Genomic DNA, 114,875 nt, shown 5'->3' on the forward strand with positions numbered 1-114,875 from the left:
GACGGCGGCCAGGCGCTGCTCGTCGGTAGCCGCGACCCTGAACTGATGGATGACGCCCATGAGCTTTCCAACGCTCTGGTGAAATACGGGCACCGCGCCCTCGGGATCGGTGTTCCAGGCGTTGCCTGGCTCCTCGGCATGCTCTGCCACGTACGCCTTGCCGGCGTCGGTGAGCGTGAACTCGGTGCCCCTGCCCTCACCAACAGGCGTGATGAGATCTTCGTCGACGAGCTGCTGGAGCGTCGGGTAGACGGAACCGGGGCTGGGACGCCAGGCCCCCGATGTCTTTTCCGCGATCGTCCGGATAAGCCCGTAGCCATTTGATGGGGCTTCGGCGAGCAGGGACAGAATGGCGGCGCGAACATCGCCCCTGTTGGCCCGGCGTGAGCTGCCCGGGCCAAAACCGGGACCGAATCCCGGACCGAACCCCGGACCGAACCCGGCCCCGAAGCCGCGTCCGAACCCGCCCCCGCCGTGTCCGTGGGGTCCTCGGTGGCTCCGGCCGCGCTCGAAGCGTCCCCGCTCGGGGCCATTGTCTGAAAATTTGTCGTGAATGCCTCTCATGGTGGCATCGTCCTTCCGAATACTGCTATTCGCCGACCATCGGCGATACTTAACGATATATCGCTAAGTATCGCCTGACAATAGGCAACGCTCTGGAAGGAAAGCAACCTTGGCCCCGCGGGCACGGGCTATCCAGGAGGACTGAATACGCAGCGGGTTTTCAACTGGGCGACGCAATCCAGATCTCGCCACTGGTGAGAGTCAGGCGGAGACAAGCGGCTACACGAACAGCGTCTTCTTCGGTCGCATCCGGCCGGAGGCTCATCGCAAGATGCGATGGCGGCAGGTCGGCGCTGACAACTGCGGTTTCGACGCTTGGGTCGTCGTCACAGGCGCCCAGCGAGTCATATCGAGGGTGGGTTGCGCCGACGTTCCAAGTTTCGTCGTGGCTGGCGGAACGGTGATGCGCATCCGACGGCGGCCCGGCGCAACCGGCAAGAAGCAGCGCCAACACCGGAAAGATCATCCGCGAATGCTTGCCCATACCTCATCTTAGGGACGAGTGCGCCCCTCAGTTATGCGGTTGGAGGCGCACGGATGCCGACCACTGCCTAGCGGTAGATCGGTGGTCGTGCCGGCCCCTGCCAACTGTTCGACGGGCGGTCTGCGCTATTACCAGGGGCGTCTGGTGCCGGAACAGGTAGAAACCACCCGATACGCCAGGAGTGCTCCGGGCGTACGGTTGGGCGGAAGCCCGCACGTGTCGTCGGGCGCCCACGTCCAACCGACAAGCCGGCCTGGCCAAATGAGGAGAAACCGATGCAGCCGAAACCATTGGCACCTCTCCCCTGAAGCTGCTTGGCGTCCTTCTCCTTGTCGCCATAGCCCTCCTTGGCGCCATAGCGCGATCATGGTGCTCGGGCAGTTACGGGGACCGTTCCTGGTACCGGTGATGATAACTGCTGCCGGTCTTCTGATCCTGCTGGGACAGTGCCTGGTTGCCGACTTCAGCGGATCAGCCGCCTGGCTTAGTCAGCACGCCAAGGACAAAACATCAATGTTCTTCTACGCCCTCGGTCCTCGGAGGCGAACCAGTGCATCGAAGCGATGCGTGGTCCTTCATCGATCCGCCGGGATGGACGCGCCTATGACCACCCCTCGATTTGAGATGGCGGACGGGCGTGGACGCGCCCTGAGACGTCATCCCCTATGTGCAAAAGTCCAACTCTTACCGGGCGGGAAATTGTCCTGCGGCGGGACGCGGTCAAAAAGTAAACTTGCGGCAAGGACCGGGTGCCCGTAAGGAAAGCGACGGCTACCGGGCGCACTTCAGGTAGTCGCCACGAGCTCTATCTCGAAACCGTCGGAGTTCGCCAAGTACGCCGCATAGTGGTCCGGACCGCCGGCATGCGGGTACTTTTCGGCGAACAACTGGCTCCAACCGTGGTGTGAACTCTCCGTCCTTAGGGTGTCCACGCGGTGCTGGTGTCCGGCCTTGAACGCCAGGTGATTCAGTCCGGCAGAGGTGCGCTGGTGCTCGCGGCTGCTCAGGTCCGGGGACTCTTCCACAACTATGTAGAGGCCCGCCCGTCGCCAACTGATTCCGTTTGTCCAGGTTTGATAGGTCTCATATCCCAGGCTGGAGAGAATCCAGCCCCATTCACCCCTGGCCCGATTGAAGTCGGGCACCCACAGTTCTATATGGTGCATGGCACCTTCGGAATAATTGTCCACGTCGCGAGTCTCTCACGCGCTCTCGGGATGGTGGCTGCGTAGCCCGAACCCTTACCGGGCCGAAATCGCCCTTATCTGATGTTGCTCTTGATCCTGCTCAGGTCGGAGCTTGCCGCACATCGTCATGGCGATTTGATATTGATAGCGTGCAATTTCTTTGCGAAAAACGACCCAAATATAATTGAGATGAGAAAGAGGATTAGCCCGAGTTCGCCAGTCCGCCCGGCGCCCGGGGGCAACCCGATCCCGTAGGTCACCGTCATGAAGGTGCCGATGGCAGCTGCAATGCATGCGGCCAACTGAATCTGGCGCCTTTTGCCAAATGTCTCACCCTTCTCTGCCCAACCCAGCCGGTTCTTCCTGCGCTCGAAGTTGCGGGTCCAAAAAAGCGTTGACACGGATCCGATCACGAAGACGGCGCCGAAGAAGAATAGCCAGGGTTCGCGCATAACGCTGACAATATCCCGCTTGCCTGCTGAAGCGAACCGACTGCCCGTTGCGCCCGTTCAACCAACGGTCGCCTGTGTGGCAGTGAGTCCGAGGATCCGGCCAACTTCAGTCAGTGTTGCGAGGTTGGTTGGAAACCGCCCAGGGAATCGGCGACTGCCAAACCGAATAGGCCCAATAGCAAGACGACTAAGCCAAACCCCATCGCGCGCAGCAGGAATTCCTTTAGGCTTTTGCGACAAAGGATCGAGTAAATCCAATATCGTTGAGCGGGTGATTGATCAGGGCGCAGCGACAAAGAGCGGGTGGGTGGACGTACCGCACGCGAAGATCTATTGGGAAGCAACAGGACATCCGAAAGGTGTGCCGGTCCTATACCTGCACGGAGGCCCCGGCGGAGCCTTGGGCAAAGGTGGTTATCGCAGGCGACACGACCCATCCCGGTTCTGGACGGTGGGCCTTGACCAACGTGGATGCGGCAAGAGCACTCCGATAGTTCAGGACGACCTCGACCACCTGACCCAGAACACCACGCAAGCGTTGATTGCCGACCTCGAAGCTCTGCGCGAGCACCTGAGCATAGCGAAGTGGATTGTCACCGGTGTGTCCTGGGGCAGCACGCTCGCTCTCGCCTATGCCCTCAAGCACCCTGACAGGGTGCTCGGTATTGCCCTGGTGGCGGTAACAACGACAAGCCGCGGCGAAGTCCAGTGGATCACTGAAGACGTCGGACGCATTTTCCCCGAAGCCTGGAAGGATTTCTCGGATTCCGCCAGGGCAAACCCGGGCGAACGTCTGGTCGACGCCTATGCCCGCCGGCTTGCTGGAGAAGACCGCGACGATGCCCGACATGCCGCTCTGGCCTGGGACCGCTGGGAATCCACGCACATCGCCCTGGACCCGTCGTGGCAGCCAGGAGCGATGTTCGACGACGAGCGCCAGCGTATGACCTTCGCCCTGCTCGTCACGCACTATTGGTCCAATGACGGGTTCCTGACCGGCGCGCAGGAAATCGTGTCCCGGATTCATGAGTTGGACGGGATACCTGGACACCTCATTCATGGCCGCCGGGACATCAGCGGCCCGGTTGTCACGCCGTGGAAGCTTCACCGGCTTTGGAAAAGCAGCCACCTCATCGTCGTCGAGGACGAGGGTCATGGTGGCCCTGAGTCCATGCAGGCACTGTCGCGGGCGGTCGAAGAGATCGCGGCCGGACTTTGAACAGTCCGCGGTGCCACAGATGTGGAGTCAGTCCCCCGCTGACGCAGGGAGATCGACGCCTACATCCTGCTCTTGGTCCGTGCGGTGGCCGGCGCCGTCCACGGGTCCTCCGGCCAGGGGTGCTTCGGGTAGCGGCCACGCATCTCGGCGCGCACTTGAGCGTAGGGTCCGGACCAGAAGGATGCCAGGTCATCCGTCACCGCCAGCGGCCGCCTCGCCGGTGAAAGGAGGTGGAACAGGACCGGAACCCTGCCGCCCGCCAACCGCGGTGTTTCGGCCCAGCCGAAGCACTCCTGCAGCTTGACCGCCACTACCGGCCGGCCGTCGTCGTGCTCTGCGTCGGGGTAGTCAATCCTGACGCGCGAACCGCTCGGCACCTCCAGGGCCTCCGGTGCCAGCTCGCCCAGCCGGGAGGCGTCCGGCCACGGCAGCAGCCGGCGCAGCGGTTCGGCGAGGTCGACGCCGGACGTAGCCGCGCCGCCCGCTAGCGCTTCGAGCTCCGGAGCCAGCCAGTCGTCAAGCCTGGCCAGCAGCGCCTCCTCCGAAACGTCCGGCCACGGATTGCCCAGTTCCCGGTGGAGCAGCGCGAGACGGCGGCGCAAGGCGTCCGCCGCCGTCGACCATCCAATGGTTCCCAGCCCCGCCTTGGCCAGCGCCCGGGCCACGGCTGCCCGTCCCTCGGCGGCTGACGGCCGTACCGGCGTCGAAGCGAGCGTGATGGCACCCAGCCGGCGTTCCCGCCGGGCCATGACCCGTCCCTGGGTAAAGCCCGCCTCCACAGTTTCACTCAGTAGGTGCCGGGCAGCTGCCTCCGCCGTGTCAGCCGTCAGCGGCGCCGCGGACCGGATGACGGCGCCGGTTCCGGCGGCGTCGCGGCCTTCCGCGCGCGAGACTTCGGCCACTGCCAGCCATTCGTGCCCGGACAACGGGCTGCCGGCTGGAAGGCCTGCCCGGGTGCCCGAGGACAGCAGGTACCGCTCCCCCGCACCGGGGACGCGGCGCGCCACGCGGTCGGGGAACGCAAGGCCGACGACGAACCCCACTGCCTCCGAGGCGTTCACCGGCTGCACGGTTTGGGAACGTTCGACGGCGGCGGCCTCCTTGCGGACGATCGCTTCCATCCGCCGGACGTCTTCCTTCCAACGCCGGGCCGCGGGGTCGTTACCCGAACGCAGCGTGGCCAGCAGGCGCGTTAGGTCGGCGCCAGGAGCGCGCTGGTCACCGGACACGACGGCAACGGTCTCGGCCGAAGTCCGGTGGCCGACGGTCGCGGCGCCGTCGAGCAGGGCGCGGGCCAGCCTCGGGTCTGCGGGGATCCTGGCCAGGGTCTTACCCAAATCCGTGGCGAGGCCGTCCGGTCCTACCGCACCCAGCTCGCGGAGAACCTCCACAGCCTCATTCATGGCCGCCCCGGGCGGGGCGTCGGGAAGCGACAGGCCCCGGCCGCCGGGTGAACCCCAGCAAGCCAGGACCAGGGCTGCCCCTGTAAGGTCAGCTACCGTGATTTCCGGCGTCTGGTGGGCCGGGGCGGCACCGAAGGTCTTCTGGTCGTAGCAACGGACCACCCTGCCCGGGCCTTGGCGGGCTGCGCGCCCGGCGCGCTGTTCGGCGGACGCACGGGAGCACGAGACGGTGACGAGGCCGGACATTCCCCGGTTCGTATCGCGTCGCGGCTCCCGGGAAAGGCCGGAGTCAATGACGAGGCGGACCCCCGGGACGGTCAGGGATGATTCGGCGAGCGCGGTGGAAACGATAATCCGCGCACGCCCGCCGGGTTCCCGCCCCGAGACTGCACGGTCCTGTTCGGCCGGGCTTGCCTGACCGTGCAGCTCCAGCACGTCAGCGGCTACCCGGCCGCGCAGGCGGGCGGCGACGTGCGACACCTCCCATACCCCGGGAACGAACACCAGGGCGTCCACACCCCCGTCCGCAGCAAGCGCCTCGGCATGTGACGCCGCGGCCGTGTCCGCCACATGGTCAAGGAAGGTCCTGGTCACTCCCCTTGTATCCAGGCGCGCTGCCGCTGCAGGCGCCCACTCGGTCCCCAGGGGGTGCAGCGCGGATGGGCAGTCGACGACGGGGGCCGGCCCGCCGCCGCCGTTGTGGATCCCGCCCTGCCCTGAACCGATCAGGGCCGCGAAGCGCGGTGCATCCAGCGTGGCGGACATGGCGACGAGTGTGAGGTCGCCTCGCAGCTCGCGGACCTCCGCGAGCATGCCGAGCAGCAGGTCGGTCTCCAGCCCGCGTTCGTGGACCTCGTCGAGGATGACGGCGTCCACGGTCTCCAGGCCCGGATCTGCGAGTAGCCGCTGCAGCAGGATCCCGGGAGTGACGAACTCGATCATTGTGCCGGCACCGCAAACACGTTCACCGCGGACTGTGTATCCGATGCGGTCACCGAGGCGGCTGCCGTCCAAGGTGGCCAGGCGGCGCGCGGCCGAACGCGCAGCGACCCGGCGCGGCTGGGTCACGACGACGCGCGGGCCGCGGCCTCCCGCTTTATCTGGCTCAACCCCCGCGGCGCCGGAAGCGGCGGATGCTGCGATATTGGCGAGCAACGGCGGAACGAGGGTGGTCTTGCCCGTGCCCGGAGGTGCCTGGACCACGGCGGTGCCGGCAGCGCCTCCCGCACGCAGGGCCTCGGCCAGCTCCCCCAGTGACGCGGCAAAGGCCAGGCCCGCGCCGATGACACCCAGGTCGAAGGGCCCGTTGGGACGTGCGGGGGCCGGAGGGAGGAGCGGAGAAGTCACGCCTCCATTGTGCTTCAATTGCGACATGCCTTCCGCCTGGTCTTTGCGCCAAAGCGTGCCCGCTGACGCTTCATGGATTGCGGAGCTCCGTGCCGATGTCATGCGGCCTGATCTCGAACGTCTCGGACGCTGGGACCCAGCGCGCGCCAGGCAACGCTTCCGCAACGGCTTTCACCCTGCGTATACCTTTGTCATCGAGGTCGCGGGCTCCTCGGCGGGCGTCATTTCGGTCCGCCCCGAACCCGATGAGCAATGGATTGAACACTTCTACCTGGCCCCTGAGTTCCAGGGCCGGGGTCTGGGCAGCGAGGTCCTGCGCCATGTCATGATGACGCAGGGCGATCACCGGCCTTTCCGGCTAAATGTCCTCCAAGGCAGTGCGGCGAGACGCCTCTACGAACGCCACGGATTCGTCCACGAGCACGAGGACGCGATCGATGTTTTCCTCGTCGCCGATGCCGACCGGGTGGCCAGCAGCGCGCGCTCCCGCTGATGGTTCGCCTAATCCGCCGTTTCCGGTCCTCTGCTGACGGCCTTCTTCACGAGCGCACTGATTCTTGCCTCATCGGCGGCGGTCAGCTCCGTGAGGGCAAAGGCGGCTGGCCACATGGTGCCGTCGTCGAGATTCGCCGAGTCGTTGAAGCCGAGCGTTGAGTAGCGTGTCTTGAATTTATGCGAGCTTTGGAAGAAGCAGACCACTTTGCCGTCCTTGGCGTAGGCGGGCATCCCGTACCAGGTTTTGGGTGTGAGTTCCGGCGCGGTGGACCTGATGATGGCATGAAGCCGTTCCGCAATGCGGCGATCGGCTTCCGGCATCTCGGCAATCTTCTCGAGAACCTCGCTTTCCCCGTCCGCTTTGGTGCTGCGCGACCCGCGGCGGGCGGCCTTCTTGAGTTCCTGTGCGCGCTCCTTCATCGCGGCCCGTTCTTCGTCCTCGAATCCGTCGTACGTCTTGGTGCCCGTGCCGGAATTTTCGGTGTCCTTCATTGCAGCTTCCCTTCCACGTGATTTGATGCGGCCACCCTAATGCTAGGGAGCGGCTGCGGCGGGAGCTTCTTCGGAACTGCTCGATATGGATGAGGGATTGAATCGAACCGGGACATCGCCAGGTCACTCCAATTTCTGCCTGTCTGAAATTCCAGGCGTAGTCTGTCGACATGAGCGATCCGCAGGATTCCGCCGAACCGCTGCAAAAGCTGCCCCCGGGAATGCCGAGGAAATACGCCGAATACCAGCCGGTGGACCTGCAACAGTCCACCCCTACACCAACAAATGTCGGCGGCTATGACGAGCTGATCGCGCACTTCCGATCCATGGGAATGCAGTTGCCGCGGTCAGTGGGCGGCCTGGCCGCCATCGATAACCTTATTGAGTCCGTCGGCGACAAAACCTTCCTCTCGGCGTTTATCCGACCCATTGGCATGTTCTACGGCGACGTGCTCACTCACACTATTCCCGGAGCCCACTGGGAGGTTGTCCAGGCGGATTACCCCCTGGTCCGGGTCTCCATCAAAACCGCGGTAGACGTGGTTCGAGTCGCTATTCGACGCCTGGCAGGACCGGATCCAACCCTCGTCCAAAACTATTCCCATGTGATGGAACTTGTACGTCACGAGCGTTAGTGGACGACGCCACCGAATGGCGGCTTCATCCCTTCTCTGAAGTTCGACGGTTCAGTGGCTGAAGCCATTGCCAGATATACCCCCTGGGGGTATATTGGTGGTGTTGTCAGTGAACTGGCATGTCCCGAAGGGCCGCTTAGGCCCCTCTTTCACAGCCGTTCAACCCCAGCACCCATCGCACCCTCTGCAAGGAATGGAACTGACATGCAAACGCCACCCCGTACGGAACTGCCCCTGACCGCCTCCGCGTCGGGCTGTGGCTGCTGCTCCACCGAAGCCACCCGGAATCTGCGGGAGAACGACGCCGGCGTCGAGTACAACCTGGAAGGCCTGACCTGTGGGGGCTGCGTGGCCAGCGTTCAACGGGCACTCTCGGCCTTGGACGGTGTGGACGCCGCAACCATTGATCTCGTCCCGGGCGGGGTGTCCCGCCTGACCGTCACCGGATCAGCCGCGATCTCCGCTGTCCGCGATGCTGTCACATCGGCTGGATACTGCCTGACTGCCAGCTAGTCCGAACACCCCCAGCAGTACCGTTCCAAAAGCTGGGGGACTAACGTAATGCCAGATGGCCCGCTCGGCGGCCCATCACCGTCCCGACCTGGAGTTCCGTCATGCCGCTGCGCATCTTCTCCCGCCGCACCCGTTCGATCGCGGACCACACACCGCCCCGTCAGAAACGACGCAGGAGGGGACTCCGGGCGACAGGCATCGTCGCGCTGACGATAGTCGGTCTGGTGCTTGCCTCAACGTCGGCAAACCTCATCATGGAAAGCGTTGAACGCTCCAACGCCGTGTCGTACGGGGAGAAGATTGAGATCGACCAAGGCACCATCAACGTTTCGAGAACCGGCGGGACCGGTCCGGCCCTGGTGCTCCTCAGCGGATTGGGCACGCCGGCACCGGCGCTGGACTTTGCCCCTCTGGTCCGCGAACTGGCCGGTTACCAGGTGGTGGTTGTCGAGGGGTTCGGCTACGGCTTCAGCGATATGACCGCCAGACCCCGGACCATCGAGAACATCTCCGAGGAACTGCACGAGGTGCTTGCAAAACTCGCCATCCCCCTCCCCTACATCCTTGTGGGTCACTCGATAGCAGGATTCACCACGTTGTACTACGCCAACAAATACCCCGAGGAAGTTTCTGCGGTGATCGGGATCGACCCCACGGTGCCCGCCGGCAGTGCATCCACGGCTGAATCTCCCGCCACTGCCGACATGCCTGTGTCGGGCAACTTCTGGGAACGGATTCCTTCGACCACCGGCTTGGTCCGCTGGGCCGCCGCCCTTGGTCTCGCAGACCCGGCAGGCGACAGCTTTACGACGACGGAACGCGACGAAATGCGCAAGTTGGTGAGCTGGAACTTTGGCAACGCGGCACTCACCGACGAAACGAACCGAATCGGAGAGAACGCCCATAAACTCCAAGCCCTCAATTACCCGGACACTCTTCCTGTGCTGCAGTTTGTGTCCCAGGAAACCATGAACCAGGACCCGGAATGGCTCCCCGCCCACCAACGCCAACTGCTCAACATCAAGCGCCATGAGCTGGTCATTCTCGACGGACCTCATTACCTGCACTGGACCCAGTCCAAGGCCATGGCGAAAAGGATCGGTGAGTTCCTGAACCCGTCAGCGGCCATTACTGAAACTTCGAACTGAGACTTCGTGACCCGGCTGAGAGCGGCAGGCTCAGCCCCCGCTTTGGACGAAGACCTCAACTGCCACAACGTGTACTTCGGTCAGTCCTTCGGCCGGTACCGGCTTCAGCAGTAGCACCTGCTGCCGGAATCCGTGCGCCCATTCGCGGGCGTCCGGGCCCAGGACGTCATCAATCCACACGACCGAGTCCCAAGTTGTCTCGCCGGAAAGTTCCATCCTGGCCAGCCACCGGCTCACTGGGCGGAGCTTCGGTGTGGGTGCCTCGGATTCGCCGAGCGCCTTCGCCGGCAGCGGCACCCTAAGCGGCTCGTCCGCAAGGCGCAACTGCGACTCGAGCCCGGCCGTCTGCTCCGCCGGCCACGTCGACACCCAAGCGATCCTGCCGAACGCCGCAAGCCTGTTCACCAAGGCAACTTTCACGTCCGAGAGCACCAGCTCCAGTGAGCCGTCGGGGCTTACCGCACGCGCGAGCGGGTTGAGCACACCGTCGATGCCGAGAAGGATCAACGGCTTCATGGACCCGACCCTAGCCTGCAGGCCCTGCCTGCGAAAGCCTCGCCACAGTCGCACGCCGTGCATCACCCGATGGTGGCTGCTTCCTCCAGCGTGTGCGGTTCAAAGTGCTCCAGCATTTCCCGCATGGCCTCGTATCCCTCGGTGAACGCGGCTGAGGCGCGCCAGAGTCCAGCCTGCTCGAACGACTCCCATGGACCGGTGCTAATGAACCTGTTGGGAACATCGCGATCTCGCATCAGGACCCCCTTCGCCGCGGGAAATTCCTCTTGGGTCTTACTGGCAAGGTCGCGCCAGGCCTGCACAAAATCGTCCTCCCTGCCGGGCTTCACCAACCAGATTCCGAGCGTGTAAACAGACATCGCAAACGCCTCCAATCACGTGCGGGGGTAGGTAGTCCCGATTATCGTCCGGTTGGGCGGAGCAGGCTAGGGCCGATTGTCACGGGGCCTGATCCCTTCTTCCGGCACCGGCGTCCCGTCAGGTCAGCACCCGTCCGGTCAGCACCCGTCAGGTACCGTCATAAGCGGCCTGGAGTTCGGCGATCTCAAGCTTCCGCATCCCCAGCATCGCCTGCATGGCCCGCTGCGGCCCCTCAGGATCCTGGCCTCCCAGCAGCTGGCTCAGGACCGACGGCACAACCTGCCAGGAAACTCCGAACTTATCCTTGAGCCAGCCGCATTGGCTTTCCTCCCCGTCCGCCGTCAGTGCAGACCAGTAGCGGTCCACTTCCTCCTGCGAGGAGCAGTCAATCACGAAGGAAACAGCTTCGCTGAACGTGAATGCCGGGCCGCCGTTGAGCGCAAGGAACTTCCGGCCTTCAATTTCGAATTCGACCGTCATGGCCTGTCCCGCAGTTCCGGGGCCGTCGTCGCCGTAGCGTGCCACGCTGAGAATTTTGGAGCCGTCAAAAACCGAGACGTAGAAGTCGGCGGCTTCCTCGGCCTGGGTGTCGAACCACAGGCAGGTGGTGATCTTCTGGCTCACGTTGGTCCCTCATCTCACTGGCTGCGCCGGAAAGGACTCCCGACGGCGATCCTTCGGTTTGCGCTTGCGAGCCTAGCCGGGCGTGATTCCCAGCACAATGGCGCCGCCGTGGCATCGGTGATACGCCGTTTGCGTGTGGCCGCCGAGGCCTGACTCCGGCCGCGGTTATCATCGAGTATGTCCGTCCCTGAAGCACTCCTCCAGTTCGCCGTGGTCGCAGCACTGCTGACAGTAATTCCCGGGCTCGATACTGTGCTTGTCCTCCGCACGGCGATTAGCCGCGGGCGCGGTCCGGCCTTCGCAACGGCCGCGGGAATCTGCACCGGCACAGTGGCCTGGGGCGTCGCAGCCGCGCTCGGTGCGTCCGCGCTGCTGGCCGCCTCTGAGACGGCCTTCGCGGTGCTGAAGATTGCGGGTGCCTGCTACATGGCATGGCTCGGAATCTCGATGTTCATCAGGACTTTCAAAAGCGGACCGGCGGCGTCTACGGATCTGGCGCAGGCAGCCGGCAACGCAGGAGCGCCCTTCCTGACGGGCGTGACCACGAGCCTGCTGAATCCCAAAGTGGGCGTCTTCTACATGGCCATGATCCCGCAGTTCCTCCCGCAGGATGTCCCGCCCCTCCTGATGGGAGTCCTGCTGCCCCTGGTGCACAACGTGGAAGGCATGCTCTGGTTCGCGGGAATCATCGTGGCCACCCACTATGCCCGGCGCTGGCTGCAGTCCCCCACGGTGGGCAAAGCCACGGACCGGATTGCCGGCGTCGTACTTGTGGCCTTTGCCGCGAAGATCGCGGCCAGCAAAGCCTGACTGCTAGCGCGGCAACTGGCTGACCAGGCCCACGGTGTTGCCCTCGCTGTCGCGGATGAATGCCATCCATTCGTCCGTCCCCGCGGGGCCCAGGTCGTCACTGGCGTGGCTGAAGATCACCTCTGGTTCGGCCACGATCTCCACTCCCCTGCCCCGGAGCTCGGTCACGGAATCCCTGACGTCGGGAACCGCCAGGTAGATCAGCGACGGCGGCGCCCCGGATTCGAGCAGCAGCCGGACACCGTCAAGGTCAAAGAACAGGAGCCCCGGTGGGTCAAATACGGCCCGGGCTTCGGTGCCGAGCAAGGCGGCATAGAATGCTGCCGCCCGCTTTAGGTCGCTGGCATGTTGCGCGATCTGGACTAGTCTCATGCTGCCGTCCGGAGTGTAGTGGCGGGAACGCGAAGTGCCTGGAAACGGCGCCCGGTCACAGTGTACGACCGCCGCAGGCGATCGCATCAGGCGGCCGGGTCAGGTCGTAGCAACGCAGATCCTTTACTAGTCTGGAGGCATGCCTTCCCCCACCGACACCGCCCCCGTCCGCGCAGCCGCCAGGAGCTCCGTGGCCATTGCCGCCCTCGCCGACGTAGCCCTGATCGTATTGTTTGCGGCCATCGGCCGGGACGCCCACCAGCGCGGGGATGTGATCGCCGGGGTTCTCCTGACAGCTTGGCCGTTCCTGGCGGGAGCGGCAATAGCCTGGCTCGCGCTGCGGGTGTGGCGGGCGCCTTTGCGCGTCTGGCCTGCAGGAGTCTGCGTGTGGATCGGAGCCGTCGCACTGGGCATGCTGCTGCGTGCTTTGACTGGCCAGACGGTGGTCCTGCCGTTCATCGTTGTGGCGTTGCTCAGCCTGGGCGTATTCCTCGTTGGCTACCGGCTCATCGTGGCCGGATTCCGGCGGCTGGCGGGGCGCCCGCAGCGCCGCTGAAGCACCCCTGATGTACTAGGCTGGCAACACACAGCAACGCCTGCCGTTTCCGCAACGGCGCACCCGATCCGAAAGGTCAAGAGTGATCACCGCATTCGTCCTGATCAAGACAGACGCCTCGCGCATTCCGGAAACGGCAGAGGAAATTTCGGCGATTCCGGGCATCAGCGAGGTCTACTCCGTGACCGGGGAATGGGACCTGATTGCCGTTGCACGGGTGTCAAAGCATGATGAGCTGGCGGACGTCATCGCGGACAAGCTGTCCAAGGTCCCTGCCGTCGTGCACACCACAACGCACATCGCGTTCCGCGCTTACTCCCAGCACGACCTTGATGCGGCCTTCGCCCTCGGCTTCGAGCAGTAAGCCCGCGCGGCCCGCCTAGCCCTGGGTAAGGGCCACCCACTTTTCCAGCACTGCCGCTGCGGCGCCGGAGTCGATGGCCTCTTCAGCGCGCTTCAACGCGGCCGCCATGCGGTCCGCCAGCGGGCCACCGGCCTGGATATCGAACGCCACCAGTCCCGCAGCGGCGTTCAGCAGGACGGCGTCGCGGGCCGGTCCCGGACGGCCGGCCAGGACATCACGGACGACGGCGGCATTGGCTGCGGCGTCCCCGCCACGAAGTTCCTCCACTGTCGCAGGACGGATGCCCAGCGCCTGCGGATCAAAGGTCTGCTCGCTGACTTCTCCGTCCCTGATCTCCCAGACGGTAGACGGCCCGGTCGTTGTCAGTTCGTCGAGTCCGTCGCTTCCCCTAAAGACAAGAGCGCGGCTTCCGCGTTTGGCCAGCACTCCGGCAACCAGCGGCGCCATCCGTGCGTTGGCGACACCAACTGCGGAGGCCTGCACGCGGGCGGGGTTGGTCAGCGGGCCGAGGAAGTTGAACGCCGTGGGTATGGCGAGTTCGCGGCGGGGTACGGCGGTGTGCCGGAAGGACGGGTGGAAGACCTGCGCGAAACAGAAGGTGATTCCCGCCTCTTCGGCGTTCCTCGCGACCCGATCGATGGGGAGGTCCAACCGGACGCCCAGGGCCTCCAGGACGTCCGCTGAGCCCGACGATGACGAGGAGGCGCGGTTGCCGTGCTTGACCACCTTTGCACCGGCTCCCGCGCAGACGAGCGCCGCCATGGTGGAGATGTTGACCGTGTTGAGCTGATCGCCGCCGGTGCCCACAATGTCAAGCTTCTCGCCCCCGATGTCTATGGGGTTTGCGTGGGCCAGCATCGCTTCGACAAGGCCTGCAATCTCATCCACCGTCTCGCCCTTGGCGCGCAGCGCCACGAGGAATCCGGCAATCTGGGCGGGCGTGGCTTCGCCGGACATGATCGTGTCCATCGCCCACTCCGTGTTGTCAGCCGTGAGGTCCGCGCCGTTGATCAGAGCCGAAATGAGCCGCGGCCAGGTGTTGCCGGCCGGCTGTGCTGATACCTGTGAAGTCACCTCCTGATGCTATCGAGGCACCCGCCCTGATGACCAATGTGAACCGGTCCGGGAACTTTTCCGCGCGAATTCGCGTCTTTGTAGAAAAAGTCCCCGCAAAAGGCGGTTTGCATTGGGCAGGAGGAACTTTTACAGACATAATGTCTATGTGACATCTGCGACCCATGCCCCCAGTACCCCGGCGCACCCGACGCTGAACCGCCCAAATATGGTTTCCGTAGGAACCGTTGTGTGGCTGTCCAGTGAGTTGATGTTCTTCGCCGGTCTCTTCGCCATGTACTTCACACTCCGTTCGACTTCCGGACAGATGTGGGCTGAAGAGACAGCAAAGCTCAACTTCCCCTTTGCGCTTGTAAACACGATCGTCCTCGTGGCAAGTTCATTCACTTGCCAGATGGGCGTCTTCGCCGCTGAGCGGCTCCAGCCGCGCCGCGCCGGCGGCCCCCTTGCATTCACGCGTTGGGGGATGAACGAATGGTTCACCCTGACGTTCGTCATGGGTGCCTTCTTCGTTGCCGGCCAGGCAACGGAATACGCCATGCTCGTTTCGGAGCATGTGTCGCTTTCGTCGAACGCGTATGGCTCGGCCTTCTACATGACCACCGGCTTCCACGGCCTGCACGTCATCGGCGGCCTCATCGCCTTCCTCTTCATCATCGGCCGTTCGTTCGCCGCCAAGAAGTTTGGTCACTTCGAAGCCACGTCCGCGATTGTCACCTCGTACTACTGGCACTTCGTCGACGTCGTGTGGATCGGCCTCTTCCTGGTCATCTACGTCCTCAGGTAGCCCTGACTTGACTCTTTTTCTACAAGAGGCAGAATTTCAAGAAGCGGCTCCCGGAGCCGACGCACGATCGAATAAAGGAACCACCACGTGAAGGCACTCTCGCAGAAGCGACGTCACCCCCTGGCAGCCATTGCGCTGCTGCTGATGGGCCTCCTCCTCACTGGTGGGCTGTACGCCGTTGCCACCACCGTCAACGAGGCCAAGGCTTCCACCACCAGCTTCAGTGCGAACGACACTGAAGAGGGCGAGAAGCTTTTCGCCGCCAACTGCGCCACCTGCCACGGCATGGGTGCGGGCGGGACCCAGGACGGACCCTCACTTGTAGGCGTCGGTGCTGCCGCCGTTGACTTCCAGGTAGGCACCGGGCGCATGCCCATGCAGATGAATGGCCCGCAGGCTTACAAGAAGCCCGCACAGTTCAACGACGAACAGACCCACCAGCTGTCCGCTTACGTCGCTTCGCTCGGGCCCGGCCCGTCCATCCCGGAGGAGCACCTTCTGGACGCACAGGGCAACGCCGCGGAAGGCGGCGAGCTCTTCCGCGTGAACTGCGCCATGTGCCACAACGCAGCAGCTGCCGGCGGCGCACTGACCCGGGGTAAGTTCGCTCCCGCCCTGGCGGACGTTTCTGAGAAGCACATCTACGAAGCCATGGTCACCGGACCGCAGAACATGCCCGTCTTCAGCGACGCCAACGTCACCCCCGAAGGTAAGCGCGACATCATCACCTTCCTGAAGCAGATCGAAGCCAACGGTTCACCCGGTGGAGCCGACCTTGGCGCGCTGGGCCCGGTTTCGGAAGGCCTGTTTGTCTGGATCGCCGGCCTGGGCGTCATCATCGCCTTCACGATCTGGCTGACGTCCCGGACGTCCTAGCATCGTCCGCAACTGTAAGAACTCCTGCTGACGAGTCAGCAGTATGGAATTGAAAACTAACCCGGCACTGGCCGGGACGAGAGAAGGATGAGGCGAATTATGGGCAACCATAGTGACGGCAGTCCGAACCACTCGGGCACCGTAGCTACGGCTGGTCAGAATGAGGTGGAGAAGTTCCAGGATCCTGGAATTCCTCCGCATCGTTTGCGCCTGGCTGACACGGACCCGAAGGCCGCAAAGCGCGCAGAACGGCAGGTTGCCGTTCTCTTCGGCAGCTCCGTTGTGGGCACCGTGATCTTCCTGGTGGCGTACTTCGCCATCGATCTTGGACCAGACTCCACGATCGCCACCATCCGGTTGCAGAATGCACTGCTCGGCATCGGCACCGCCTTTGCCATGCTCGGCATCGGCACCGGCATCGTCCACTGGGCCAAGGCCCTGATGCCGGACCACGAAGTTTCGGAAGAGCGCCACGCAGTCCGCACCGAGGACGACCGCCAGGCAGCAGTCCGCATCGTTGACGACATCGTTGACGAAACCGGCATCAAGCGCCGGCCGCTGATCCGCAACACCCTTCTCGGCGCCGTCGCACTGGCACCGCTCCCGGCTCTGGCCATCTTCGGTGACCTCGGTCCCCGTCCGGACGACAAGCTGGCCCACACCATGTGGGCTCCGCAGGAGGGCAAGCTCAAGCGCCTCACCCGCGACCCCGACGGCACGCCCATCAGGGCTTCGGACGTGACCATCGGCTCTGCTTTCCACGTCATCCCGGAGGGCCTGAACGAACTGCACGAAGGCAAGCTGAACGAAAAGGCCAAGGCCGTCGTCCTGCTCATGCGCCTCAACCCAGAGTCCCTCAAGCCCTCCGCGGGCCGCGAGGACTGGAGCTACAACGGCATCGTTGCCTACTCGAAGATCTGCACCCACGTTGGCTGCCCTGTTGCCCTGTACGAGCAGCAGACCCACCACCTGCTGTGCCCGTGCCACCAGTCGACCTTTGACCTGACCCAGGAATGCAAGGTTATCTTTGGCCCGGCCAGCCGGCCTCTCCCCCAGCTGCCCATCGCAGTTGACGCCGAGGGCTACCTGGTCGCTACGAGCGACTTCAAAGAACCCGTAGGACCGAGTTACTGGGAGCGTGATGAGCATGAGCGCACATACAACAGCTAATGCCCCCGCCTTCGTCGCCAAAACCAAAGGCGGCCGCATTACCGACTTCGTTGACCAGCGCGTCGGCGGGTCGGGCATCCTGCGGGAGTTCGGCCGGAAGGTCTTCCCGGATCACTGGTCCTTCATGTTCGGTGAAGTTGCCCTGTACTCCTTCGTCATCCTGCTGCTCTCCGGCACGTTCCTGACGTTCTTCTTCGATCCGTCCATGGCGGAGACCCACTACGACGGCTCCTACACGCCGCTCAAAAACGTCGAAATGTCCGTGGCGTACAGCTCCTCGCTGGACATCTCCTTCGATGTCCGCGGCGGTTTGTTCATGCGCCAGGTTCACCACTGGGCCGCACTGCTGTTCGTGGCCTCGGTTTCCGTGCACATGCTGCGCGTGTTCTTCACCGGCGCTTTCCGCAAGCCCCGCGAACTGAACTGGGTGGTGGGCGGTGTCCTGCTCATCCTCTCCATGGCCGCTGGCTTCACCGGCTACTCACTCCCCGATGACCTGCTCTCCGGCAACGGCCTGCGCATCATCGACGGCGTCATCAAGTCGATCCCGGTCATCGGTACCTACACCTCGTTCTTCCTTTTCGGCGGCGAGTTCCCGGGTACTGTCATCATCAGCCGGCTCTACATGCTGCACATCCTCCTGGTACCTGCCCTGATCCTGCTGATGATCGTGATTCACCTGTTCATGGTGGTCGTGCACAAGCACACCCAGTACCCCGGCCCGGGACGCAACGACGGCAACGTCGTCGGCTACCCCCTCGGCCCGGTATACGCAGCCAAGGCAGGCGGCTTCTTCTTCATCGTGTTCGGTGTCGTTGCCCTCATGGCGGCGTTCTTCACCATCAACCCGATCTGGAACTACGGCCCCTACGACCCCTCACCGGTTTCGGCAGGCACGCAGCCTGACTGGTACATCGGCTGGGTCGACGGTGCGCTGCGGCTCATGCCGGGTGTCATCGGTGACTTCCACTTCGAGTACGTCATCTTCGGCCAGGTCCTGACGTTGAACGTGCTCCTGCCCGCCCTGGTGCCGGCCGGAATCGTCTTCACCGTGCTGTTCATGTACCCGTGGATCGAACGCTGGATCACCAAGGACGACCGCGAGCACCACGTCCTGGACCGCCCGCGCAACGCTCCCACCCGTACCGCCATCGGCATGGCCGGCTTCACGTTCTACTGCGTGATGTGGGCGGCAGCAAGCTCCGACCTCATTGCAACGCACTTCCACGTGTCACTGAACGACGTTACGTACTGGCTGCGCGCACTGTTCTTCATTGGCCCGATCATCGCGTTCGTCGTGACCAAGCGTGTGGCCCTCGCCCTCCAGCGCAAGGACCGCGAAATCGCCCTGCACGGCCGCGAAACCGGCCGCATCGTGCGCCTGCCGCACGGTGAGTTCATCGAGGTCCATGCACCGCTGGATGACTACAAGCGCTACAAGCTGGTCGGCTTCGAGTCGCCGGTTCCGCTGCCTGCGGTTCCCAACGAGCACGGCATCGTGACCCGGAAGGAAAAGCGCCGCGCGGCGCTCTCCCGCTGGTTCTTCGAAGACCGGGTTGCACCCGCTTCGCCCGCTGAACTCGAGGCGGCCCATGGCCACCACGGCCAGCATGAAGCGGTCGAATCAGCCGAGGCCCAGAAGACCCTCAGCCACTAGTTCGAGCGTTACCGCAACAACGAAAGAAGCCCCGTCCGACAGGACGGGGCTTCTTTCGTTGTTGCCTACGGGTTCCGGTAGCCTGACGCGTAATTGCGCGTAGGCCTGACGCCGGGACGCTGCAGCGGAACCCACAGCTTGTACCGGTCCGCGCGGTAGTAGGACACCGAGTAGTCCACCATTGAGCGGGCAACAAAGGCATGCCGCTGGATCTTGAGCAGCGGCGAACCCACTTCCACGTTAAGCAGCCGGGCAGTGGACGGCGAGGCAGCGGTGGCCTCAATCATGTCCTCCCCCCACTCCATGACCAGGCCGAAGCGTTCGCTCAGGACGTTGTACAGGGACGTCGGAGGTTCGCCGTCGAGCAGCCCGGGAACCCTGTGGGCGGGGATGAAGTTCTCATCCACGCTCATGGGCTCATTGTCTGCCAAAAGCAGGCGCCTGAACCGCACCAAGGGTGTTCCCTCGTCGAGCTGGAGCTCACGGGCCAGGAACGCACTGGCGCTGATCTGCTCGAAACTCAGCACCTTGGCTGCCGGGACCATGCCACGGCGCTGCATTTCCTCGCTGTACGACGTGAGCTTCACCTGCAGGTCCAGTTTTGGCTTGCGGACGAACGTTCCGAGGCCCACTACCCGTTCAATGACTTCCTCGCCCACCAGTGCGTCGATTGCCTGCCGGACAGTCATACGGGCCAGGCCGAACCGTTCCGCGAGGTCGCGTTCCGACGGCAGCGAGGACCCGGGCGGGCACGAAGCCGCGATGTGGGACCGCAGTAGTTCCCGCAGCTGGACGTAGATGGGGACTCCGCTTCCGCGGTCGATCTCCCCCACCATCTTGCTTGCGTCAGAGGCCGCCATGGCAATGCTCCAGATAAACTTTCATGCCTTTAAGCGTAGGGCACCGGCGTGGCAGGTCTAGACCACCCCGGTAACGGTTTCGGCGTCAGGTCACGCCGCGGCTACGCTTGTTCAGGAATGCAGTCATGACGGCCGAGTCCCGTCGGAACAAAGGAGTCCTGTTGCCAGTGCGTAAGGCAATCGTTCAATCACCCATCGGCCTGCACGCTCGTCCAGCCGCCATCTTTGTTCGGGCTGTCACGGACTCCGGCCTGCCGGTCAGGATAGGCAAGGACGGGATCCTTCCTGTCGATGCCAGGTCACTGCTCGAGGTGATGACGGCCGACTTTTACTATGGCTGTGAAGTTGAACTTTCTGTTGACCCGGGGGCCCTGCCGGCCCGCTACAGCATTGAATCAGCAGAGGCCGCACTGGAAGGCCTGATCCTGCTGCTGGAGGCAGGCGCAGCCGCCTGAGGGCCCCTGCAGGCTTCGGCTGGCGCCCTGGCCTCCACCGAAGGCAGCGGCGTCCACTGGCGTTTGAAGGCAAATCAACCGAACGCAAAGCAAACGACGGCGGGCCCCACCAAATGGTGGGGCCCGCCGTCGTTATCTTTGAAGCAGTTGAGGCTAGTGCGCGTGATCGCCGCGGCTGTATTCGAAGACCCAGCCAACGAGGGCAATGGTCGCGAGTCCTGCCGCAATGTAAACGATCCAGAATCCGACGGCCAGGCCGAGGAAACCTGCTGCACAGGAGAGGCCCAGGACCAGCGGCCACCAGCTCCAGGGGCTGAAGTGTCCCTGCTCGCCTGCGCCCTCGTGGATCTCGGCGTCGTTGCGGTCCTCGGGGCGCATTCCCACACGCTTGCCGGTGAAGCCGAGGTAGCCACCGATCATGCCGGCGAGGCCGCCCACGAGCAGGATGCCAAGGATGCCGACCCATTCAGACCACTGGGTCAGGAATCCGTAAACCACTGAGACCGGTACAAAGAAGAAGACTCCGGCTCCAAAAATCCATGATTCGATCTTCACTTGGCGGTGTCCTTCTGGTCGGCGTTGCCGAGCACGGCTGCTGCCGGTGCCGGTGACTCAACGGTGTGCGACTGGGCGAGCTCCGGGTGGTGGAGGTCCAGGGCAGGACGCTCCGAACGGATGCGCGGCAGGGAGGTGAAGTTGTGTCGCGGCGGCGGGCATGACGTGGCCCACTCCAGCGAGGCACCGAAGCCCCAGGGATCGTCCACCTCAACCTTTTCGGTGCTGCGCCAGGTGATGTAGACGTTCCAGAAGAACGGAATCAGCGAGGCGCCCAGCACGAAGGAGGAGATGGTGGAGAACTGGTTCATCCAGGTGAAGTTGTCCTGCGGCATGTAGTCGGCGTAGCGGCGGGGCATGCCCTCGACACCGAGCCAGTGCTGGATCAGGAAGGTTCCGTGGAACCCGAGGAACAGCATCCAGAAGTGGATCTTGCCCAGGCGCTCGTTGAGCATCTTGCCGGTCCACTTCGGCCACCAGAAGTAGAAACCGGCGAACATGGCGAACACCACGGTGCCGAACACCACGTAGTGGAAGTGTGCCACCACGAAGTAGGAGTCCGAAACGTGGAAGTCCAGCGGCGGCGAAGCCAGGATGATGCCGGTCAGCCCGCCGAAGAGGAAGGTCGCCAGGAAGCCGATGCTCCACAGCATGGGTGTCTCAAAGGTGATGGATCCCCGCCACATGGTGCCGATCCAGTTGAAGAACTTCACACCGGTCGGTACGGCGATCAGCATCGTCATGAAGGAGAAGAACGGCAGGAGGACCGAGCCGGTCACGTACATGTGGTGCGCCCACACGGTCACGGACAGCGCAGCAATGGCGATGGTCGCGTAGACGAGGCCCTTGTAGCCGAAGATCGGCTTGCGGCTGAAGACCGGGAAGATCTCGGAGACGATGCCGAAGAACGGCAGGGCGATGATGTACACCTCGGGGTGGCCGAAGAACCAGAACAGGTGCTGCCAGAGGACGGCGCCGCCGTTCTCAGGATCGAAGATGTGCGCGCCGAAGCGGCGGTCGGCGCCAAGGGCGAACAGGGCAGCTGCCAGCGGCGGGAAGGCCATCAGGACCAGGATGGCCGTCACCAGCGTGTTCCAGGTGAAGATCGGCATGCGCCACATGGTCATGCCCGGGGCACGCATGCAGATGATGGTGGTGATGAAGTTGACCGCACCGAGGATGGTGCCGAAGCCCGAGAGCGCGAGGCCAAAGACCCAGAGGTCACCGCCGACGCCGGGGCTGAAGGTGGTGTTGGACAGCGGCGCGTAGGCGAACCAGCCGAACGACGCGGCACCCTGCGGGGTGATGAAGCCGGACACGGCGATTGTGGAGCCGAAAAGGAAGAACCAGAAGGCCAGTGCGTTCAGTCGCGGGAAGGCGACGTCGGGGGCGCCGATCTGCAGCGGCATGATGACGTTGGCGAAGCCCGCGAACAGCGGCGTTGCGAACATCAGCAGCATGACCGTGCCGTGCATGGTGAACAGCTGGTTGTACTGCTCCTTGGTCTGCAGGATCTGCATGCCGGGCTCGAAGAGCTCGGCGCGGATCAGCAGGGCCATGACGCCGCCGAGGCAGAAGAACACGAAGGACGCGATCAGGTACATGTACCCGATGGTCTTGTGGTCGGTTGAGGTGATCCAGTTGACGACGATGCGTCCCTTGGACTTCGGTACTACGGGCGCCCCAAGGGTCCCGACAGGTGCGGATTGAGTGTAAGTAGCCACGTCGCTCCCCTTACTTAATTTCGTTCAGGTTCGGGTTGCGGTCGTACTCTTCGCCGAGCAGTCCGGTGTTACCGTCCTGGCGCAGCTGGTCCATGTGAGCCTGGAACTCCGATTCGGAGACAACCTTCACGCGGAACAGCATTTCGGAGTGGTATTCGCCGCAGAGTTCGGCACACTTGCCGTCGTAGGTGCCCTCCTTGGTGGGGGTGAACCTGATGTAGTTCGTCTTGCCGGGGATCATGTCGCGCTTCTGCAGGAAGGCGGGTACCCAGAAGGAGTGGATGACGTCGCGGGAGTTCAGTTCCAGGTCAACAGACTTGTTGACAGGGAGGTACAGGGTGGGCAGCTTTTCCTTGTCCACTTCAGCACCGGTGAGGTGCGCCTGCACGCCCGCTTCGTGGACGTCCTCCGTGATGACCTCGCCCTGCTTGTAGTTGAAGTCCCAGGCCCACTGCTTGCCGCGGACGTCAACGACGACGTCGGCCGGCTCGGAGCGGTTGTCAATCGCCTGCTGGTCGCGGTCGGTGAAGTAGAAGAACACCAGCACCATGAACAGCGGGATGGTCAGGTAGAAGACCTCGAGCGGAAGATTGAAGCTGGTCTGCCGCGGGAAGCCCACGGTGCCCTTGCGGCGGCGGTAGGCGACGATGCACCAGACCAGGAGCCCCCAGGTAATGATGCCCACGACCAGTGCGGCAATCCATGAGTTGACCCAGAGGTCCATGATGCGGTCAGTGTGATTGGTGGTGCCACGCTCGGTGGGCAACCAGCCTCTCTGTACCTCTGGTGAACATCCAGTCAAAGCCAACGCGCCGGCTAGTGCCAAGCCAGTGATCGTAGTGATCTGTTTGCGTCGGCTGCCGGTTCGGTTCTGCGAACTCACAGACGGCCCTTCCTACTTGTTGCTGTTGCCCGGGCCGTAGATGGCTCCCCGGGCACACTAAAAGTTTTACTACTCGATGTAGAGCTTACCGCTCCCCAGGGGATTTCGCCCACATGTCGGCACAGTGCGTCGGCACCGGTAAAAACCGGTGCCGAAAGCAAGCTGTCACGGGGCAATCAGCCGGGTTAGTGGAACGAATCTCCGCATGCGCAGGAACCGCCGGCGTTGGGGTTGTCGATGGTGAATCCCTGCTTCGAGATGGTGTCCTCGAAGTCGATGCTGGCGCCGCTCAGGTAAGGAACGCTCATCTTGTCCACTACGACCTCGACGCCGTCATAGTCGCGCACGGCGTCCCCGTCGAGCAGCCGCTCGTCGAAGTAGAGCTGGTAGATCAGCCCGGAGCAACCGCCCGGCTGGACAGCAACGCGCAGACGAAGATCTGTACGGCCTTCCTGCTCCAGCAGGCTGCGGACCTTGCCGGCGGCGACGTCGGTCAGCTTGACCTCGTGCGTGGCCAGGTCTTCGCTTGCGGTGCCGGTGGCTGCGTTGCTGTTTTCATTGGTTGTAGTGCTCATTGGCCTACCTTCTTACGACGGTGGTGGCGACTCGGCTTTCGCGTTGCCCGCCCCTACGGAAACGGTATGGGCTATAGCTACATGCTACGTCGATCCTGCGTGTAGCTCTAACTTCTGACGTAACCGTGGCCATACCCTGGATGTTCCCTGACGGATCCGGAACGTGCCCGCCAGGGAACATCCGGCACCTGCCTCAGGGGCCCGGTATCAGCCAAGACCCTCTTGGTTCAGCCGTGCCAGCAGGAGCGCTTCGGCCACGACGGCGTTGCGGAAGTCCTCCAGGTGGAGCGACTCGTTGGCGCTGTGGGCCCTTGAATCCGGGTCTTCCACGCCGGTTACAAGGATCTGCACTTCAGGGTAGACCTCGGTGAGATCCGCAATAAAGGGAATGGACCCGCCGATCCCCATTTCCACGGCGGGAACGCCCCAGGCCTCTCCGAGCGCCCACATTGCCATCCCGGCCGCAACGGAATCCGTGTCCGTCAGGAACGGGTTTCCGCTCTCCCCCGGCGTGAACACCACCTTGGCACCGAACGGCGCATTGGCCTCAACGTGGCTCTTCACGGCGGCCATTGCCTCGGCCGGGTCCTGTCCCGGGGCCAGCCGCAGGCTGAACTTGGCCCGTGCCCGCGGCAGCAGTGTATTGGAAGCCACGTCCACTGCGGGAGCGTCGAATCCGATGATGGAGAGGGCCGGCTTGGTCCAGAGCCGGGAGGCGATGCTCCCGGTACCGGCCAGGCGGACGCCGTCGAGCACCGACGCGTCGGCCCGGTATTCGGCTTCCGTCAGGTCGACGGAGACGTCGTCCCTGCTCACCAGGCCGCTCACTGCAACGTTTCCGTCGTCGTCGTGGAGCGTGGCGATCAGGCGTGACAGCAGCGTGGGAGCGTCAAGCACTGCCCCGCCGAACATCCCGGAGTGCACAGCGTGCTCCAGGACCTGGACCTCGATGGTCCCGTCTACCAGGCCGCGCAGGCTGGTGGTCAGGGCGGGAATCCCGACTTTCCAGTTGCTGGAGTCCGCCACCACAATGACGTCGGCGCGCAACAGTTCGCGGTGGGTTTCGAGGAAGGTGCGGAAAGTCGGCGAGCCCGCTTCCTCCTCGCCTTCGAAGAAGAACGTCACCCCAAGCCCCAGTTTGTCGGCCAGGACTTCGGTGACGGCGGCGTACGCGGCGATGTGGGCCATGATGCCTGCTTTGTCATCGGCCGCGCCCCGTCCGTAGAGCCGGCCGTCGCGTTCGACGGCGGTGAACGGTTCGGTCTCCCACAGCGCCAGGTCTCCGGTCGGCTGGACGTCGTGGTGGGCGTAGAGCAGGATCGTTGGCTTTCCCTCGGCCGCCGTCCGGCGCGCTACGACCGCCGGCCCGCCCGGAGTTCCGTCCTCTTTATTGCACCGCAGGATCCTGACATCCTCGATTCCCGCCGCCCGCACCAGGTCCGCGACAGCCTCGGCGCTGCGGTCCAGCGGGGCAGGATCGAAGCTTGGCCAGGCGATACCCGGAAGCTGAACAAGGTCCTTCAGGTGTCCGACAGTGGTGTCAAAGGACTCGTGAACGGCCCGGCGCAGGGCATCGACGTCGATCCCGCCGAATCCTGCGCTGAATTTTTGCGGGGTCCCCGCCGGTGATGAAGTCATGGCCAAAACCCTACCTGTGTGGAGGACCACAGGAAACACTCGGGAAGGGACCCGTCGGCTCCCTCGATCCGTCGCCGGCGGAGTGTGTGACATATGACTTTTCGCCAGCGCGTGCAAGGTATTCTGTAGGGGTGTTTGGACGTAAAAAGGAAGCGCCGGCGGCGCAGGACGTAGTTGACCAGCAGGCAGCCGAGGCATTGACCCGGCAGGATGCAGCCCTTGGCAAGGGCGCGCCCACGCCCAAGCGCAAGGCACAGGAAGCGGCGCGGAAGCGTCCCCTGGTGCCGGAGGATCGAAAGGCCTCCAAAGCAGCAGAGCGGGCAGCCGTCCAGGAACAGCGGATCAAGATGCGCCAGGCCTTGGACACCGGCGACGAAAAGTTCCTGCCCCTTCGGGACAAGGGTCCGCAGAAGCGCTATGCGCGAGACTATGTGGATGCCCGTTTCAGCCTGGGCGAGTACCTGATGTTCGGCGCACTGGTGTTCGTCATCGTCTCGCTTCTGGTGCCGTCCACCAGCGAGTCGATGATCTACGTCCTGGGTGGCTTCTGGGTGATGTTCCTGGCTGTGTTCGTCGACGTTTTCATCCTGTCGCGCAAGCTCCGGAAGCGCCTCACCGAAAAGTTCGGCGAGGTGGAACGCGGCACCGTCTGGTACGGATCCATGCGCTCACTCCAGTTCCGCAAGCTGCGGCTTCCCAAGCCGCTCGTCAAGCGCGGAGAATTCCCCGCCTGATACAGGCCGCAAAAAGCCCCGGCAGTCCGACTGCCGGGGCTTTTTTCGTCGTCAGGCGCCGTACGCCGACAAATCGGGCTAGCGCCGGACGGGGTGCTTGGCCAGCTGCCGGTTAATGCGCGCTGCCCAGAAGGGTCCTTCGTAGAGGAACGCGGTGTAGCCCTGCACCAGGGTGGCCCCGGCATCGAGACGTTCCTGGACATCCTTGGCAGTCTCCACGCCGCCGACCGAAACCAATGTCAGTGAACCGCCGGTTGCTTCCCTGAGGCGGCGCAGGACTTGCAGTGACCGTTCCTTCAGGGGTGCGCCGGACAGTCCGCCGGCTCCGCACTCCTGGACTTTTGCCGCGTCGGCGGTGAGGCCTTCCCTGCCGATCGTCGTGTTGGTGGCGATGATTCCGTCCAGCTTCAGGTCCAGGGCCAGCCGCGCGACGTCGTCGATGTCCTCGTCAGTCAGGTCGGGGGCGATCTTCACCAGGAGCGGAACGTGCCTTCCGGCTGCCTTGTCTGCTTCCTCCCCCACTGACTTGAGCAGGGGCCGGAGGGTTTCCACGTTCTGAAGCAGGCGGAGCCCCGGTGTGTTGGGGGAACTGACGTTCACCACGAGGTAGTCGGCCGCGGGCGCAAGGTTCCGGGCGCTGACGAGGTAATCGCCGACCGCGTCTTCGAGCTCCACCACCTTGCTCTTGCCGATGTTGACGCCGATCACCGGACGGACGGCCGGGTGCCGGCGCTGCAGGGCCGCCCTGGCGGACTTGAGCCGGGGGGCGACGGCGGTGGCGCCGTCGTTGTTGAACCCCATCCGGTTGATGACAGCCTTGTCCTCGACGAGGCGGAAAAGACGCGGCTTTTCATTGCCGGGCTGTGCCTGCCCGGTGATGGTGCCGACCTCCACATGGCCGAACCCGAGCTCGGTCAGCGCCTCAATGCCGTGTCCCTCCTTGTCAAAGCCGGCGGCGAGGCCGAACGGCGAGGGGAACGTGAGTCCGAAGGCTGAGGTCTGCAGCGACGGCGCAGGCGCGGTGAACTTTGCCAGGACCTTGCCCGCCCCTGAGGTGTGGGCCAACCGGATGGCCCGGAAGCCGATCTTGTGGGCGCGTTCGGCGTCCATCCATGAAAAGGCCAAGCGGAAGAAGGTGGGATATGCGCGCATGACTCCAGTTTTCCCGTTCCGGCGGCGCAGACCAAACCGGCGCGCAGGTCAGGCGGCGGTGTGACGCATCCTGCAGCCACAGTGGTTGCTCGCTGCCGCCGCGCGCGTTGTCTAGGCTGGGCAGATGAAGTGGCACACAGACATCCTGGGGGATGATTTCGAAGCCTGCACCTATCAGGCGACGGGCGCCGACGGCCTGGAGCGCACGGCCACCCTGGTGCGGCACGCGCCAAACCGCGGACCGGAACGCCCCCCGGTTCCCCGGCCGCTCCCCCGCCGGGCCATCCTCTTCCTGCACGGCTGGAGCGACTACTTCTTCAATGTGGAACTTGCCCAGTTCTGGACGGACAACGGATTTGAGTTCTTCGCGCTGGACATGCACAACCACGGACGGAGCCTGCAGCCTGACACCCCCGGCGGCTTCGTGGCTGATCTCGACGACTACGACGCCGAAATCGGCAAGGCAATCGGAATCATTGGCTCCCTCTGGCCGGAGGAAGCCGGGAGGCCGTCGCTGACCCTGATGGGCCACTCAACCGGCGGCCTTGTTGCCGCCCTGTGGGTCAGCCGCCATCCAGGGGTTGCCGCCCATCTGGTCCTTAACAGCCCGTGGCTCGAAATGCACGGCAGCTCCCTGGTCCGGCGGGCGGCACGGTCCATGGTGGGGCCGCTGGCGCGTTACCGGCCGGAAGCAGTGCTGCGGCTGCCCGAGCGGGGATTCTATTGGCGGAGCATCAGCAGCGAGGCCGAGGGCGAGTGGACGCTGGACAACAAGTACCGGCCGCCCATGGCTTTTCCCGTGCGGGCCGGATGGCTCAGGGCAGTGCTGGCCGGGCATTCGCGCGTGGCCCGCGGGCTGCGGATCGACATCCCCATCCTGGTGCTGCTGTCCGGGGCCAGCCAGACGGGGATGTTCTGGACGGAAGCGATGCGGAGCACCGACGCCGTGCTGGATGTGAACACCATCGCGATCCGTGCCATGGCCCTGGGCCGGTCGGTCACCCTCGAGCGGATCGACGGCGCCCTCCACGACGTCTTCCTGTCTCCGGCCCACGTCCGGGCGGACGCCTACGCCCGGCTGAGCCGCTGGATCCGGGGATACATCCTGGAGGAAGGCGGCAAGGAATGAACGGGGCGGTGCCGCTGGAGTGGAAGCCTGACCAGCTCGGTGATGGGTTCGAGCGTGTAGAGCTTCCGCTGGCCGACGATGACGAAGGCGCGGTGTGCGCCACGCTGGTGCGGCATGTGCCGGCCGTCCCGCAAGCTCCGCCGGCTTTCCTGTCCGCCCTGCGCAAGAACGTCTTCCACAACTTGGAGTGGCCGGGATCGGAGGCGCGGACACGGAACGGATCCGAACGCCCGGGGGTGGTCCTCTACCTGCATGGCTGGGCGGACTACTTCCTGCAGGCGGAACTCGCGAAGTACGTCGGCTCGCACGGGGTCCACTTCTATGCCCTCGACCTGCGGAAGTTTGGCCGCAGCCTGCGGAGCTGGCAGACGCCCGGCTACACCACAGACCTGGCCCTCTATGACGAGGACATTGGGGCCGCGATGGCAGCAATCAAGGCGGACGTGGCGCTGCGTAGCGGTTTGGCGGCGGACCCTGCCGTCCACATGCTGGCGCATTCACTGGGCGGGCTGATCGGCGCGCTCTGGGCCGACCGGCATCCCGGTGCACTGGGGACACTCATCCTGAACGCCCCGTGGCTGGAGCTCCAGGGCAGCAGCCTCATCCGGAACATCGCCATGCAACTCGTGGAGCCGTTCGCGCGCACCGATCCCAAGCGGCCTTTCCGTTTCCCGGAAATGCCCGGCTATTGGCAGAGCGTCAGCGACCAGGCCCACGGCGAGTGGTTCCTTGATCCGCAGTGGCGCCCGACGGCGTCGTTCCCCATCCGCGCGGGCTGGACCCGGGCGGTCCTTGCCGGACACTCGGCCGTCCAACGGCGGCTGGACATCGGTGCGCCGGTTCTGGTGATGCTCTCGGACCGCACCAGGATCCAGGCCGAGTGGTCCGAGGAACTGATGCGGGTCGACGCCGTGATTGACGTCGAGCAGACCGCCCGCCGCGCCCTGGGCCTCGGCCGGCGCACGGCCGTCTTCCGCTACCCGGGGGCCATCCACGACATCTTCCTCTCACGCCGAGAGGTGCGGCAGGAAGCGTACCGGGACCTGGTCGCCTGGCTGCATTCCTATCCGGGGTGACCGCCTGACGGGGCCGCGGCGTCCACGGCACCGCCGTACCGGCGGTCACGCCGGGCATAGACTTCGACGGCGTCCCACAGGGTCCGGCGGTCGACGTCGGGCCACAGCGTGTCCATGAAGACGAACTCCGCATAGGCGGACTGCCACAGCATGAAGTTGGAGAGCCGCTGTTCGCCGGAGCTCCGGAGGAAGAGGTCGACGTCGGGAAGGTCGGGTTCGTCCAGGTACTTCTGGATGGTCCGTTCGGTGATGGCACCGGGCTTGAGCCGGCCGGCCGCCACGTCTTCGGCGATCGCCGAGACCGCATCCGCGATCTCCGCGCGGCCGCCGTAATTAACACACATGGTCAACGTGCATGTGCTGTTGCCACGCGTGTAATCCTCCGCCTCTTCCAGTTCCCGGATTACCGAGCCCCACAGCCTGGGCCTGCGTCCCGACCATCGGATGCGCACGCCCCACTCGTCCAGCTGGTTCCGCTGGCGGCGTAGCACATCCTTGTTAAAACCCATCAGGAAGCGGACTTCCTCCGGGGACCGCCGCCAGTTTTCCGTGGAGAAGGCGTACACCGTGACGTACTTGATGCCCAGTTCAATGGCGCCGGCAACAACGTCCAGCAGAGCCGGCTCGCCGGCCTTGTGCCCTTCGATCCGAGGCAGCCCGCGCTGGTTGGCCCAGCGGCCGTTTCCGTCCATCACGATCGCCACATGCCGGGGAATGAACTCATCGGGAATCGACGGCGGCACGGCCCCGGAAGTATGCCGATACGGTGCAGTCACCGGCGTGGTCCGCTGCCGGACGGGAGATTTCTTCTTTCCAAGGGCCACTGTCAGCTACGCTCCACATGTTTGAGGGATTTCAGCACACGTTCAAGATGCCATTGCAGGTAGCTGGCCACCAAACCGGCCGCCTCCCGCCGGTGGACCGGCAGGGAGGCATCCGCCGTCGTCCAGTCCCCCGTGAGCAGCGCACCGAGAAGGAAAACTGTTTCGGCTGCCGGTGCGGGCGACCCCGGCGGACGGCAGTTGGCGCACACCATTCCGCCCAGCGGCGCCGAAAATGCCGTGTGAGGGCCAGGCGCGCCGCAGCGGGCGCACGCCGTGAAGCTTGGGGCCCATCCTCCGGTGGCCAGGGCACGCAGCAGGTATGAATCGAGGATAAGTTCCGGAGTGTGCTCGCCACGGCTCAGTGAGGCCAGGGCCCCCACCAGGAGGTTGTACTGCGCGGTTCCGGATTCGCCGTCAACGTCCGTCAGCTTCTCGGCTGTCTCGGTCATGGCGGCCGCCACCGTGTAGCGGCCATAGTCCGCCGCGATGCTGCCACCGTAGGCGCCCTTGGCCACGGCCTGGGTGACGATGTCCAACGTCCGGCCCGAGATCAGCTGCAGGTCCGCCACCATGAAGGGTTCCAGACGGGCGCCGAAGCGGCTGCTGGTGCGGCGCACGCCCTTGGCCACGGCGCGGACCTGGCCATGGTGCTTTGTGAGGAGCGTGATGATCCGGTCGGCTTCGCCCAGCTTATGGGTGCGCAGCACGACGGCATCATCCCGGTACGCGCGCGCGGAAAAAGAGGATTGTTGGGCCACAGTTAATCTTCGCACTGACCTTCCGGATAACGCGGCTGCTGCGCCCCCGGATTGAACCGGAGGCGCAGCAGGTCAGCGGAACGGGTGATTGGTTTAGGCCTGCGCGTCCCGGACCGCGCGGTTGACGGCCGAAATGACGGCCTTCAGCGAGGACGTGGTGGTATTGGAGTCAATGCCGACGCCCCACAGCACCCGCTCGCCGACAGCGCACTCAACGTACGCGGCAGCACGGGCATTGCCACCTTCAGAGAGCGCGTGCTCACTGTAGTCCAGGACCCGAACGTCCACGCCGTCCTGGCCGAGGATCGACAGCAGCGCCGCGATCGGGCCGTTGCCGGAGCCGGTGCGGCGGATCTGGACGCCGTCCACGGTGACCGACGCGTGCAGGGTCATGGCGCCGTCGTCGTCCGTTTCCGTGCTGAACGAACCCAGCGAATAACGGCCCCACTGGCCGTCCTCCTTGCTGGAGGGCAGGTACTCGTCCTGGAAGAGCTGCCAGAGCTGGGCGCCGCTGACCTCGCCGCCCACGGTGTCCGTCTGCTTCTGGATCACGCCGGAGAACTCGATCTGCGCACGGCGCGGCAGGTCCAGGCTGTGCTCGTTCTTCAGCAGGTACGCCACGCCGCCCTTGCCGGACTGCGAGTTGACCCGGATGACGGCTTCGTAGCTGCGGCCCAGGTCCTTGGGGTCAACCGGCAGGTACGGAACCTGCCAGGTGAAGTCAGCGACATCCTTGCCTGCGGCCGCGGCGTCCTTCTCGAGCGCTTCGAAGCCCTTCTTGATGGCGTCCTGGTGGGAGCCGGAGAACGCCGTGAAGACGAGGTCGCCGCCGTACGGCGAACGCTCCGCGACCGGCAGCTGGTTGCAGTACTCCACGGTGCGGCGGACGTCGTCGATATCGGAGAAGTCGATCATGGGATCGACGCCCTGGACGAACATGTTCAGGCCCAGGGTGACCAGGTCCACGTTCCCGGTCCGCTCGCCGTTGCCGAACAGGCAGCCTTCAATGCGGTCCGCGCCGGCGAGGTAGCCCAGCTCGGCGGCGGCAACGCCGGTGCCGCGGTCGTTATGCGGGTGCAGGGAGAGGATGATGCCCTCGCGGGGGTGCAGGTGGCGGCTCATCCACTCGATGGAGTCGGCGTAGACATTGGGGGTGGCCATTTCGACCGTGGCCGGCAGGTTGATGATGACCTGGCTGTCGGCGGAAGCCTCGAAGACATCAGCCACTGCGTTGCAGACGCGGACCGCGTATTCGAGTTCCGTTCCGGTGAACGATTCCGGCGAGTACTCGTACGTGACGTGCGTGTCCGCCAGCGTTTCCTCATACTTCTTGCACAGGCGTGCGCCCTGGAGCGCGATGTCCAGGATGCCGTCCTCATCCTGGTTGAAAACCACGCGGCGCTGCAGGACCGACGTCGAGTTGTACAGGTGGACGATGGCCTGCTTGGCGCCGACCAGGGATTCGTAGGTCCGCTCGATCAGGTGCTCACGGGCCTGCGTCAGCACCTGGATGGTGACGTCATCCGGAATGTGGTTGCCCTCAATCAGCTGGCGGACGAAGTCGAAGTCGGTCTGCGAGGCGGACGGGAAGCCGACCTCGATCTCCTTGTAACCCATGCGGACCAGCAGGTCGAACATCTTCATCTTGCGGGCCGGGCTCATGGGGTCGATCAGGGCCTGGTTGCCGTCCCTGAGGTCCACGGCGCACCAGCGCGGGGCCTTGGTGATGACTTTGTCCGGCCAGGTCCGGTCCGGCAGTTCAACATTGATCTGGTCCTGGAACGGGACGTAGCGGTGGACCGGCATTCCTGAGGGCTTCTGTGCGTTTCGCATTACAATCGGGGCCTTTTCTGTGGTTCCTGTTTGAAAGGTGGCCGGGCAACACAAACTCCGCGACGAGGGTGGGCCTTGCGCTAGATCGCGTCTGAGGCCTCGCCGCGGCAGCTAAGAAGAAGCAGTTCTGCGCGCACCATTTCACAGTAACACGGGTGCGTAAGATGAAGGAGCAACACCTCCAGCAACGTCCACTATGCAGACGCTGCCACCGGTGCCAGCGCCGGAGGCAGCCCTCACCTGAAGGAGCACTTGTGCCAAACTCGGGGATCGACCTGTCCAATATCGACCACAGCGTGCGGCCGCAGGATGACCTGTACCAGCACATCAACGGCGCGTGGCTGAAGAGCACGACCATCCCGGACGACCGGCCCCTTGAAGGCACCTTCACGGCCTTGCGGGACGGTTCCGAGCTGGCGGTCAGGGAAATCATCGAAGAAGCCGCCGGGCGAGGCGAGGACGCCACCGGCATCGAGCGGAAGGTCGGCGACCTCTACAACAGCTTCATGGATGAGGAAACCGTCGAAGCCAAAGGCATGGACCCCATCCGGGAACGGCTTGCCGCAGTGTTCGCCACAACCTCCCCCCGGGACGTCATCGAACTTGCCGGGAGGCTGTTCCGCTCCGACGTGTCCGGGCTTTTCTACATCTACCCTGCCCCCGATGCCGGAAACCCGGACCGGATCCTGCTGTACACCGGCCAGGGCGGCCTCGGCCTGCCGGACGAGTCCTATTACCGTGAAGAAAAATTCGCCCCGATGGTCAAGGCCTACGGCGAACACGTGCGGACCATGCTCAGCCTCGCGGGCACAGCCGATCCCGAGGGTGCGGCGGAGCGCGTGGTCGGGCTGGAAACGGCCCTGGCCGCGCACCACTGGGACAACGTCACTTTGCGGGATCCGCAGAAAACGTACAACCTGAAGTCCGCTGTGGAGGCCGTAGAGCTTTTCCCGCTGATGGACGCCTGGTTCGAGGCCGCCGGAATCACACCGGAAAAGCGCGAGGAGTTGGTGGTCAGCACGCCTGATTTCTTCGCCGGGGCGGCGGGCCTGCTCGATTCGGAACCTCTGGCTGCCTGGCAGGACTGGCTGGCCATGCGCGTGGTCGGCTCCGCGGCCCCCTACCTCTCCTCCGAATTCGTGGATGCGAACTTCGCCTTTTACGGCACCACCATCAGCGGAACGCCGCGCAACAAGGACCGCTGGAAGCGCGGAGTCGCCGTCGTAGAAGCTTCCCTGGGCGAGGCTGTCGGCCAGATCTACGTCTCCCGGCACTTTCCCGAAACCCATAAGGCGCACATGCAAAAGCTGGTGGCCAACCTCATCGAGGCGTACCGGCAAAGCATCACCGGCCTGGCCTGGATGGGCGAGGACACCAAGCTCGAGGCCCTGAAGAAACTCGACGCGTTCCGGGCCAAAATCGGTTACCCCGATGAGTGGATCGACTACTCCGCAGTCGAGATCGACCCGTCCGACCTGCTGGGGAACGTCGAGCGGGCCCACAACGCCGACGTCGACCGGCACCTCGACGAGGTCGGCAAGCCGGTTGACCGGAACAAGTGGCTGATGACGCCGCAGACCGTCAATGCGTACTACCACCCGCTGCTCAACGAGATCGTTTTCCCGGCGGCAATCCTCCAGGCGCCGTTCTTCACGGCGGACGCCGACGATGCCGTCAATTACGGCGGCATCGGCGCCGTAATCGGGCATGAGATCGGCCACGGCTTCGATGACCAGGGATCGCAGTTCGACGGCGGGGGCGCCCTCCGCAACTGGTGGACCGAGGATGACCGGAAAGCCTTCGAGGCCCTGACGTCCAGGCTGGTAGCACAGTTCGACGCGTTGTCACCCACCGCAGCGCCCGGCCACCACGTCAACGGCAAGCTCACGCTCGGCGAAAACATCGGCGACCTGGGCGGACTCACCATCGCGTACAAGGCGTACCTGATCAGCCTTGACGGCGCGGAACCGCCGGTGCTGGACGGTCTGACCGGGCAGCAGCGGTTCTTCGCGTCCTGGGCTGCCGGCTGGCGGCAGGTGATCCGGAACGAAGAGGCCATCCGCAGGCTTGCCACGGACCCGCACTCCCCCAACGAGTTCCGCACCAATGCCATAGCCAGCAACCTGGATGCCTTCCATGAAGCATTCGGCGTGGCGGAGCAGGACGGAATGTGGCTGCCCGCCGGAGAGCGCGTCAGCATCTGGTAACGGACGGAAAGCGAAAGGCCTGCGGGTCCAGCCACAGAAAGTGGCCGGCCCCGCAGGCCTTCAGTTTTTTACGGACACCGCTAGCGGGTGATCAGCTCCGGATTGGCCTGCTGGCAGACGGCGTCCCCGGCCGTCTGGTTGACGATGTCGGTCGGGAGGGCCACGCCCATCTTCGTGCCGGACATGAAGTCCGCACCGAGGTAGACCTGCACACCGCTGACTCCGGCTGCGGGAAGGACCTGCGTGGACGGAATTTCCATCAATGCCGCGACGTCCGCTGCAACGTCCTCAAAGCCCGGTGCGTAGTAGACCGCAGTCTTCTCGACCGGCTGGGCCACGAGCTCAGCCACCTGGGTGAAGCCGCCGGCAATGATCGCCTGGGTGATTTCCTGGGCGCGTGCCGGAACTCCCGTTCCGTTCGCCACGGTGACCGGCTGCATTGCCTTGTCGTATGCGGGCGGCGCGGGCTCGGTCGGTGTCGACGGCGCGGGCGCCGACTCGCTCGGTTCGGGCGTGGGGCTCGGGGTTGCCGTCGGGTCGGTCAGGTCAACGTCCTTGCGCAGTGCAGCGAAGAGCTGGGACCCCGCCGGCTCGGCAACGGCCAGCCTGTTGGGGTCGGCTGGCGCCGGGGTGGTGGGTACGGCCACAAACGCCACCTTGCTGATGTCGATGTTCTTGAGCCGGTTGCCGATGGTCAGCAGCGAGGGGACCGAGGCCAGACCGTCATCCACGGTGAGGTTCTGCGTCACGACGTCGGCGATCTTCAGCATCTTCTGCGGATCGGACAACGTGCCGTCATCCTTGATCTTCCGGGTAAGGGAAGACAGGAAGCCCTGCTGCGCCTTGATCCGGCCCAAGTCGCCGCCGTCCGCGAAGGCGTGCCTGGTCCGCAGGAACGCCAGCGCCTGTTCGCCCTGCACCTGCGAGTTCCCGGCGGGGAGGCGGAGGCGGGAGTCGGGGTCGTAGACGGCGTCGCTGATGCAGACTTCCACGCCACCCACGGCGTTGGAGAGCTCCTTGACGGCGTTGAAGTCCGCCATCATGAAGTGGTCGATTTCCAGCCCCGTGATTTTGTTCACGGTGTCTACGGCACAGCCGATCCCGGCCTGCTTCATCGCTTCGTTGATCATCACGCCGCTCTGGGCAGGGAACACCTCTTTGGTCTTCTGGTCGGTGCATTCCGGGATGTCCACCAGCAGGTCCCGCGGGAAGCTAATGACGCTGACCCGCTGGTTGTCCGCCGAGATGTCCATCATCATCATGACGTCCGACTGGCCGTAGCCGGTGGAATCCTCCGTGGTGCCGTATTCGGAGTTCTTACCGTCCCGGGTGTCCGAGCCCAGGATCAGGATCTGCATCCTGTCCCGGGAGTCATTGACCGGATCTTCCGTCCGGCTGCTGCCGGCGCCCAGGGGCGCCTTGCTGATGTTCATCTGGAAACGGACCACCCAGAAGGCGGCGAAAGCCAGGCCGCCCACCAGGACAAGGGCCAGGACGGCGGTTGCCACCTTGAGCCAGGCAGGTTTGCCGCGCATTGCGCCCAAGTGCCGGGCAGGGCCCATTGCCTTGTTGTCCGAGTGCCGGGCGGCGGCGTCGGACACCGGCGAACCAGCGCCTTGTCCGGGTGTGTCTCGGCGTCGCACCACGTGGTGATACCTTCCTCTAAAAAACGGGGTTCGGTCCATTTTAGTGGCCGAGACTGGGAGATTGCCCGATGCCCCGGGACAGCAGGCTGCAGGGCGGGCCGCCGGGCACGCCATAGACGGTGGACGGCGGGGCTGTCGGCGGGTTGTCGGGAACCGCCGTGCAGGCTAAAAACCGAGCTTTACCAGCTGCTTCGGATCCCGCTGCCAGTCCTTGGCTACCTTGACGTGCAAGTCGAGGTAGATGCGCGTCCCCAAAAGCGCTTCGATCCCCTTGCGCGCATTGGTGCCGACCTCCCTCAGCCGGGCGCCTCCCTTGCCGATGATGATGGCCTTCTGGGACGGCCGTTCGACGTAGAGGTTGACCCGGACATCAAGGAACGGACTGTCTTCGGGCCGGCCCTCACGGGGCACGATCTCCTCAACCACAACGGCGAGGGAGTGCGGAAGCTCGTCCCGGACGCCCTCCAGGGCGGCTTCACGGATCAGCTCGGCCACCATAACGGCTTCGGGCTCGTCCGTCAGGTGCCCGTCCGGATACAGGGGCTGCGACGGCGGCATGTGGCTGATGAGGACATCCGCCACTGTACCCACCTGGAAACCGTCCGTGGCGGAGACCGGAACAATGTCCTTCCACCCGTCTTCGCCGAGGACTTCGCGGCCGAGGGCGGCAACCGCAAGCAATTGCTCGGTCAGCGCCTGCCGGTCCACAAGGTCGGCCTTGGTGACGATGGCGATGATGGGCTTGTTGCCGACGGCGGCCAGCTGGGCGGCAATGAAGCGGTCACCAGGGCCGATCTTTTCGTTGGCAGGCAGGCAGAAGCCGATGGCGTCCACCTCGGACAAGGTGTCGGCAACAAGGTCGTTGAGCCGCTTGCCGAGCAGCGTCCGGGGCCGGTGCAGACCCGGAGTGTCAACAAGGATCAGCTGGGCGTCATCCCGGTGGACGATCCCCCTGATGGTGTGGCGTGTGGTCTGCGGCTTCGCCGAGGTGATGGCAACTTTCTTGCCCACCAGCGCGTTCGTCAGTGTGGACTTTCCGGCGTTGGGCCTGCCCACGAGGATCGAAAATCCGGCACGGAAGCCGCCAAAGGCCTCGCCGCCGTCCGCTTTATTCTGCTTGCTCACGTGGAACTCCCTGTTGCGTTGTTTCGGCCTCGTCGAGTAGGTCTTCAAGGTCAGTTTCTTCTGGAACGGCGCCCTTTGCAACGGGCGCCGCGATGATATGGCTGACCCTGTTGCGGCGGCCTTCCAGGCGCTCGGCCCGCAGTGAGACGCCGTGAACCTCAACGGTGCTCCCGACGATGGGAACCCTGCCGAGGGCTTTGGCCAGCAGGCCGCCAACGGTGTCCACTTCGTCGTCGTCGAGTTCCATATCAAAAAGCTCGCCGAGGTCATCAATGCTCATCCGCGCACTGACGCGGTAGCTGCCGTCACCCAGCGCAACGGCTTCCGCGCTCTCGGTGTCGTATTCATCCACGATCTCGCCGACGATCTCCTCGATGAGGTCCTCGAGCGTGACCAGGCCCGCCGTGCCGCCGTATTCGTCGATCACAATGGCCACATGCGTGGATTCCTTCTGCAGTTCGCGGAGCAGGTCACTGACCTGCTTGGACTCCGGAACGTAGCGGACTTCGCGGGCAAGCTCATCCACGATGGGCGGTTCCTCGCCCGGGCCGAGGCTGTGCAGGGCAGCGGCAACATCCTTGAGGTACACGATGCCCAGGATCTGGTCCGTGTTATCGCCGATGACCGGGATCCGCGAGTACCCCGACCGCAGGAAGAGGGACATGGCACGGTGCAGGCTCGAGCCGGCATCAATGCTGAGGATGTCCGTTCGGGGCACCATCACGGCCCGGACCAGCGTGTCGCCGAAGTCGAACACCGACTGGATCAGCTCGGCTTCGTTGTCCTCGATCATGTCCGATTCCGTGGCGCGGTCCACCAGTTCGCGGAATTCCTCTTCGCTGAAGGAGGCCTCATCGCCGCCGCGGGCGCCCGGAGCCACCGCACTCCCCAAGGCCACGAGCCACCCCGGAATGGGGCCAAGCACCCAGCACAGGAAGCGGATGACCGGTGCAGTGAACCCGGCGACACCGGCGGCGTGGGCGCGGCCCAGCTGCCGCGGTGAAACCCCCACGATCACGAAGCCTACGAGGGCCATGATTCCGGTGGCGGCCAGCCCGGCAAGCCACACACTGTCCAACAGGCTGTGCAGGAGGACGGCAACCGCCACGGCGGATGCCATTTCGAACCAGATCCGCCAGAACCTCAGGGAGCGCATGTGCGAAACCGGATGGTCCAGGATGCGTTTCAGGGCCTGGCCGTTGCCTCGAAGCATGGCTTCTTCGGCGTCGTGGCGGGGCAGGAAGTTAAACGCGGATTCAGCCGCTGTCAGCAGGGCGGCGAAACTGAGGAAAACCAGCGCCATGCCGACAAGGATCAGTGGGGTCACTGAATCGTCTCTGACGGGGCTTCTTTACCCGTGAAGCCTTCAAGCAGTTCCCGCTGGAGGCCGAACATCTCTTCTTTTTCCTCGGGATCAGCATGGTCGTAGCCCAGCAGATGAAGAATTCCGTGCGTCGTGAGCAGCAGCATCTCGTCCTGGGTGGAATGTCCGGCGTTCCTGGCCTGGACCTCCGCCACCTGCGGGCACACGGCAATGTCGCCGAGCATGCCCTGGGGCGTCGGCTTGTCCGGTGTGCCCGGAGTCAGTTCGTCCATGGGAACGGACAGAACGTCGGTGGCGCCGGGCTCGTCCATCAGTTCAATGTGGAGCTTTTCCATAGCGGGTTCGTCCACCAGGAGGATGGACAGCTCGGCCTGGGGATGGATGTACAGGCGTTCGAACACGAACCGGGCCAACGCAACCAGCTGGGCTTCATCAACCTGGACGCCGGATTCGTTGTTTACTTCGATGCTCATGCGTGCTCTCCCCGCTTCTCCCGGGTCACGGAATGCTTGACCCGGTTCCTCTGTGCCTCGTCCCAAATGCCGTACGCGTTGACGATGTCTCCGACGAGCCGGTGGCGGACCACGTCCGAGGCATCCAAAACGCTGAAGTTCACGTCATCGATGCCCTGCAGGATTTCCTCCACGATCCGGAGCCCGGAACGGGTACCGAAGGGCAGGTCCACCTGCGTGACGTCCCCGGTGACCACCATTTTGGAGCCGAACCCGAGCCGCGTCAGGAACATCTTCATCTGTTCCGGAGTGGTGTTCTGGGCCTCGTCGAGGATGATGAACGCATCGTTGAGGGTGCGGCCGCGCATGTAGGCCAGCGGGGCCACTTCGATGGTGCCCGCCGCCATCAGCCGCGGAATGGACTCGGGATCCATCATGTCGTGGAGGGCGTCGTAGAGCGGCCTCAGGTACGGGTCGATCTTGTCGCTGAGGGTCCCGGGCAGGAAGCCCAGCCGTTCGCCGGCCTCAACAGCGGGCCGCGTGAGGATGATGCGGCTGACTTCCTTCTGCTGCAGGGCCTGGACTGCTTTCGCCATGGCAAGGAAGGTCTTGCCGGTACCGGCAGGACCGATTCCGAAGATCACAGTGTTGGCGTCGATCGCGTCCACATAGTTCTTCTGGTTCAGCGTTTTGGGCCGGATCGTCTTGCCGCGGCTGGAAAGGATGTTGTAGGTCAGCACCTCAACCGGGTTTTGGAGCGACTGGCTCCGCAGCATGACCGCCAGCTGTTGGAGTACCGCCGGATTGATGACTGTGCCCCGGTCAACGAGCCCGCGCACTTCATGGAGCAGACGCATGATCCGGGGAACATCCGCAGCGGGGCCGCTGATGGCCAGTTCGTTGCCGCGGACGTGGAAGTCCACTGCCGGGAACTGTTCCTCAATGAAACGGAGGGCCTCGTCGTGGCTGCCCAGGGACTGGACCATCTGCTCGGAGTTGTCAAAGATGACCACCTCCGTCCGGACACCGGGAAGACTATGGGGAAATTCACCTGTGGTGCGCTCACCGGCGCTGAACCGGGGCCTTCCGTTTGTTGCTTCAGTCATGGTGCCGGCCTGCGGGCCTCTGGTCCCCTCCAGTTAGGAAATGTGTCTCTCCACCTGGTCAGTTCGCCTTCGCTGCTTTCAGCGTCGGGCTCCGTGCCGGGCCGAGTCCTTATATCTTACGCCAGTGCGCCGTGCGGGGGCCGCGGAGCACGGCAGTCCGGCGTTCCGTCCGCGACCCTTTCGTTGCAGGTTCCCGTAATTAGGTATCAACTTCGTATCGGCCTCATATCGTTCCCGTTGCAGTTCGGCTGACCGTCCGCAAACGCCGCTGGGGCCCGGGGACTCCGTGTAATGCTGGAATCCAATGCAGCTGCGACACAAAGCAGACTGCGGCACACACACGATTACACGGACAGGGCGGAGGAACCCGGAAACACTATGGAGACCTGGAATCCACGACGCCGGAGGACAGCGGGAGGCAGTCGGACACGTTCCGCAGCCCTCTTGTTCGTGCTGCCCGCCGCCATGGTGCTCTCCGCCTGTGTGGCCACTCCGCAGCCCTCCGCAACAACCGCGGTCAGCACGCCACAGTCCATGACCGGATCCGCCACCGCCGGAGTTCCGAGCACGAGCGCACCGCTGGAAACCACGCAGGCTTCGAACAAGGCGCCTGTGTACTGGATCGGCCGCAGCAACGAAAACGTATTCCTCTACCGTGAATTCCGGGACGTCGCCGAGCAGGAAAACCCTGTTACCCGGGCGTTGCGTTCGATGATGTCCCAGAAGCCGCTGGATCCGGATTTCTTCACTCCGTGGCAGAACCCGAAGAAGCTTGCCACCTCAATCTCCGGCAAGAACGTCATCACGGTGGATGTCTCACCGGATGCCTTCAACAGCAACCTCGACGAGGACATGGCCAAGCGGGCCATTCAGCAGCTGGTCTACACAGCGACCGCCGCCGGTGCCAGCTCGGGGCTGGTGGACTCCGGCCAGCAGATCCAGGTGGTGATCCTGGTCGACGGACACACGGATTACCTCGCGTTCAACCACGTCAGGCTTGGTTCGCCCACGCCCCGCGGCGCAGGCATGGTGGCCCCGGTCTGGATCATCGATCCCCAGGAAGGCGTGGGCGTTGCTGACGGCAGCGTGAAAATCAGCGGACGGAGCACGCTCCCGGGGGGCAAGCTCCGGTGGAAGATCCTGAAAGTTGAAAACAGCAGCGACAAGGCGGCGTACCTGAGCGGCGACGTCACCGCCTCGGCAGAGGCGGCGCAGTCCGGGCTGTTTTCCCTGAACGTCAACCTCGCACCGGGAAACTACGAGGTCCGCGTCTCCCAGATCGACCCCGGGACGCCCGATCGTGAAATGAACGTGGACACCCGCGGCTTCATTGTTGAATAACGGCTGACCGCCTCAGCGCAATAGCTCTGGGACAGCGGACGGCCTACCAGCGCCCGAGGATGTCGCTGGCGAGCACCGTAGCGGCGGGTCCCGCCGTGGATGACCGGAGTACGTGATGGCCGAGCAGCGCCGTCACCGCACCGGCGCTGCAGAGCCTGGTGACCTCCCGCGGACTGATTCCGCCTTCGGGCCCCACGATGAGCAGGATTTCGCGCGCCCCCGAAGCGCGGGTCCCGCCGTCGCCGTGGCTCCCGCCGTCGGAATCCCCGCCGTCGCGCCAGGCCTCCAATACCGCGCGAAGCGGCCGAACCGCATCCTCGTGGAGGATGATGGCCAGGTCCGCCGCGGACACGGCGGCCTGCAGCCCCGCACCGTCGACGGCGGCACGGACCTCGGGAATCCAGGCCCTGCGCGCTTGTTTGGCCGCCGCAGTCACCACGGACTGCCACTTGGCATGCGCCTTGGCGGCCCGCTCACCTTTCCACCGGACGATGGAGCGTTCCGATTGCCAGGGGATGACCGCATCGATTCCCAGTTCGGTGGCGGTCTCAGCGGCGAGTTCGTCGCGGTCACCCTTGGCCAGCGCCTGAACCAGGACCAGGCGAAGGTCCGGCCGCTCTTCGATTTCGAGCGACGTGCACTCCACGGTCAGCTCGCCCTGGCCGACGGCGGCGACTGTCCCGGTAAGCCTTTTGCCCGCGCCGTCGGCGATGTCAACGGACTCCCCTACGGAAATCCGCTTGACCGTGACGGCATGCCGGGCTTCGGCTCCCTGCAGGACGAACTGCGAACCGGGAGCCTGGTGGTCCAGTGCTCCCGGCGTTGCAAAAAAGACCGGGTTGCTCACCGCTACAGGTTACCGAGCCGGTCCCGCAGCTTTGCGAAGACACCGCCGCTGGCGGTGAGTTTCCCCTCGGTGTACTGCTCGCCCCGGAGTTTGGCCAGCTGCCGCAGGAGGTCTTCCTGCGCGGCATCCAGCTTGGCCGGGGTCTCGACCTGCAGATGGACCTTCAGGTCGCCGCGGCCGTAGCCCCGGAGATGGGTCACGCCGAGCCCGCGCAGGGTGATGACCTCACCGGACTGGGTACCGGCCTTGACGTCGATCTCCTGCTGGCCGTCGAACGTGTCCAGGCTGAGCTCGGTGCCGAGCGCAGCGGCAGTCATCGGGATGTGGAGGGTTGCGTGGAGGTCGTCGCCGTCACGCACGTAAGTGGCGTCATTGTTGACCCGGATCTCCACATACAGGTCGCCGGAGGGACCGCCGGCAGGACCGGCTTCGCCCTGGCCGCCAAGCTGGATGCGGGTTCCGGTGGCTACGCCGGCGGGGACCTTGACCGTCAATGAACGGCGGCTGCGGATGCGGCCCTGCCCGTTGCACTCGTTGCACGGGTCCTTGATGACGGTTCCGAAGCCTTCGCAGGAGCCGCAGGGGGCGGCTGTCATGACCTGGCCAAGAATGGAGCGGACGGCCCGCTGGACCTGGCCGCTGCCGCCGCAGATGTCACAGCGCTCGGGGTGGGTCCCGGGCTGGCAGCAGGAACCCTCGCAGGTGGGGCACGTTACGGCGGTGTCCACCTCAAGCTTCTTGTTGACGCCGAAGACGGCGTCGCGAAGATCGATGCGGACGCTGATGAGGGCGTCCTGGCCGCGGCGGACCCGTGAAGCGGGTCCGGCCGAGCCGCCCGCTCCGAAGAACGTGTCGAAGATGTCCTGGAAGGCGAAGCCCTGGCCCGAGTAGCCGGCACCGCCGAAGCCGTTGTCCGTGCCGTTCTCGTTGCCGGTGGTGTCGTAGACACGGCGTTTCTGCGGGTCGGACAGCACTTCATAGGCGTGCGTGACAGCCTTGAAGCGGTCCGAGGCATCCTCGCCGGGGTTAACGTCCGGGTGCAGGGTTCGCGCAAGCTTTCGGTAGGCTTTCTTGATCTCTTCGCCCGTCGCTTCGGGTGAGACTCCAAGAACGTCGTAGTGGCTGCTCAAAGTTCGTATCTCTTCCTGGTTGTACTGCCTGTGATGCTGCTGCCGCACCCCGTAAGCCGGGACACGGAGGCCTGGTTGGCTGATGAAGGACCGGTCAGGGTCCGAGGATCCTGGAAAGGTAGCGTGCCACGGCACGGACCGCGGCCATGGTGGTGGGATAGTCCATCCGGGTAGGGCCGAGGACGCCAACCTTGGCACTGGAGCCGGGGCCGTAGCCGGTAGCCACCACCGAGGCTTCGGTGAGTCCGTCGTACGGATTCTCGCGGCCGATGCTGACGGTGACGCCGCGGGGGTCCTCCGCCATTTCGCTGAGCAGGCGGAGCATGACCACCTGTTCTTCGAGTGCCTCAAGGACCGGGCCGATGCTCAGCGGGAAGTCAACATTGGATCGTGCGAGGTTGGCGGTTCCGGCCATGACCATCCGCTCCTCGCGGGTGCTGCTGGCCAGGGCGTCCAGGCCCCGGGCCAGCGCTTGGGCGGCGTGCCGGCGTGACGGTTCACACGCGGCGACGACGGCGGGCAGCGCCTGCGGGAGAAGGCTCAGCGGTGTGCCGGAAAGGCTCTTCAGGAACCGTGTGCGAAGGCCGCCGATGGCATCATCGCCGAGGTCCTGCCCGACGTCAATGACCCGCTGTTCGACTTTTCCGGTGTCCGCAATCAGCACGATCAGGACCTGTCGCGGCGCCAGCAGCACGAATTCGATGTGCCGCACCATGGCACGGCTAAGGTGTGGATACTGCACCACCGCCACCTGGTTCGTCAGCTGCGACAGCAGCCGCACAGTGCGTTCCAGGACATCGTCCAGGTCGTCCGACCCTTCCAGCAGCGTCTGGATGGCCCGCCGTTCTGCCTGCGACAGCGGCTTGACCGCGGAGATCTGGTCAACGAAGAGCCGGTAGCCCTTGTCCGTGGGGATGCGGCCGGCACTGGTATGCGGCGCCGTGATCAGGCCCTCGTCCTCCAGCGCTGCCATGTCGTTGCGGATGGTGGCACTGGAGACACCCAGATGGTGCCTTTCCACCAGCGCCTTGGAGCCCACGGGTTCGCGGGAATGGACGTAATCCTCCACGATGGCGCGCAGTACTTCAAGCTTGCGTGGTTCGCTCATTCTCCACCTCCGATCGGCTTTCCCGGGCCACGGCCCGGCATTGCGCCAGGCGCATATCCCGTCACCCGTTAGCACTCGTCATGTCTAAGTGCTAACCAGTCTAATATGAGTCGCCGCGTTGTTAGCATTGGTACCGCTCCGGGCGAAACTCCGGCGCGGAACCGGACGTGCAGATAAATGAAGGCACGGCCGCCCTGTTTCCTCCTCCTAGTGCAAGGCAGTGTGTATCGGATGTCGTACCAGAACTGGGGCCCGCAGGACATCACGGCTCCCCGGAAATCCGAGCTTCCCGAAGTTCCGGTCGAGCGCGGCATGGTGCTCGAAGACGTGCAGTCGGGCTGGGTCGGCGCTGTCACCAGGGTGGAGAAGTCGGGCGGCATGCATGTTGTGGCCCTTGAGGACCGGCGCGGCAAGTCGCGCACGTTCCGCCTTGGCTACGGCTTCCTCCTGGAGGGCCTGCCCATCCGGTTGATGCCGCCTGCTCCCCGCGCGCAGGCAGCCCCGGCCGGATCCACCCGGACGGCCTCCGGTTCCGTTCGCGTCGCCGGCCAGCGCGCCCAGGTGGCCAAGGCAAGCCGCATCTGGGTGGAAGGCAAGCACGACGCCGAGCTCGTCGAAAAGGTCTGGGGCGATGACCTCCGGGTGGAGGGCATCGTCGTCGAACCTTTGCACGGCATCGACGACCTCACAGCGGCGGTTGCCGCGTTCCGGCCCGGCCCCGGCCGGCGGCTGGGAGTCCTGGTGGACCACCTCGTTGCCGATTCAAAGGAGTCGCGGATCGCCGACGCCGTCATGGCGTCCCCTGGTGCCGCCGGCAACGTCCTGATAGTGGGCCATCCCTACGTGGACGTGTGGCAGGCGATCCGGCCCGCGGTGCTCGGCATTGACGCCTGGCCCGTTATTCCGCGGGGCCTGGACTGGAAGACCGGCATCCTGACGGCATTCGGCTGGCCCCACGAAACGAAGGAAGACATTGGCCTGGGCTGGCAGAAACTGCTGGGGGCCGTCCGCAGCTACGCAGACCTGGAACCGTCCCTGCTGGGCCGGGTGGAAGAGGTCATTGACTTCCTCACTGTGCCATAGGCGGAGGTTCACTGCGCCGCGGGCGGCTGTTGGACTCTCCGAATGCACCCCGGACCCAGTATTCTTGATACGGCGGTTGTTGCTGTTGCTTTGGCAGCGTCCGCTATTCCGGGAACCACCGCACCACCGCAATCCGAAGGACGACACTGTGGCAGAAGACGCACGTGAACAAAGGGACAACCAGGCCGGCCATGGCCAGCCCCAGTATCATGGTGTCCCCGCCAATGCACTGCCGCTGACGGCCAACGAAGACCGGCAGTGGGCAACCCTTGCCCACTTCGGCGGCATCCTTGGATGTGTCCCGTCCCTGCTGATCTACCTGATCTTCAAGGAGCGCGGTCCCTTCACGGCGCAGGAATCCAAGGAAGCGTTGAACTTCACCCTGCCGCCCACGATCGCTGCCGTCATCTGCAACATCCTTGTGATGCTTCCGGTAGTGGGAAACATCTTCGCGGTACTGGCCACGCTGATCTGGATCGCCGTGACCTGCTTCTCGGTGGCCGCCGGCATCCATGTGAACCGGGGCCAGCCGCACCGGTACGACTTCAACCTGCGCTGGATCAAGTAAGCAGCCGGACCGGGCCCGGCAGGTTCAGTCCGGGAGGATCCTTCTGACCACGGCGTCGGCGAGGAGCCTGCCTTTGAGCGTGAGGACGAGCCGGCCCTTGAACGCCAGGGCGGGGTCCACCAGGCCATCGGCGATCAGCCCTGCGACGGCGTGCCGTCCCGACATTCCCAGCGCGGCAACCTCGAGGCCGCTACTGAGCCTGGCTTCCAGCATGACCCGCTCAACGTTCCGGGTTTCGGCGTCGAGCGTTTCCCTGCCTGCTGCCGGCGACGCGCCGCCGGCGAGCCTGCCCGCGTAGGCGGTGGGGTGCTTAACGTTCCACCAGCGGACTCCGCCGACGTGCGAATGCGCGCCGGGGCCGATCCCCCACCAGTCATCGCCCCGCCAGTAAGCCAGGTTGTGCCGGCAGGCCTGCTCCGGGGTGCGCGACCAGTTGCTGACCTCGTACCAGCCGAGGCCGGCGGCGCTGATGAGTTCGTCCGCGAGTTCGTACTTGTCGGCATGGTCGTCGTCGTCGATTCCGGGAACTTCGCCGCGGCGGATCTGGGCGGCCAGCTTGGTGCCGTCCTCCACAATCAGCGCGTAGGCACTGATGTGGTCCGGCCCGTAGGACAGGGCGGTTTCGAGTGAGTACCGCCAGTCCTCCAGGGACTCGCCCGGGGTGCCGTAGATGAGGTCCAGGCTGACCGCGAGGCCCGCGTCCCGCGCCCACTGCACCACCTGCGGCACGCGGCTGGGCGTGTGAGTGCGGTCGAGCACCTTCAGCACATGCGGGACGGCGGACTGCATGCCGAAGGACACACGCGTGAAGCCTGCGTCAGCCAGCAGCTGGAGGGACTCCGGGGTTACCGAATCCGGATTGGCTTCGGTGGTGACTTCGGCTCCGGGCTCCAGCCCCCATTCCCTTACCGACGCCGTGAGGATGCGGGCCAGGTCCTCGGCGGGCAGCAGCGTGGGCGTGCCCCCGCCGAAAAAGACCGTGCCCAGCCGGCGGTCAGGCAGTCCGCTGGCTTTCAGTGCCTTGGCGGCAAACTCGACCTCGGCGATGGCCGTGGAGGCATAGGCGTCCTGGGACGCCCCGCCGCCGAGTTCCGTGGCCGTGTAGGTATTGAAGTCGCAGTAGCCGCAGCGGACAGCGCAGAAGGGGATGTGGACGTACAGCCCGAATCCCCTGCCGGCAGCGCCGTCGGCAGCCTGCGCGGGAAGCAGGCCGTCCGACGGCGCGGGGTCGCCGAGGGGTAGGACGCTAGGCATTGCTGCGGCCTCCGGAGGTTTGGGCCACGGTCATCACTACTTCTTGGCCTTGTCCTTGGATTCGTCCGTGGTGAGGGCTGCGATGAACGCCTCCTGCGGCACTTCCACGCGGCCCACCATCTTCATGCGCTTCTTGCCTTCCTTCTGCTTTTCCAGAAGTTTGCGCTTACGGGAGATATCGCCGCCGTAGCATTTGGCCAGGACGTCCTTGCGGATGGCGCGGATGCTTTCACGGGCGATGATCCGGGAGCCGATGGCGGCCTGGATGGGAACCTCGAACTGCTGGCGGGGGATGAGCTCGCGCAGCTTGCCGGTCATCATCACACCGTAGGCGTAGGCCTTGTCCCGGTGCGTGATGGCGCTGAAGGCATCCACCTGTTCGCCCTGGAGCATGATGTCAACCTTCACCAGGTCGGCAACCTGGTCGCCGTCGGCCTTCCAGTCAAGCGAGCCATAGCCGCGGGTCTTGGACTTGAGGATGTCGAAGAAGTCGAAGACGATTTCGGCCAGCGGCAGGCGGTACCGGATTTCCACCCGGTCCTCGGACAGGTAGTCCATGCCGCCCATAACGCCGCGGCGGCTCTGGCACAGTTCCATGATGGCTCCGACAAAGTCGTTCGGCGCCAGGATGGTGGCGGACACCATCGGCTCCCGGACCTCGGCGACCTTGCCGGTGGGGTATTCGCTGGGGTTGGTGACATGGACAACCTTCTTGTCCTCCAGTGTCACCTCGTATTCCACGTTGGGGGCTGTGGAGATCAGGTCCAGGTTGTACTCTCGTTCGAGCCGTTCACGGGTGATTTCGAGGTGCAGCAGTCCCAGGAAGCCCACACGGAAGCCGAAGCCCAGGGCGGCCGAGGTTTCCGGCTCGTAAATGAGTGCGGCGTCGTTGAGCATCAGCTTCTCCAGCGCATCGCGGAGCACCGGGTAGTCGGTGCCGTCCAGCGGGTAGAGGCCGGAGAAGACCATCGGCTTGGCATCCGCATAGCCCGGCAGGGACTTTGCGGCAGGCTTGGCCAGGTTGGTGACGGTGTCGCCCACCTTGGACTGGCGGACGTCCTTCACACCGGTGATCAGGTAGCCCACCTCGCCGACACCTAGGCCCTTGGATGGCGTGGGTTCCGGGGAGCTCACGCCGATTTCGAGGAGTTCGTGCGTGGCGCGGGTGGACATCATCTGGATCCGCTCACGCGGGTGCAGCATGCCGTCAACAACGCGGACGTAGGTGACCACACCGCGGTACGTGTCGTACACGGAGTCGAAAATCATGGCACGGGCTGGAGCGTTGGCGTCGCCCACCGGGGCGGGCAGGTCGCGCACGATCTTGTCCAGGAGGACCTCGACGCCGGCGCCGGTCTTACCGGAGACGCGCAGCACCTCGTCCGGGTCGCCGCCGATCAGGCTGGCGAGCTCCGCCGCGTACTTCTCGGGCTGGGCCGCGGGAAGGTCGATCTTGTTCAGGACCGGAATGATGGTGAGGTTGTTCTCCATGGCCAGGTACAGGTTGGCGAGGGTCTGGGCCTCGATGCCCTGGGCCGCGTCCACAAGCAGCACTGCGCCCTCGCAGGCAGCAAGCGAACGGGAGACCTCGTAGGTGAAGTCGACGTGGCCGGGGGTGTCGATCATGTTCAGGGCGTAGCTCGTGCCGTCAACTTCCCAGGGCATGCGGACAGCCTGGGACTTGATGGTGATGCCGCGCTCACGTTCGATATCCATGCGGTCCAGATACTGGGCCTTCATGTCGCGGGACTTAACGACGCCGGTGTACTGCAGCATGCGGTCGGCCAGAGTGGATTTACCGTGGTCAATGTGCGCAATGATGCAGAAGTTCCGGATGATGGCCGGATCTGTTGCGGCGGGCACCGGGGCGGTGCGGGCCATGGGAGACACGCAGGGTCCTTACTGTTGGCATTTCCGCGGCTGTGATCAGGATGGCCGAAGTCATCGCGGGACCTGCCGCACGTGGACTTCTAGTGTCCCACGTCCGGCCGCCTGTCAGTGCATCGTTTGCGTGCCCGGGTTTGCGTGCCCGGCATGTGACCACCACAAAGGTCTGCCCCGGCGGTCGCAGTATCGTTGCAGCATGGCACTGAACCTACGCTCCCTCGGCAAGGCCGTACGCGCCGCACTTCGTTTCCTGGAAGGGCGCCCGGCCAAGGATCATCCGGGCAATCAATCGCGAGCCCGCGGAACGCAGGGTGGCTCAACCCCGCTTCGCCCAACTCCGGGCAGCGCCCCGCAACCGCACGGGGCTGCCGGCGGGGCTGCCGTCGGAATCAGCGGAAAATATCCCGGCGACTTCAAGGGCGTCACGTGCGTGAAGTACGCCCCCTCCCCCAACGGCAAGCCGGAACCGGGTGAGGTGGTGTGGACGTGGGTCCCCTATGAGGAGGACCACTCCCAGGGGAAGGACCGGCCCGTGCTGCTGATTGGGAGCCGCGGACGGTATCTGCTCGGGCTGATGCTCACCAGTAAGGACCACGATCAGGACCGCCGCAAAGACGAAAGCTACGTGGACATCGGTACCGGCAGCTGGGACCGGCAGCGCCGGCCCAGCGAAGCGAAACTGGACCGCATCCTCCAGATCAGGCCGGGCGACATCCGCCGGGAAGGCGCCGTCCTTGACCGGAAGCGCTTTGACAGTGTTTCCTCGGCGCTCCGCGAGTTGCACGGCTGGAGCTGAGGGCGCCCCGCCGCAGGGTCGCGGGGGACAAGCGGAGATCAAGCGGCATTGCAGTGTGTCTGCTACTATTGACAGCTGTGTGTCCGTGCAGGTCGACGGCCACTGATGGTTGGCCGCCATAGGTATCCCCACGCCGCTCAGTCAATGGCCAACCTGAAAGCCCTCTAGACCATTTCCGCATTAAAAAGAGAGTTCACACGTGGCTAATATCAAGTCCCAGAAGAAGCGCATCCTCACCAACGAGAAGGCTCGCCTGCGCAACAACGCAGTCAAGTCCGAGCTGAAGACGGCCATCCGCGCCGTCAACACCGCCGTTGAGTCCACCGACAAGGATGCCGCTGCTACTGCGCTGGTTGCTGCAAGCCGAAAGCTGGATAAGGCTGTCAGCAAGGGCGTTCTTCACAAGAACAACGCTGCAAACCGCAAGTCGGCGATCTCCAAGAAGGTCAACGCACTCTAAGGTTTTCCAGTTCAACTGAACTGATGATCGTGGCCGGCACCCCTCGGGGTGCCGGCCACATCCATTTAACGGCTGCGTGCGCCTCTCGCGAGGCGCCGTTCACTGAACCGGCTTCGGCGGGAGTGGCTCGACGACAGAGCTACGGCGGGGCCGCCCTACACGCTAGCGGCGGACCGACGTTGCGATGACGGTGACGGCGTGTTCCACGGCGTAAACGGGATCGCGGGAGAGGCCCTTGACCTGGGCATCCGCCTCAGCCGTCACCTGGATGGAGCGAACCAGGCCCTCGGGCGTCCAGCGACGGACGTCACGCTGCGCCTGTTCCACCAGCCAGGGCTGCATGCCAAGCTGCCGCGCGATCTGGGCCGAGGACCCCTGTGCCCCGGCCACCTTGGCGACAGTCCTAAGTTTTGCGGCCAGTGCAGCCACGAGCGGCACAGGATCCGCTCCGGTTGCGAGGGCGTGCCGAAGGGTGGAAAGAGCGAGCGGCCCGTTGCCGGCCAGCGCGGCGTCAGCGACTTTGAACGCCGTCGCCTCGATCCGGCCCCCGTAGTACCGGTCCACCATGTCCGTATCAACGGCCGTGGCTGCGTCCGCGATGAGCTGGCTGCAGGCCGCGGCGAGTTCCGAAAGACTGGCGCCCACCGCATTCACCAAGGCGTGGACGGCCTCCGGCTCGATCCGCCGCGAGGCCGCCTTGAATTCCGCGGCGACGAACGCCGACTTGTCCGCGTCCTTTTTGAGGGGCTGGCAATCGACCACCGGCCAACCGGCGGACTTGATGGCATCGAGCAGCTTCTTGCCCCGGACCCCGCCGCCGTGGCGCACCACCAGGACAGCATCGGGTTCGGGGTTCGCGAGGTATTTGAGGGCGTCTGCGAGGAAGGCGTCATTCATTGCCTCCGCGGATTCGACTTCGATGAGCTTGGATTCCCCGAACAGCGACGGGCTGACGTTCATGGCGAGGGACCCTGGTTCGTAGCTCCCTGCATTGAGTCTGGTGATTTCCACATCGGGTTCAGCCGCGCGGACCTGTGACCTGATGCGGTCCATGGCACGGATGCCGAGGTACTCCTCCGGCCCGCCGATCAGCACCACACGGGCAGGGGTCACATCGCGCCAGGTGGCCGTCGCTGACGTCGCCGGCTTGGGTCGTGCTTTTTGCGCAGCGGCCACTCTTGGTTCCTCCCGGAAATCGGATTAATACCTCTAAGCCTCCCACGGCGGCGGTGCTCATCCAAGCCAGGAAACGGCGGCCAGAAGTCCAGAAAATCGATGGTCTTTCGATGCGCAGCCAGGACCAGTCTCCACACGGCCCGCGGGTGCAGAAAGAGCCACAGTACGAGCAGGGTGCAGGCGGACAGCAACACCATGGTGGCTGCACCGAACGGCCCCTCGGGCCAGGGCAGGGAGGCGCCCGGCAGGGCAGAGAAGAATCTGGCGACTCCGGCGACTCCGGCGGCGCAGGCCCCCGCCACCGCTATGGGAACGACGGCCGCCCACGGGGCCAGCGGCACCAAAGGGACGGCAGCGGTGCCAAGTATGGTTACCGGCGCGACGAGCGGCGCAGCCACCATGTTCGCCAACAGCGCGAAGGACGAAAACTGGGGCTGCAGCAGGACGATCACCGGGCCGCAGAACAGCTGGGCGGAAAGGGGAACCGCGAGTCCGGCGGCCAGCCAGCGCGGAACAACCGGCGGAAGCCACTCCATGATCCGCGGTCCGGCCACCACGATGCCAAGCGTTGCAAGCACGGACAGGAGGAAGCTGAAGCTGGTCCCCAGTGAAGGATCAGCCATTAGGAGTCCTATCACTGCAAGACAAAGGAAGCTCAGTCCGCGTCCGGTCCGGCCACCGGACAGGGATACCAGCCCGATCGCCCCCATGAGCGCGGCGCGGAGGACGCTGGCATCCGGGTCCACCATCAGGACGAACAGCGCCAGCCCAGTGAGGGCAGCCGCAGCAGCGGGCGCCCGGGGCAGGCGAACAGTCCGGGCAGCCAACAGCAATGCGCCTAGGATCAGGCTGCAGTTGGCCCCGCTTACTGCTGTCAGGTGGGTCATACCGACTGTTTTCATGGCGCCTTCAAGCTGTTCATCCAGCAAGCCAGTGTCACCCGTCACCATTCCGGGCAGCAGGCCCCGCGCATCGCCGCCGATCCATTCCGCGGCAGCGGACAATCCGGTGCGCAGCGCGGCGGGCCCCTCCTGCCATCCCGAAGGGGCAACCGTGGTGGCCGGACCGGTGCTGGCGGCCAGGATTCCGGCCTGCGTCTGGCCTTCTTCGGCAGGCCTCAGCTTGCCCGTGGTCCGGATCCGCTGGCCGGGCACCACGTACTGCCAATCAGCACCGCCCATGATCAGCAATTGGACGTCCCCACGGATCAGGTCACCCGTGGCGATGATCGCGAACGCGGTGGCCGGAACCGCCCAGCGGTCCGCCCCGGCAGGGCCAGGAGACTTGAGCTGGCGCGGCGGTCCCGTGACCTCCGCTTCGATCACGACGGCGGAACGGGACGAAACGGCTGCGGCAACGGGACCGCCGTGCTTTTGCGAAGCGGCTACCGCCGAGTGGGACGCGATGACTGCCGCCAGCGCCAGTGCAATGATGAGGGTGGTCAGGAAGCTCCGTTGCACTCGCCCCTCCCCTCCTGCCCGGCGCCGGCGTCGGATCACAATCAGCAGCGCGGCCGCGATAAAGAGCAGGCCGCCAACCACAACGCTCAGCGCCGCCGGCGGCAGCCATACTCCGGCGACGGCAGCCACCCAGGCGAGAAGGGCAGGAGGGGCGAGGCGCAAGTCAGTCCGGCGCCGTGGCCTGTCCCCGGTTCCGGCCGCAGTGCGCTTGCCCCCGGCGTGCCTGCCTGCTGCCTGCGACCTGTCCGCCAGGGCGGGAATGAGGCGTGCGGCCAGCAGCGCCGGCAAGGCGGGCGTAGTGGGCAAGCCGTCCGCCGGTCCGGCCGGAGCCTGCCCCGGTATTTGATCGTCGGCCCGGACAGCTGAGTCGACGAAGCGTTGCCACGGACTGGGCCTGCCCATCAGGACACCCGTACGAGTGGCAGCAGCGTCTCCAGCATCTTGGGTCCGACACCGTCCACGGCGTCGAGTTCCTCCACTGTGCTGAACCGCCCGTGCTCCTTGCGCCAGTCGACGATGCGCTGGGCAAGGACGGGGCCCACCCGCGGCAATGCCCCCAGCTCTTCCACCGACGCCGAGTTCAAGTCGATCCTGTCGCCGTCCGGTCCCGGGTTGTCGGAGCCTGCTCCGCCTTCCCCGGGAGCAGTGCCGGGCGGGTCCGGATCTCCTATCAGCGGCACGTGGATTTTCTGACCGTCAGTCAGGACCGCCGCAAGGTTCAAGCGGTTCAGGTCCGCCCCGGCAGCGCTGCCTCCGGCTGCGGCGATGGCCTCGTGGGTCCGGCTGCCTTCCGGCAGTTCCACGACACCGGCCCTGTTGACGGCCCCGGCTACGTGGACCACTATTTTTGCCCCGGACGGGCCACCCGAAGCCTGCGCTCCTGCCGCGGAATCGCTGGGCCCTCCCGGCGGTCCGGCGGCACCTTCCTCAGGCTGCCCGCGCGCCTCCGCGCTGGTGACCTCGCTCAGCGGCACTTCACGGGGACTGCTCTCCGCGACGTCCCACCAGAACCAGCCGCCCAGGAGCAGACTCAGCATGCCCAGCAGGACCGCGACGCGCAACCCGGTGCGCCACCTGACTCTCGAGGGTCCGTGCGTGCCGCCGTCGGAAGGGGAGTCAGTTTCCTCGCGGGCGGGTTGCGCGCCGCCGTCGTACCTAAACGGCCGCCCGCTGCTCACTCCGTTGCCATGCTCCAACAGGCCCGGGCGGGATGCTGCGTCGCCGCGCCCTTGCCCGTCACCGCCATCACCGCCCCCGGCCGGCCCAAGGGAGGCCGTCAGGCGGCGCCTTGCACGGCTGGCCGCGGCAGGTGCTCCCGCTTCCGCGTTCCGGCGTGACATACCCCCACGTTAGGAGAGCGGGACAGAGAACAGACCGCGCGGATTACGGTATGTGGACAGCCGGCACCAGCAGTTTCACCATTGAATTTACATATTGACCACGCGGGACTCCGCGCCTTACGATTTTGCCCTGCCTCCGAAAACCGGAGGAAGGTCTGAGCGATGGGGGCGGTCAAGATGCCAAAAAGGTCTGTGCTTTTTTCCGGTTGTGGAGTGGGCGTGGTGCTCATCCTTGCATCCGGCGCGGTGCCGGCACACGCGGCAAGCAGCGAAGGAACCCAGTTCACGGAAGTCTCGTCGTGCATCACGGATGAGGTCTCCGGCTGGACGTTTTGCCAGGCCGGCACCGAACGGCACATCGAGGTGCGGACGCCAAGCGGAGTCGCTGTCTTCCAGGGAAGCGGCCAGGTGGTGTCCACCCAGACCTCCCCCGACGGCGAACCCCTCACCGTGGACAACGACCACAAGTTCGTCAGCGTGTTCGCCTATTACGAAAGCCCCTGGTTCTACGAGCCCAACGTCATCAAGACCAACGCGACCAGCGTCTTCGCCTTCCCCGACGGCGCCTCCTGCACCTTCGTGTCTGACAGCATCAGCGTCCTCGACAAGGGCCGTTACAACCGCGACACGGTGACCTGCACCCCCTGAACTGCCAGGGCGGGGACGTTCCCCATCCAACGGGCCCAAGCGGGCCAATCAGTGCTGTTGGCTACTTCTGGTATGTGATGTAGGCCTCGTACTGGACCCGCCAGGCCTCCGGGGCCTTGGGATCGGGAACCGTCGTGGTCAGGAACTGGACGCTCGTCACCTGGCCCTTGAGATACTTCAACCAGTTGGTCACTTCTTCCGACACGTCCTTGTCGAACTGCGCAACGTGGTGGACCTGCATTGACATGGGAGCCTCCTTGTCCGGTGGGGAGACTGTACTACCAGCGCCGGGATTGAACCAGTGGCGGCTGACGGCCGGCTCCAGCAGAGTCGGTCAGCCGGCGCCGTCCACCGGATCCCTCGCCGGTGTGCTGCTCTCCCCGACGATCACGGCCAGCACTCCCAGTCCCGCGTGTGCGGCAAGCACTGCAGGGAGCGAACTGATCTGGGCCGGGGGTGCCTCCGGGAGTGCCGCGGCCAGCCGGCCAGCGAGTTCGGCGGCTTCGCCAGGGTTGCCGAAGTGGTGGACCGCCAGCCGGGCCTGGCCCGAAGGCCGCGCTGCGGCGTCCTCAACCACGATTTCCTCGAGGCGGGCCACCGCCCGCGCCGCCGACCTGACCTTCTCCAGCGGGACGATCTTCCCGTCATCCACGGCGAGGATCGGCTTGATGGCAAACACTGTTCCCCACAGGGATGCCGCTGCTCCGATCCGGCCGCCGCGGCGCAACTGCTCCAGGCTGGGAACGTAGAAATACACTTTGGTGCGGGCCAGCCGCTCTTCGGCAAAAGCGCGGACTTCCGCTGCCGGGCGGCCGTCTGCAGCGGCTACCACCGCGCTTTGCACGGCCATGCCCAGCGCCATGCCCACGGTTTTCGAATCGAGCACTTCGACGGGGATCCCGACGCGTGATGCAGCGAGTCTGGCGGAGTCGGCAGTGCCGGAAAGGGCTCCGGAGATATGGATGGAGACCACGGCTTCGAAGCCGCGGCGCCGTGCTGCATGATAAGCCTGCTCGAATTGGCCCGGCGAAGGCCGTGACGTTTTGACGGGCATCCCGGTAGCCAGCGCCACTGCGATCGTGTCGGTGATGTCGTCTTCACCTTCGCCGTAGATCTCCTCGCCCACCATCACGGGCATGGGAACTACGGTTAGCCGGCCGTCGGCCGTGAAGTCCCTGACCCAGTCGGCGGGAAGTGCGGCTGCGGAGTCGGTGACCACCGCGGTGCGCACGACGGCGGCCGGCACCACTGCTTCCGGCGCAACTCCCTGTCGGGAGACCTGTCGCAGGCGGACGAGCCGCTCCCTCAGCCACGGCCAGCCGGCCGGCTCCCGGTCGTTCACGGCGTCCCCCTGCTGTTCCGGTTACATCATGGCCGGCCGCCAGTATGACTGGCGGCCGGTGCCCCGGCTAGGCCGGGACGATGTTGACCAGTTTAGGGGCACGCACGATGACCGTGCGGATGCCCCGCCCGTCGAGGGCGCGCTCCACGTTCGTCGACGCGAGGGCCAGTTCCCGCAGCTCGTCCTCGCCGATCTCCGGCGAGACCTCGAGGCGGTCGCGGACCTTGCCCTGGACCTGGACCACGGCAGTCACTTTCTCCTGCACCAGGAGCGCTTCGTCATGCTCGGGCCAGCCGGCGTTGGCCACGGACGCGGGGTGCCCCAGCACGTTCCACATGTCCTCGGCCGTGTAGGGCGCGAAGAGGCTGAGGATGACTGCGACGGCTTCGGCTGCTTCGCGTACGGCGGGATCCGCCCCGCCCGCCCCGGAGGCTGCATCTATGGTCTTGCGGGTTGCGTTGACCAGCTCCATAAGCTTGGCCACCACCACGTTGAACTTGTTGCTGTCCAGCAGAGTGGCGGCGTCCGCGATAGTGCGGTGGGTAACGGAGCGCAGCGCCCGGTCTCCCTGGGCGGCGTCCGTTCCGGGAGCGCTGGTGACGTCCTGCGCCAGCCGCCACGCACGGGCCAGGAATTTCGCGGAGCCCGATGGGGAGACATCCGCCCAGTCGACGTCGTCCTCCGGCGGGGAGGCGAAGATCATTGTCAGGCGGACGGCATCCACACCGAACTTGTCCAGCTGCTCGCCGAGGTCAACACCGTTGCCCAGCGACTTGCTCATGGCCTTACCGCCGTTGAGGACCTGACCCTGGTTGAGCAGGGCGCTGAACGGCTCGTCGGCGTCGATCATGCCCAGGTCGTGGATGACCTTGGTGAAGAACCGTGCATACAGCAGGTGCAGGATGGCGTGCTCCACGCCGCCCACGTACTGCCCAACCGGCATCCAGTCGTTGATCTTCTCCGGGTCGAACGGGCCGCCGGTGTACTGCGGGGAAACGAACCGCAGGAAGTACCAGGACGAATCCACGAAGGTGTCCATGGTGTCGGTGTCGCGTTTGGCGGGGCCGTGGCAGTTGGGGCACTCGACGTTGACCCACGCCTCGGCGGCGGCCAGCGGCGAGGTGCCCTTCGGCGAAAGGTCTTCGCCGCGCAGGTCAGCCGGCAGGGTGACCGGCAGCTGCTCGTCAGGGACGGGAACCTCACCGCAGGCGGGGCAGTGGATGATCGGGATCGGGGTGCCCCAGAACCGCTGGCGGCTGAGCAGCCAGTCGCGCAACCGGAAGTTGACGAACTTTTCGCCTGTGCCCTGCTTCTCCAGCATTTCGATCGCGGCCGGGATGGCCTCCGCCTTGGGCAGCCCGTCGAGCACACCCGAGTTGATCAGCGTGCCTTCGCCGGCCGTGGCCGTGCCGGAGACCGCGGGGTCGTCTTCGCCCGTGTCCAGCACAGCGCGGACGGGCAGGTCGAAGGTCTTGGCGAAGTCGAGGTCGCGCTGGTCGTGGGCAGGGACGGCCATGATGGCGCCAGTGCCGTAGTCCGCGAGCACGTAGTCCGCCGCCCAGACCGGCAGCTTCTCGCCGTTCAGGGGGTTGACGGCGTACCGCCCGGTGAAGACGCCGGTCTTCTCCCGTTCGGTGGACTGGCGTTCAATTTCGGAGAGCGCCTTGACCTGTTCGCGGTAGGCATCCAGGGCTGCGGCGTGCTCGTCCGTGACCAGCTCCACAGCCAGTGGCGCGTCGGCCGCCACCACGAAGAAGGTTGCGCCGTACAGGGTGTCCGGCCGCGTGGTGAAGACGGTGACGTCCTTGGTGGGCTTGCCGCCGTCGGCTTCGATGACGAAGTTGACGTGGGCACCCTCGGACCGGCCGATCCAGTTCTTCTGCATGGCCAGGACGCGCTCGGGCCAGTGGCCGCGCAGTTCGTCCATGTCATCCAGCAGGCGGTCGGCGTATTCGGTGATCTTGAAGTACCACTGGTTAAGGGACTTCTTGGTCACGGGCGTGCCGCAGCGTTCGCATGCACCGTTGACCACCTGTTCGTTGGCCAGCACCGTCTGGTCCTTGGGGCACCAGTTGACCGGGGAATCCTTGCGGTACGCCAGGCCGCGCTCGTAGAAGCGCTTGAACAGCCACTGGGTCCAGCGGTAGTACTCCGGGTCCGAGGTGTGCAGGCGCCGTGACCAGTCCGCCGAGATGGCGTAGCGCTTGAAGGACGCCGCCTGCGTGTCGATGTTTGCGTAGGTCCACTCGCTGGGGTGCGCGTTGCGCTTGATGGCGGCGTTCTCCGCGGGCAGGCCGAAGGAGTCCCAGCCGATCGGGTGCAGGACGTCGTAACCCTTCTGGCGCAGGTAACGCGCGACGACGTCACCCATGGCAAACGCTTCGGCGTGGCCCATGTGCAGGTCGCCGGAGGGGTAGGGGAACATGTCGAGGACGTAGCGGCGCTCGCGCGAGCCGTCATCGACAGGGGTGAACACCTTGAGGTCTTCCCACACCTGCGGCCATTTGGCTTCCATCGCGGCGAAGCTGTAGGTGCCCTCCTCGGGGCCGTCCGTCGCGACTGTTGCTGTTCCGGTCTCTGTCTCCGGCTGAACGCTCACTGCTGCCCTCTTCTGTTCTGTACCGCTTTTCGTACGGCCCTGGCGTCCTGTCCCGCCCCGGCCTCCTGATCCCCTGCTTGCGGCCGGGAGAGAACCCCAGACACACAAAAGCCCCTCGACATGGAGGGGCGGCCGCTCGGCAATCCGTATTTGGTCGGGATACCGGGCGGCTAGCTAAGCAGAGGGATCGCACGCATAGAACTACTTTAGCGCACCCGCACCTTCCCTTAAACGTAAGTCGCCACGAGCGGCTGAAGTAAGCACACAACAGAGAGGGAGGCCGCACCCCGCCAGGGTGTGGTGGGCACCGCGAAGCGGGCAGGGCGGGTGCGGCCTCCCTCGTCAGAGGTTGCGGTCTACTTCACGTCCTCGTCGACCCAGTCCATGGACTTCGTGACTGCCTTCCTCCAGAGACGCATCTGACGGTCCTGCTCAGCTTGGTCCAGCTTGGGTTCCCAGCGCTTGTCCTCGGACCAGTTGGCCGAGCACTCCCCCAGGTCCTTCCAGAATCCGACGGCCAGGCCGGCCGCATAGGCGGCACCGAGGGCGGTGGTCTCCACAACCTTGGGCCGGATCACCGGAACGCCCAGGATGTCCGCCTGGAACTGCATGAGCGCATCGTTGGCGACCATGCCGCCGTCGACCTTCAACTCGGTCAGCGGAACACCGGAGTCCGCGTTGACGGCGTCAAGCACCTCACGGGTCTGGAAGGCGGTGGCCTCCAGCGCCGCACGGGCGATGTGGTTCCTGTTCACGAAGCGGGTCAGGCCCACGATGGCGCCGCGGGCGTCGGAACGCCAGTACGGTGCGAACAGTCCCGAGAACGCCGGCACGATGTAGACTCCGCCGTTGTCCTTGACCGCGGCGGCGAGCGTCTCCACCTCCGGGGCGCTGCTGATCAGGCCGAGGTTGTCCCGCAGCCACTGGATGAGGGATCCGGTGACGGCGATCGAACCTTCCAGCGCGTAGTGCGGTGCAGCATCCCCGAGCTTGTAGCCCACGGTGGTGAGGAGCCCGTTCTTGGAGTGGACGATTTCCTCTCCTGTGTTGAAGATCAGGAAGCAGCCTGTTCCGTAGGTGTTCTTGGCTTCGCCGGCTTCAAACGCCGCCTGGCCGAACGTGGCCGCCTGCTGGTCACCGAGGATGCCGGACACCGGCACCTCGCGCAGCAGTTGGGAGGTGTGGACGTTGCCGTAGACCTCGGAGGAGGACTTGATGGCGGGCATCATGGAGGCCGGAACGCCGAAGGCATCCAGGATTTCCTGGTCCCAGGACAGCGTTTCGAGGTCCATGAACATGGTCCTCGAGGCGTTGGTGACGTCGGTGACGTGCACGCCGCCGTCCACTCCGCCGGTGAGGTTCCACAGCACCCAGCAGTCGGTGTTGCCAAAGACCAGGTCGCCGGCCTCTGCCTTTTCCCGGGCGCCTTCCACGTTGTCCAGGATCCACTTGATCTTGGTGCCGGAGAAGTAGGTGGCCAGCGGCAGGCCCACCTTCTGCTTGAAACGCTCAGGGCCGCCATCCTTGGCCAGTTCATCGACGATGCCCTGGGTCCGGGTGTCCTGCCAGACGATGGCGTTGTAGACGGCCTTGCCCGTGGTCTTGTCCCATACAACGGCTGTTTCGCGCTGGTTGGTGATGCCAACGGCGGCGATGTCGTGCCGTGTCAGGTTCGCCTTGGACAGGGCCGAACCGATGACCTCTCGGGTGTTGTCCCAGATTTCAGCGGGGTCATGCTCCACCCAGCCGGCCTGCGGGAAGATCTGCTCGTGTTCCATCTGTCCGGAGGAGACGATGCTGCCGCTGTGGTCGAAGACGATGGCGCGCGTGCTGGTGGTGCCCTGGTCGATGGCGATTACGTACTGGTTCATGTTGACGTCCTTGTCTGTTGTGTGAAGGGCTTGGTCAGTGTGTTGGTCTGCGGAGCGGGGATCAGGAAGCTGCCGTGACGATGATCGGCACTACTGCTGCGACGACGCCGGCCAGGGTACCGCCGACAAGCGGCCCGACAACCGGGATCCAGGAGTAACTCCAGTCGCTGGAACCCTTGCCCTTGATGGGGAGCAGTGCGTGCGCGATGCGGGGGCCAAGGTCACGGGCGGGGTTGATGGCGTAGCCGGTGGGACCGCCGAGGGATACGCCGATGCCGACAACCAGCAGGGCCACTGCGAGCGGACCGAGGCCGGATGGCGTGCCGCCGAACGTCAGGATGACGAAGACGAGCACGAACGTGCCGATGATCTCGGTGATCAGGTTCCAGGGGGTGGAACGGATGGCCGGGCCGGTGGAGAACACGGCAAGCTTGCTGGCGGGCGCCGGTTCGGCGTCAAAGTGCTGCTTGTGGGCAAGCCACATGACCACTGCGCCCAGGAACGCGCCCAGGAATTCACCACCGAAGTAAGTCAGCGTGGAGGCGAAGTCGACACTGACGCCGGGAGCATACTCCGCTTTTCCGTTGATCAGCAGGCCCAGGGTGACGGCGGGGTTCAGGTGCGCGCCGGACCGGGCGGCGACGTAGACGCCGGCGAAGACTGCGATGCCCCACCCCCATGTGACCATTAGGAATCCGCCGTTGTTGCCCTTGGTGCCCTTGAGCGCGACGTTTGCCACCACGCCGCAACCCAACAATGTCAGCATCCCGGTTCCGAACACTTCGGAAAGAAAAACAATTCCAAGAGACATCTTTGACTCCTCTATTTTCTGTTGTCAGCCCTTCGCGAGTTTGAAGGGCTGTTGGGCCGGCAATGTTGTTGCAATGCCGGCCGGCTGCTGCGCCGGCTGCTGCTCCAGCGGAACCGCGCAGCCCTTGCGCCCGGGCATCACTGCCCGGGCACGCAAGCCTGTTAAGCGACCAGGCTGTGGACCTGGACGCCGTGGAAGCGTTCAAGCACCTCCTGGGCATAGTGGATTTCGGCGGCCCGGGTGGCGGCGTCCCAGTCCAGCGGACCAGCGAGGACGTCGGCCACCTCGTTGAGGAGTTCGCCCGTCACCAGGCCGCGGAAGGCCAAGGAAGTGCGCCGGATCAAGACGTCGATGAGGTGTCCCACCTGTTCGTTTGTGGCCATGAATTCCAGTTCGCGGACACTGAGTTCCCGCGTGGAGTGCAGGAGCCGGTCCGGGCCGGCATCGAGGAAGTCCAGGACCTCCTCGGCGCGGGTTCCGTAGCGCGTCAGCAGCCCGGAAATCCGGTCGGCGCCGCGGCCGCCGTACATGTGGGCCTTGATCCACTGCTGGACACCGGCCTGGGTGTCCGGGAACCCGGCGCCGCCACCGATGGCGAGCTTCGCCGTCGAGATTTTCCGTTCCAGGCCCAGTTCCTTCAGCACGTCATTCGTCAGGTGTTCGGCCAGCGCGCGGAACGTGGTCCACTTGCCGCCGACGAGGCTGAGTACGACGGCGCCGCTGCCGCCGGCGGCCGCTGCCGGTCCGCCGGCCGTGGAGGCGCGGCGTTCAATCCTGTAGTCCCTGCTGACGAAGCCCGGCTGGGTGGCATCGTGCTTAGGCAGCGGGCGGACACCGGAAAAGGTGTAGACAATCTGCTCCCGGCCCACGGCGATGTCCGGGAAGACGTGGCCGATCAGGTCGAAGAAGTACTCAATCTCGGCGTCGGTGCACACGGCGTCCTCTGCCATGTCAGCGTCGACGTCGGTGGTTCCCACGAGGACGCGGTCCCCCATCGGGTAGATGAGGACGATCCGGCCGTCGGTGTGTTCGAAGAAGATCTCGCGGCCGTTGCAGGCCCCGAGGAGTTCGGGGTGGTCCAGCACGATGTGCGAGCCCTTGGTGCCGCCCATGAACGTGGACGCGGCGCCCATGGCCTCGTTGGTCAGGTCCACCCATGCGCCCGTGGTGTTGACGATGACGTCAGCTGTGAAGTCGAAGACCTCTCCGCTGAGTTCGTCGCGCAGCTGGACTGTACTGCCGCCGGTGGAGCCGGTCCGGGTCCCGGCCGCTCCTCCCGTGGACACCAGCGAAACGTAGTTGCTGGCCCGTGCATCGCTGGGGCCGGCCGTCCCCGCTTTCTCCCCGTCCTGCAGCACATCCAGGGTGAGGCGCTCCGGGTTGTGGACCGAGGCATCGAAGTACGTGGCCGCGTACTTGATGCCCGGGTGCAGCCGGGGCAGCTCGGCCAGGGCGCGCTTGCGGCCGCGGAACTGGTGGCGTGGAACGGTGCCGCCGTCGCGGGAGAAGAAGTCGTACATGCTCAGGCCCAGCTTGATGAGGAAGGCTCCGCGTTCCTTCGGCTTGCCCTGCTGCTTGTGGGTCAGGAACCGCAGCGGCGCCGAGAGAACACCCGAGAAGGTGCTGAAGATGGGGATGGTGGTCTGGAGCGGCTTGACGTAGTGGGGAGCGATGCGCAGGAGCCTGTTGCGTTCGACGACGGACTCCTGGACCAGCCGGAATTCACCGTTTTCCAGATACCGGATTCCGCCGTGGATCATGTGCGACGATGCGCCGCTGGCCCCCTGGCAGTAGTCCCCCCGTTCGACGAGGGCAACATCCACTCCCTGCAGTGCCAGATCGCGGAAAGTACCTACGCCGTTGATCCCGCCACCGATGATCAGGACTTGGGCGCGGGGACGCCGGCGCAGGCTTTGCACCGATTCCCGCTGGCGAGTGGAGGCCGGATGGCCGGATGAATCCTTGGTTCCCAAAACTGCTCCTTTGGGGTTTGGTCTGTGCGGCGCGCCTCACAGCGCGGCGCCGTTCACCACTATTGTTTGGAGTAATGGAAAATGGAGTCAAGCACTATGCACAAACGTGCAGGACGGAACCGGAATGCCGCGCTCACGCCACTCAGAAGCCCTCAGAGCTGCACAACTGTACTACCTGCAGGACCTCACGATGGACGCCATAGCCAGGGAGCTCCGGACCTCCAGATCCACGGTTTCACGCCTACTTTCGGCTGCCAGGGAGACCGGCCTGGTCCAGATCCAGATCCGCAACCCGCTCGACACCGGCCCGGAACTGGAGCACATGATCCGCGCGCAATATGGGGTGGATGTCCACGTCGTTCCGGTCGTTGACACATTGAATGAGGCGGAGACCCTTGACAGAGTGGCCATGCAGGCTGCACGGACCATCGGGCCGCTGGTTGACTCCAACGCCATCATTGGCGTCGCCTGGGGATCCACGCTCAGCGCCGTCAGCAGGCACCTCACCCGCAAGATCACCCACGACAGCGTGATCGTCCAACTCAACGGCGCCGGCAACATGCAGACCACCGGCATTACCTACGCGAGTGACATCATGCGCAGGTTCGGCAGCGCCTACGGTGCGCGCGTTGAGCAGTTTCCGGTTCCGGCCTTCTTCGACCACGCCGCCACCAAGACAGCCATGTGGAATGAACGCAGCGTCCAGCGCATTCTAGAACTCCAGTCACGCATGAGCATCGCCATCTTTGGCGTGGGCTCCGTGGACGCCGACTACCCCAGCCACGTCTATGCCGGCGGCTACCTCGACGAGAACGACCTGAACATTTTGGCCAGCTCAGACGTGGTGGGTGACGTCGCGACCGTGTTTTTCCGGGGTGACGGGTCCTCCGACGGCATCACGCTCAACGAACGGTCCACCGGTCCCGCACTTGCACAGTTGCGGCAGGTCCGGCGCCGGATCTGCGTCGTCTCGGGGGCGTCAAAGATCAACGGACTGCGCGGCGCGCTCGCCGCCGGGCTGGCCACGGACCTGATACTCGATGAAGCCATGGCCCGCCGCCTGGTCAGTTTTGACGGACTGTCCTGACGTCGCCGCTTTACCGCCCGACGGCCTGTCCGCCGGGAGGGCGCGGCCCCGAGTCGGTAGAGTCAGTGCTATGAAAAACTCGCCCCGGCTAAGCCTCAACAACGGTGTGCTGATCGACCAGCTGGGCTTCGGGCTCTATAAGGTTCCCCCGGCCGAAGCGGCCGGCCTCGTGACCATGGCCCTCGAAGCCGGCTACCGGCACTTCGACACCGCGTCCATGTACGGCAATGAAACCGGGGTAGGCAAGGCCATCGGCGCGCTGTCCGGGTTCGCTGGCCCGGGAGCCGGCGGAGGCTCCGGCGAGGCATCCCCGGCACTCTCCCGCGAGAACCTGTTCGTCACCACAAAGGTGTGGAACGACGACCATGGCTATGACGCCACGATGCGCGCCTTTGACACATCCATGTCCAACCTGGGCATGGAATACGTTGACCTCTACCTCATACATTGGCCATGCGCCCGCCGCGGGCTCTTCACCGAAAGCTACCGGGCCATGGAGACCCTGTACCGCGAGGGCAGGATCCGGGCGATCGGGGTCTCCAACTTCCAGCCCGCCCATCTGGAGCACCTGCTCGAGCACGCTGAAGTGATCCCCGCCGTGAACCAGATTGAACTCCACCCCTGGCTCCAACAGGAAGAACTCCGCCGGCTGCACGACCGGCTTGGCGTCCGGACCGAGGCGTGGAGCCCGCTGGGCCGGGGCCAGGTGCTTGAGGATCCGGTGGTGCTGGAACTCGCAGCGGCGCACCGCCGGACCGCGGCCCAGATCATCCTGAGATGGCACGTGCAGCTAGGCAACGTGGTGATCCCGAAAGCCAGCTCCTACGGCCGGATCCGGGAGAACCTGGACGTCTTCGGGTTCACCCTGGACGCCGATGACATGGCCGCCCTGGCCGGCCTGGAACGCGGCCACCGCACAGGCTCCCACCCGGACAACGTCAACTAGGATTCGAAACCATGGAACAAGTGGACACGGGCCCGGCACAGGCCCCGCCCCTCTTCAGCGGGCAGCTCGATGCCAGGACGCGGGCCGGCAGCTTGGATCTGCAGGGCTGCAATGTCGACTACTGGGTGTACGAGCCTGTGCGCGTGACGCCTGAAACCAGAACCATCTTGGTGGTCCACGGCTTCCGCGGCGACCACCACGGCCTGCTCAGGATTGCGGACCAGCTGTCCGACATGCGCCTCATCATGCCCGATCTCCCGGGCTTCGGCAGCTCGGATGCGTTTGCCGACGGCGGGCACAGCGTCCCGCGGTACGGACAGTTCATCAGCGACTTCATGGCCGCCCTGGGCCTTGGGCCGGAAACGGTGCTGCTGGGACACTCCTTCGGATCGATCATTGCCAGCCATTTCGTGGCGGCCAACCCCCGCGCCGTCTTCCCGCTCATCCTCATCAACCCGATCGCAGCACCGGCCCTTGAAGGGCCCAAGGGCGTCATGACCAAACTGGCTGTCCTCTACTACGAGGCTTCCGCCAGGCTTCCCCGTGCCCTGGGCTTGTACCTGCTCCGCAGCCGGCTCATCGTCAGGGTCATGAGCGTAGCCATGGCAAAGACCCGGGACAGGCAGCTCCTGCGGTTCATCCACGGGCAGCACAACGCCTATTTCTCCGCCTTCGCCAACCGGGACAGCCTGCTTGAATCCTTCAAGGCGTCCGTCGGCAGCAACGTCTCCGAAGTTGCCCCGAAGCTCGCCCTGCCGGTGCTGCTGGTCGCCGGGGAAAAGGATGAAATCGCAATGCTGCCGGACCAGCACAAACTGGCGGCCCTCCTGCCTGACGCCACCCTCCACGTCATTCCCGGCGTCGGGCATCTCATTCATTACGAGACCCCCGAACCGGCCGCCGGCTTCATCAGACGCTTCCTGAAGGACCATCCCGCGTGAAAATCATTATCGACGCCCGTTTCACCCGCCTGGACCACCACGACGGCATCAGCCGGTATGGCGCCAGCCTGATCGCGGCGACGGCCAAGATTGCGGACGTCTCGATGCTCATCAGCGATCCCCGGCAGCTCGCCCTGCTGCCGGACGTCCCCTACACGCTGATCAACAGCCCGCTCTCCCCTGCAGAACTGTTTGTGGCAGCAAAGGTCAACAAGCTGGGCGCCGACGTCGTGGTGTGCCCGATGCAGACGATGGGGACGTTTGGCCGGAAATACGGCCTGGTGCTGACCCTGCACGACCTGATCTATTACGAGCACCCTGCCCCGCCGGGGTTCCTGCCTGCGCCCGTCCGGCTGCTCTGGCGCCTCTACCATAAGGCCTACTGGCCGCAACGGATGCTCCTGAACCGCGCTGATGTGGTGGCAACCATCAGCCACACCACCGAGGCCCTGATCGCGAAGCACAGCCTCACCAGGCGGCCGGTCCGGATTGTGGGCAACGCGCCGCAGCACGGCCATACTCCGCGCGACCCCGGTGCCGGGGCGGACAAAACGCTCCTCTACATGGGTTCCTTCATGCCGTACAAGAACGTGGAAACCATGGTCCGGGGAATGGCCGAACTGCCCGACATGACCCTTCACCTCCTGAGCCGCATTACTCCGCAGCGCCGGTTGGAACTGGAGGCCCTGGTGCCCGACGGGGCCAATATCGTGTTCCACAACGGCGTGACCGACGCGGAGTACGAGGAGTTGCTGGCCCGGACAACCGCGTTGATCAGCCTGTCCCGTGCGGAGGGCTACGGCCTCCCCCTGGTGGAGGCGATGTCCCACGGCACCCCTGTCATCGCCAGCGACATTCCGATTTTCCGCGAAGTGGGCCATAACGCCGTCAGCTATGTCCATCCGGATTCCCCGTCGGAGTTCACCGAGGCCGTCCGGCGGCTCGAGCAGCCGGACGTGTGGAAGGCGCAGTCACGGCGTTCCGTGGAGCGGGCGGCTGAATTCAGCTGGGCGCACTCCGCCCGGCAACTGGTCCAGCTGGCTGAAGAGGCCGCCCGCATCAACAGCCGCTGAGGCCGGCCACGGCTGTGTCGCGCAGCTGGAACAGCCGCTCTTTTTAGGCCAGTTGGGTGAGGACGACGGGACCGGATTCCGTGACGGCAATCGTGTGCTCGGAGTGCGCAGTCCGACGGCCGTTGGAACTGCACAAGGTCCACCCGTCAGGAGCTGTAACGAGTTTGCTGGTGCCGTCCATGATCCAGGGTTCTATGGCCAATAGCAGTCCGGGGCGAAGCGTGTATCCGCGTCCAGGTGTACCGGTGTTCGGAATATGCGGGTCCTGATGCATGGTGCTTCCAACGCCATGTCCGCCAAATTCGGTGTTGACCTGGAAGTGTGCTGATTCGAGGACTGAACCAATTGCATGGGAGATATCTCCAATACGCGCTCCGGACCGGGCTGCCCGGATACCGGCCAGAAGCGCCTTCTCCGTGGTTTCGATCATGTGCAGGTCCTGCAGTGCAGGGGACTCCCCTACAACGAAGCTGATGGCGGAATCAGTGACCCAACCATCAACACTTGCTGCGAAGTCAAGCGTGAGCAGATCCCCATCCCTCAGAACGTAGTCATAAGGGAGGCCGTGTAAAACGGCATCGTTGACGGACGTGCAGATGACCTTTCCGAAGGGGCCGCGCCCAAACGACGGGGCGTAGTCGACATAGCACGAGCGGGCTCCCGCGCTCCGGATCATCGAAGCTGCCCAGTCGTTGATGTCCAAGAGATTCGTCCCGGGCTCGATTCTCTCCCTCAAGTCCGCCAGAGTCTTCGCCACGAATTGCCCGGACAGGCGTGCCACGTCAACTTCCCGGGGCGTGAGTAGCTCAATCAATGGTTCCTCCAACGTCGTACCGTTATTATTATAACGGTACTACTATAACGGTACTAAGCTTAGAAGATGGTTAGAGTCCCCCTAAGCCCAGAAGACGTCCGTGCAGGGAGGCTGCTGGGAGAGATGCTCCGTAATGCGCGAGGGGAACGGACCCTTGTCCAGGTAGCGCTCGGGGCAGGCATATCCCCTGAGACCCTTAGGAAAATCGAGACGGGTCGAATTGCGACACCGTCCTTCATGATCGTTGCTGCCCTTGCCGAAGAACTGGCTCTCTCCCTGGATGCCATCCAGGGAACACTACGAAAGTCATCGGGTGAGAAGCTCGATGTAGCTTCCTAGGCGCATCAGCTAGAGGACATCCACTCCGTCAAGCCTGAGCTGCACTGGATCATCGCTGCGCCTGGCCGCTGCGGCTGCCTTGACGGCCCTCATCACGCGGGTGGCTTCGGCCGCCCGGGCATAAGGAATGAACAGCAGGGTCCGGACGTCCTCGCTGCCTTCGCACTGGCCGGCGCGTGCGTCCGACAACAGCAGCGGAGCCGGGCCCGCTGTACGCAGGGTAATGTCCTGCCTTGCCAGCTGCTTTTCAATCGCCTCTGTGAAGTGGCCGACGGCGGTCCGGCCGCCGGTCACGGAGGCTATCCGGACTGCCGGGGGCAAGTGGAGCTCCTGGCGCAGAGCCAGCTCGCGCCGCGCATATCCCCCGGCGTCCCAGCGAAGCAGTGCGCCGACCCCGGCCGTGTCATCGGCGGTGATGACAACAAGGCCGCCCTCACGGGCAGGCTTTACCAGCGCCGCGGCGTTGAACCAGCGGCGGACGGCGTCCTCGCCCGCGCGGAGGTTTTCGCGGCGCAGCAACGAATCCCCGTCCAGCAGCAGTGCGGCCGCATAGCCGCCGGCTGCCACAGGCTCGGCCCCCACGGTGGCCACGACCAAGGCTTTGGTGTCCGGGACAGCGGCCTTGACGTGGTCCCCGGACGAGGTGATGACAGGCTTGCCGGGGAACGCCCGGCCCAGTTCCTCCGCGGTCCGCAGCACGCCTGTGGCGGACCGGCGCAGCCGCGGGCTGGTGCAGTGGCTGCAGCGCCAGGCCGGCGCGGGAGCGGAGCACCAGCGGCATTGGGGCACGGCTGAACTGCCGGCGGCGCCAGCCACTGCAAGCGGTCCGCTGCAGGCCGTGCAGCGCGCGGGTTCCCGGCACGAGTCGCAGACCAGTGACGGCACGTAACCGGAACGGGCCACCTGGACCAGGACAGGGCCGCGCTCCAACCCTTCCTTGGCGGCACGCCAGGCCGCGCCAGGCAGCCGGGCGATCCGGGCAAGGGGGTCGCGTTCCTGTTCAAAGCTGTCCGCCGTGTTCAGGACACGGGGCACCGTCCGGCGGACCTCCGGCCGGTCGGCCTCAACGGCCCTGGCCCAGCCGGCGTCCACCAGCCTTTGCAGTTCAGTGCTGCGCGTATGTGCTGCCATGAGGCAGGCAGCACGTTCCTGTTCCGCCCGCAGGAGGAGGATCTCCCGGGTGTGCGCATAGGGCGACCGCTGCTCGATGTGGAGGTCGTCGCCGTCGTCCCAGCACACCACAAGGCCCAGGTTGTGCACGGGGGCATACGCTGCCGAGCGGGTGCCCACGGCAACCCCGGCGCTGCCGGCGAGGACCCGAAGGTAGCTGCGGTAGCGGGCGGTCGGGCCGTCGTCGGCGGTGAGCCGGGCAATGTCCTCCCGTGGCAGCAGGGCGGCCAAGGCCTCCTCCACCCGATCCAGGTCGCGGTAATCCGGCACCACCACCACTGCTCCGCGGCCCGAGGCGCGGACGGCCGCCACGGCTTCGGCCAGGAGTGCGGGCCAGCCGGCGGGGCCGAAGCCCTGGAGTGCGCTCAGGACCGCACGCGGCGACTCGCCGGCCCAAAGATGTTCAAGGAACGCCACACCGTTGACATAGCGGGACCACGGCCCTGCGGCGGGAACGCGGGCCCAAGCCTGTTCCCGCTCCTCCGCTGCGACTTCCCCTGCGAGGCCTGCTTCGGCAGCAGGCTTGCCGGAGGAGAGTGTGCCTTCAGCCGCCAGTTCCTTTTCCAGCTTGGCGACCCGAGGCGGAATGGCCACACGCAGCACGTCACTCAGCGTTCCGGCGTACCGGGCGGCGACTTTGCCTGCGAGTCCGGCCAGTTCCGGCGTGAGCACCTGAACTGGAGACACCACTTTGTGGAGCGGCACGAGGGTGTGCCCCGCATCGGATTCAACCAGCCGGTCCAGGATGAAGCCGCTGAGATCCTGGCCGTTGAACTTGACCTTGACGCGGACGCCGGGCTGCGCGACCACATCAAGCGACGCCGGCACACTGTAGTCGAACGGCCTGTCCAGATGGGGCAGCGACGACTCGATGAGCACCCGGGCAACAGGCAGCAAAGGTGCGAGAGCGGGTCCGCCGGGAGCCTGCGCACGGCCCGCCGGGAACCCCTGGAGCAGTGAAAGCTGGAGCGGTTCTTCGGTGCCGGATCCGTCGCCGGGAAAGGAAGCCATGGGACCAACCTCCATTCAGCGTGCCAGTTGTCGTGCCAGCGGTTCGGGAACAGCAGATATAAGCGCTGGACCTAACCGTCATCAGCCGGAAAGCACTGTAGCAGGGCCGCCCGGATAGGGACCCTGCTACAGCCAAACACACAGCACCGACAATTATTCCGGCGGCCTATGCCTGCGCCGCATACTGCGGCCGGCCGGTGGTTCTCAAGCGTTGAAGAAGGCCTTGAGCTCGTCCACGCGATCCAGCCGTTCCCAGGTGAAGTCGGGATCGTCGCGGCCGAAGTGGCCGTGCGCCGCGGTTTTCGCGTAGATGGGCCGCTTGAGGTCCAGCGCGTCGATGATGGCACGGGGACGCAGGTCGAAGATCTCGGCAATCGCCTGGCTGATGCGCTCGGGATCGACGGTTTCCGTGCCAAAGGTCTCCACGTACGTGCCCACGGGCCGTGCCTGGCCGATGGCGTAGGCGATCTGGATCTCGGCCCGCTTGGCGAGTCCCGCGGCAACCACGTTCTTGGCCACCCAGCGCATCGCGTAAGCCGCTGAGCGGTCAACCTTTGACGGGTCCTTGCCGGAGAACGCACCGCCACCATGGCGGGCCATGCCGCCGTAGGTGTCTACGATGATCTTGCGGCCGGTCAGTCCGGCGTCGCCAACGGGGCCGCCGATCACGAATGCACCGGCAGGGTTGAGGATATTGCGCGTCCGGGAGATGTCCAGGTTGGCTGCCGCCAGCACGGGATCGATCACGTGCGTCGCGAGGTCAGCGCGCAACTGCTCGAGGCTGGCGCCTTCTGCGTGCTGGCTGGAGATCACGACGGTTTCGACGGAAACCGGCCGGTCGCGGTCGTAGCCGATCGTGGCCTGGGTCTTGCCGTCCGGGCGGAGGTACGGAAGTTCGCCGTTCTTGCGAACTTCGGTGAGCCGTTCCGAGAGGCGGTGCGCAATCCAGATAGGGACGGGCATGTAGGACGGCGTCTCGTCGCTGGCGTAGCCGAACATGAGGCCCTGGTCGCCTGCTCCCTGGAGGTCATAGTCGTCTTCCTGGCGGCCTTCGCGGGCCTCCAGTGAATTGAAGACGCCGCCGGCGATGTCGTTGGACTGCTGGCCGATGGATACGGAGACGCCGCAGCGGGCGCCGTCGAAACCGTTGGCCGAGGAGTCGTAGCCGATCCCAAGGATGGTCTCGCGCACGATCTGCGGGATCTCCACGTACGCGTCGGTGGTGACTTCGCCCGCTACATGCACGAGTCCGGTGGTGGCCAGGGTTTCGACGGCAACGCGGGACTCGGGGTCCTTCGCCAGCAGGGCATCCAGGATCGCATCGCTGATCTGGTCGCAGATCTTGTCGGGATGTCCTTCAGTCACGGACTCCGACGTGAAAAGACGAAGGGACGGCGGTGTAGCGCCGTGGGATGCGGGAATGTGCAGCGGTAAAGTCACTCAACTACCTTACTGGTTGGGATTCGGTCAGGCCTCGGCATGTGTCCCCCTGCTAAGCAGGCCTTGCACACGCCGGTCTCTCAGGCTCTGGAAGCCAGTGTCGCGAAAAATCAGGATCGTGGAAACACGCGGCTCAGCTCAGAGCTGATGCGGTCAATGACGGCGGCCGCAACATCGTCCTTCGAACCGGATGCCGCCTGTGGTTCGGAGCCGGAACGGGAAAGGATGACTACGGAGTTGTGGTCCTGTCCAAACACCAGGCCCTCGCCCACGTGGTTGACCACCAGCAGGTCGCAGCCCTTCCGACGCAGCTTGGCCTCGGCGTAGGCGAGCACATCGCCGTGGGCATCGCCGGTTTCGGCCGCAAACCCCACGATCAGCTGCCCCGGCCTGTTTGCTGACCGAACCTCCACGAGCTCCTGCAGGATGTCCGGGTTGCGCAGCAGGCTGATGACAGGATCGGCCGTGTCTTCCCGCTTCTTGATCTTGGTGTCCGAAACCTCGGCAGGCCGGAAGTCCGCCACGGCGGCGGCCATGACCACGACGTCGGAGTCGGCTGCCGCGCGCAGCGCAGCTTCCCGAAGCTGCACCGCTGTTTCCACCCGGACCACCTCGACGCCGGCGGGGACGGGTACTTCCATGTGGGCGGCGATCAGCCTGACGCTGGCGCCCGCGTTGCGGGCGGCCACTGCCAGTGCAACGCCCTGCTTCCCCGAGGACCGGTTGCCGAGGAACCGGACCGGGTCCAGGGGTTCACGCGTGCCGCCCGCGCTGATGGTGACGGTGCGTCCGGCCAGCGGCAGCTGCGCGGGAACCCCGCCGTCCTGCATGAGGGCAAGGGCGGCTTCGAAAATGGCCTCCGGCTCGGGCAGCCGGCCGGGACCTGAGTCGGAACCGGTGAGCCGCCCGCTGGCGGGTTCGAGCACCGTCACACCGCGGTTGCGCAACGTCTCCACATTGGCCTGGGTCGCGGCGTGCAGCCACATCTCGGTGTGCATGGCAGGTGCCATGAGCACCGGGCCGCTGGCCATCAGGAGGGTGTTGGTCAGGAGGTCGTCGGCGTGGCCGCCGGCGGCCCGTGCCAGGAGATCCGCCGTGGCCGGAGCCACAACGATGAGGTCCGCCTCATGCCCCAGGCGTACATGGTTGACGGAGGGAACGTCGTCAAAGACGCTGTTGCTGACCGGGTTTCCGGACAGGGCTTCCCAGGTCGCGACTCCGACGAAGCGGTTGGCCGCGTCTGTGGGGATCACCGTGACGTTATGGCCGGCTTCAGTAAAAAGCCGGAGGAGCGATGCCACCTTGTAGGCGGCAATCCCTCCCCCGACTCCGAGGACTATGCGCACGTGACCTCCGTCAACAGGCAGTCTGTAGTCTGATGAGATCTAGGCTGAAGAGTTTTACTCTGCAGGTTCGATCGGCGTGGAAACGAGCTTGCCTTCGTTGATCTCGCGCAGGGCGATGGAAAGCGACTTCTCGTTCAGCTTGGTGTCGACCAGGGGGCCCACGTATTCGAACAGGCCCTCGTGCAGCTGGGCGTAGTATGCGTTGATCTGACGTGCACGCTTGGCACCGAAGATCACCAGGCCGTACTTGGAATCAGCTGCCTTCAGCAGTTCGTCGATCGGCGGGTTGATGATGCCTTCAAGGTTCGTGGACACGAATTCTCCAAATTCTAGCGGGCCGATCCGACCCAGCTGCTAATGCGGGTGCGGGGTCAGCCCCATGAGTGAAACAAGCTCGTCCGCTGCGCGTCGAACGTCATCATTGATGACGGTGTGATCGAACTCCGGCTCAGCGGCAAGTTCTAGTTTAGCGGTTTCCAGTCTCTGCTGCTGTTCCTCGGCCGTTTCGGTGCCGCGGCCCACCAGGCGACGGACCATTTCCTCCCATGTGGGAGGGGCGAGGAAGACGAACTGCGCCTCCGGAACGGCCTGCTTGACCTGCCGCGCGCCCTGCAGATCGATCTCCAGCAGCACTGAGCGGCCATCGGCAATGGCGGCGTCCACGGTGCTGCGGAGCGTGCCGTAACGGTTGCGGCCATGGACCACGGCCCACTCCAGCAGCTCCCCGCCGGCCACGAGTGCGTCGAATTCCTCGGCAGACTTGAAGAAGTAGTGCACGCCGTCCTGCTCCCCCGGGCGCGGTTCACGCGTGGTGGCGGAAACGGAAAGCCAGACCTCGGGGTAGTTGTCCCGGATGTAGGTGGACACGGTGCCTTTGCCAACAGCCGTCGGGCCGGCGAGGACTGTCAGTCCCGGTTTCTTGCTCACATATTCCTTTGGGCGGTATTCGGATGGACCTGTTTCTCGTTCATAAAATCTACCAGCGCCCGGCGCTGGTGAATGCCGAGCCCCCGCAGCCTGCGGGACGCGGCAATGCCCAGCTCGTCCATGATGGCCGCCGCCCGCACACGGCCGATCCCGGGCAGGGCCTCGAGCATCTCGGAAACCTTCATGCGCGCCAGGGCGGAATCGCCGTCGCCGGAAGTGATGAGGTCAGCCACGGAGAGCATTCCCGACTTCAGCTGTTCCTTGGCTTCAGCCCGGGCAGCCCGTGCGGCCGCAGCCTTGCCCAGGGCGTCCGCGCGTTCCTGCTCCGTCAAGGGCCGTAAGCTCACTTCCGTCACCCCCGAATCGTCAGTCTGATCCAAGGCATCGGCCGTTGGAGTCCTCCTGAACCTACCCTTTGCCCGGCGCAGAAATCAATGCCGCAGAAATCAATGGATCAGCTGGTCAGCAGCGGTTCCAGGGTTCGCAGGGCAGCCTCGCGAAGCCCGCCAACAGCGGGACCCGCCGAGAGGATGTCCCTGCTCGAGGTGCCAAGAACCTGCGCGTAGGCGGCGCCGAACGTTGCCCGCAGATCCGCCGCGGTGGCGCCCTGTGCACCGAGCCCGGGTGCGAGGATGATCCCCCGCACCGCCTCCAGGTCCAGCTGCAGGTCCTGCAGTGCTCCGCCCACGGTGGCGCCAACCACCAGGCCGACTGAGCCGAAGGTTCCGGCGTACCGGCGGTTCTCCGCAGCTGCCGCGTCGGTGATCCGGCGCGCCACGGAATCCGCGCCGCCCACGTGCTGGACGGAGGCGCCTTCCGGGTTGGACGTCAGGGCCAGGACGAACACACCGCGGCCGTACTCCGCTGCAAGGTCCAGCGCGGGGCGCAGGGATTCGAAGCCAAGGTACGGGCTCAAGGTCACCGAATCCGCGGCTAACGAGGAGCCGTCCCGGAGCCAAGCGTCGGCATAGGCGGCCATGGTGGAGCCGATGTCCCCGCGCTTGGCGTCCGCGATGGTCAGCACGCCGGCATCGGCGGCGGCTGCGAGGGTGCGTTCCAGCACCGCCATTCCCGCCGAGCCGTGCCGTTCGTACAGGGCCACCTGCGGCTTCACCGCGGCAGCGAGCGAACCCACTGCCTCCACAACGGTGAGCGAGAAGCGCTCAAGGCCAGCGGCGTCGTCGTTCAGTCCCCAGGCCTTCAGGAGCCCGGGGTGGGGATCGATCCCGACGCACAGCGGACCGCGGTCCGCCATGGCCTGGCCGAGCCGGGAGCCGAAGGACTCCCGGCCGGCCGTTGCTGCTGCGGACTCAGGCATTCTGTGCTGCCGTGGTGACTGCTGCTTCCTGGGCGACCCTGTTTTGCGAGGCCACCAGCGCAGCGGCGTGCTCCTGCAGGCTGGTCACGGACCATTCGTAGGTGCGCAGCGCCTCGATGGCCTGGACCGCGGCGTTGAACTCGGCCACCGTGGTAATGCACGGGATGCCGATGGAGGTTGCCGCGGCACGCAGTTCGTAACCGTCGATGCGGGCTTCGCCGCCGGACGGCGTGTTGAAGACCATGTCGATCTCGCCGGCGATTATGAGGTCGGCGATGGTGCCTTCACCTTCGGCGCTGCTGCCCTCGGCGACCTTCCGGACCGGGGTGGCCTGGATGCCGTTGCGGCGCAGGACGTCGGCGGTGCCGCCGGTGGAGACGATCTCGAAGCCGAGGTCGGAGAGTCGCTTCACACCCATGATGACCGAGCGCTTGTCCCGGTTGGCCACGGAAACGAAGATCTTCCCTTCGGTGGGCAGCGCGTTGTTGGCGGCCGCCTGGCTCTTGGCGAAGGCCGTGTCGAAGTGCTTGTCGATTCCCATGACCTCGCCGGTGGAGCGCATTTCCGGGCCGAGGAGGGAGTCCACAACCTTGCCCTCCGGCGTGCGGAAGCGGCTGAACGGCAGCACGGCTTCCTTGACCGACACTGGGGCGTCGAACGGCAGGGTGGAGCCGTCACCGGTTTCCGGCAGCATCTTGTAGGCGCTGCGGAGCTGGTTGATGGTCACGCCGGTGCCGATCAGCGCAGCAGCCTTGGCCATCTGGACGCCCGTGGCCTTGGAGACGAAGGGCACGGTGCGGGAGGCCCGCGGGTTGGCTTCGAGGACGTACAGGACGTCGGAGGCCAGGGCGAATTGGATGTTGATGAGGCCGCGGACGCCCACGCCCTCGGCGATTGCCAGGGTAGCGGTCCGTACGCGCTCGATCACGTTGTTGCCCAAGGTGATCGGGGGCAGCACACACGCGGAGTCGCCGGAGTGGATGCCGGCCTCCTCGATGTGCTCCATGATGCCGCCGAGGTACATTTCGGTGCCGTCGTAGAGGGCGTCGACGTCGATCTCGACGGCGTCCTCCAGGAACCGGTCGATCAGCACCGGGTGTTCCGTGGTGATTTCAGTCGCATTGGCGATGTAGCGGGAGAGGTTGGGCTCGTCGTAGACGATCTCCATGCCGCGTCCGCCCAGCACGTAGGATGGCCGCACCAGTACCGGGTACCCGATTTCGTCGGCGATCTTCTTGGCGTCCTCGAAGGACACGGCAGTGCCGTTCTTGGGTGAAATCAGCCCGGCCTCGTCCAGGACGCGGGAAAACGCGCCGCGGTGTTCGGCGAGGTCGATGGCTTCCGGCGACGTGCCGAGGATCGGCACGCCGGCGTCGGCCAGCTGCTGAGCGAGCTTGAGCGGGGTCTGGCCGCCGAGCTGGACGAACACGCCCATGACGCCGCCGGTTCGTTCCTCGGCCGCGATGACTTCGAGGACGTCCTCAAGGGTCAGCGGTTCGAAGTAGAGGCGCGTGGATACGTCGTAGTCGGTGGAGACGGTTTCCGGGTTGCAGTTGACCATGACGGTCTCGTAGCCGGCCTTGCGGAGGGCCATCGAGGCGTGGACACAGGAGTAGTCGAACTCGATGCCCTGGCCGATGCGGTTCGGGCCGGAGCCCAGGATGATGACGGACGGCTTCGCGTGCAGCGCCACCTCGTCCTCCTCGTCATAGGACGAGTAGTGGTACGGGGTGTAGGCGGCGAATTCCGCGGCGCAGGTGTCCACGGTCTTGTAGACCGGACGGATGCCCAGGGCCTGGCGGACGCCGCGGACCACGGCTTCCTGGTTGTTGGTGAGCGCGCCGATCTGCTCGTCGGAGAAGCCGTGGCGCTTGGCGCGCTGCAGCATCTCCTGGGTCAGGGCGGTGGACTTGCGGATCTCCTGGGAGATCTCGTTGAGCAGCTGGAGCTGGTCCAGGTACCACGGGTCGATCTTGGTGGCCTCGAAAAGCTGCTCCACCGTGGCGCCGCCGAGCAGCGCACGCTGCACCTGGTGCAGGCGTTCGGTGGTCGGCCGCTTGGACTTTTCGATCAGCTCGGCGACTTCCCATTCGGGAACGTGGCTGAAGTCCAGCTGCGAGCCCTTCTGTTCCAGGGAGCGGAGCGCCTTCTGCAGCGCCTCTGTGAAGTTGCGGCCCATGGCCATGGCCTCGCCCACCGACTTCATGGTGGTGGTCAGGGTGGGGTCCGCCGCCGGGAACTTCTCGAAGGCGAAGCGCGGAACCTTGACCACAACGTAGTCCAGGGTCGGCTCGAAGGACGCCGGGGTCTTCTGGGTGATGTCGTTGGGGATCTCGTCCAGGGTGTAGCCCAGCGACAGCTTCGTGGCGATCTTGGCGATGGCGAAGCCGGTGGCCTTGGAGGCCAGCGCCGAGGACCGGGAGACGCGGGGGTTCATTTCAATGACAACGACGCGTCCCGTGTCCGGTTCGACGGCGAACTGGATGTTGCAGCCGCCGGTGTCCACGCCCACTTCGCGGATGACCGCGATGGAGATGTCGCGCAGGCGCTGGTATTCGCGGTCCGTCAGGGTCAGCGCCGGAGCCACCGTGATGGAGTCGCCGGTGTGCACGCCCACTGGGTCGAAGTTCTCGATGGAACAGACAACAACCACGTTGTCGTTCTTGTCCCGCATCATCTCAAGCTCGTATTCCTTCCAGCCGAGGATGCTCTCTTCGAGCAGCACCTCGCTGGTGGGGCTGTACTGCAGGCCCTGGCCCACGATCCGGCGCAGGTCGTCCTCCGTGTAGGCGAGGCCGGAGCCGAGGCCGCCCATGGTGAAGGACGGGCGGACCACCATCGGGTAGCCGAGGTCTTCGGCGGCCTTGATGGCTTCGTCCATGCTGTGGATGATGTGGCTGCGGGCGGACTCAGCCCCGCAGCGCTCGACGACGCCCTTGAACTTCTCGCGGTCCTCGCCGAGTTCGATCGCCGCGATGTTCGCGCCGATCAGTTCCACGTTGTACTTTTCCAGCACGCCGTTCTTGTCCAGCGCGATGGCGGTGTTGAGCGCCGTCTGGCCGCCCAGCGTAGGCAGGATGGCGTCGGGCCGTTCCTTGGCGATGATCTTCTCCACCACCTCGGGGGTGATGGGCTCCACGTAGGTGGCATCGGCGAACTCGGGGTCCGTCATGATGGTGGCCGGGTTGGAGTTGACCAGGATAACGCGCAGGCCTTCCTCCTTGAGGACGCGGAGAGCCTGGGTGCCGGAGTAGTCGAACTCGGCAGCCTGGCCGATCACGATGGGGCCGGAACCGATGACCAGGACGCTCTTAAGGTCAGTTCTCTTGGGCATTACTTCTTGTCCTCAGTCTTGGAATCGGTGGAAGGCTTAGGGGTGGCGGCGGCTGCCTTCTTCGTGTCCGCCATCAGCTCGATGAAGCGGTCAAAAAGGTAGGCGGCGTCGTGCGGTCCGGAGGCGGCTTCCGGGTGGTACTGCACCGAGAAGGCCGGGATATCCAGGCAGGAGAGGCCTTCCACGACGTCGTCGTTAAGGCTGACGTGGCTGACCTCAACACGGCCGTAGCGCTCCTCGGGAGCCTGGGTGGCGCCGTCGAGCGGGGCGTCCACGGCGAAGCCGTGGTTCTGCGAGGTGATTTCCACCTTGCCGGTGCGGCGGTCCATCACGGGCTGGTTGATGCCGCGGTGCCCGTAGCGGAGCTTGTAGGTGCCGAAGCCCAGGGCGCGGCCCAGGATCTGGTTGCCGAAGCAGATGCCGAAGTACGGCAGCTTCTCGTCCAGCACCGAGCGGAGCAGCTTGACCTGGTTGTCGGCCGTGGCGGGGTCGCCCGGACCGTTGGACATAAAGAAGCCGTCCGGGTTGACTGCCTGGACGTCCGCCAGCGTGGCGGTCGCGGGCAGGACGTGGACGCGGATGCCCCGCTCGGCGAAGCGGATGGGGGTCATCCGCTTGATGCCGAGGTCGATCGCGGCGATGCTGAACAACGGCTCGCCGTCCCAGCCCCAGTCCTTGGGTTCCACGATGTATGACTCGTCCACGCTGACTTCCTCGGCGAGGCGGGCGCCTTCCATCGGGGCGCTGGCCAGGACCGTGTCCACCAGTTCCTTATCGGTGGCACGGGCGGCCTCGCCGGAGAAGATCCCGGCGCGCATGGTCTTGTGTTCGCGCAGGTGGCGGGTGATGGCACGGGTGTCAACGCCCTGGATGCCGACGATGCCCTGTTCCACGAGTTCGGAGTCAAGGGACCGTTCCGAACGCCAGTTGGAGGGCCGGCGTGCCGCGTCGCGGACAATGTAGCCGGCCACCCAGATGCGGCGGGACTCGGCGTCGTCGGCGTTCACTCCGGTGTTGCCGATGTGCGGCGCCGTCTGGACCACAAGCTGGCGGGCGTAGGAGGGGTCGGTGATGGTCTCCTGGTAGCCGGTCATGCCGGTGGCGAAGACTGCCTCGCCCAGGGCTGTCCCGGTGGCGCCGTAGCTGCGGCCGCGGAAGATGCGGCCGTCCTCGAGCACCAGCACCGCCGGCGTGGAAATTTCCGTTTCAGGTGCGGTACCTGCGTTTGCTGTCACTTCTGTCTCTGTCACGTTGTTACTTTCCACTATCGGCATCTGCCTGAGGGGCTGCGGAGATCAATTCTTGAAAGGCTTCGAGGAGGACCGGCTTGTCGTCGGCGCGCCGGGACCGGAAACCGGTGTCCAGCTCACGGCTTCCCAGCGTCCAGCTGACCACCAGGAGTCCGCCCTTTTCGACGAATTTCCCGGCCATGCCGCTCTCCTGGCGGACTCCGGTGAGCCTCGCTGCCGGGATGAAAACGGGCGATGCTCCGGAACGTTCGAACAGCACGCCTTCCGGGTGGATGGTGAGCTCGGCGTTGGTGCGGATTCCAAGGCCGTGGACGGCGATGCGGTCCAGCCAGTCGCCGGCTGTGGTGGTGGCAACGTACTGGCCCGCCGCCGTGGCCAGCGGCAGGCTCAGTTCCGCGGGAACGGCCGGCAGCTGTTCGACGTCGGACTGGCGCCGCAGCCGGTTCCGCCAGCCGATGCCGATGAGAACCAGCACGATGGCGATGAGCGGAAGCGTGGTTACCAGCGACAGGAGTTTCGTGTCCATCAGTACCCGCCGGCCGGGGCGGTAGCAGGCGCGTCGGCCGGGGCGGTAGCAGGCGCGTCGGCCGGGTACCGGTACGGGGTGTTGAGGTGTCCGTCGAGGACCGTGGGATGGCCCCTGAAGAAGGTCGCCACGACCCTGCCGGGAAGTTCCCTGCCGGCGAACGGAGAGTTACGGCCCATGGTTGCCATCTTAGAAGGGTCCACGGTCCAGCGCGCAGCCGGGTCCACCAGTGTGACGTTGGCGGGTTCGCCGGCCTCCAGCGGGCGTCCCTGGTCGGCAACGCGGCCGATCACGGCGGGAACGGTGGAGGTGACGCGGGCGAAATCCTCCCAGCCCATCAGGCCGGTTTCGATCATGCTGTCCTGGACGACGGACAGGGCAGTTTCGAGCCCGGTCATGCCCATGGCCGCCTGCGCCCATTCGCATTCCTTGTGTTCGCTGGGGTGCGGGGCGTGGTCCGTTCCGACGACGTCGATGGTGCCGTCGGCCAGGGCGGCACGGAGCGCCTGGACGTCGGAGTCGGTGCGCAGCGGCGGGTTGACCTTGTAGACGGGGTCGTAGCTGCGGACGAGTTCGTCAGTGAGCAGCAGGTGGTGGGGCGTCACTTCGGCGGTGACGTTGATCCCCCGTGCTTTGGCCCAGCGGATGATTTCCACTGATCCTGCCGTGGAGACGTGGCAGACGTGGAGCCTTGAACCGACGTGCTGGGCAAGCAGGACGTCGCGGGCAATGATGCTTTCCTCGGCCACCGCCGGCCAGCCTGTCAGGCCGAGCACAGCCGAGACGTCGCCTTCGTTCATCTGCGCGCCGGCGGTGAGCCGGGGCTCCTGCGCGTGCTGGGCCACGACGCCGTCGAACGCCTTGACGTATTCGAGGGCGCGGCGCATCAGCACGGGATCGTGGACGCAGATGCCGTCATCGGAGAAGACACGGACCTTAGCGCGGGAGTCTGCCATGGCGCCGAGCTCGGCCAGCTGCTCGCCCGCGAGGCCCACGGTCACGGCGCCGACGGGACGGACGTCTACCCAGCCTGCGGCGCGTCCCAGGCTGTGGACCTGTTCCACGACGCCGGCGGTGTCGGCAACGGGGTTGCTGTTAGCCATGGCGTGCACGGCGGTGTAGCCGCCGAGGGCTGCGGCGCGTGTGCCGGTCTCCACGGTTTCGGCGTCTTCCCGTCCGGGTTCGCGGAGGTGCGTGTGGATGTCCACCATGCCGGGAAGTGCCACCAGGCCGGCAGCCTCAATGACGGTGGCGCCGTCCGCTGCAAGGTCCCGGCCCCGTTCGGCGATGACGCCGTCGCGGATCAGGAGGTCTTCGGCTGCGCCGCCGAGGATCGCCGCGCCGCGGATAAGGTAGGCGCCCGTGTTGGCTGCATCCTGTTGTTTGTGTGCCATCAGTGGCGCTCCTTGGTGGAATAGGCGGCGTTGGGGGGTGCGGCTGGTTCGCGGGTGTCCCCGGAGAGCAGCAGGTAAAGTGCGGCCATCCGGACGGACACGCCGTTCCGCACCTGTGCCAGCACGGTTGACCGGGGTGAGTCCGCGGCCGCGGAGGAAATTTCAAGACCGCGGTTCATGGGACCGGGGTGCATGATGATGGTGTCCTTCAGGCCCAGCTTGTCCAGGGCGCGGAGGCGGTTGTCGTCGAAGCCCCAGCGGCGGGAGTATTCGCGCGTTGTGGGGAAGAAGGATGCATTCATCCGTTCGCCCTGGACGCGCAGCATCATAACGGCGTCGACGCCCTTGGCCAGGGTCTCGTCCATGTTGTAGCTGACGCTGCAGGGCCACTGCCCGACGCCGATGGGCAGCAGGGTGGGCGGCGCCACCAGGGTGACCTCCGCCCCGAGGGTGCGGAGCAGCCAGACGTTCGAGCGGGCCACGCGGGAGTGCAGCACGTCGCCGGCGATGGCGACCCGCATGCCCTTCAGGTCCGCCCCGGCGGACGGTGTCCCGTTCAACCGGGCCCAGTGGCGGCGCATGGTGAAAGCATCCAGCAGCGCCTGGGTGGGGTGCTCGTGGGTGCCGTCGCCGGCGTTGATGACGGCGGCGTCGATCCAGTCCGTGGCTGCCAGCCGGTGCGGCGCACCGGAGGCCCAGTGGCGGATGACGACGGCGTCGGCCCCCATGGCGGCCAGCGTTTGGGCCGTGTCCTTGAGGGACTCGCCCTTGGAGACGGAGGATCCCTTGGCGGCGAAGTTGATGACGTCCGCGGACAGCCGCTTGGCTGCCGCTTCAAAGGAGATGCGGGTGCGGGTGGAATCCTCGAAGAACAGGTTCACAACCGTGCGTCCGCGCAGGGCGGGCAGCTTTTTGACTTCCCGGTCTCCCACTGCCGCCATTTCCTCGGCGGTGTCGAGGATGCGGATGGCGTTGCCCAGGCTGAGGTCTTCGGTGGAGAGCAGGTGCTTCATGCGCCTGCCTCAATGACCACTTCGTTGACCGGGGTGCCGTCAACGGAATCGGTCTCTTCAAGCCGGACCCGGACCTTTTCGGAGGAGGAGGTGGGGAGGTTCTTGCCGACGTGGTCGGCGCGGATGGGCAGTTCGCGGTGGCCGCGGTCGATCATGACGGCAAGCCGGACGATGCGCGGGCGGCCGAGGTCCACGATGGCGTCGAGGGCCGCGCGGATGGTCCGGCCGGAGTAGAGGACGTCATCGATCAGGACCACCACCTTGTTGTCGATGCCGGTGCGCGGCAGCTGCGTGGGGTACGGGGGCCGCGTGGGCTGGTGGGAGAGATCGTCCCGGAACATGGTGACGTCCAGCTGGCCGACGATGGCAGCGGCGTCCACGGTGGGATCGGCGGCGGCAATTTTCTTGGCCAGCCGGACTGCCAGCGGGTAGCCGCGGCGCGGAATGCCGAGCAGCACCAGATCCTGGGAACCCTTATTGGCCTCGAGGATCTCATGGGCGATACGAGTGAGTGCACGGTCAATATCCGCAGAGTTGAGCACAACCCTGGCCGGAACCGGTGCTTCTGTGACTGAAGTCAACGCTCGTCTCCCCTTTCCCCGCCTCACGGGACGGAATTAAAAAAGGAACATTTGCTCTTCAAAATTACCACACGCGGCATCCCGGCCCGCCTGCCCGGCCGCGGGCGGGCAGGCGTTTAACATCACACCCACGGGCCGGTGAGGACCGCCGCAGCGACGGCGCTCCCGCCTTGGAAGCGACGGGGCGAGGGACATAGGCTCAGTCCCATGACATCGAACGAGCACTGGCCGCAGCACAATCCATCCGGCGGTCAACGCTACGGGCAGCAGCCCCCATGGCCCGGACAGCCTCTGCCCCAGCAGGCCAATCCCACGTGGATGGGCCAGGTCCGGCCCGATCACTACCGGGCTGCACCTGCCAACAGCTTTGCGCCGGCCGCCCACACGGTGATGCCGCCTGCACTTGCCGGGAACCGCACCACTATGGGAGTCATGGGGCTTGTAGGCGGCGGGGGCTTCCTTGCCTTCGCCAGCCTCTTCCTTGTCCTCCCCTACCTCGTGGGCAACACGGGCGTCACCGGATTCGTGATCGGCTTCATCGCCTCCCTGATTCCGCTCAGCGCCGTGCTGCTGGCCGTCTACTTCATCGACCGCTGGGAGCCCGAGCCCAAGCGGCTGCTGTTGTTTGCCTTCCTCTGGGGTGCCGCCGTGTCCATTTCCGTCACGCTGCTGATCCAGCCGTTCTTCGCACTGGCGGCAGCACCGCCGGTCGGCATGGACTACAGGACCTTTGCCGTGACCGTGCAGGCCCCGGTCGTGGAGGAGTTCGCCAAGTCCCTGGGCCTGCTGCTGCTCCTGGTCTTCGCGCGGAAGCACTTCGACGGCCCCGTGGACGGCGTGGTGTTCGCCTTCACCATTGCCGGCGGCTTCGCTTTCACGGAAAACATCCTGTACTTCGGGCGGGCAATCGCCGAGTCCAGCACACCCGGCACCGACCTCGCGGTCGTTTTCTTCCTTCGGGGCGTGATGTCCCCGTTTGCGCACGCCATTTTCACCGGAGCCACGGGACTCATCCTCGGTTTCGCCGCACGCCGCTGGCACACCGGAATGTCGGTGGTCGCGTTCTTCGTCGGCCTGGCCCCGGCGATGTTCCTGCACAGCATGTGGAACAGCATGGGCCAGGACTTCCTGGTTCAGTACATCGTGGTGCAGGTGCCCATCTTCGTGCTGGCCGTCGTCGTCATTGTGGTGCTCCGCGTGGCGGAATCACGGCTAACGCGGCAGCGGCTCCAGGAATATGCCGCCGCAGGGTGGTTCACGCCGCCGGAAGTGGAGATGCTGTCGACTGCCGGCGGCCGCCGGTCCGCGGTGCGCTGGGCAAAGCAGTTCGGCCGGGCGCCGCAGATGAAGTCCTTCCTTCGTTCGGCCACCCAGCTGGCCTTCACCCGGCAACGAATCCTCAGCGGGCGGGACGTCCCTGCCCACCAGCTCGACGAGCACCGCCAGCTGGCGGAAGTCGTGGCCCGGCGGGACGCTGTGCTGCGCTGAGGCAAGGGCTTGTCCGTCGCCAGAACACCCGGCCAAATGGAAACGGAAAAGGCGGAGATACGGGAAAGGGCCGGCGCCCGCCGTGAGGCGGGCACCGGCCCTTTACACCGGCTGCGGCTAGGCCAGCAGCGACGGCTTCAGCTGCTGGAGCCGGCCCAGCAGGCCGTTGATGAACGACGGCGACTCGTCCGTGGACAGCGTTTTCGCCAGGGCGACGGCCTCGCTGACGGCTACGCCGTCGGGAACGTCATCGTTGTAGAGCAGTTCCCACGTGCCGATGCGCAGGATGATGCGGTCCACCGAGGGCATGCGTTCCAGTGTCCAACCCTGCGAGTAGGTCTCCAGGAATTCGTCGATGGCAACCTGGTGGGACACCACGCCTTCGACGATCTCGAGGGTATAGGGGTTGACGATCTGGTCGGTTTTTTCGCGGCGGGACCGCAGCACATCAAAAGCCGAAAGGGAGCGTTGCTCCGCCTCGAAGAGAACATCCAGGGCCCGGTTACGGGCCTTACCGCGGGCGCTCACTAGTCGTTGACCCGACCGAGGTAGCTGCCGTCGCGGGTGTCGACCTTGACCTTGGTGTTGTTCTCAACGAACAGCGGCACCTGGATCTCGTAGCCAGTTTCCAGCGTTGCCGGCTTGGTGCCGGCGGAGGAGCGGTCGCCCTGCAGGCCCGGCTCGGTGTAGGTGATTTCGAGGACAACGCTCGGCGGGAGCTCGATGTACAGCGGAGTGCCTTCGTGGATGGCGATGTTGACCATCTGGTTTTCCAGCATGAAGTTGGTGGCGTCGCCTACCGTGGCACCGGAAACGGTGATCTGGTCGAAGTCCTGGGTGTCCATGAACACGAAGTCAGCGCCGTCCTGGTACAGGTACTGGTAGTCGCGGCGGTCAACCGTGGCAGTCTCGATCTTGAGGCCGGCGTTGAAGGTCTTGTCGACCACCTTGCCGGACATGACGTTGCGCATCTTGGTGCGGACGAAAGCGCCGCCCTTGCCCGGCTTGACGTGCTGGAACTCGATGATGTTCCAGAGCTGGCCCTCAAGCTTCAGCACGGTTCCGTTCTTGATGTCGTTTGTGGTTGCCACTGATATCCTCTGGTTTCTATCTGACTGCTTCTAGCTGCCAGCCGGTTATGTCAGGCAGGCACGCCAAAAGGCCGCCAGCGAGTATTTGTCAAAAATCCAAGAACCATTCTACCGGTAATGCCGGCGGGCTCGCGCGACGGCCGCTAGGCCGCCATTTCCAGGACGTTCCGTGCCCGCTGCAGCGCAACGGTGGAAGAGTAGATCAGCGCGGCGTCCGCGGACCCTGCGACCCTCAGGTCCAGGGCTTTCGCGAACTCATCAACGGCGGCCGCGGTGTTGCCGCCGGCGTAGTACGCACGTCCCAGGTGCTGGTGCGCCAGCGCTTCCAGCTCGGTTCCCTGGACCTCCCCCAGGAGCTGGCGGAAAAGATCCACGGCACGGTCGAAACGCCTGGAAACCCGCAGCACCTCGGCTTCGAAGGCGCGCAGCCGGAAGGATTCGGGATCGTTGTAGCGTGCCTCGGCCAGGAGCTCCGCGGCGTCGGCGGCATGGCCTTCCACCAGCAGGACCATGATGCGGTCCGCCGGATCCGAGGACGCCTGAAGGGCGGAGCTGCAGGCTTCCTCGTTAACGATTCCGGGCATCAGGGTGTCCGGGTTGATCTTGATGCCCGGGAAACCCGCATCCGGCCACTCACTCGTGCCGCCCATGGAATCCATCATCATGTCGGTCATCATCAAGAGGCAATCTCCTGGTAGGCGGCAAACAGCAGGGACGTGTCCGGGACGTCAAGGATCCCCGGCCGGGCAATGCCGTCGAGCACCACGAAGCGCAGCAGGTCGCCGCGGGACTTCTTGTCCCGGCGCATGCCGTCGAGGAGTCCCTGCCAGCGGTCCCGGCGGTAGGTGATCGGCAGTCCCAGGGTTTCCAGGATGGTGCGGTGGCGGTCGGCGTCAGCGTCGCTCAGGCGGCCCACGCTGCGGGCGAGCTCCGCGGCGAACATCATTCCCACGGATACGGCTGCACCGTGGCGCCACGAGTAGCGTTCCACCAGCTCGATCGCGTGACCCAGCGTATGCCCGTAGTTGAGGATTTCGCGCCGGCCGGTTTCCTTGAGGTCCTCGGACACCACGTCCGCCTTGACCGCGATGGCGCGTTCGATCAGCTCCCGCAGGACCGCGGACTGGGGATCGGTGACTGCCGAGGGGTCCTTTTCGATGAGGTCCAGGATGGCAGGATCGGCGATGAACCCGCATTTGATGACCTCAGCCATCCCCGAGATCAGCTCGTTCTTCGGGAGCGTACCCAGGGTATCAAGGTCAGCGAGCACGGCGGCCGGCGGGTGGAAGGCGCCCACGAGGTTCTTGCCTTCGGCCGTATTGATGCCGGTCTTGCCGCCGACGGATGCGTCCACCATGCCGAGCAGGCTGGTGGGCATGTGGATGACTTTGACCCCGCGAAGCCACGTCGCGGCCACAAACCCCGCGAGGTCGGTGACGGCACCTCCGCCGACTGCCACGACGGCGTCGGACCGGGTGAAGTCGTTTTGGCCCAGGACCTGCCAGCAGAACGCGGCAACCTGGATGTGCTTGCCTTCTTCGGCGTCCGGGATTTCGGCTGTCAGCGCCGTGAACCCGGCCGAGGCCAGTTCATCGCGGACGGTGTCCCCGGTGAGCCGCAGGGCACGCGGATGGATGACCAGGACACGCTTGACGCGCTCCCCCAGGAGTTCCGGAAGGCGTTGCAGCAGGCCGCGGCCCACAACGACGTCGTAGTTGTCAGCGGCAGACTTACCGGTGACTTTGATGACGGTTGATTCGCTACTCACTTTTCAACTTCCTTTGTTGCGGCCACTGGCTCCGCCGCTGCGGTCTGTGCCGCCGCGTACTCACGCAGCGCCTCTTCCAGCCGATGTCCGAGATCCGCGACGGATCCGTTGCGGACATCGAAAACGAGATCGGCGAGCCGTTCGTACACGGGTTGCCGGGTGGCAAACAATGCGCGCCATCGGCCCATGGCGTCCCCGGCCAGGAGTGGACGGCCCGAGTTCCGGGCGATGCGTTCAGACACTGTATCGGCGTCGCACTCCAGGTAAACCACCGTGCAGCGGCCCAGAAGCTGCTGGGTGCCGGAGTCGAGGACAGCCCCGCCGCCCAGCGAAATGACGGTACTGGTGTGCTGGGCGTCTTCGATCACCCGGGCCACGGTCCGGGCTTCAATCTCCCGGAAAGCACTCTCGCCGCGGGCGGCGAAGATGTCCGCAATGGTTCCGTGGTTTTCCACAATTACGATGTCGGTATCGACAAACGCCGCCCCCAGCTGCTGCGCGAGCTGGTGTCCGATCGCCGACTTGCCGACGGCCATGGGCCCGATAAGCGCGATGGGCCGCCGCGGCGCTGCGCCGTTCCTGGTGCTGACCGGCACTACTGGCCGATCGAGTCCAGGGACGCCGGAATGTTGTCCAGGTAACCCTTGATGTTGCGTGCCGTCTCCGCGACGGAATCACCGCCGAACTTCTCTGCCACAGCCTCGGCGAGCACCAGCGCCACCATGGCTTCGGCCACGACGCCCGCTGCCGGGACGGCACAGACATCGGAGCGCTGGTGGTGGGCCTTCGCGGCCTCCCCGGTGCTCACGTCGATGGTCTTCAGGGCGCGGGGAACGGTGGCGATGGGCTTCATCGCCGCACGGACACGCAGGACATCGCCGATGCTCATGCCGCCTTCGATGCCGCCGGCCCGGTTGCTGGTGCGGATGATCCGGCCGTCGGAATCCTTGACGATTTCGTCGTGGGCGGCGGAGCCCCGGCGGGATGCCGTGAGGAATCCGTCGCCAACCTCAACACCCTTAATTGCCTGGATGCCCATCAGGGCAGCGGCAAGGCGGGAGTCCAGGCGGCGGTCCCAGTGAACGTAGCTGCCGAGTCCGGGCGGGAGGCCGTAGGCCAGGACCTCCACCACACCGCCGAGGGTTTCGCCTTCCTTATGGGCGGCGTCAACCTCGGCCACCATGGCGTCCGAGGTTTCCCGGTCGAAGCAGCGGAGGGGATCTGCGTCGAGGGCTATCACATTGGCCGGCGAGGGCAGCGGCCGGCCTTCGGGCACGGTGACGCTGGCGATGGAAACCGTGTGGCTGACAAGTTCGATGCCGAGCTGCTTGAGGAACTGCGCCGCCACGGTGCCCAGGGCAACGCGGGTGGCGGTTTCACGGGCGCTGGCACGCTCCAGTACCGGGCGGGCTTCGTCGAAGCCGTACTTCTGCATTCCCGTGAAGTCGGCGTGGCCGGGACGGGGCCGCGTCAGCGGTGCGTTGCGGGCCTGGTCGGCGAGGATGTCGGGGTCCACGGGGTCGGCAGCCATGATCTGCTCCCATTTGGGCCACTCCGTGTTGCCCACCTGGATGGCCACCGGACCGCCCTGGGTGATGCCGTGGCGCACTCCGCCGAGGACGGTAACGACGTCCTGCTCGAACTTCATCCGGGCCCCGCGGCCGTAGCCGAGGCGACGGCGGGCTAGGGCATCGGCGATCTGGCTGCTGGTGAGTTCAACACCGGCAGGCACGCCTTCAATTATTCCGACCAGTGCCGGACCATGGGATTCACCGGCAGTCAACCAACGCAACATACAATCCATCCTGCCACGTAGGGCGGTTAGAACACTCGTCGGGGTGCCCCGACTGCGTCACACATCACATCTATGACATCGGCCGTGACGTCGTAGCCGAGGCCGCTGAAAAACCGCACCTGCTCCACCGCTTGGTACAGCAACATCTCCAGCCCGGGCACCACGGCGCCTCCGCCGTCCTGCCAGACGGAGGCAATCCGGCTCGGCCAGGGATCGTAGGCGACGTCCAGCAGTACTCCCGGGGTCGCAGCGTGGAGGGCGGCGAGTTCATCCGCCAGGGCATCGGCCCCGTGCGGCGGGAGGGTGGAAATGACGACGTCGGCGGCCGCCATTGCAGCGGCCGCGCCGGACAGCGGGAGGACACGGATCGGCAGGCCGACGCCATCGGACGCGGCCCGCGCTTCGGCAGCACGTCCCACGTCGCGCACGAAAACGTCAGCCGTCGGCGCCCCCAGGTCCTTGAGCGCCGCGATCGCCGCGGCGGAGGTTCCGCCGCCGCCGAGGATCACCGCGGACGGTGCGGACACCACGCCGGCATGCCGCACCGCGTTGACGATGCCCGCGACGTCGGTGTTGTAGCCGATCCTGCGGACGGACGTCCCTTCGGCTTCGAACGCCACAGTGTTCACGACTCCGAGGATGCCGGCCACCCCGCGGACCTCATCAACCTCGGAAACCATGGCTGCCTTCAGCGGCATGGTGACGGACAGTCCCCGCCAGCCGGGCTGGCTGCGGACCGTCTCCATGAACGCCGGGAGCTCCGGAACGGTCACATCGATGGCGGTGTACTCGATCTCCACGCCCAAACGGGCGTAGGCAGCCCGATGAAGGGCCGGGGACTTCGAATGGCTGATCGGATGCCCAAGAACGGCAGCCCTGAGGGTCACGTGCAACGTCCCGCGTTTGCGGCGCACCAGGCGTTGTACTGCTCCACGTACACGTTGTGCTCAGCCAGCGTCTTGGAGAACTTCGTTTCCTTGGTGTCCAGGTTGATGGTCACCCAGTACATGTATTCGTTGGCCTTCGGCTTGGCAGCCGCGTCGATGGCGTTCTTGCCGGGTGATCCGATGGGTCCCACCGGAAGCCCCTGGTTGGCATAGGTGTTGTAAGGGTTCGACTTGTCGGCCTTCTGGTCCTCGTCGATGTGGAAGCTCTTGATTCCCAGCCCGTAGGTCACCGTGGCATCGGACTGGATCAGGCCGGCCGTCTCGGTGTTGTTCGGCTTGAGCCGGTTGTAGATCGCACCGGCGACGTCGCCGTACTCGGCCTGCCCGCCTTCGGCCTGGACGATGCTGGCAACCGTGACGACGTCGTACTGTTTCGCCGGATCGGTGACTCCCTGCGCCTTGAGCTCGTCAACCGTTGCCGTGACCAGGGTCTGGAGGATCTCCTTGGCCGACGTTCCCAGCGGGAAGCGGTGCTCACCGGGCGCCAGGTACCCTTCAAGGTTCTTTGCCTTCTCCGGGAGCCCGAACTGGGCCGGGGCGTCGCTGAGCGCCTTGAGTTCAGTGATGGGAATGCCGGATCCCTCGGATATGGACTGCAGTGACTCGCCGATCCGCAGCCCGGCGCTAAGGGCGAAGTACATCACTTTGCCTTCACCCTTGCCCAGCAGGATGGCGACGGCGTCGGAGTTCTTCATCTCCTGGCGGAACTGGAACTCCCCCGGCGCAACCGTTCCGCCGGACGCCGTGAGCTCGCGCAGGAACGTGTCCGGGTTGGCAATGACCTTCTGCTCCGCGAGCTTGGTGGCAACAGACCTGGTGCCTTCGCCGGGCTCAACGGAAACATTCACTTGCCCGGTGCCGGGGCCAGGGTAATCGGCAATGGTGTCTCCTCCCAGCAGCGGCTTCAGGAACTGGGCTCCCACCACCAGCGCGGTGACGAACACGGCGAGCGTCAGCAGCAGCGCGAGCCAGCGGCGGCGGTGGCGGACCTTCTTGGACGTTGCCGGGACCACTGCCACCGGGGAGCCTGCGCCCATCAGCGGGTGCCCTGGCTCGTCGAAATGCTGTTCGTGGTGGTCTCCCGCGGCGTAGACGTCGGCACCATCATAGACATGGTGTGCCTCGTCCTCGTGGTGGTCTGCATAGTGGTGGTGCCCGGGTTCCGCGTGCAGGTCACCCTGTGGAGCGTAGGCGTGCGGGTCGTAACTTTCGGGTGCTTCGTGGTGCAGCAGTTCGGGGTGCACGGGTGCTTCGTGGTGCAGCAGTTCGGGGTGCACGGGTTCCTCGTGCCGGAGGAGTTCCTCCTGGTGCACGGGTGCTTCGTGCCGCACCGGTTCCTCGTGGTGCTGGACGGTGGGCGGCGCCTCGGGCATCTCGGGGGCCGCCTCATGCACCGACGGCGGGGCGGGCGGCACGAGGGGTGCTTCGGGGGGCGCACCGGCGGACCGCGGCCCGGTGTTGTCCATGGGATCGGCGGTTCCGGCGGGATACTGCGTCGAATGGCCGGTTTCAAATGCCTGCGGTGGGACGACGTCATGGCCTTCGGTCCCGAGGGACTTCTCCCTGGCCCGGATTTCCTTGCGCGTCAGCTGACGTCCGGAGTCACTGAATTCGTCACCTGAGGACTCGCCGCTGTTGACCGGGCTCACTGTAGCCTTCCATCGTCTGAAGATTGCACGTTGGTTCCGGAGACTGCCTGCTCAGCGTCGTCCGCTGCGGCGTCCCCGGAAAGCCCCGGCTGCGAAACCGCGAATACGCGGCTTCCAACATCCGTTCCCCTGGCTTTTTGCATATCGATTGCGTGCTGCAGAATTCCCGCTGCGGCAACCTGATCCACTACCTTACGGTGATTCCGGCTGCTCATGCCAGCTTCGTGCAGGTTGCGGTGCGCTGTCACGGAGCTTAAGCGTTCGTCAATCAGCTGCACCGGAATGGCCGACCCACGGCTCTCCAGCGCCGCCACCAGCAGTTGGGCGTAGTCCGTCGCCATGCGGGCCGAAGCGTGCTCTTCGCCTTTGAGCGTGCGCGGCAGGCCAACGAAGATCTGGACGGCGCCAAGCTCGGCGGCCAAGGCCGCCAGCACACGGACATCCGTGTTCTTCTTGGCGTTCCGCTCCAGCGTTTTCAAGGGTGTGGCCAGGATACCGTCGCGGTCACAGACAGCGACGCCCACGCGGACGGTGCCCACGTCCACCCCCAGTTTGATGCCCTGGGGGTAGACGCCGGGTGCAGCAGATTGATTCACAGTTCGGTTATCGCCTCGTAATGGCGTCCACGACGGCGGTAAGCGCCGCCGGTACCTTCGTCGCATCGGTGCCGCCGCCCTGGGCGACGTCGTCCTTGCCGCCGCCGCCGCCGCCGAGGATCCCGGCCGCAAGGCGGACGAGGGCGCCGGCTTTGACCCCCGCTGTGCGGGCTGCCTCGTTGGTGGCCACCAGGATCACGGGGCGGTCGTTGCTCACACCGGCGACCGCGACGGCGGCCGCCTCGGACCCGAGCCGGCTGCGCAGGTCGAGGGCAAGCCCGCGGAGGTCGTCGGCGCCGCTGACCTGTCCGGCGTCGTGCGCAATGACCTTGACCCCGGCGGCATCCTTGGCCGTACCAACCAGCTGCGCAGCGGCTGCAGCCAGCTGCTCCTTGCGCAGGCGCTCCAGTTCCTTTTCAACTGTCTTGAGTTTTGTAAGAGTGGTGGCGATGCGGTCTGCAAGCAGGCCGGACGGCACCTTCAGCATTTCGGTGAGCTCCGTGACCAGTGCACGCTCGGCGGCGAGGTGCCGGAAAGCCTCCATGCCGACGAAAGCCTCCACGCGGCGGTTTCCGGAACCTACCGACTGGTCGCCAAGCAGGGACAGGCTGCCGATGAGCGAGGTGTTGGCCACATGCGTACCGCCGCAAAGCTCACGGGACCATGCGCCGTCGATCTCCACGACCCGGACTTCATTGCCGTAGTTCTCGCCGAAGAGCGCCATGGCACCGAGCGCCTTGGCCTCGGCAAGTGCCATGACCTTGGTCTCCACCTGGAAGTTGTTCCGGATGGCGAGGTTGGAGACTTCCTCGATCTCCGAGCGCGTTGCGGCGCTGAGGCCCTCGCCCCAGGCGAAGTCGAAGCGCAGGTAGCCTGCCTTGTTGTACGAGCCGCGCTGCAGGGCCTCCGGGCCGAGGATCTGGTGCAGGGCTGCGTGGACAATGTGCGTCCCGGTGTGGGCCTGCTCTGCAGAGTGGCGCCGCTCGCGGTCCACAGCGGCCTGCACCAGGGAGTCAGCACCGATTTCGCCCTCGCGGACAATCGCCTTGTGCACGCTCAGGCCCTTGACGGGCCGCTGGACGTCCAGGACCTCGACGACGAATCCGTCGCCCGTGATGAGCCCGGTGTCGGCTGCCTGGCCGCCGGCCTCGGCATAGAACGGGGTCTCAGCCAGCACGAGCTCGATCTCCTCGCCAGTGGAGGCCTGGGAAACCTTACGGCCGCCGGCAAGGATGCCGCGGACCTTGGATTCGCCGGCAAGCTCCGTGTAGCCGGTGAAGACGGTCTCGCCTTCGGCCAGCAGCTCCTGGAAGGCGCTGAGGTCCGCGTGCGATCCCTTCTTGCCCTTGGCGTCGGCCTGGGCGCGCTGGCGCTGCTCCAGCATGAGCTTCCGGAATTCGGGCTCGTCCACCTTGAGGCCTGCTTCTTCCGCCATTTCCAGCGTCAGGTCGATCGGGAAACCGTAGGTGTCATGCAGGGCAAAAGCGTCGGCGCCGGACAGCGGCTGGCCGGCGGCCTTGGAATCCTTGACGGCGTCCTCGAGCCGGGCGGTGCCGGACGCGATGGTGCGCAGGAAGGCTTTCTCCTCGGCGTAGGCGATGCGGCTGATCCGGTCGAAGTCGGTTTCGACCACCGGGTAGACACCCTTCATCGCGTCGCGGGATGCCGGCAGGAGGTCGGGCAGGCAGGCCTTTTCGACGCCGAGGAGGCGCATGGAGCGCACGGCGCGGCGGATCAGGCGGCGCAGCACGTAGCCGCGGCCTTCGTTGGACGGGGTCACGCCGTCGGCGATCAGCATCAGGGCGGAGCGGATGTGGTCGGCCACGACGCGCATCCGGACGTCGTCCGTGTGGTGCGGATCGTCGGCGGACTCCGCGGAGGTGTACTCGCGGCCGGACAGTGCCGCGGCCTTGTCGATCACGGGGCGGACCTGGTCGGTCTCGTACATGTTCTCGACGTCCTGCAGGATCATCGCGAGGCGTTCCATGCCGAGGCCGGTGTCGATGTTCTTCTTCGGCAGTTCGCCGGTGATGTCGAAGTCCACCTTGGAGCGGACGTTATCGATCTGGTACTGCATGAACACGAGGTTCCAGATTTCGACGTAGCGGTTCTCGTCGGCGATGGGACCGCCCTCGACACCGTACGACGGGCCGCGGTCGTAGTAGATCTCGGAGCAGGGACCGGCCGGACCGGGCTGGCCGGTGGACCAGTAGTTGTCCGCCTTGCCCATCCGCTGGATCCGTTCGGCCGGCATGCCCGTGTTCTTGAGCCAGAGCTGCTCGGCCTCGTCGTCCTCTTCATAGACGGTGACCCAGAGCTTCTCGGGCGGCAGGCCGTAGCCGCCGTCGTCAACGCCGGTGGTGAGCAGTTCCCAGGCGAACTTGATGGCGTCTTCCTTGAAGTAGTCGCCGAAGGAGAAGTTGCCGCACATCTGGAAGAAGGTGCCGTGCCGTGCCGTCTTGCCGACTTCCTCGATGTCGCCGGTGCGGATGCACTTCTGCACGCTCGTGGCCCGGTTGTACGGCGCCTCTTCGCGGGCCGTCAGGTACGGAATGAACGGCACCATGCCGGCCACCGTGAACAGCAGGGAGGGGTCGCTGGACACCAGGGAGGCGGAGGGCACCGCCGTGTGTCCCTTGCTGACAAAAAAGTCGATCCAGCGCTTGGTGATCTCCTGCGACTTCATAACCTGGTTACTTACCCTTCTTGGTGTACTGCGTGTAGTTCTGATGCGTATGGGTCCGATGCGTGAGGTCACGCCATTCGACGCGTGGCGGCCCGGGCATCTGCGGTGGCATCTGCCGGGGCTGCCGGTTTAATTCTCCCCCACGCCGGGCGGTGCGATATCCGCCGGGGCATCGGGCCGCCCGGCGGGCTGTTCCTGGTGGCGGGCGCTAGCGCCGTGCCACGTCCTGGCTGTCGATGCCCAGTGCTGTCCGCAGTTCTGTTTCGCGTTCCTGCATCCCGTCGCGGATTGCGTCTGCGAAGTCGTAGATGCCGTCGGCGAGGCGGCCCACCGCCCGGTTGAGGCCTTCGGGCCCAAGGGTGGACTGCGCCTCGGTGATTTTGCGGAACGCGATGACACCGATGGCGACGCCGATTCCCATCCAGAGAATTCTTTTCATTGAGTGATCTCCGTCTGGATTAGCGGCTGCGGCGGCCGGTGGCGGGTTTCTTGCGGGCTGACAGGGCGGAGCGAACGCCGTAGCTGAAGGCTGCCACCTTGATCAGCGGGGACCCCACCGTTGCGGCCACGAGGGACGAGAGCGCGGAAATATTGGCGGAGGCGTCCGAGACGTTGGACGAGATGCCGTCAACCTTTTTAAGCTGCTGGTTGGTGGTGGAAACCGTTGCGGTGACTTCGTCCATGAGCGGTGTGGCGCCGTCGCTGATAGCACGGATGGACGTCCGGACTTCGTCAAAAACCCGTCCGAGCTTCAGGATGGGCACGGCGAGAAGCAGCACGAGGAGCGCAAACACCCCTGCCGCGATCAGGCCGGCAATATCGCCACCAGACATAGACGTTCATCTCCTTGTGATTCCGTGGACTGCTGCGGGTTCCGCAGCGGCATGATTGCCGCTATTGCGGAACTCCCCCCAGTACCTTACATACAAAGAAGCCCGCGGCGCTTGCCACGGGCTTCTTTGGATACGCTGCTGCTATTTAGCGTGCGTAGAATTCGACGACGAGCTGCTCTTCGCAGGTTACGGGAACCTCGGAGCGCTTCGGGCGACGAACCAGGCGTGCCTGCAGGGCGTCAAGCTTGACGTCCAGGTAGGCGGGAACCTGGGGCAGGACGTCGCGGTGTGCGCCGGCCGCTGCAACCTGGAACGGAGGCATGGTTTCGCTGCGGCTGTGAACGTGGACCAGCTGGCCCTCGCCGACGCGGAAGGACGGGCGGTCAACGCGGATGCCGTCAACCAGGATGTGGCGGTGCACAACCAGCTGGCGGGCCTGGGCGATGGTGCGGGCGAAGCCGGCACGCAGCACGAGGGCGTCGAGACGCATTTCGAGCAGTTCGATCAGGTTTTCACCGGTCAGGCCCTTGGTGCGGCGTGCTTCTTCGAAGGCACGGGTCATCTGGGCTTCGCGGATGCCGTACTGGGCGCGCAGACGCTGCTTTTCGCGCAGACGTACGGCGTAGTCGGAGTCCTGCTTCTTGCGGGCACGGCCATGCTCACCGGGGCCGTACGGGCGGCGCTCCATGTACTTGGCGGCCTTGGGGGTCAGAGCAATGCCGAGTGCACGCGAAAGGCGTGCGGTACGGCGAGCACGAGTGTTGTTAGCCACTTGTGTCCTTCCAATATCTGCGGTGTGTCAGTGTTACTGGCCTCCACGATGGAGAGCATCGGCCAACCGCTGCCTTTTGCTACTGGGCACAGGGCATAACCACACCGCAGCATGAAATGCTGGAAATCAGTGGATTGTGCGTCCGCGCCTTGCCAGACAACGAACTATCCTACCACGATGCGGCCTGCCGCCCTGATCCGGCGATGCCAGGTGAGGGCGCAACACGGGCTGAAACGCAATCGGGTGTCAGCGCTGCCAGATCCCGGCGCGGTTACATCCGGGCGTGGACACCGTGGCTGGACGGCCGGCCGAAGGAGGCTGCGCCTAGGAACTCAACGGCGACGAACGGCTCGGATCCCAGCACCCACTCGTCGTGGCCGGGCGGAAGCGTGTAAGTGTCGTTGGCGTGGATGGTGGAACGCACGCCGTCGGCGGTTTCCACTTCCAGGACGCCGGAGACACAGAAGCCGAGATGGCTGTGCTGGCAGAAGTCCGTCTTCTCGAAGGGCTTGCTGCTCTCCGACCACCGCCAGCCCGGATTGAGGATCAGGCGGGCCACCGAGTAATCGTTAACGGTGACAAGGTCGAATTCCGCCTTGTCGGGGCAACGCTTCTTGTCCGGAATGTCAAAGGATTTCACGGACAGTGCTGTGACGAAATTTACGGACATAGGACACTACCTGGGAACTGGGAAGAGGGCGCATGGGGGTGGTGCCGGGCTTGTGTTGTGCCAGCCCCGACCTGGGGCCTGAGTGTGCGAACAACCGGCATTTTTGCTGATGTCCCCCCTCAAGGCACGCACGTTCAACAGATCCGTGCTGACGTAATTCAACGTTAGCCCTCCGCCGCCGGAAGTCAACGGCTAACGCCTCGGACCGTCTGGGACGGGACCGGTCAGCCGCCGCGGATGATCTTTCGCAGCCGCTCCAGCCGGGTGGAAATCTCGCGTTCAGCGCCATTGGCGGTTGGCTGGTAGTAGTCCCGGCCGACGAGGTCATCCGGGGGATATTGCTGCGTGGCAACGGCATGCGGGGCGTCGTGCGCGTACTTGTAGCCTTGCCCGTGCCCGAGCTGTTTGGATCCCGGGTAGTGTGCGTCCCGCAGGTGGGCGGGGATGCCGTTGCCCAGGCCGGCCCGGACGTCGGCGATGGCTTTGTTGATCCCCATGTACGCGGCGTTGGACTTCGGGGCGGTCGCCAGGTGGACCACGGCTTCAGCCAGCACGATGCGACCTTCGGGCATGCCGATCAGTTGCACGGCCTGGGCAGCAGCAACGGCGGTCTGCAATGCCGTGGGGTCGGCCATGCCAACATCCTCGGCCGCCGAAATCACGATGCGGCGGGCGATGAACCGTGGGTCCTCCCCGGCTTCCAGCATGCGCGCCAGGTAATGCAGCGAGGCATCGACGTCGGAGCCCCGGATGGATTTGATGAAGGCGCTCGCTACGTCGTAGTGCTGGTCCCCTGCCCGGTCATACCTGACGGCTGCAACATCGAGGGCACGTTCGGTGTGCCGCAGTTCCACGGTGACGGGGCCGTCGTCGGCGTCGTCGGCATCACCGAAAGCCACGCCTGCCGCCGCCTCCAGCGCCGTCAGCGCGCGGCGCGCGTCGCCACCGGAAAGCCGGACCAGGTGGGCCAGCGCTTCTTCGCTGAGCTTCACTTTCCCGTTCAGTCCGCGGGCATCGGTCGCGGCCCGCTGGACCAGTCCCTCGACATCCGCATCGGTCAGCGGGCGGAGCGTCAGCAGCAGCGAACGGGACAGCAGGGGCGAGACGACGGAAAAGGAGGGATTCTCGGTGGTGGCGGCGACCAGCACCACCCAGCGGTTTTCGACGCCGGGCAGCAGAGCGTCCTGCTGGGCCTTGTTGAACCGGTGGATCTCGTCGAGGAAAAGGACGGTGGTGGTTTTGTAAAGGTCCCTCGCGGTGAGCGCCTCGTCCATGACGCGCCGCACGTCCTTCACACCCGCGGTGATGGCGGAGAGTTCCACGAACTTCCGGCCGGGGCCCTTGGCGATCACATGGGCCAGCGTGGTTTTGCCGGTTCCGGGAGGTCCCCACAGGATGAGTGACGTCGGTCCGGCCGGCCCGGCGGAGTCGGCACCTGCACCGGCGGCCAGCTGCCGCAGCGGGGACCCCTGCCCCAGCAGGTGCTGCTGGCCCACCACGTCGTCGAGGGTGCGCGGCCGCATCCTAACCGCGAGGGGGCTCCGCGGCTGTGTCCGGCCGGCGGCCGGCCCGGAAACCGCCGAACCGGACGGCGCCGCTGTCCCGCCGTCGTCGTCGTTATCCGGCCCTTGGCCAAAGAGATCATCCACATAGATAGGCTACTTCTAGTTCAATGACCGCACTGACAACGGAGACCCCAGCGATGCCCACCCCAGAGTCCCGAGTGGCATTCGTGTCCGGTGCCCGGCTGCCGGGGTGGGTGGAGCGCTTCGCCGCAAGCCACGGCACCCTCACGGAGGAAGAGCCCGACGGCGGCCTGCAACTGTCTGCGGCCGACGGCGCCGTGGCGCTGCTGCAGGCACCTTGGCCGGCGGACGGCCGGCCCGGGACAGGAACCGACGCGGTGTCGCGGCTCGCGTCGCTGGCGGCGCAGTCCCGCACTCTCGGGTTGGTGCTTGTCCGCCGCGGCGGCTATTCCGTGGCTGTGGTCCGTGACGGCGCCGCCCTGGCAGCCAAGACGGGCACCCGCCACGTGCAGTCCAGGACTGCGGCCGGCGGCTGGTCCCAGCAGCGTTTCGCCCGGCGGCGCGCCAACCAGGCGGATGCCCTCGTGGAGGCGGTCGCGGAGCACGCCGGCCGGATCTTCGGCGGCCACCGGATCGAGTACCTGGCGCCTGGGGGCGACCGCACGCTGGCGGAGCAGGTTCTCGCCGAACCCGTTCTGAAACGCTACGGGGCACTGGCCCGGCTGCCGTTCCTGGACGTTCCGGATCCGCGCGCCTCCGTCCTGAAGCGGGCAGCCGCGGACTCGTGTTCGGTCCGCATCCTGGTGACCGACCCGCCGGCCTAGCAGCCGGTGAGGTGCCGCTTCGGCCGCTCCTGCCGGTAGAGGTAGCGGCCGGCCTCCTGGAATCCGGACCGGGCATACAGCTCCCGTGCTCCGGGGTTGGCTGCGGTGACCAGCAGCCAGTACCCGTCCAGCCCACGTTCCTCGCCGGCCCGCAGCAGTATCTGCAGGATCAGGGAGGCGTAACCGCGGCGCCGTGCATCGGGACGGGTCGCCATGCAGTACAGCCCGCCGCGATTGCGTTCCCCGACAAGAGGCAGGGCAAGGCGTCCGACGCCGGCCGGCACGCCGTCGTCGTCCCTCACCAAGGCGTACAGCGACGGGCAGCCTTCAAGGATTCCGCGGGCGGTGGCGAGGGAGTCCTCGTCACCGCGTCCGTCCACGCTCCACCACAGCCGCAGCCAATCGTCCGTAGGCTCCGCTGACAGTTCGACGGCGGCGTCAGGCGCCGGCGTATCTCCGCCGGCACCGCGCACCAGGATCAGGGTTTCGGACTGGCGGGTGAAGCCTTCCTCGTCGAGGACAGCGTTCAGCGCGGCACTGCCGGCATTGTCGAAAACCTGGAAGATCACAGGAAGCCGGCGGCTGCGGTACCAGGCCCGGGCATCCCGCAGTAAGGCCCGCCGGTCGTGCGGGGTTCCATTCGACTCCAAACGCGGCCAGATGGAGTTGGCACGCTGGGTCACGCCGGCGGCCGCGCGGAGGACCCACCCGCCGGCTTCCCCCCGGTCGGGCGCAGGCCAGGCGGCATCCATCAGGGCCTCCAGGGCGGGGATCGTCTGCCGTTCCATCGGGCTCCTTTTCGCGGCTTGGGGGACAGCAAAGGCTCCCCGGTTTCCCGGAGAGCCTTGCTGACGATCAGGTCACTCTACTTGGCTGCGTCCTCGGCCTGTTGGGGCACAGGAACGGCTTTCTTGGCCTCGGGCTTGAAGTCGACGCCGGCCTCCTTGCGCTGCTGCGCGGTGATCGGCGCCGGAGCTGCCGTCAGCGGGTCGTAACCGCCGCCGGACTTCGGGAAGGCGATGACGTCGCGGATCGATTCCACGCCTGCCAGCAGTGCCACAACGCGGTCCCAGCCAAAGGCGATCCCGCCGTGCGGCGGGGCACCGAACTTGAAGCCTTCCAGGAGGAAGCCGAACTTCGTCTCAGCGTCTGCCTTGTCCAGGCCCATGAGTTCGAAGACGCGTTCCTGGATATCGCGCTCATGGATACGGATCGAGCCGCCGCCGATTTCGTTGCCGTTGCAGACGATGTCGTAGGCGTAAGACAGGGCCGATTCCGGGTCCTGATCGAACGAGTCCATGTACTCAGGTTTGGGCGAGGTGAAGGCGTGGTGGACGGCGGTCCACTTGCCGGCGCCGACGGCCACGTCGCCCGAGGCCACTGCTGCTGCGGCCGGCTCGAACATCGGAGCATCCACCACCCAGCAGAATGCCCAGTCGGACGGGTTGATCAGGCCGGTGCGGTGCCCGATTTCAACACGGGCGGCACCGAGGAGCGCACGGGACGGTGTCTTCTCGCCGGCTGCGAAGAAGATGCAGTCCCCGGGCTTGGCGCCGACGGCGTCGGCGAGGCCGGCCCGCTCGGTGTCCGTGAGGTTCTTGGCCACGGGACCGGCCAGTTCGCCGTCCTCCTTGTAGAGCACGTAGGCGAGGCCCTTGGCGCCGCGCTGCTTGGCCCATTCCTGCCAGGCGTCCAGTGCACGGCGTGCCTGCGAGGCACCGCCGGGCATGACCACAGCGCCGACGTACGGGGCCTTGAACACGCCGAAATTGGTGTCCTTGAAGAATTCCGTGAGTTCGGTCAGTTCCAGGCCGAAGCGGAGGTCCGGCTTGTCCGAGCCGTAGCGCGCCATGGCGTCCGCGTAGGTGATGCGCTGGATCGGCGTCGGGATCTCGACGTCGATCAGCTGCCACAGGGCTTTGACGATGCTTTCGCCGAGCGAAATGATGTCGTCCTGCTCCACGAAGCTCGCTTCGATGTCCAGCTGGGTGAATTCCGGCTGGCGGTCCGCGCGGAAGTCCTCATCGCGGTAGCAGCGGGCGATCTGGTAGTACTTCTCGAAGCCGCCCACCTGCAGGAGCTGCTTGAAGAGCTGCGGGGACTGCGGCAGGGCGTACCAGGAACCCGGCGCGAGGCGTGCGGGGACCACGAAGTCGCGGGCGCCTTCCGGCGTCGAACGCGTCAGCGTGGGGGTCTCGATCTCAACAAAGCCGTCCTGGTGGAGCAGCTCGCGTGCCACGCGGTTCGCTTCGGAGCGCAGGCGCAGGTTCCGGGCGGGGCCCGGGCGGCGCAGGTCCAGGTAGCGGTGCTTGAGTCGTGCTTCCTCGCCCACCTCGACGTGCTCGTCGATCTGGAAGGGCAGCGGATCGGAGGTGTTGAGGATGGTCACCTTCTCGGCAATGACCTCGATCTCGCCGGTGGCCAGTGCCGGGTTTTCATTGCCCTCGGGGCGCTGGGAAACCGTACCGATGATCTGGAGCACGTACTCGTTGCGGAGCCCGTGGAAGACCTCTTCTTCGCGGACCACTACCTGGGCGACGCCTGAGGCATCGCGGAGGTCAACGAATGCCACACCACCGTGATCACGACGCCGGCCCACCCAGCCGGCCAGGGTTACGGTTTGTCCAATGTGCTCGGAGCGAAGGGATCCGAGGTCATGTGTGCGCAGCACAGCTTACCTTTCAGAAGGAAGACAGAGATGATGTTGAATGGAACCGTAACGGGAACGGCCCCGTTCGAGTTTACCCGTTGGAGAGGCTCCCCTTCCGCCATGCAGACCCATCAACGGCTTCAACGCCGGCTCGGGGTGTTTGACGCCACCGCCATCGGACTCGGCTCCATGCTCGGCGCCGGCGTGTTCGTCGTCTTCTCCCCCGCCACCGCCCTGGCCGGCCGGCTGATGATTGCATCGGTCCTGATTGCCGGAGCCATTGCCTACTGCAACGCTGTGGCGTCGGCCCAGCTGGCCGCCAAATACCCGGCCAGCGGAGGGACCTATGTCTACGGCCGCAAGCAGCTCGGCGAATGGCCCGGTTTCATCGCCGGCTGGGGATTCGTCACCGGAAAGACGGCGTCGTGTGCGGCCATGGCACTGACCTTCGGCCATTATGCGGCACCGGGCTTCGCCACCCCGCTGGCCGTCGCCGCCGTCGTGGTGCTCACGGGGGTCAACCTGATGGGCATCACGCGCACCGCCCTGTTGACCAGGATCCTGCTCGCCATAGTCCTTTGCACGCTGGTGTTTGTGGCGGCAGCGGGCATTGCCGGGCCGCATCCGGCGCCGGCCGGTCCCGTCGCAGGCCCGGGCAGCGCCTGGGGAATCCTTCCGGCTGCCGGCTTGGTGTTCTTTGCCTTCGCCGGGTACGCCCGGATCGCCACGCTGGGCGAAGAGGTCAAGGATCCCGCCCGCACCATTCCGCGGGCCATCCTGGCTGCGCTGGCCGCAGCTTTCGTGATCTATCTGGGACTCGCCGTGCTGCTGCTCTGGCACCTGTCCCCGGGGCGGCTGGCTGAATCGCTGTCACCGCTGCTCGACGCCGTCACGTCCTCCGCCCTTGGCGCGGGCGGCCCGCTGGTGCAGGCCGGGGCGGCCGCGGCCTGCCTGGGCGCCCTGCTTGCACTGATCACCGGGGTGGGCCGCACTGCGATGGCCATGGCGAGGGAGCGGGACCTGCCCACTCCTCTGGCCCGGGTGGGCGGGCAGCACACGGTCCCGTTCGTCGCGGAGCTTTCCGTGGCCGCAGCCGTGATTGCGCTGCTCCTGACGACCGACGTGCTGACCGTCGTGGGCTTCTCGAGCTTCGGCGTGCTGATCTACTATGCCGTGACGAATGCCGCCGCCTTCACCCTTGCCGAGCGGCCGGGCAGCGCGCCCAGATGGCTGAATGCGGCCGGCTTCGTTGGTTGCCTGGTTCTTGCCGTCACGCTGCCGTTTGCTTCGGTGGCGGGCATGGCGGCCGTGCTGGCCGCAGGAATTGCCGGCCGGTACGTGGTGCTCCGGCTGCGGAAGGTGCCGCCTACGACTTGAGGACGCGGACGTACAGGTCCTCGTCCGACGGCGTCCACGTGGCGGGATCGGCGTCTGACTGTTCGCCCGAGCGGATGTCCTTGACCTGGTGCTTGCCGTCGTCGTCCGTGAACCAGACGAAGGGGATGCCGCGGCGGTCGGCGAACTTGATCTGCTTGCCGAATTTCTCCGCCTTGGCGGCCACCTCGGTGGAAATCCCCCTGCTGCGCAGCTGTGCGGCGACGTCCTGGGCCGCGCCCCAGCTGCCGTCGTTGTTCAAGGCGACGAGCACTGCCGTAGGCACCGAACGGGTGGCCTGCGCCAGGTCCTGGCTCAGGATCCTCGAGACGAGGCGGGTGACGCCGATGGACAGGCCGACGCCCGGGAACTTGCGGTTGCCCTTGCTGGCCAGTGCGTCGTAGCGCCCGCCGGAGCAAATGGAGCCCAGCTGTTCGTGGCCCACCAGGACGGTTTCCACGACGGTTCCGGTGTAGTAGTCCAGGCCGCGGGCGATGCTGAGGTCAGCCACTACCTTGCCCGGAGCTCGCTGCACGGCGGCTGCGATGACCTGCTCGAGCTCGTTCAGGCCTTCCTCGAGCAGCTCGTCCTTGACTCCCAGGGCGCGGACCTTGTCCACGAAGGTGGTGTCCTCGGTGCGGATGGCGGCGAGGCTCAGGGCTGCCTGGGCCTGTTCCTCGGTGGCCCCCAGTTCGGTCTTGAGCAGCTCCGCGACCTTTGCAGGGCCGATCTTCTCGAGCTTGTCGATGCTCCGCAGCACCCCGGCGGTGTCCGTCAGGCCGATCCCGCGGTAGAAGCCTTCGGCAAGTTTGCGGTTGTTGATGCGCAGGCGGAAGTCGGGAATCGGCAGGGCGCTCAGGGCCTCGGCAATCACCAGTGCAATTTCGACGTCGTAACGGAACGGCAGGTCGCCGTCGCCGACGATGTCGATGTCAGCCTGGGTGAATTCGCGGGCGCGGCCTTCTTGGGGGCGCTCACCGCGCCACACCTTCTGGATCTGGTACCGGCGGAACGGGAACGCGAGGTAGCCGGCGTTCTCGACCACATAGCGCGCGAACGGCACCGTCAGGTCGAAGTGCAGTGCCAGGGAGTGGTGGTCGCCCTTGGCTGCCCTGGATTCCTCTTCGTCCTCCTGCAGGCGGCTGAGTCCGTACACCTCTTTGTCGATCTCACCCTTGCGGAGCAGCTGGCCCACGGTTTCCACTGCGCGGGTTTCGATCGAGGAGAAGCCGTGCAGCTCGAAGACACGCCGCAGGGTGTCCAGCACATGCAGCTCCACCAGCCGCTCCTCGGGAAGCCACTCGGGGAATCCGGACAGGGAGGCGGTGCGTGCCATGGTGGATTTTCTCCTCAGGTAACAGAAGGCTGGAGTCCGCTGCGCGGTGATCCGACTCCGCCATGTGATCAAAAAGCGGCGGTAAAGGCGGGAGTCCAGCCAGTCATGCATAAACTATGTGCGGCAGTCAGTTTATGCTTTCGGCGCCAGCAACTCTAATGGAGCGGGGCCCGGAGCATCGTCTGCCGCTTGCTGCCGGACACCGGACGTCGCCTTTGGCCCGTTCGGCGGGCCGGCCCGACAACCAGGAGGACTTTTGGCGGCCAGTTCACGGAGCGCTCGCGAAGCAAAGCGGCGCATCCTGCAAATGGAGGCGAAACGCGAGCTGCGGCGGCAGCAGGAGAAACGCCGTAAGCGCGACAATGTCCTCGCTGCAGGCGCGGGTGCCGCGGCGCTGGTGCTCGCCGTCGTCCTCCAACTCACCGTCTTTGCCAGTAACCCGACCGAGGACGAGTATGCCGCGGCGCAGGCCGGGCTGACCAGCCCGTCGGCAACCCCATCAACACCGGCCACCAACGCCGCGAACATCCCGAAACCGGAGACCGCGGCCGGCAAGGTCTTCACCGGAGAGCTCAAGCTGAACAGCGGCGCGCTGGGAGTTGAGTTGGACGGAACCAAGGCTCCCCAGGCGGCCGCAGTCTTCAAATCGCTGGCCGACGAGAATTACTACAGCGGAATCAGCTGCCACCGGCTGACCACCGGCGAGAGCTTCGGAGTCCTGCAGTGCGGTTCCAAAACCGGCGACGGCCAGGGAGACCCTTCCTACACCTGGGGGCCGCTGGAAAACACGCCGGCGGACAACAAGTATCCCGCCGGATCCATTGCTGTGGCGCGTACCAGCGGGAACGCCTACGGAAACGGCACCCAGTTCTTCATCGTCTATAAAGACACTGTCATCCCGGCTGACGAGGCCGGCGGGTACACGATTGTGGGCAAGGTGACGTCCGGCCTTGATGTAGTGACGAACATCGCGGCCGGCGGTATTAAGACGGGCGGAAGCGCAACAGACGGCGCTCCTGTGGAACCAGTCACGATAGACTCGTTCTCTCTGAAGTAACCAGCGCCCGGCCTCCACGCGGCGGGTGCAGGTATTTCCCTCCAAGCGAAAGACTTTTAGCGGTGACAGACAGTCAGAAATCCGACGAAACAGTAACAGCAGCTGCCGACGAGGCCGGGGCCGGGGCTCAGGTGGTTGACGACGCGCAGGCGGCTGGCAACGACGCAGCAGCCGAACCCACGGCAGAGGCACAGTCAGCCACCCAGGAAACCTCCGAACCGGAGGCTCCCGCAGCTGAGGACGCACCTACCGAGGCACCCGTTGCCGAAGAGGCTCCCGCAACTGCCGAGGCTCCCGAAGCGGCTGAGGAGGCACCTGCAGCTGAGGAGGCACCGGCCGAAGAGGCGCCCGCCGCGGAAGAGGCCGCAGCTCCCGCGGCGCCGCGTCCCGCACCCCGCCCGGCCCCATCGCCGGCCGCGTTTGCGGCGCGGCCCAAGGCCGCTTCCTCCCCTGTGGCTCCGGCCCCTGCGCCTGTTTCCTCGGCTGCATCGCTGGCGGAAGCTGCACGCTGGGGACGGGTTGAAGGGGACGGACACGTTTTCCTGACTATCGACGGCGCCGAACACCCCGTGGGCCAGTACCCGGGCGTCAGCGACGACGAAGCACTGGGCTACTTTGCCCGGAAGTACGACGACGTGGTGGCCCAGATTGTTCTCCTGGAACAGCGCGTAAGCTCCAAGGCCCCCACCACGGACATGCAGAAAACCGTGACGCACCTGCGCGAGCAGCTGGGCGAACGGAACATGGTGGGTGACCTCCGCGCCGCCGAGGCCCGCCTCGACACGCTGTCCACCCAGATCACGGAACTCGAAAAGGCCGAAAAGGCTGAACACGATGCCGTGCGCGCCGCCGAACTGGCAGCCCGCGAAGCAATCGTTGCGGAAGCGGAAGAAATTTCCGGCCACGATCCTGCGCAGATCCAGTGGAAGACCTCCAGCGCCCGAATGAATCAACTCTTCGAAAGCTGGAAGGCTGCGCAGAAGAACGGCGTCCGCCTGGGCCGCAGCAACGAGGACGCCCTCTGGAAGCGGTTCCGGGCAGCACGGACGGTCTTCGACCGCCACCGCCGGGCGTACTTCTCGCAGCTGGACAGCAACAATTCCGCGGCGAAGGCTGCCAAGGAAAAGCTGATCGCTGAAGCCGAGGCGCTCTCCTCCTCCACCGACTGGGGCTTCGCCGCGGGCGAATACCGCCGACTGATGGACGAATGGAAGGCCTCGCCGCGCGCCAGCCGCAAGGACGACGATGCACTGTGGGCCCGGTTCCGGGCCGCCCAGGACGTATTCTTCACCTCGCGGCAGGCAGCCAACGACGAGATCGACCAGGAGTACGGTGCAAACCTGACCGTGAAGGAAGCCCTTCTGGTCGAGGCCAACGCCCTGCTCCCGATCAAGGACCTGGCCGCCGCCAAGAAGGCGCTCCAGTCCATCCGCGACCGCTGGGAGGAAGCCGGCAAGGTTCCCCGTGCGGACATGGGTCGGATCGAAGCCGGCCTCCGGAAAGTGGAGGACGCCGTCCGCCACGCCGAGGATGAGAACTGGAAGCGGTCCAACCCGGAAACCAAGGCACGGACCAACAGCGCCCTTTCGCAACTCGAAGCAGCCATCGCCGGACTTAAGGAAGACCTCGCCGAGGCCGAGAAGGCCGGCGACCAGCGCAAGATTAAGGCCGCCCAGGAAGCCCTCGAGGCCCGCCAGGCATGGCTGGACCAGATCTCGCGTTCGGCCAGCGAACTGTCGTAGGCGCCTAGCCCGCCAAGTACAGGCCCCGTCCCGGTTATCCACATACCCGGAACGGGGCCTGTACGCGTTTGGGGCTGCAGGAAAAGATGGCTGAATGGCTACTTCCTCCTCCGTCCCCGCAAATATCAGAAGCGCAGAGGCCGGGTCTGTTGAGCTCTATTCGCCCGGCGCGGTGTTTTCGTGGCCTGAGCTGCAGGCCATGGCCGCCGACGGTGTCCTGAGCCAGCTCTACCAACGCGGGTACATGCTGCCCGGCACGGCAACCACTCCGCAGCTGCGGGCACGCGCGGCCTCTTTCGCTGTCCCGCCGGGAATCCGGCAGCGCGTCGTGGCAGGCCGGATGACGGCGGCGTGGATCTACGGGTGCGCCGGGGAACCGGACCGGCTGGCCCTGCTTGTGGATGCCACCCGGCGTGTCTCCAGCCTGAGGTCCACCCGGGGCTGCACTCTGCATGAGGTCAGGCTCGGCCCCTTCGACGTCGTCAGCCTGGGCGGCCTGATGGTTTCCAGCCCGCTGCGCACGGCGCTGGACATTGCCCTGCATGTGGACGCGGAGCGGGCGGTGCCCGCCCTGCGCAAGATGCTGGAGCGCCCTGAGCTGGACGTCAGGCTGAGGCTGCTCACCCTCGCGGTCGAAGCCACTCCCCGGGTTCCGTACAAGAAGGCCGCCCTGGAGATACTGGCGGCCCTGCAGCCCCGGCCTGGCTAGCAGCCCGGAAGCTATCAGACCGGCGGTTAGCTGCGCCGCCGGTTTCCGGTGGTGCGGTACACGTCGAACACGCCATCGATGCGCCGCACAGCACTGAGCACGTGGCTCAGGTACTTGGGGTCGCCCATCTCGAACGCGAACTTCGAGATGGCCACGCGGTCCGTCGAGGTGTGCACACTGGCCGCCAGGATATTGACGTGGTTCTCCGACAGGATCCGGGTGACATCGGACAGCAGGGACTTCCGGTCCAATGCCTCCACCTGGATCTCCACGAGGAAAACGCTGGACTGGGTGGGTGCCCAGTCAACCTCCACGATGCGGTCCGGCTGGTCCTTCAGGTCCGACACGTTGGTACAGTCCGTGCGGTGCACCGACACTCCGGAACCCCGGGTGACAAAACCCAGGATGGGATCCGGGGGAACCGGCGTGCAGCAGCGGGCAAGTTTGACCCACACGTCCCCCACGCCGCGGACGATCACACCGGAGTCGGAGTACTTCGTCTTGCTGACCTGCGTGGGGATGCTGACCTCAGTCAGGTCATCTTCGGGGCTATCGTTGCCGCCCAGGGTCTCAACCATCCGTTCCATGACGGATTGAGCGGAGGTGTGCCCGTCGCCCACTCCGGCGTAGAGGCCGGAGATGTCAACGTACTTGAAATGCTCAGCCACTTCGGCGAGGGCGTCATGGGTCATGAGGCGCTGCAGGGGAAGGTTCTGCTTGCGCATCGCCTTGGTCAGGAGTTCCTTGCCGCGGTCGATGGCCTCTTCGCGGCGCTCCTTGCTGAACCACTGCCTGATCTTGTTGCGGGCGCGGGCGCTCTTGACGAAGTGCTGCCAGTCCTGGCTGGGTCCGGCGCCTTCCGCCTTGGAGGTGAAGATCTCCACCCAGTCGCCATGGTTCAGTTCGCTGTTGAGCGGAACCAGCTTGCCATTGACCCTGGCGCCGATGGTCCGGTGGCCCACTTCGGTGTGGACCGCGTACGCGAAGTCCACCGGAGTGGACCCTGCCGGCAGTGCCATGACCTCGCCCTTGGGCGTGAACACGAAAACTTCCCGGGCGTTGATTTCGAACCGCAGGGAGTCCAGGAACTCTCCGGGATCGGAAGTTTCCTGCTGCCAGTCAACGAGGGACCGCAGCCAGCCCATGTCGCCGTCGCGGGGGCTGCCGGGGCCTGCGGCCGTCCTGTTCGGCTGGTCCTTGTACTTCCAGTGCGCGGCCACACCGTATTCTGCGCGGCGGTGCATTTCGTGGGTGCGGATCTGGATCTCCACGGGCTTGCCGCCCGGCCCGATGACCGTGGTGTGCAGGGACTGGTACATGTTGAACTTGGGCATCGCGATGTAGTCCTTGAACCGCCCCGGAAGCGGGTTCCAGCGCGAATGCAGCGTGCCCAGGGCTGCGTAGCAGTCACGGACGGAGTCCACCAGGACCCGGACGCCCATGAGGTCGTTGATGTCGTCGAAGTCCTTGTCGCGGACGATCATCTTCTGGTAAATCGAATAGTAATGCTTGGGGCGGCCGGTGATGGTGGCCTTGATCTTGGCAGTCCGGAGATCGTCGGTGATCTGGTTCCGGATGACGCTGAGGCTCTTTTCGCGCTCCGGGGTCCGGTCCCCCACCATGCGGACGATTTCCTCGTACACCTTCGGGTACAGCGCAGCGAAGGAGAGGTCCTCGAGTTCCCACTTGATGGTGTTCATGCCCAGCCGGTGTGCCAGCGGCGCGAAGATTTCCAGTGTTTCGCGGGCTTTGCGGGCCGAGGACTCCGCGGAGACGAAGCGCCACGTGCGGGCGTTGTGCAGCCTGTCCGCCAGCTTGATCATCAGCACCCGGATGTCCTTGGCCATCGCGACGACCATCTTGCGGACCGTTTCAGACTGTGCGGCTTCGCCGAAACTCACCTTGTCCAGCTTGGTCACGCCGTCCACCAGCATGGCGACTTCGGGGCCGAAGTCCCGCTTGAGGTCCGCCAGCGTGTAAGGCGTATCCTCCACGGTGTCGTGCAGCAGCGCGGCGGCCAGCGTGGTGCCGCTCAGGCCCAGTTCGGCCAGAATGGTGGCTACGGCGACGGGGTGCGTGATGTAGGGATCGCCGCTCTTGCGTTTCTGGCCCCGGTGGCTCTGCTCGGCGACGACGAAGGCACGCTGGATGAGGTCGAAATCCTCTTTGGGGTTGTTCGCCCGGACGGTGCGCAGCAGCGGCTCGAGTATGGGTGAATACGTGGCCGTTCCTCGGCCCGTCAGCCGGGCGAGCCTGGACCTGGTGCGTTCGCGCCGTCCGGGGAAGGTGGGGCGGAACCCGGAACTGTCAACCGGCACGCCTGCATCCGGGCGCCCGGGCGCAACCAAACCGGCCTGCGGCCCCTGGCCCGGACCTTCACCACCGTCGGCCGTTGGCGCCGACGTCGAACGTTCTTCCAATGAAGCACCCCTCACGACCCGTTTAATTATCCCAGTCTATTCCCGCAGCAGGAGACTTCTGTAACCGGACCGCATATGCGAAGGGCCGGACACCGTCACGAATGACGGCGCCCGGCCCTTCAGGGACGCAAACCTCAGGCTGGCGCCGACTCCGGCGCGGCCGCTGCCTTCGCAGCAACCTCTACACGGCGGCGTTCAACGCGCTCGGCCTGCTTGACCAGCAGCGGTTCGCCCTGCCGCAACCAGGCGTAGAGCGGGGCTGCGATGAAAATGGTCGCGGCGGTGCCGATCAGGATGCCCACGAACAGGGCCAGCGAAAGGTCCCGCAGGGTACCGGCGCCCAGGAGGCCGGCTCCGATGAACAGGATGGCACCCACGGGGAGGATGGCCACCATCATGGTGTTGATGGAGCGGACCAGCGTCTGGTTGACGGCAAGGTTGACCTCCTCCGCAAAAGTGCGGCGCGTGGAGGCATCAATGTCTGCCGTGTTTTCGCGGATCTTGTCGAACACCACCACGGTGTCGTACAGCGAGTAGCTAAGGACGGTCAGGAAGCCGATAATCGCCGACGGCGTGACCTCGAAGTCGCTGAGGGCGTAGACGCCGGCTGTGACAAACATGGTCACCAGCATGCCGACGAGTGCCGAAAGCGACATCTTCCAGGTCCTGAAGTACAGCGCCATCAGGACTGCCGCAATGACGACAAAGATCACCAGCCCCAGCAGCGCCTGCTTGGTGACGTCCGCACCCCAGGTGGGTCCGACGAACGTGGACGTCACCTCGTTGTCCGTGACACCGTAGGCGGTGGTAAGGCCCTCCTTGATCCGGAGCGTCTCGTCGTCCGTGAGCTTGTCCGTCTGGATCCGCATGGTGGTGCCGGCAACGTTGGCTACACGCGGAATGCTGCCCTCCACCACGTCTGTGACGGCCTTCTCGCCGAGCACCGCGTCCGTGGTCTTGACGTTGGAAACCGTGAACTCGGACCCGCCCCGGAACTCGATGCCAAGGTTGAATCCGCCCTTGGCCACCGGCAGGAGGATGGACAGCGCCACGGCGACGGCGGCGATCAGGAACCAGATTTTCTTGGATGCGACGAAGTTGTACGAGCGCTTGCCCGTGTACAGCTCATTGCCGAACGTGGCAAAATTCGTGGTCATTTACTTGCCCTCCTTGGACGTGCTTTTGGAGGAACCGGCAAGCTGCTCCTGCTTTTCCGCCAGGCGGCGTTCCGCGATGGTCATCCGGCGCTCGGCTTCAGCAGCTGCGCCGGTGTTCTTGGCACGCACCACGGAAGGCTTCTCATCCGGCGTGCGGAGCCTGCCCGCGCCACGGTACAGAGGCACTGCGCCGAGGCGCTTCGGGTCAAGGCCGGAGAACCTGTGGCCCTCGCCGAAGAACTTGGTGCGGGCCAGGAGCCGCAGCGTCGGGTGGGTGAACATGAACACGACGATGAGGTCGGCGATGGCCGTCAAACCAAGAGTGAACGCGAAGCCGCGCACGTTGCCCACGGCGACGAAGTAGAGCACCAGGGCTGCCAGCAGGTTGACTGCCTTGGACGCCAGGACGGTGCGCTTGGC

Annotated in this window: 109 protein-coding genes (2 of these 109 cut by a window edge); 34 read left to right on the top strand and 75 right to left on the bottom strand. The window is 65.5% G+C overall.

The features are described from left to right. From J2S97_RS05260 to J2S97_RS05275, 4 genes are all read right to left on the bottom strand, one after another. Positions 1–564, bottom strand: the 5' portion of a protein-coding gene (locus J2S97_RS05260) for a PadR family transcriptional regulator (RefSeq protein WP_307047222.1). It extends 51 nt beyond the left edge of the window; the window shows 564 of its 615 coding nt (coding positions 1–564); its start codon is at positions 562–564; its stop codon lies off the left edge, out of view. Positions 565–724: 160 nt separating this feature from the next. Beyond that, positions 725–1,048 (bottom strand): hypothetical protein, encoded by a 324-nt coding sequence (locus J2S97_RS05265; protein ID WP_307047223.1) that lies wholly within the window; start codon positions 1,046–1,048, stop codon positions 725–727. 785 nt (positions 1,049–1,833) lie between these two features. Then, positions 1,834–2,238 carry a VOC family protein gene (locus J2S97_RS05270; RefSeq protein ID WP_307047225.1) on the bottom strand — a complete coding sequence of 135 codons (405 nt, stop codon included), beginning with the start codon at positions 2,236–2,238 and terminating at the stop codon, positions 1,834–1,836. 122 nt (positions 2,239–2,360) lie between these two features. Next, complete coding sequence (locus tag J2S97_RS05275) at positions 2,361–2,687, bottom strand: hypothetical protein (protein ID WP_307047227.1); 327 nt, start codon at positions 2,685–2,687, stop codon at positions 2,361–2,363. Positions 2,688–3,048: 361 nt separating this feature from the next. Here J2S97_RS05275 and J2S97_RS05280 point away from each other — a divergent pair, with 361 nt between their 5' ends. Next, the gene (locus J2S97_RS05280) at positions 3,049–3,906 is read left to right on the top strand and encodes an alpha/beta fold hydrolase (protein WP_307047772.1); all 858 of its coding nucleotides are present in this window, start codon (positions 3,049–3,051) and stop codon (positions 3,904–3,906) included. 59 nt (positions 3,907–3,965) lie between these two features. Here the strand turns inward: J2S97_RS05280 and hrpB are convergent, their stop codons facing one another. After that, complete coding sequence (gene hrpB, locus J2S97_RS05285; protein ID WP_373460498.1) at positions 3,966–6,683, bottom strand: ATP-dependent helicase HrpB; 2,718 nt, start codon at positions 6,681–6,683, stop codon at positions 3,966–3,968. On the opposite strand from hrpB, the gene J2S97_RS05290 reads away from it, so the two are divergent. Next, positions 6,682–7,149, top strand: a complete 468-nt coding sequence (locus J2S97_RS05290; protein ID WP_307047231.1) for a GNAT family N-acetyltransferase — start codon at positions 6,682–6,684, stop codon at positions 7,147–7,149. The two genes, hrpB and J2S97_RS05290, sit on opposite strands and share 2 nt — an antisense overlap. A gap of 8 nt (positions 7,150–7,157) precedes the next feature. Here the strand turns inward: J2S97_RS05290 and J2S97_RS05295 are convergent, their stop codons facing one another. Further along, positions 7,158–7,643 (bottom strand): iron chaperone, encoded by a 486-nt coding sequence (locus J2S97_RS05295; protein ID WP_307047233.1) that lies wholly within the window; start codon positions 7,641–7,643, stop codon positions 7,158–7,160. 170 nt (positions 7,644–7,813) lie between these two features. On the opposite strand from J2S97_RS05295, the gene J2S97_RS05300 reads away from it, so the two are divergent. From J2S97_RS05300 to J2S97_RS05310, 3 genes are all read left to right on the top strand, one after another. Further along, positions 7,814–8,278 carry a DUF6278 family protein gene (locus J2S97_RS05300; RefSeq protein WP_307047235.1) on the top strand — a complete coding sequence of 155 codons (465 nt, stop codon included), beginning with the start codon at positions 7,814–7,816 and terminating at the stop codon, positions 8,276–8,278. Positions 8,279–8,482: 204 nt separating this feature from the next. Further along, positions 8,483–8,791, top strand: coding sequence for a heavy-metal-associated domain-containing protein (locus J2S97_RS05305; protein WP_307047236.1), 309 nt, complete (start codon positions 8,483–8,485; stop codon positions 8,789–8,791). A 101-nt stretch (positions 8,792–8,892) separates the two neighbouring features. Continuing rightward, positions 8,893–9,939 (top strand): alpha/beta fold hydrolase, encoded by a 1,047-nt coding sequence (locus J2S97_RS05310; RefSeq protein WP_307047237.1) that lies wholly within the window; start codon positions 8,893–8,895, stop codon positions 9,937–9,939. Between the two features lie 30 nt (positions 9,940–9,969). Here J2S97_RS05310 and J2S97_RS05315 read toward each other — a convergent pair whose 3' ends face one another. From J2S97_RS05315 to J2S97_RS05325, 3 genes are all read right to left on the bottom strand, one after another. Beyond that, on the bottom strand, positions 9,970–10,455 hold the full coding sequence (locus tag J2S97_RS05315) for an HAD domain-containing protein (RefSeq protein WP_307047238.1): 486 nt from the start codon (positions 10,453–10,455) through the stop codon (positions 9,970–9,972). Between the two features lie 62 nt (positions 10,456–10,517). Beyond that, positions 10,518–10,814 (bottom strand): putative quinol monooxygenase, encoded by a 297-nt coding sequence (locus J2S97_RS05320; RefSeq protein WP_307047239.1) that lies wholly within the window; start codon positions 10,812–10,814, stop codon positions 10,518–10,520. Between the two features lie 148 nt (positions 10,815–10,962). Then, positions 10,963–11,439, bottom strand: a complete 477-nt coding sequence (locus J2S97_RS05325) for a VOC family protein (protein ID WP_307047240.1) — start codon at positions 11,437–11,439, stop codon at positions 10,963–10,965. A 177-nt stretch (positions 11,440–11,616) separates the two neighbouring features. On the opposite strand from J2S97_RS05325, the gene J2S97_RS05330 reads away from it, so the two are divergent. Continuing rightward, positions 11,617–12,249 carry a LysE family translocator gene (locus tag J2S97_RS05330; RefSeq protein WP_307047241.1) on the top strand — a complete coding sequence of 211 codons (633 nt, stop codon included), beginning with the start codon at positions 11,617–11,619 and terminating at the stop codon, positions 12,247–12,249. A gap of 3 nt (positions 12,250–12,252) precedes the next feature. Here the strand turns inward: J2S97_RS05330 and J2S97_RS05335 are convergent, their stop codons facing one another. Further along, positions 12,253–12,621 carry a VOC family protein gene (locus tag J2S97_RS05335; protein WP_307047243.1) on the bottom strand — a complete coding sequence of 123 codons (369 nt, stop codon included), beginning with the start codon at positions 12,619–12,621 and terminating at the stop codon, positions 12,253–12,255. A gap of 139 nt (positions 12,622–12,760) precedes the next feature. Here J2S97_RS05335 and J2S97_RS05340 point away from each other — a divergent pair, with 139 nt between their 5' ends. Together J2S97_RS05340 and J2S97_RS05345 are read left to right on the top strand one after the other, a co-directional pair. After that, positions 12,761–13,177: a DUF3054 domain-containing protein gene (locus J2S97_RS05340; protein WP_307047245.1), complete on the top strand. Its 417-nt coding sequence runs from the start codon at positions 12,761–12,763 to the stop codon at positions 13,175–13,177. Between the two features lie 82 nt (positions 13,178–13,259). Continuing rightward, positions 13,260–13,541, top strand: coding sequence for an Lrp/AsnC family transcriptional regulator (locus J2S97_RS05345; protein ID WP_307047247.1), 282 nt, complete (start codon positions 13,260–13,262; stop codon positions 13,539–13,541). A 15-nt stretch (positions 13,542–13,556) separates the two neighbouring features. Here the strand turns inward: J2S97_RS05345 and trpD are convergent, their stop codons facing one another. Beyond that, positions 13,557–14,615 (bottom strand): anthranilate phosphoribosyltransferase, encoded by a 1,059-nt coding sequence (gene trpD / locus J2S97_RS05350; RefSeq protein WP_307047249.1) that lies wholly within the window; start codon positions 14,613–14,615, stop codon positions 13,557–13,559. Positions 14,616–14,763: 148 nt separating this feature from the next. On the opposite strand from trpD, the gene ctaE reads away from it, so the two are divergent. The 4 genes from ctaE to qcrB all read left to right on the top strand — a co-directional run bounded on the left by ctaE (position 14,764) and on the right by qcrB (position 19,105). After that, a complete protein-coding gene (ctaE, locus tag J2S97_RS05355; RefSeq protein ID WP_444875930.1) occupies positions 14,764–15,402 on the top strand; it encodes an aa3-type cytochrome oxidase subunit III in 639 nt (212 codons plus the stop codon). 87 nt (positions 15,403–15,489) lie between these two features. Beyond that, the gene (qcrC, locus tag J2S97_RS05360; protein ID WP_307047253.1) at positions 15,490–16,278 is read left to right on the top strand and encodes a cytochrome bc1 complex diheme cytochrome c subunit; all 789 of its coding nucleotides are present in this window, start codon (positions 15,490–15,492) and stop codon (positions 16,276–16,278) included. 99 nt (positions 16,279–16,377) lie between these two features. After that, positions 16,378–17,448: a cytochrome bc1 complex Rieske iron-sulfur subunit gene (gene qcrA, locus J2S97_RS05365; RefSeq protein ID WP_307047255.1), complete on the top strand. Its 1,071-nt coding sequence runs from the start codon at positions 16,378–16,380 to the stop codon at positions 17,446–17,448. Continuing rightward, positions 17,426–19,105 (top strand): cytochrome bc1 complex cytochrome b subunit, encoded by a 1,680-nt coding sequence (qcrB, locus tag J2S97_RS05370; RefSeq protein WP_307047256.1) that lies wholly within the window; start codon positions 17,426–17,428, stop codon positions 19,103–19,105. The genes qcrA and qcrB overlap by 23 nt, the downstream gene beginning before the upstream one ends. 65 nt (positions 19,106–19,170) lie before the next feature. Here qcrB and J2S97_RS05375 read toward each other — a convergent pair whose 3' ends face one another. Further along, on the bottom strand, positions 19,171–19,965 hold the full coding sequence (locus J2S97_RS05375) for a GntR family transcriptional regulator (protein ID WP_307047258.1): 795 nt from the start codon (positions 19,963–19,965) through the stop codon (positions 19,171–19,173). Between the two features lie 161 nt (positions 19,966–20,126). On the opposite strand from J2S97_RS05375, the gene J2S97_RS05380 reads away from it, so the two are divergent. Further along, positions 20,127–20,420, top strand: a complete 294-nt coding sequence (locus J2S97_RS05380; protein ID WP_307047260.1) for an HPr family phosphocarrier protein — start codon at positions 20,127–20,129, stop codon at positions 20,418–20,420. A 153-nt stretch (positions 20,421–20,573) separates the two neighbouring features. On the opposite strand, the gene J2S97_RS05385 is transcribed toward J2S97_RS05380, so the two are convergent. The 5 genes from J2S97_RS05385 to J2S97_RS05405 form a co-directional block, all read right to left on the bottom strand. After that, complete coding sequence (locus J2S97_RS05385; RefSeq protein WP_307047262.1) at positions 20,574–20,975, bottom strand: cytochrome c oxidase subunit 4; 402 nt, start codon at positions 20,973–20,975, stop codon at positions 20,574–20,576. Next, complete coding sequence (ctaD, locus tag J2S97_RS05390; protein ID WP_307047264.1) at positions 20,972–22,699, bottom strand: aa3-type cytochrome oxidase subunit I; 1,728 nt, start codon at positions 22,697–22,699, stop codon at positions 20,972–20,974. Before ctaD ends, J2S97_RS05385 begins: the two co-directional genes overlap by 4 nt. A 10-nt stretch (positions 22,700–22,709) precedes the next feature. Next, a complete protein-coding gene (ctaC, locus tag J2S97_RS05395) occupies positions 22,710–23,582 on the bottom strand; it encodes an aa3-type cytochrome oxidase subunit II (RefSeq protein WP_307047266.1) in 873 nt (290 codons plus the stop codon). Positions 23,583–23,767: 185 nt separating this feature from the next. After that, positions 23,768–24,157, bottom strand: coding sequence for a HesB/IscA family protein (locus tag J2S97_RS05400; RefSeq protein ID WP_104172951.1), 390 nt, complete (start codon positions 24,155–24,157; stop codon positions 23,768–23,770). Positions 24,158–24,364: 207 nt separating this feature from the next. Next, entirely contained in the window at positions 24,365–25,795 is a 1,431-nt protein-coding gene (locus J2S97_RS05405) for a dipeptidase (RefSeq protein ID WP_307047269.1), read from the bottom strand. 131 nt (positions 25,796–25,926) lie between these two features. Here J2S97_RS05405 and J2S97_RS05410 point away from each other — a divergent pair, with 131 nt between their 5' ends. Then, positions 25,927–26,529 carry a DUF3043 domain-containing protein gene (locus J2S97_RS05410; protein WP_307047270.1) on the top strand — a complete coding sequence of 201 codons (603 nt, stop codon included), beginning with the start codon at positions 25,927–25,929 and terminating at the stop codon, positions 26,527–26,529. 78 nt (positions 26,530–26,607) lie between these two features. On the opposite strand, the gene J2S97_RS05415 is transcribed toward J2S97_RS05410, so the two are convergent. Continuing rightward, a complete protein-coding gene (locus tag J2S97_RS05415; RefSeq protein ID WP_307047271.1) occupies positions 26,608–27,681 on the bottom strand; it encodes a quinone-dependent dihydroorotate dehydrogenase in 1,074 nt (357 codons plus the stop codon). A 124-nt stretch (positions 27,682–27,805) separates the two neighbouring features. Here J2S97_RS05415 and J2S97_RS05420 point away from each other — a divergent pair, with 124 nt between their 5' ends. Together J2S97_RS05420 and J2S97_RS05425 are read left to right on the top strand one after the other, a co-directional pair. Then, a complete protein-coding gene (locus J2S97_RS05420) occupies positions 27,806–28,810 on the top strand; it encodes an alpha/beta hydrolase (RefSeq protein ID WP_307047273.1) in 1,005 nt (334 codons plus the stop codon). Continuing rightward, a complete protein-coding gene (locus J2S97_RS05425; protein WP_307047275.1) occupies positions 28,807–29,886 on the top strand; it encodes an alpha/beta hydrolase in 1,080 nt (359 codons plus the stop codon). Before J2S97_RS05420 ends, J2S97_RS05425 begins: the two co-directional genes overlap by 4 nt. Here the strand turns inward: J2S97_RS05425 and J2S97_RS05430 are convergent. The 3 genes from J2S97_RS05430 to leuA form a co-directional block, all read right to left on the bottom strand. Beyond that, a complete protein-coding gene (locus J2S97_RS05430) occupies positions 29,874–30,710 on the bottom strand; it encodes an isoprenyl transferase (RefSeq protein WP_307047277.1) in 837 nt (278 codons plus the stop codon). The genes J2S97_RS05425 and J2S97_RS05430 overlap by 13 nt on opposite strands. 2 nt (positions 30,711–30,712) lie before the next feature. Continuing rightward, entirely contained in the window at positions 30,713–31,483 is a 771-nt protein-coding gene (recO, locus tag J2S97_RS05435) for a DNA repair protein RecO (RefSeq protein WP_307047278.1), read from the bottom strand. 78 nt (positions 31,484–31,561) lie between these two features. Continuing rightward, entirely contained in the window at positions 31,562–33,301 is a 1,740-nt protein-coding gene (gene leuA / locus J2S97_RS05440) for a 2-isopropylmalate synthase (RefSeq protein ID WP_307047280.1), read from the bottom strand. Between the two features lie 254 nt (positions 33,302–33,555). On the opposite strand from leuA, the gene J2S97_RS05445 reads away from it, so the two are divergent. Next, positions 33,556–35,508, top strand: coding sequence for a M13 family metallopeptidase (locus J2S97_RS05445; RefSeq protein WP_307047281.1), 1,953 nt, complete (start codon positions 33,556–33,558; stop codon positions 35,506–35,508). An 80-nt stretch (positions 35,509–35,588) separates the two neighbouring features. Here the strand turns inward: J2S97_RS05445 and J2S97_RS05450 are convergent, their stop codons facing one another. The 5 genes from J2S97_RS05450 to J2S97_RS05470 form a co-directional block, all read right to left on the bottom strand. Continuing rightward, a complete protein-coding gene (locus J2S97_RS05450; RefSeq protein ID WP_373460499.1) occupies positions 35,589–37,154 on the bottom strand; it encodes an LCP family protein in 1,566 nt (521 codons plus the stop codon). Between the two features lie 165 nt (positions 37,155–37,319). Further along, positions 37,320–38,279: a GTPase Era gene (gene era / locus J2S97_RS05455; protein WP_307047283.1), complete on the bottom strand. Its 960-nt coding sequence runs from the start codon at positions 38,277–38,279 to the stop codon at positions 37,320–37,322. After that, positions 38,263–39,606 (bottom strand): hemolysin family protein, encoded by a 1,344-nt coding sequence (locus J2S97_RS05460; protein WP_307047285.1) that lies wholly within the window; start codon positions 39,604–39,606, stop codon positions 38,263–38,265. Before J2S97_RS05460 ends, era begins: the two co-directional genes overlap by 17 nt. Further along, complete coding sequence (ybeY, locus tag J2S97_RS05465) at positions 39,603–40,076, bottom strand: rRNA maturation RNase YbeY (RefSeq protein WP_307047286.1); 474 nt, start codon at positions 40,074–40,076, stop codon at positions 39,603–39,605. The genes J2S97_RS05460 and ybeY overlap by 4 nt, the downstream gene beginning before the upstream one ends. After that, complete coding sequence (locus J2S97_RS05470; RefSeq protein ID WP_307047288.1) at positions 40,073–41,161, bottom strand: PhoH family protein; 1,089 nt, start codon at positions 41,159–41,161, stop codon at positions 40,073–40,075. Before J2S97_RS05470 ends, ybeY begins: the two co-directional genes overlap by 4 nt. Before the next feature lie 378 nt (positions 41,162–41,539). Between J2S97_RS05470 and J2S97_RS05475 the strand changes: the two genes are divergently transcribed. Next, positions 41,540–42,502 carry a GerMN domain-containing protein gene (locus tag J2S97_RS05475; protein ID WP_307047290.1) on the top strand — a complete coding sequence of 321 codons (963 nt, stop codon included), beginning with the start codon at positions 41,540–41,542 and terminating at the stop codon, positions 42,500–42,502. A 43-nt stretch (positions 42,503–42,545) separates the two neighbouring features. Here the strand turns inward: J2S97_RS05475 and J2S97_RS05480 are convergent, their stop codons facing one another. The 3 genes from J2S97_RS05480 to hrcA all read right to left on the bottom strand — a co-directional run bounded on the left by J2S97_RS05480 (position 42,546) and on the right by hrcA (position 45,587). Then, positions 42,546–43,349: a 16S rRNA (uracil(1498)-N(3))-methyltransferase gene (locus J2S97_RS05480; RefSeq protein ID WP_307047292.1), complete on the bottom strand. Its 804-nt coding sequence runs from the start codon at positions 43,347–43,349 to the stop codon at positions 42,546–42,548. 2 nt (positions 43,350–43,351) lie between these two features. Beyond that, positions 43,352–44,479: a molecular chaperone DnaJ gene (gene dnaJ, locus J2S97_RS05485; RefSeq protein WP_307047294.1), complete on the bottom strand. Its 1,128-nt coding sequence runs from the start codon at positions 44,477–44,479 to the stop codon at positions 43,352–43,354. Positions 44,480–44,573: 94 nt separating this feature from the next. After that, entirely contained in the window at positions 44,574–45,587 is a 1,014-nt protein-coding gene (hrcA, locus tag J2S97_RS05490) for a heat-inducible transcriptional repressor HrcA (RefSeq protein WP_307047296.1), read from the bottom strand. Between the two features lie 231 nt (positions 45,588–45,818). Here hrcA and J2S97_RS05495 point away from each other — a divergent pair, with 231 nt between their 5' ends. Beyond that, complete coding sequence (locus J2S97_RS05495; RefSeq protein WP_307047298.1) at positions 45,819–46,670, top strand: DUF3097 domain-containing protein; 852 nt, start codon at positions 45,819–45,821, stop codon at positions 46,668–46,670. Positions 46,671–46,818: 148 nt separating this feature from the next. Then, the gene (locus tag J2S97_RS05500) at positions 46,819–47,238 is read left to right on the top strand and encodes a DUF4870 domain-containing protein (RefSeq protein WP_307047300.1); all 420 of its coding nucleotides are present in this window, start codon (positions 46,819–46,821) and stop codon (positions 47,236–47,238) included. A gap of 24 nt (positions 47,239–47,262) precedes the next feature. Here J2S97_RS05500 and hemW read toward each other — a convergent pair whose 3' ends face one another. Both hemW and lepA read right to left on the bottom strand, forming a co-directional pair. Beyond that, positions 47,263–48,492, bottom strand: coding sequence for a radical SAM family heme chaperone HemW (hemW, locus tag J2S97_RS05505; protein ID WP_307047302.1), 1,230 nt, complete (start codon positions 48,490–48,492; stop codon positions 47,263–47,265). A gap of 36 nt (positions 48,493–48,528) precedes the next feature. Continuing rightward, on the bottom strand, positions 48,529–50,382 hold the full coding sequence (lepA, locus tag J2S97_RS05510) for a translation elongation factor 4 (protein WP_307047304.1): 1,854 nt from the start codon (positions 50,380–50,382) through the stop codon (positions 48,529–48,531). 193 nt (positions 50,383–50,575) lie between these two features. Between lepA and J2S97_RS05515 the strand changes: the two genes are divergently transcribed. Continuing rightward, positions 50,576–51,175, top strand: coding sequence for a type II toxin-antitoxin system PemK/MazF family toxin (locus tag J2S97_RS05515; protein ID WP_307047306.1), 600 nt, complete (start codon positions 50,576–50,578; stop codon positions 51,173–51,175). A 199-nt stretch (positions 51,176–51,374) separates the two neighbouring features. Beyond that, positions 51,375–51,635 carry a 30S ribosomal protein S20 gene (gene rpsT, locus J2S97_RS05520; protein ID WP_104044023.1) on the top strand — a complete coding sequence of 87 codons (261 nt, stop codon included), beginning with the start codon at positions 51,375–51,377 and terminating at the stop codon, positions 51,633–51,635. Positions 51,636–51,797: 162 nt separating this feature from the next. Here the strand turns inward: rpsT and holA are convergent, their stop codons facing one another. The 3 genes from holA to J2S97_RS05535 are packed head-to-tail and all read right to left on the bottom strand — an operon-like array spanning position 51,798 to position 55,611. Then, a complete protein-coding gene (holA, locus tag J2S97_RS05525; protein WP_307047308.1) occupies positions 51,798–52,811 on the bottom strand; it encodes a DNA polymerase III subunit delta in 1,014 nt (337 codons plus the stop codon). Further along, a complete protein-coding gene (locus J2S97_RS05530; protein ID WP_307047310.1) occupies positions 52,745–54,673 on the bottom strand; it encodes a ComEC/Rec2 family competence protein in 1,929 nt (642 codons plus the stop codon). Before J2S97_RS05530 ends, holA begins: the two co-directional genes overlap by 67 nt. After that, positions 54,673–55,611 (bottom strand): ComEA family DNA-binding protein, encoded by a 939-nt coding sequence (locus tag J2S97_RS05535; RefSeq protein ID WP_307047312.1) that lies wholly within the window; start codon positions 55,609–55,611, stop codon positions 54,673–54,675. The genes J2S97_RS05530 and J2S97_RS05535 overlap by 1 nt, the downstream gene beginning before the upstream one ends. Positions 55,612–55,830: 219 nt before the next feature. Between J2S97_RS05535 and J2S97_RS05540 the strand changes: the two genes are divergently transcribed. Further along, positions 55,831–56,259, top strand: a complete 429-nt coding sequence (locus J2S97_RS05540; protein ID WP_307047314.1) for a hypothetical protein — start codon at positions 55,831–55,833, stop codon at positions 56,257–56,259. A 61-nt stretch (positions 56,260–56,320) separates the two neighbouring features. On the opposite strand, the gene J2S97_RS05545 is transcribed toward J2S97_RS05540, so the two are convergent. From J2S97_RS05545 to J2S97_RS05570, 6 genes are all read right to left on the bottom strand, one after another. Further along, positions 56,321–56,506 (bottom strand): hypothetical protein, encoded by a 186-nt coding sequence (locus J2S97_RS05545; protein WP_104172976.1) that lies wholly within the window; start codon positions 56,504–56,506, stop codon positions 56,321–56,323. An 87-nt stretch (positions 56,507–56,593) separates the two neighbouring features. Next, positions 56,594–57,601, bottom strand: a complete 1,008-nt coding sequence (locus J2S97_RS05550; protein WP_307047316.1) for a DegV family protein — start codon at positions 57,599–57,601, stop codon at positions 56,594–56,596. Positions 57,602–57,668: 67 nt separating this feature from the next. Next, positions 57,669–60,200: a leucine--tRNA ligase gene (gene leuS / locus J2S97_RS05555; RefSeq protein WP_307047318.1), complete on the bottom strand. Its 2,532-nt coding sequence runs from the start codon at positions 60,198–60,200 to the stop codon at positions 57,669–57,671. Between the two features lie 356 nt (positions 60,201–60,556). Next, positions 60,557–62,071 carry a glycerol kinase GlpK gene (glpK, locus tag J2S97_RS05560; protein ID WP_307047320.1) on the bottom strand — a complete coding sequence of 505 codons (1,515 nt, stop codon included), beginning with the start codon at positions 62,069–62,071 and terminating at the stop codon, positions 60,557–60,559. 61 nt (positions 62,072–62,132) lie between these two features. Then, the gene (locus J2S97_RS05565) at positions 62,133–62,882 is read right to left on the bottom strand and encodes an MIP/aquaporin family protein (RefSeq protein ID WP_307047322.1); all 750 of its coding nucleotides are present in this window, start codon (positions 62,880–62,882) and stop codon (positions 62,133–62,135) included. A gap of 161 nt (positions 62,883–63,043) precedes the next feature. Next, positions 63,044–64,855 (bottom strand): glycerol-3-phosphate dehydrogenase/oxidase, encoded by a 1,812-nt coding sequence (locus J2S97_RS05570; protein ID WP_307047324.1) that lies wholly within the window; start codon positions 64,853–64,855, stop codon positions 63,044–63,046. A 124-nt stretch (positions 64,856–64,979) separates the two neighbouring features. Here J2S97_RS05570 and J2S97_RS05575 point away from each other — a divergent pair, with 124 nt between their 5' ends. The 4 genes from J2S97_RS05575 (at position 64,980) to J2S97_RS05590 (ending at position 68,902) form a co-directional block, all read left to right on the top strand. After that, on the top strand, positions 64,980–65,942 hold the full coding sequence (locus J2S97_RS05575) for a sugar-binding transcriptional regulator (RefSeq protein WP_307047326.1): 963 nt from the start codon (positions 64,980–64,982) through the stop codon (positions 65,940–65,942). A gap of 70 nt (positions 65,943–66,012) precedes the next feature. Next, entirely contained in the window at positions 66,013–66,888 is an 876-nt protein-coding gene (locus J2S97_RS05580; RefSeq protein WP_307047327.1) for an aldo/keto reductase, read from the top strand. Positions 66,889–66,899: 11 nt separating this feature from the next. After that, complete coding sequence (locus tag J2S97_RS05585) at positions 66,900–67,829, top strand: alpha/beta fold hydrolase (protein ID WP_307047328.1); 930 nt, start codon at positions 66,900–66,902, stop codon at positions 67,827–67,829. Beyond that, positions 67,826–68,902 carry a glycosyltransferase family 4 protein gene (locus tag J2S97_RS05590; protein WP_307047330.1) on the top strand — a complete coding sequence of 359 codons (1,077 nt, stop codon included), beginning with the start codon at positions 67,826–67,828 and terminating at the stop codon, positions 68,900–68,902. Before J2S97_RS05585 ends, J2S97_RS05590 begins: the two co-directional genes overlap by 4 nt. Positions 68,903–68,945: 43 nt before the next feature. On the opposite strand, the gene map is transcribed toward J2S97_RS05590, so the two are convergent. Then, positions 68,946–69,716 carry a type I methionyl aminopeptidase gene (gene map, locus J2S97_RS05595; RefSeq protein WP_307047332.1) on the bottom strand — a complete coding sequence of 257 codons (771 nt, stop codon included), beginning with the start codon at positions 69,714–69,716 and terminating at the stop codon, positions 68,946–68,948. Positions 69,717–69,839: 123 nt separating this feature from the next. On the opposite strand from map, the gene J2S97_RS05600 reads away from it, so the two are divergent. Next, positions 69,840–70,055 carry a helix-turn-helix domain-containing protein gene (locus J2S97_RS05600; RefSeq protein WP_373460509.1) on the top strand — a complete coding sequence of 72 codons (216 nt, stop codon included), beginning with the start codon at positions 69,840–69,842 and terminating at the stop codon, positions 70,053–70,055. A gap of 9 nt (positions 70,056–70,064) precedes the next feature. On the opposite strand, the gene J2S97_RS05605 is transcribed toward J2S97_RS05600, so the two are convergent. The 13 genes from J2S97_RS05605 to pyrR all read right to left on the bottom strand — a co-directional run bounded on the left by J2S97_RS05605 (position 70,065) and on the right by pyrR (position 85,365). After that, a complete protein-coding gene (locus J2S97_RS05605; protein ID WP_307047336.1) occupies positions 70,065–72,236 on the bottom strand; it encodes a primosomal protein N' in 2,172 nt (723 codons plus the stop codon). Between the two features lie 204 nt (positions 72,237–72,440). Beyond that, positions 72,441–73,676: a methionine adenosyltransferase gene (metK, locus tag J2S97_RS05610; protein WP_307047339.1), complete on the bottom strand. Its 1,236-nt coding sequence runs from the start codon at positions 73,674–73,676 to the stop codon at positions 72,441–72,443. A 110-nt stretch (positions 73,677–73,786) separates the two neighbouring features. Next, positions 73,787–75,022: a bifunctional phosphopantothenoylcysteine decarboxylase/phosphopantothenate--cysteine ligase CoaBC gene (gene coaBC / locus J2S97_RS05615; protein ID WP_307047341.1), complete on the bottom strand. Its 1,236-nt coding sequence runs from the start codon at positions 75,020–75,022 to the stop codon at positions 73,787–73,789. A 54-nt stretch (positions 75,023–75,076) separates the two neighbouring features. After that, positions 75,077–75,337, bottom strand: coding sequence for a DNA-directed RNA polymerase subunit omega (rpoZ, locus tag J2S97_RS05620; RefSeq protein WP_011692102.1), 261 nt, complete (start codon positions 75,335–75,337; stop codon positions 75,077–75,079). 39 nt (positions 75,338–75,376) lie between these two features. Continuing rightward, a complete protein-coding gene (gmk, locus tag J2S97_RS05625) occupies positions 75,377–75,949 on the bottom strand; it encodes a guanylate kinase (protein ID WP_307047345.1) in 573 nt (190 codons plus the stop codon). Then, positions 75,946–76,296: an integration host factor, actinobacterial type gene (gene mihF, locus J2S97_RS05630; RefSeq protein WP_307047347.1), complete on the bottom strand. Its 351-nt coding sequence runs from the start codon at positions 76,294–76,296 to the stop codon at positions 75,946–75,948. The genes gmk and mihF overlap by 4 nt, the downstream gene beginning before the upstream one ends. A gap of 107 nt (positions 76,297–76,403) precedes the next feature. Further along, a complete protein-coding gene (gene pyrF / locus J2S97_RS05635; protein ID WP_307047349.1) occupies positions 76,404–77,267 on the bottom strand; it encodes an orotidine-5'-phosphate decarboxylase in 864 nt (287 codons plus the stop codon). After that, positions 77,260–80,601: a carbamoyl-phosphate synthase large subunit gene (gene carB, locus J2S97_RS05640; protein ID WP_307047351.1), complete on the bottom strand. Its 3,342-nt coding sequence runs from the start codon at positions 80,599–80,601 to the stop codon at positions 77,260–77,262. Before carB ends, pyrF begins: the two co-directional genes overlap by 8 nt. Continuing rightward, positions 80,601–81,875, bottom strand: coding sequence for a glutamine-hydrolyzing carbamoyl-phosphate synthase small subunit (carA, locus tag J2S97_RS05645; RefSeq protein WP_307047353.1), 1,275 nt, complete (start codon positions 81,873–81,875; stop codon positions 80,601–80,603). The genes carB and carA overlap by 1 nt, the downstream gene beginning before the upstream one ends. Beyond that, the gene (locus tag J2S97_RS05650; protein ID WP_307047355.1) at positions 81,856–82,377 is read right to left on the bottom strand and encodes a PH-like domain-containing protein; all 522 of its coding nucleotides are present in this window, start codon (positions 82,375–82,377) and stop codon (positions 81,856–81,858) included. Before J2S97_RS05650 ends, carA begins: the two co-directional genes overlap by 20 nt. Further along, positions 82,377–83,771: a dihydroorotase gene (locus J2S97_RS05655; RefSeq protein ID WP_307047357.1), complete on the bottom strand. Its 1,395-nt coding sequence runs from the start codon at positions 83,769–83,771 to the stop codon at positions 82,377–82,379. Before J2S97_RS05655 ends, J2S97_RS05650 begins: the two co-directional genes overlap by 1 nt. Then, positions 83,771–84,784: an aspartate carbamoyltransferase catalytic subunit gene (locus J2S97_RS05660; protein ID WP_307047359.1), complete on the bottom strand. Its 1,014-nt coding sequence runs from the start codon at positions 84,782–84,784 to the stop codon at positions 83,771–83,773. Before J2S97_RS05660 ends, J2S97_RS05655 begins: the two co-directional genes overlap by 1 nt. After that, positions 84,781–85,365, bottom strand: coding sequence for a bifunctional pyr operon transcriptional regulator/uracil phosphoribosyltransferase PyrR (gene pyrR, locus J2S97_RS05665; RefSeq protein ID WP_028269121.1), 585 nt, complete (start codon positions 85,363–85,365; stop codon positions 84,781–84,783). The genes J2S97_RS05660 and pyrR overlap by 4 nt, the downstream gene beginning before the upstream one ends. Positions 85,366–85,572: 207 nt before the next feature. Between pyrR and J2S97_RS05670 the strand changes: the two genes are divergently transcribed. Next, positions 85,573–86,853: a PrsW family intramembrane metalloprotease gene (locus J2S97_RS05670; RefSeq protein WP_307047362.1), complete on the top strand. Its 1,281-nt coding sequence runs from the start codon at positions 85,573–85,575 to the stop codon at positions 86,851–86,853. A gap of 117 nt (positions 86,854–86,970) precedes the next feature. On the opposite strand, the gene nusB is transcribed toward J2S97_RS05670, so the two are convergent. The 15 genes from nusB to J2S97_RS05745 all read right to left on the bottom strand — a co-directional run bounded on the left by nusB (position 86,971) and on the right by J2S97_RS05745 (position 101,309). Further along, a complete protein-coding gene (gene nusB, locus J2S97_RS05675) occupies positions 86,971–87,381 on the bottom strand; it encodes a transcription antitermination factor NusB (protein ID WP_307047363.1) in 411 nt (136 codons plus the stop codon). Next, the gene (gene efp, locus J2S97_RS05680) at positions 87,381–87,944 is read right to left on the bottom strand and encodes an elongation factor P (protein WP_028267136.1); all 564 of its coding nucleotides are present in this window, start codon (positions 87,942–87,944) and stop codon (positions 87,381–87,383) included. Before efp ends, nusB begins: the two co-directional genes overlap by 1 nt. Positions 87,945–88,087: 143 nt before the next feature. After that, positions 88,088–88,606 carry a tetratricopeptide repeat protein gene (locus J2S97_RS05685; protein ID WP_307047776.1) on the bottom strand — a complete coding sequence of 173 codons (519 nt, stop codon included), beginning with the start codon at positions 88,604–88,606 and terminating at the stop codon, positions 88,088–88,090. Between the two features lie 14 nt (positions 88,607–88,620). Then, the gene (gene aroB / locus J2S97_RS05690) at positions 88,621–89,712 is read right to left on the bottom strand and encodes a 3-dehydroquinate synthase (RefSeq protein ID WP_307047366.1); all 1,092 of its coding nucleotides are present in this window, start codon (positions 89,710–89,712) and stop codon (positions 88,621–88,623) included. Further along, positions 89,709–90,248: a shikimate kinase gene (locus J2S97_RS05695; protein WP_307047778.1), complete on the bottom strand. Its 540-nt coding sequence runs from the start codon at positions 90,246–90,248 to the stop codon at positions 89,709–89,711. Before J2S97_RS05695 ends, aroB begins: the two co-directional genes overlap by 4 nt. A gap of 59 nt (positions 90,249–90,307) precedes the next feature. Then, positions 90,308–91,507 carry a chorismate synthase gene (gene aroC, locus J2S97_RS05700; protein WP_307047367.1) on the bottom strand — a complete coding sequence of 400 codons (1,200 nt, stop codon included), beginning with the start codon at positions 91,505–91,507 and terminating at the stop codon, positions 90,308–90,310. 26 nt (positions 91,508–91,533) lie between these two features. Further along, positions 91,534–92,394, bottom strand: coding sequence for a shikimate dehydrogenase (locus tag J2S97_RS05705; RefSeq protein ID WP_307047369.1), 861 nt, complete (start codon positions 92,392–92,394; stop codon positions 91,534–91,536). Continuing rightward, the gene (gene mltG, locus J2S97_RS05710; RefSeq protein WP_307047371.1) at positions 92,391–94,103 is read right to left on the bottom strand and encodes an endolytic transglycosylase MltG; all 1,713 of its coding nucleotides are present in this window, start codon (positions 94,101–94,103) and stop codon (positions 92,391–92,393) included. Before mltG ends, J2S97_RS05705 begins: the two co-directional genes overlap by 4 nt. Beyond that, entirely contained in the window at positions 94,100–94,699 is a 600-nt protein-coding gene (gene ruvX / locus J2S97_RS05715) for a Holliday junction resolvase RuvX (protein WP_307047373.1), read from the bottom strand. The genes mltG and ruvX overlap by 4 nt, the downstream gene beginning before the upstream one ends. A gap of 7 nt (positions 94,700–94,706) precedes the next feature. Beyond that, positions 94,707–97,385 carry an alanine--tRNA ligase gene (gene alaS / locus J2S97_RS05720; protein WP_307047375.1) on the bottom strand — a complete coding sequence of 893 codons (2,679 nt, stop codon included), beginning with the start codon at positions 97,383–97,385 and terminating at the stop codon, positions 94,707–94,709. Between the two features lie 208 nt (positions 97,386–97,593). Then, complete coding sequence (locus J2S97_RS05725; RefSeq protein ID WP_307047377.1) at positions 97,594–97,824, bottom strand: DUF6167 family protein; 231 nt, start codon at positions 97,822–97,824, stop codon at positions 97,594–97,596. 19 nt (positions 97,825–97,843) lie between these two features. After that, positions 97,844–98,218, bottom strand: coding sequence for a DUF948 domain-containing protein (locus tag J2S97_RS05730; protein ID WP_307047378.1), 375 nt, complete (start codon positions 98,216–98,218; stop codon positions 97,844–97,846). A 145-nt stretch (positions 98,219–98,363) separates the two neighbouring features. Further along, positions 98,364–98,990 (bottom strand): 30S ribosomal protein S4, encoded by a 627-nt coding sequence (gene rpsD, locus J2S97_RS05735; RefSeq protein WP_011692125.1) that lies wholly within the window; start codon positions 98,988–98,990, stop codon positions 98,364–98,366. Positions 98,991–99,261: 271 nt separating this feature from the next. Then, positions 99,262–99,660, bottom strand: a complete 399-nt coding sequence (locus tag J2S97_RS05740; RefSeq protein ID WP_307047382.1) for a cupin domain-containing protein — start codon at positions 99,658–99,660, stop codon at positions 99,262–99,264. Between the two features lie 224 nt (positions 99,661–99,884). Continuing rightward, entirely contained in the window at positions 99,885–101,309 is a 1,425-nt protein-coding gene (locus J2S97_RS05745) for a replication-associated recombination protein A (RefSeq protein ID WP_307047384.1), read from the bottom strand. Positions 101,310–101,362: 53 nt separating this feature from the next. Between J2S97_RS05745 and J2S97_RS05750 the strand changes: the two genes are divergently transcribed. Further along, complete coding sequence (locus J2S97_RS05750) at positions 101,363–102,010, top strand: acVLRF1 family peptidyl-tRNA hydrolase (RefSeq protein WP_307047780.1); 648 nt, start codon at positions 101,363–101,365, stop codon at positions 102,008–102,010. On the opposite strand, the gene J2S97_RS05755 is transcribed toward J2S97_RS05750, so the two are convergent. Together J2S97_RS05755 and aspS are read right to left on the bottom strand one after the other, a co-directional pair. Continuing rightward, positions 102,007–102,798: a GNAT family N-acetyltransferase gene (locus J2S97_RS05755; RefSeq protein WP_307047387.1), complete on the bottom strand. Its 792-nt coding sequence runs from the start codon at positions 102,796–102,798 to the stop codon at positions 102,007–102,009. The two genes, J2S97_RS05750 and J2S97_RS05755, sit on opposite strands and share 4 nt — an antisense overlap. A 77-nt stretch (positions 102,799–102,875) precedes the next feature. Further along, positions 102,876–104,681 (bottom strand): aspartate--tRNA ligase, encoded by a 1,806-nt coding sequence (aspS, locus tag J2S97_RS05760; RefSeq protein WP_307047389.1) that lies wholly within the window; start codon positions 104,679–104,681, stop codon positions 102,876–102,878. A gap of 99 nt (positions 104,682–104,780) precedes the next feature. Here aspS and J2S97_RS05765 point away from each other — a divergent pair, with 99 nt between their 5' ends. Next, complete coding sequence (locus J2S97_RS05765) at positions 104,781–106,037, top strand: APC family permease (protein WP_307047391.1); 1,257 nt, start codon at positions 104,781–104,783, stop codon at positions 106,035–106,037. Here J2S97_RS05765 and hisS read toward each other — a convergent pair. Further along, positions 106,027–107,370, bottom strand: a complete 1,344-nt coding sequence (gene hisS, locus J2S97_RS05770) for a histidine--tRNA ligase (protein ID WP_307047392.1) — start codon at positions 107,368–107,370, stop codon at positions 106,027–106,029. The genes J2S97_RS05765 and hisS overlap by 11 nt on opposite strands. 256 nt (positions 107,371–107,626) lie before the next feature. Here hisS and J2S97_RS05775 point away from each other — a divergent pair, with 256 nt between their 5' ends. From J2S97_RS05775 to J2S97_RS05785, 3 genes are all read left to right on the top strand, one after another. Continuing rightward, positions 107,627–108,427 carry a peptidylprolyl isomerase gene (locus J2S97_RS05775; RefSeq protein ID WP_307047394.1) on the top strand — a complete coding sequence of 267 codons (801 nt, stop codon included), beginning with the start codon at positions 107,627–107,629 and terminating at the stop codon, positions 108,425–108,427. Positions 108,428–108,489: 62 nt separating this feature from the next. Continuing rightward, complete coding sequence (locus tag J2S97_RS05780; protein WP_307047396.1) at positions 108,490–110,169, top strand: DUF349 domain-containing protein; 1,680 nt, start codon at positions 108,490–108,492, stop codon at positions 110,167–110,169. Positions 110,170–110,263: 94 nt separating this feature from the next. Next, entirely contained in the window at positions 110,264–110,878 is a 615-nt protein-coding gene (locus J2S97_RS05785; RefSeq protein ID WP_307047398.1) for a hypothetical protein, read from the top strand. A gap of 26 nt (positions 110,879–110,904) precedes the next feature. Here J2S97_RS05785 and J2S97_RS05790 read toward each other — a convergent pair whose 3' ends face one another. The 3 genes from J2S97_RS05790 to secD all read right to left on the bottom strand — a co-directional run. Then, the gene (locus tag J2S97_RS05790; protein ID WP_307047399.1) at positions 110,905–113,298 is read right to left on the bottom strand and encodes a RelA/SpoT family protein; all 2,394 of its coding nucleotides are present in this window, start codon (positions 113,296–113,298) and stop codon (positions 110,905–110,907) included. Positions 113,299–113,432: 134 nt separating this feature from the next. Beyond that, positions 113,433–114,455, bottom strand: a complete 1,023-nt coding sequence (gene secF / locus J2S97_RS05795; protein ID WP_307047402.1) for a protein translocase subunit SecF — start codon at positions 114,453–114,455, stop codon at positions 113,433–113,435. Continuing rightward, positions 114,456–114,875, bottom strand: partial view of a protein translocase subunit SecD gene (gene secD / locus J2S97_RS05800; protein ID WP_307047405.1) — the 3' portion only. Its footprint extends 1,338 nt past the window's final position; 420 of the gene's 1,758 nt are visible here — the last part of the coding sequence; its start codon lies beyond the right edge, outside the window — the gene reads right to left on this strand; it ends in the stop codon at positions 114,456–114,458.

It is taken from the genome of Arthrobacter oryzae (assembly GCF_030812315.1).
Taxonomy (GTDB): domain Bacteria; phylum Actinomycetota; class Actinomycetes; order Actinomycetales; family Micrococcaceae; genus Arthrobacter; species Arthrobacter oryzae_B.

What these genes read in the sequence shown, in the direction of transcription:
- J2S97_RS05265 (WP_307047223.1), bottom strand. Translation starts at nt 1,048, where the DNA reads ATGGGCAAGCATTCGCGGATGATCTTTCCGGTGTTGGCGCTGCTTCTT.
- J2S97_RS05275 (WP_307047227.1), bottom strand. Translation starts at nt 2,687, where the DNA reads ATGCGCGAACCCTGGCTATTCTTCTTCGGCGCCGTCTTCGTGATCGGA.
- J2S97_RS05290 (WP_307047231.1), top strand. Translation starts at nt 6,682, where the DNA reads ATGCCTTCCGCCTGGTCTTTGCGCCAAAGCGTGCCCGCTGACGCTTCA.
- hrpB (WP_373460498.1), bottom strand. Translation starts at nt 6,683, where the DNA reads ATGTCGCAATTGAAGCACAATGGAGGCGTGACTTCTCCGCTCCTCCCT.
- J2S97_RS05295 (WP_307047233.1), bottom strand. Translation starts at nt 7,643, where the DNA reads ATGAAGGACACCGAAAATTCCGGCACGGGCACCAAGACGTACGACGGA.
- J2S97_RS05300 (WP_307047235.1), top strand. Translation starts at nt 7,814, where the DNA reads ATGAGCGATCCGCAGGATTCCGCCGAACCGCTGCAAAAGCTGCCCCCG.
- J2S97_RS05305 (WP_307047236.1), top strand. Translation starts at nt 8,483, where the DNA reads ATGCAAACGCCACCCCGTACGGAACTGCCCCTGACCGCCTCCGCGTCG.
- J2S97_RS05310 (WP_307047237.1), top strand. Translation starts at nt 8,893, where the DNA reads ATGCCGCTGCGCATCTTCTCCCGCCGCACCCGTTCGATCGCGGACCAC.
- J2S97_RS05315 (WP_307047238.1), bottom strand. Translation starts at nt 10,455, where the DNA reads ATGAAGCCGTTGATCCTTCTCGGCATCGACGGTGTGCTCAACCCGCTC.
- J2S97_RS05320 (WP_307047239.1), bottom strand. Translation starts at nt 10,814, where the DNA reads ATGTCTGTTTACACGCTCGGAATCTGGTTGGTGAAGCCCGGCAGGGAG.
- J2S97_RS05330 (WP_307047241.1), top strand. Translation starts at nt 11,617, where the DNA reads ATGTCCGTCCCTGAAGCACTCCTCCAGTTCGCCGTGGTCGCAGCACTG.
- J2S97_RS05335 (WP_307047243.1), bottom strand. Translation starts at nt 12,621, where the DNA reads ATGAGACTAGTCCAGATCGCGCAACATGCCAGCGACCTAAAGCGGGCG.
- J2S97_RS05340 (WP_307047245.1), top strand. Translation starts at nt 12,761, where the DNA reads ATGCCTTCCCCCACCGACACCGCCCCCGTCCGCGCAGCCGCCAGGAGC.
- qcrA (WP_307047255.1), top strand. Translation starts at nt 16,378, where the DNA reads ATGGGCAACCATAGTGACGGCAGTCCGAACCACTCGGGCACCGTAGCT.
- qcrB (WP_307047256.1), top strand. Translation starts at nt 17,426, where the DNA reads ATGAGCGCACATACAACAGCTAATGCCCCCGCCTTCGTCGCCAAAACC.
- J2S97_RS05375 (WP_307047258.1), bottom strand. Translation starts at nt 19,965, where the DNA reads ATGGCGGCCTCTGACGCAAGCAAGATGGTGGGGGAGATCGACCGCGGA.
- J2S97_RS05400 (WP_104172951.1), bottom strand. Translation starts at nt 24,157, where the DNA reads ATGAGCACTACAACCAATGAAAACAGCAACGCAGCCACCGGCACCGCA.
- J2S97_RS05405 (WP_307047269.1), bottom strand. Translation starts at nt 25,795, where the DNA reads ATGACTTCATCACCGGCGGGGACCCCGCAAAAATTCAGCGCAGGATTC.
- J2S97_RS05415 (WP_307047271.1), bottom strand. Translation starts at nt 27,681, where the DNA reads ATGCGCGCATATCCCACCTTCTTCCGCTTGGCCTTTTCATGGATGGAC.
- J2S97_RS05420 (WP_307047273.1), top strand. Translation starts at nt 27,806, where the DNA reads ATGAAGTGGCACACAGACATCCTGGGGGATGATTTCGAAGCCTGCACC.
- J2S97_RS05425 (WP_307047275.1), top strand. Translation starts at nt 28,807, where the DNA reads ATGAACGGGGCGGTGCCGCTGGAGTGGAAGCCTGACCAGCTCGGTGAT.
- leuA (WP_307047280.1), bottom strand. Translation starts at nt 33,301, where the DNA reads ATGCGAAACGCACAGAAGCCCTCAGGAATGCCGGTCCACCGCTACGTC.
- ybeY (WP_307047286.1), bottom strand. Translation starts at nt 40,076, where the DNA reads ATGAGCATCGAAGTAAACAACGAATCCGGCGTCCAGGTTGATGAAGCC.
- J2S97_RS05470 (WP_307047288.1), bottom strand. Translation starts at nt 41,161, where the DNA reads ATGACTGAAGCAACAAACGGAAGGCCCCGGTTCAGCGCCGGTGAGCGC.
- J2S97_RS05475 (WP_307047290.1), top strand. Translation starts at nt 41,540, where the DNA reads ATGGAGACCTGGAATCCACGACGCCGGAGGACAGCGGGAGGCAGTCGG.
- hrcA (WP_307047296.1), bottom strand. Translation starts at nt 45,587, where the DNA reads ATGAGCGAACCACGCAAGCTTGAAGTACTGCGCGCCATCGTGGAGGAT.
- J2S97_RS05495 (WP_307047298.1), top strand. Translation starts at nt 45,819, where the DNA reads ATGTCGTACCAGAACTGGGGCCCGCAGGACATCACGGCTCCCCGGAAA.
- hemW (WP_307047302.1), bottom strand. Translation starts at nt 48,492, where the DNA reads ATGCCTAGCGTCCTACCCCTCGGCGACCCCGCGCCGTCGGACGGCCTG.
- J2S97_RS05515 (WP_307047306.1), top strand. Translation starts at nt 50,576, where the DNA reads ATGGCACTGAACCTACGCTCCCTCGGCAAGGCCGTACGCGCCGCACTT.
- J2S97_RS05530 (WP_307047310.1), bottom strand. Translation starts at nt 54,673, where the DNA reads ATGGGCAGGCCCAGTCCGTGGCAACGCTTCGTCGACTCAGCTGTCCGG.
- J2S97_RS05535 (WP_307047312.1), bottom strand. Translation starts at nt 55,611, where the DNA reads ATGTCACGCCGGAACGCGGAAGCGGGAGCACCTGCCGCGGCCAGCCGT.
- J2S97_RS05545 (WP_104172976.1), bottom strand. Translation starts at nt 56,506, where the DNA reads ATGTCAATGCAGGTCCACCACGTTGCGCAGTTCGACAAGGACGTGTCG.
- glpK (WP_307047320.1), bottom strand. Translation starts at nt 62,071, where the DNA reads ATGAACCAGTACGTAATCGCCATCGACCAGGGCACCACCAGCACGCGC.
- J2S97_RS05565 (WP_307047322.1), bottom strand. Translation starts at nt 62,882, where the DNA reads ATGTCTCTTGGAATTGTTTTTCTTTCCGAAGTGTTCGGAACCGGGATG.
- J2S97_RS05575 (WP_307047326.1), top strand. Translation starts at nt 64,980, where the DNA reads ATGCCGCGCTCACGCCACTCAGAAGCCCTCAGAGCTGCACAACTGTAC.
- J2S97_RS05580 (WP_307047327.1), top strand. Translation starts at nt 66,013, where the DNA reads ATGAAAAACTCGCCCCGGCTAAGCCTCAACAACGGTGTGCTGATCGAC.
- J2S97_RS05585 (WP_307047328.1), top strand. Translation starts at nt 66,900, where the DNA reads ATGGAACAAGTGGACACGGGCCCGGCACAGGCCCCGCCCCTCTTCAGC.
- J2S97_RS05600 (WP_373460509.1), top strand. Translation starts at nt 69,840, where the DNA reads ATGCTCCGTAATGCGCGAGGGGAACGGACCCTTGTCCAGGTAGCGCTC.
- J2S97_RS05605 (WP_307047336.1), bottom strand. Translation starts at nt 72,236, where the DNA reads ATGGCTTCCTTTCCCGGCGACGGATCCGGCACCGAAGAACCGCTCCAG.
- pyrF (WP_307047349.1), bottom strand. Translation starts at nt 77,267, where the DNA reads ATGCCTGAGTCCGCAGCAGCAACGGCCGGCCGGGAGTCCTTCGGCTCC.
- carB (WP_307047351.1), bottom strand. Translation starts at nt 80,601, where the DNA reads ATGCCCAAGAGAACTGACCTTAAGAGCGTCCTGGTCATCGGTTCCGGC.
- carA (WP_307047353.1), bottom strand. Translation starts at nt 81,875, where the DNA reads ATGCCGATAGTGGAAAGTAACAACGTGACAGAGACAGAAGTGACAGCA.
- J2S97_RS05650 (WP_307047355.1), bottom strand. Translation starts at nt 82,377, where the DNA reads ATGGACACGAAACTCCTGTCGCTGGTAACCACGCTTCCGCTCATCGCC.
- J2S97_RS05655 (WP_307047357.1), bottom strand. Translation starts at nt 83,771, where the DNA reads ATGGCACACAAACAACAGGATGCAGCCAACACGGGCGCCTACCTTATC.
- J2S97_RS05660 (WP_307047359.1), bottom strand. Translation starts at nt 84,784, where the DNA reads ATGAAGCACCTGCTCTCCACCGAAGACCTCAGCCTGGGCAACGCCATC.
- J2S97_RS05670 (WP_307047362.1), top strand. Translation starts at nt 85,573, where the DNA reads ATGACATCGAACGAGCACTGGCCGCAGCACAATCCATCCGGCGGTCAA.
- J2S97_RS05685 (WP_307047776.1), bottom strand. Translation starts at nt 88,606, where the DNA reads ATGATGGATTCCATGGGCGGCACGAGTGAGTGGCCGGATGCGGGTTTC.
- J2S97_RS05695 (WP_307047778.1), bottom strand. Translation starts at nt 90,248, where the DNA reads ATGGCCGTCGGCAAGTCGGCGATCGGACACCAGCTCGCGCAGCAGCTG.
- aroC (WP_307047367.1), bottom strand. Translation starts at nt 91,507, where the DNA reads ATGTTGCGTTGGTTGACTGCCGGTGAATCCCATGGTCCGGCACTGGTC.
- alaS (WP_307047375.1), bottom strand. Translation starts at nt 97,385, where the DNA reads ATGAAGTCGCAGGAGATCACCAAGCGCTGGATCGACTTTTTTGTCAGC.
- J2S97_RS05725 (WP_307047377.1), bottom strand. Translation starts at nt 97,824, where the DNA reads ATGAAAAGAATTCTCTGGATGGGAATCGGCGTCGCCATCGGTGTCATC.
- J2S97_RS05730 (WP_307047378.1), bottom strand. Translation starts at nt 98,218, where the DNA reads ATGTCTGGTGGCGATATTGCCGGCCTGATCGCGGCAGGGGTGTTTGCG.
- J2S97_RS05740 (WP_307047382.1), bottom strand. Translation starts at nt 99,660, where the DNA reads ATGTCCGTAAATTTCGTCACAGCACTGTCCGTGAAATCCTTTGACATT.
- J2S97_RS05750 (WP_307047780.1), top strand. Translation starts at nt 101,363, where the DNA reads ATGCCCACCCCAGAGTCCCGAGTGGCATTCGTGTCCGGTGCCCGGCTG.
- J2S97_RS05755 (WP_307047387.1), bottom strand. Translation starts at nt 102,798, where the DNA reads ATGGAACGGCAGACGATCCCCGCCCTGGAGGCCCTGATGGATGCCGCC.
- J2S97_RS05765 (WP_307047391.1), top strand. Translation starts at nt 104,781, where the DNA reads ATGCAGACCCATCAACGGCTTCAACGCCGGCTCGGGGTGTTTGACGCC.
- hisS (WP_307047392.1), bottom strand. Translation starts at nt 107,370, where the DNA reads ATGGCACGCACCGCCTCCCTGTCCGGATTCCCCGAGTGGCTTCCCGAG.
- J2S97_RS05785 (WP_307047398.1), top strand. Translation starts at nt 110,264, where the DNA reads ATGGCTACTTCCTCCTCCGTCCCCGCAAATATCAGAAGCGCAGAGGCC.
- secF (WP_307047402.1), bottom strand. Translation starts at nt 114,455, where the DNA reads ATGACCACGAATTTTGCCACGTTCGGCAATGAGCTGTACACGGGCAAG.